Annotated in this window: 93 protein-coding genes and 1 pseudogene; 20 read left to right on the top strand and 74 right to left on the bottom strand. The window is 65.1% G+C overall.

Features of this window, described 5'->3' with window-relative positions; genetic code table 11:
• Both MHY23_RS04425 and eccCb read right to left on the bottom strand, forming a co-directional pair.
• Positions 1-241 (bottom strand): hypothetical protein (locus MHY23_RS04425; protein WP_239306564.1); only part of this gene is annotated, 241 nt, incomplete at its 3' end.
• On the bottom strand, positions 238-3660 hold the full coding sequence (gene eccCb, locus MHY23_RS04420; RefSeq protein WP_239306563.1) for a type VII secretion protein EccCb: 3423 nt from the start codon (positions 3658-3660) through the stop codon (positions 238-240). The genes eccCb and MHY23_RS04425, both read right to left, overlap by 4 nt.
• A gap of 130 nt (positions 3661-3790) precedes the next feature.
• Here eccCb and eccD point away from each other — a divergent pair, with 130 nt between their 5' ends.
• Together eccD and MHY23_RS04410 are read left to right on the top strand one after the other, a co-directional pair.
• Positions 3791-5101 (top strand): type VII secretion integral membrane protein EccD, encoded by a 1311-nt coding sequence (gene eccD, locus MHY23_RS04415; RefSeq protein ID WP_239306562.1) that lies wholly within the window; start codon positions 3791-3793, stop codon positions 5099-5101.
• A 1-nt stretch (position 5102) separates the two neighbouring features.
• On the top strand, positions 5103-6176 hold the full coding sequence (locus MHY23_RS04410; RefSeq protein WP_239306561.1) for a S8 family serine peptidase: 1074 nt from the start codon (positions 5103-5105) through the stop codon (positions 6174-6176).
• Between the two features lie 9 nt (positions 6177-6185).
• Here MHY23_RS04410 and eccB read toward each other — a convergent pair whose 3' ends face one another.
• The 19 genes from eccB to rpsH all read right to left on the bottom strand — a co-directional run bounded on the left by eccB (position 6186) and on the right by rpsH (position 21191).
• On the bottom strand, positions 6186-7400 hold the full coding sequence (gene eccB, locus MHY23_RS04405; protein WP_239306560.1) for a type VII secretion protein EccB: 1215 nt from the start codon (positions 7398-7400) through the stop codon (positions 6186-6188).
• A gap of 40 nt (positions 7401-7440) precedes the next feature.
• Complete coding sequence (locus MHY23_RS04400) at positions 7441-9558, bottom strand: DUF6541 family protein (RefSeq protein ID WP_239306559.1); 2118 nt, start codon at positions 9556-9558, stop codon at positions 7441-7443.
• Between the two features lie 33 nt (positions 9559-9591).
• A complete protein-coding gene (truA, locus tag MHY23_RS04395) occupies positions 9592-10434 on the bottom strand; it encodes a tRNA pseudouridine(38-40) synthase TruA (protein ID WP_239306558.1) in 843 nt (280 codons plus the stop codon).
• 237 nt (positions 10435-10671) lie between these two features.
• The gene (rplQ, locus tag MHY23_RS04390) at positions 10672-11166 is read right to left on the bottom strand and encodes a 50S ribosomal protein L17 (RefSeq protein WP_239306557.1); all 495 of its coding nucleotides are present in this window, start codon (positions 11164-11166) and stop codon (positions 10672-10674) included.
• A gap of 46 nt (positions 11167-11212) precedes the next feature.
• Positions 11213-12226, bottom strand: a complete 1014-nt coding sequence (locus tag MHY23_RS04385; protein WP_181889827.1) for a DNA-directed RNA polymerase subunit alpha — start codon at positions 12224-12226, stop codon at positions 11213-11215.
• 113 nt (positions 12227-12339) lie between these two features.
• A complete protein-coding gene (rpsD, locus tag MHY23_RS04380) occupies positions 12340-12945 on the bottom strand; it encodes a 30S ribosomal protein S4 (RefSeq protein ID WP_181889826.1) in 606 nt (201 codons plus the stop codon).
• 27 nt (positions 12946-12972) lie between these two features.
• The gene (rpsK, locus tag MHY23_RS04375; protein ID WP_038609718.1) at positions 12973-13374 is read right to left on the bottom strand and encodes a 30S ribosomal protein S11; all 402 of its coding nucleotides are present in this window, start codon (positions 13372-13374) and stop codon (positions 12973-12975) included.
• A 3-nt stretch (positions 13375-13377) separates the two neighbouring features.
• A complete protein-coding gene (rpsM, locus tag MHY23_RS04370) occupies positions 13378-13746 on the bottom strand; it encodes a 30S ribosomal protein S13 (protein WP_034997293.1) in 369 nt (122 codons plus the stop codon).
• A gap of 175 nt (positions 13747-13921) precedes the next feature.
• A complete protein-coding gene (infA, locus tag MHY23_RS04365; RefSeq protein ID WP_019193979.1) occupies positions 13922-14140 on the bottom strand; it encodes a translation initiation factor IF-1 in 219 nt (72 codons plus the stop codon).
• 165 nt (positions 14141-14305) lie between these two features.
• Positions 14306-15085: a L,D-transpeptidase gene (locus MHY23_RS04360; RefSeq protein WP_239306556.1), complete on the bottom strand. Its 780-nt coding sequence runs from the start codon at positions 15083-15085 to the stop codon at positions 14306-14308.
• Between the two features lie 51 nt (positions 15086-15136).
• Positions 15137-15928 (bottom strand): type I methionyl aminopeptidase, encoded by a 792-nt coding sequence (map, locus tag MHY23_RS04355; RefSeq protein WP_239306555.1) that lies wholly within the window; start codon positions 15926-15928, stop codon positions 15137-15139.
• Positions 15929-16007: 79 nt separating this feature from the next.
• Positions 16008-16553, bottom strand: coding sequence for an adenylate kinase (locus MHY23_RS04350; protein ID WP_181889823.1), 546 nt, complete (start codon positions 16551-16553; stop codon positions 16008-16010).
• Positions 16553-17881, bottom strand: coding sequence for a preprotein translocase subunit SecY (gene secY / locus MHY23_RS04345; protein WP_239306554.1), 1329 nt, complete (start codon positions 17879-17881; stop codon positions 16553-16555). Before secY ends, MHY23_RS04350 begins: the two co-directional genes overlap by 1 nt.
• A 592-nt stretch (positions 17882-18473) precedes the next feature.
• Positions 18474-18938, bottom strand: coding sequence for a 50S ribosomal protein L15 (rplO, locus tag MHY23_RS04340; protein WP_070474973.1), 465 nt, complete (start codon positions 18936-18938; stop codon positions 18474-18476).
• Between the two features lie 7 nt (positions 18939-18945).
• Complete coding sequence (rpmD, locus tag MHY23_RS04335) at positions 18946-19131, bottom strand: 50S ribosomal protein L30 (protein WP_181889821.1); 186 nt, start codon at positions 19129-19131, stop codon at positions 18946-18948.
• Between the two features lie 5 nt (positions 19132-19136).
• The gene (rpsE, locus tag MHY23_RS04330; protein ID WP_181889820.1) at positions 19137-19790 is read right to left on the bottom strand and encodes a 30S ribosomal protein S5; all 654 of its coding nucleotides are present in this window, start codon (positions 19788-19790) and stop codon (positions 19137-19139) included.
• Between the two features lie 40 nt (positions 19791-19830).
• Positions 19831-20235, bottom strand: coding sequence for a 50S ribosomal protein L18 (gene rplR / locus MHY23_RS04325; RefSeq protein WP_038609691.1), 405 nt, complete (start codon positions 20233-20235; stop codon positions 19831-19833).
• 2 nt (positions 20236-20237) lie between these two features.
• Complete coding sequence (rplF, locus tag MHY23_RS04320) at positions 20238-20774, bottom strand: 50S ribosomal protein L6 (RefSeq protein WP_070474977.1); 537 nt, start codon at positions 20772-20774, stop codon at positions 20238-20240.
• Between the two features lie 18 nt (positions 20775-20792).
• Entirely contained in the window at positions 20793-21191 is a 399-nt protein-coding gene (gene rpsH / locus MHY23_RS04315; protein WP_239306553.1) for a 30S ribosomal protein S8, read from the bottom strand.
• A 354-nt stretch (positions 21192-21545) separates the two neighbouring features.
• On the opposite strand from rpsH, the gene MHY23_RS04310 reads away from it, so the two are divergent.
• Positions 21546-22769 carry an amidohydrolase gene (locus tag MHY23_RS04310; protein ID WP_239306552.1) on the top strand — a complete coding sequence of 408 codons (1224 nt, stop codon included), beginning with the start codon at positions 21546-21548 and terminating at the stop codon, positions 22767-22769.
• Positions 22770-22787: 18 nt separating this feature from the next.
• Here the strand turns inward: MHY23_RS04310 and MHY23_RS04305 are convergent, their stop codons facing one another.
• Together MHY23_RS04305 and MHY23_RS04295 are read right to left on the bottom strand one after the other, a co-directional pair.
• A complete protein-coding gene (locus tag MHY23_RS04305; protein WP_239306551.1) occupies positions 22788-23888 on the bottom strand; it encodes an MFS transporter in 1101 nt (366 codons plus the stop codon).
• 441 nt (positions 23889-24329) lie between these two features.
• The gene (locus MHY23_RS04295) at positions 24330-25043 is read right to left on the bottom strand and encodes a DUF2786 domain-containing protein (RefSeq protein WP_181889814.1); all 714 of its coding nucleotides are present in this window, start codon (positions 25041-25043) and stop codon (positions 24330-24332) included.
• 178 nt (positions 25044-25221) lie between these two features.
• Between MHY23_RS04295 and MHY23_RS04290 the strand changes: the two genes are divergently transcribed.
• A complete protein-coding gene (locus tag MHY23_RS04290; protein ID WP_239306550.1) occupies positions 25222-25977 on the top strand; it encodes a formate dehydrogenase accessory sulfurtransferase FdhD in 756 nt (251 codons plus the stop codon).
• A 5-nt stretch (positions 25978-25982) separates the two neighbouring features.
• Here MHY23_RS04290 and MHY23_RS04285 read toward each other — a convergent pair whose 3' ends face one another.
• On the bottom strand, positions 25983-27500 hold the full coding sequence (locus tag MHY23_RS04285) for an OFA family MFS transporter (protein WP_239306549.1): 1518 nt from the start codon (positions 27498-27500) through the stop codon (positions 25983-25985).
• Between the two features lie 122 nt (positions 27501-27622).
• Here MHY23_RS04285 and MHY23_RS04280 point away from each other — a divergent pair, with 122 nt between their 5' ends.
• Complete coding sequence (locus tag MHY23_RS04280) at positions 27623-28807, top strand: hypothetical protein (RefSeq protein ID WP_239306548.1); 1185 nt, start codon at positions 27623-27625, stop codon at positions 28805-28807.
• A 203-nt stretch (positions 28808-29010) separates the two neighbouring features.
• Here the strand turns inward: MHY23_RS04280 and rplE are convergent, their stop codons facing one another.
• Genes rplE through rplN form a run of 3 tightly spaced genes read right to left on the bottom strand, consistent with a single transcriptional unit; the run spans position 29011 to position 30284 of the window.
• Positions 29011-29598, bottom strand: coding sequence for a 50S ribosomal protein L5 (gene rplE / locus MHY23_RS04275; RefSeq protein WP_070474983.1), 588 nt, complete (start codon positions 29596-29598; stop codon positions 29011-29013).
• Complete coding sequence (rplX, locus tag MHY23_RS04270; RefSeq protein WP_181889810.1) at positions 29598-29912, bottom strand: 50S ribosomal protein L24; 315 nt, start codon at positions 29910-29912, stop codon at positions 29598-29600. The genes rplE and rplX overlap by 1 nt, the downstream gene beginning before the upstream one ends.
• Before the next feature lie 3 nt (positions 29913-29915).
• Positions 29916-30284, bottom strand: coding sequence for a 50S ribosomal protein L14 (gene rplN, locus MHY23_RS04265; protein WP_038609661.1), 369 nt, complete (start codon positions 30282-30284; stop codon positions 29916-29918).
• 371 nt (positions 30285-30655) lie between these two features.
• Between rplN and MHY23_RS04260 the strand changes: the two genes are divergently transcribed.
• The 4 genes and pseudogenes from MHY23_RS04260 to thiD all read left to right on the top strand — a co-directional run.
• Positions 30656-31447, top strand: a complete 792-nt coding sequence (locus MHY23_RS04260) for a formate/nitrite transporter family protein (RefSeq protein WP_181889808.1) — start codon at positions 30656-30658, stop codon at positions 31445-31447.
• Between the two features lie 28 nt (positions 31448-31475).
• Positions 31476-33320, top strand: a complete 1845-nt coding sequence (locus tag MHY23_RS04255; RefSeq protein ID WP_239306547.1) for a GTPase domain-containing protein — start codon at positions 31476-31478, stop codon at positions 33318-33320.
• Entirely contained in the window at positions 33313-34905 is a 1593-nt protein-coding gene (locus MHY23_RS04250; RefSeq protein WP_239306546.1) for a GTPase, read from the top strand. The genes MHY23_RS04255 and MHY23_RS04250 overlap by 8 nt, the downstream gene beginning before the upstream one ends.
• Before the next feature lie 22 nt (positions 34906-34927).
• Positions 34928-35737: pseudogene (gene thiD, locus MHY23_RS04245) on the top strand (bifunctional hydroxymethylpyrimidine kinase/phosphomethylpyrimidine kinase); the annotation flags it as partial.
• Here the strand turns inward: thiD and MHY23_RS04240 are convergent.
• Together MHY23_RS04240 and MHY23_RS04235 are read right to left on the bottom strand one after the other, a co-directional pair.
• Complete coding sequence (locus tag MHY23_RS04240; protein ID WP_239306545.1) at positions 35725-37725, bottom strand: sucrose-specific PTS transporter subunit IIBC; 2001 nt, start codon at positions 37723-37725, stop codon at positions 35725-35727. The pseudogene thiD and the gene MHY23_RS04240 overlap by 13 nt on opposite strands.
• 12 nt (positions 37726-37737) lie before the next feature.
• Positions 37738-39006, bottom strand: a complete 1269-nt coding sequence (locus tag MHY23_RS04235; RefSeq protein WP_239306544.1) for a glycoside hydrolase family 32 protein — start codon at positions 39004-39006, stop codon at positions 37738-37740.
• 18 nt (positions 39007-39024) lie between these two features.
• Here MHY23_RS04235 and MHY23_RS04230 point away from each other — a divergent pair, with 18 nt between their 5' ends.
• The 3 genes from MHY23_RS04230 to MHY23_RS04220 all read left to right on the top strand — a co-directional run bounded on the left by MHY23_RS04230 (position 39025) and on the right by MHY23_RS04220 (position 41063).
• Complete coding sequence (locus MHY23_RS04230; RefSeq protein WP_239306543.1) at positions 39025-39891, top strand: carbohydrate kinase; 867 nt, start codon at positions 39025-39027, stop codon at positions 39889-39891.
• 249 nt (positions 39892-40140) lie between these two features.
• Positions 40141-40362, top strand: coding sequence for an antitoxin VbhA family protein (locus tag MHY23_RS04225; RefSeq protein ID WP_181889801.1), 222 nt, complete (start codon positions 40141-40143; stop codon positions 40360-40362).
• A gap of 101 nt (positions 40363-40463) precedes the next feature.
• Positions 40464-41063, top strand: coding sequence for a Fic family protein (locus MHY23_RS04220; protein ID WP_239306542.1), 600 nt, complete (start codon positions 40464-40466; stop codon positions 41061-41063).
• A 213-nt stretch (positions 41064-41276) separates the two neighbouring features.
• Here MHY23_RS04220 and glmS read toward each other — a convergent pair whose 3' ends face one another.
• The 13 genes from glmS to rpsJ all read right to left on the bottom strand — a co-directional run bounded on the left by glmS (position 41277) and on the right by rpsJ (position 50684).
• Positions 41277-43142, bottom strand: coding sequence for a glutamine--fructose-6-phosphate transaminase (isomerizing) (glmS, locus tag MHY23_RS04215; RefSeq protein WP_181889800.1), 1866 nt, complete (start codon positions 43140-43142; stop codon positions 41277-41279).
• 103 nt (positions 43143-43245) lie between these two features.
• On the bottom strand, positions 43246-45342 hold the full coding sequence (locus tag MHY23_RS04210) for a PhoX family phosphatase (RefSeq protein WP_239306541.1): 2097 nt from the start codon (positions 45340-45342) through the stop codon (positions 43246-43248).
• Positions 45343-45497: 155 nt separating this feature from the next.
• Complete coding sequence (gene rpsQ / locus MHY23_RS04205) at positions 45498-45782, bottom strand: 30S ribosomal protein S17 (protein ID WP_181889797.1); 285 nt, start codon at positions 45780-45782, stop codon at positions 45498-45500.
• 2 nt (positions 45783-45784) lie between these two features.
• Positions 45785-46024 (bottom strand): 50S ribosomal protein L29, encoded by a 240-nt coding sequence (gene rpmC, locus MHY23_RS04200; protein ID WP_085956803.1) that lies wholly within the window; start codon positions 46022-46024, stop codon positions 45785-45787.
• Positions 46024-46440, bottom strand: coding sequence for a 50S ribosomal protein L16 (gene rplP, locus MHY23_RS04195; RefSeq protein WP_181889796.1), 417 nt, complete (start codon positions 46438-46440; stop codon positions 46024-46026). The genes rpmC and rplP overlap by 1 nt, the downstream gene beginning before the upstream one ends.
• A gap of 3 nt (positions 46441-46443) precedes the next feature.
• Complete coding sequence (gene rpsC / locus MHY23_RS04190; RefSeq protein ID WP_181889795.1) at positions 46444-47187, bottom strand: 30S ribosomal protein S3; 744 nt, start codon at positions 47185-47187, stop codon at positions 46444-46446.
• Complete coding sequence (gene rplV / locus MHY23_RS04185; RefSeq protein WP_070475001.1) at positions 47187-47546, bottom strand: 50S ribosomal protein L22; 360 nt, start codon at positions 47544-47546, stop codon at positions 47187-47189. The genes rpsC and rplV overlap by 1 nt, the downstream gene beginning before the upstream one ends.
• 3 nt (positions 47547-47549) lie before the next feature.
• Positions 47550-47825 (bottom strand): 30S ribosomal protein S19, encoded by a 276-nt coding sequence (rpsS, locus tag MHY23_RS04180; protein WP_018017481.1) that lies wholly within the window; start codon positions 47823-47825, stop codon positions 47550-47552.
• A gap of 16 nt (positions 47826-47841) precedes the next feature.
• Positions 47842-48675 (bottom strand): 50S ribosomal protein L2, encoded by an 834-nt coding sequence (gene rplB, locus MHY23_RS04175; RefSeq protein WP_181889794.1) that lies wholly within the window; start codon positions 48673-48675, stop codon positions 47842-47844.
• Positions 48676-48717: 42 nt separating this feature from the next.
• The gene (rplW, locus tag MHY23_RS04170) at positions 48718-49023 is read right to left on the bottom strand and encodes a 50S ribosomal protein L23 (RefSeq protein WP_070475003.1); all 306 of its coding nucleotides are present in this window, start codon (positions 49021-49023) and stop codon (positions 48718-48720) included.
• The gene (gene rplD / locus MHY23_RS04165) at positions 49024-49689 is read right to left on the bottom strand and encodes a 50S ribosomal protein L4 (protein WP_181889793.1); all 666 of its coding nucleotides are present in this window, start codon (positions 49687-49689) and stop codon (positions 49024-49026) included. It abuts the gene before it with no gap.
• Positions 49686-50342 (bottom strand): 50S ribosomal protein L3, encoded by a 657-nt coding sequence (rplC, locus tag MHY23_RS04160; RefSeq protein WP_181889792.1) that lies wholly within the window; start codon positions 50340-50342, stop codon positions 49686-49688. Before rplC ends, rplD begins: the two co-directional genes overlap by 4 nt.
• 36 nt (positions 50343-50378) lie before the next feature.
• Positions 50379-50684 (bottom strand): 30S ribosomal protein S10, encoded by a 306-nt coding sequence (rpsJ, locus tag MHY23_RS04155; RefSeq protein ID WP_034997227.1) that lies wholly within the window; start codon positions 50682-50684, stop codon positions 50379-50381.
• A gap of 591 nt (positions 50685-51275) precedes the next feature.
• Here rpsJ and MHY23_RS04150 point away from each other — a divergent pair.
• Genes MHY23_RS04150 through MHY23_RS04125 form a run of 6 tightly spaced genes read left to right on the top strand, consistent with a single transcriptional unit; the run spans position 51276 to position 54556 of the window.
• On the top strand, positions 51276-51818 hold the full coding sequence (locus MHY23_RS04150; protein WP_181889791.1) for an Asp23/Gls24 family envelope stress response protein: 543 nt from the start codon (positions 51276-51278) through the stop codon (positions 51816-51818).
• Positions 51819-51821: 3 nt separating this feature from the next.
• Entirely contained in the window at positions 51822-52124 is a 303-nt protein-coding gene (locus MHY23_RS04145; protein ID WP_181889790.1) for a hypothetical protein, read from the top strand.
• Between the two features lie 42 nt (positions 52125-52166).
• Positions 52167-52367 (top strand): hypothetical protein, encoded by a 201-nt coding sequence (locus MHY23_RS04140; RefSeq protein ID WP_181889789.1) that lies wholly within the window; start codon positions 52167-52169, stop codon positions 52365-52367.
• Positions 52367-53347, top strand: a complete 981-nt coding sequence (locus tag MHY23_RS04135) for an Asp23/Gls24 family envelope stress response protein (RefSeq protein ID WP_181889788.1) — start codon at positions 52367-52369, stop codon at positions 53345-53347. The genes MHY23_RS04140 and MHY23_RS04135 overlap by 1 nt, the downstream gene beginning before the upstream one ends.
• The gene (locus MHY23_RS04130) at positions 53331-53999 is read left to right on the top strand and encodes a hypothetical protein (protein WP_181889787.1); all 669 of its coding nucleotides are present in this window, start codon (positions 53331-53333) and stop codon (positions 53997-53999) included. Before MHY23_RS04135 ends, MHY23_RS04130 begins: the two co-directional genes overlap by 17 nt.
• Positions 53996-54556, top strand: coding sequence for a hypothetical protein (locus MHY23_RS04125; RefSeq protein ID WP_181889786.1), 561 nt, complete (start codon positions 53996-53998; stop codon positions 54554-54556). Before MHY23_RS04130 ends, MHY23_RS04125 begins: the two co-directional genes overlap by 4 nt.
• Here MHY23_RS04125 and MHY23_RS04120 read toward each other — a convergent pair.
• The 5 genes from MHY23_RS04120 to rpsL form a co-directional block, all read right to left on the bottom strand.
• Positions 54553-55233: a hypothetical protein gene (locus tag MHY23_RS04120; protein ID WP_239306540.1), complete on the bottom strand. Its 681-nt coding sequence runs from the start codon at positions 55231-55233 to the stop codon at positions 54553-54555. The genes MHY23_RS04125 and MHY23_RS04120 overlap by 4 nt on opposite strands.
• An 85-nt stretch (positions 55234-55318) precedes the next feature.
• Positions 55319-56509: an elongation factor Tu gene (gene tuf / locus MHY23_RS04115; protein WP_181889784.1), complete on the bottom strand. Its 1191-nt coding sequence runs from the start codon at positions 56507-56509 to the stop codon at positions 55319-55321.
• Positions 56510-56833: 324 nt separating this feature from the next.
• Positions 56834-58957: an elongation factor G gene (gene fusA / locus MHY23_RS04110; protein ID WP_239306539.1), complete on the bottom strand. Its 2124-nt coding sequence runs from the start codon at positions 58955-58957 to the stop codon at positions 56834-56836.
• A gap of 202 nt (positions 58958-59159) precedes the next feature.
• Complete coding sequence (rpsG, locus tag MHY23_RS04105) at positions 59160-59627, bottom strand: 30S ribosomal protein S7 (protein WP_085956818.1); 468 nt, start codon at positions 59625-59627, stop codon at positions 59160-59162.
• 3 nt (positions 59628-59630) lie between these two features.
• Complete coding sequence (gene rpsL, locus MHY23_RS04100) at positions 59631-60002, bottom strand: 30S ribosomal protein S12 (protein WP_034997208.1); 372 nt, start codon at positions 60000-60002, stop codon at positions 59631-59633.
• A 224-nt stretch (positions 60003-60226) separates the two neighbouring features.
• Here rpsL and MHY23_RS04095 point away from each other — a divergent pair, with 224 nt between their 5' ends.
• On the top strand, positions 60227-61513 hold the full coding sequence (locus MHY23_RS04095; protein ID WP_239306538.1) for a hypothetical protein: 1287 nt from the start codon (positions 60227-60229) through the stop codon (positions 61511-61513).
• On the opposite strand, the gene MHY23_RS04090 is transcribed toward MHY23_RS04095, so the two are convergent.
• Genes MHY23_RS04090 through MHY23_RS04080 form a run of 3 tightly spaced genes read right to left on the bottom strand, consistent with a single transcriptional unit; the run spans position 61483 to position 63208 of the window.
• On the bottom strand, positions 61483-62127 hold the full coding sequence (locus MHY23_RS04090; protein ID WP_181889781.1) for a hypothetical protein: 645 nt from the start codon (positions 62125-62127) through the stop codon (positions 61483-61485). The genes MHY23_RS04095 and MHY23_RS04090 overlap by 31 nt on opposite strands.
• Positions 62124-62621 carry a hypothetical protein gene (locus MHY23_RS04085; protein WP_181889780.1) on the bottom strand — a complete coding sequence of 166 codons (498 nt, stop codon included), beginning with the start codon at positions 62619-62621 and terminating at the stop codon, positions 62124-62126. Before MHY23_RS04085 ends, MHY23_RS04090 begins: the two co-directional genes overlap by 4 nt.
• Complete coding sequence (locus MHY23_RS04080; RefSeq protein WP_181889779.1) at positions 62618-63208, bottom strand: hypothetical protein; 591 nt, start codon at positions 63206-63208, stop codon at positions 62618-62620. The genes MHY23_RS04085 and MHY23_RS04080 overlap by 4 nt, the downstream gene beginning before the upstream one ends.
• 81 nt (positions 63209-63289) lie before the next feature.
• Here MHY23_RS04080 and MHY23_RS04075 point away from each other — a divergent pair, with 81 nt between their 5' ends.
• Positions 63290-63910, top strand: a complete 621-nt coding sequence (locus MHY23_RS04075; RefSeq protein WP_239306537.1) for a DUF1707 domain-containing protein — start codon at positions 63290-63292, stop codon at positions 63908-63910.
• A gap of 1282 nt (positions 63911-65192) precedes the next feature.
• Here the strand turns inward: MHY23_RS04075 and MHY23_RS04070 are convergent.
• From MHY23_RS04070 to MHY23_RS03960, 24 genes are all read right to left on the bottom strand, one after another.
• On the bottom strand, positions 65193-65852 hold the full coding sequence (locus MHY23_RS04070; protein ID WP_239306536.1) for a hypothetical protein: 660 nt from the start codon (positions 65850-65852) through the stop codon (positions 65193-65195).
• Positions 65849-66373 carry a hypothetical protein gene (locus MHY23_RS04065; protein ID WP_239306535.1) on the bottom strand — a complete coding sequence of 175 codons (525 nt, stop codon included), beginning with the start codon at positions 66371-66373 and terminating at the stop codon, positions 65849-65851. The genes MHY23_RS04070 and MHY23_RS04065 overlap by 4 nt, the downstream gene beginning before the upstream one ends.
• On the bottom strand, positions 66370-66978 hold the full coding sequence (locus MHY23_RS04060; protein ID WP_239306534.1) for a hypothetical protein: 609 nt from the start codon (positions 66976-66978) through the stop codon (positions 66370-66372). Before MHY23_RS04060 ends, MHY23_RS04065 begins: the two co-directional genes overlap by 4 nt.
• A 264-nt stretch (positions 66979-67242) precedes the next feature.
• On the bottom strand, positions 67243-71241 hold the full coding sequence (locus tag MHY23_RS04055; protein WP_239306533.1) for a DNA-directed RNA polymerase subunit beta': 3999 nt from the start codon (positions 71239-71241) through the stop codon (positions 67243-67245).
• Between the two features lie 84 nt (positions 71242-71325).
• On the bottom strand, positions 71326-74823 hold the full coding sequence (locus MHY23_RS04050) for a DNA-directed RNA polymerase subunit beta (RefSeq protein WP_239306532.1): 3498 nt from the start codon (positions 74821-74823) through the stop codon (positions 71326-71328).
• A 315-nt stretch (positions 74824-75138) separates the two neighbouring features.
• Positions 75139-76077, bottom strand: coding sequence for a DUF3068 domain-containing protein (locus MHY23_RS04045; protein ID WP_239306531.1), 939 nt, complete (start codon positions 76075-76077; stop codon positions 75139-75141).
• Between the two features lie 51 nt (positions 76078-76128).
• Positions 76129-76878, bottom strand: coding sequence for a hypothetical protein (locus MHY23_RS04040; RefSeq protein ID WP_239306530.1), 750 nt, complete (start codon positions 76876-76878; stop codon positions 76129-76131).
• A 3-nt stretch (positions 76879-76881) separates the two neighbouring features.
• The gene (locus tag MHY23_RS04035; RefSeq protein ID WP_239306529.1) at positions 76882-77313 is read right to left on the bottom strand and encodes an SMI1/KNR4 family protein; all 432 of its coding nucleotides are present in this window, start codon (positions 77311-77313) and stop codon (positions 76882-76884) included.
• A gap of 12 nt (positions 77314-77325) precedes the next feature.
• Entirely contained in the window at positions 77326-77736 is a 411-nt protein-coding gene (locus MHY23_RS04030; RefSeq protein ID WP_239306528.1) for a hypothetical protein, read from the bottom strand.
• A gap of 2 nt (positions 77737-77738) precedes the next feature.
• Positions 77739-78698: a hypothetical protein gene (locus tag MHY23_RS04025; RefSeq protein WP_143338949.1), complete on the bottom strand. Its 960-nt coding sequence runs from the start codon at positions 78696-78698 to the stop codon at positions 77739-77741.
• Positions 78699-78824: 126 nt separating this feature from the next.
• Positions 78825-79346 carry a hypothetical protein gene (locus tag MHY23_RS04020; RefSeq protein ID WP_085956832.1) on the bottom strand — a complete coding sequence of 174 codons (522 nt, stop codon included), beginning with the start codon at positions 79344-79346 and terminating at the stop codon, positions 78825-78827.
• Between the two features lie 14 nt (positions 79347-79360).
• The gene (locus MHY23_RS04015; RefSeq protein WP_085956833.1) at positions 79361-79762 is read right to left on the bottom strand and encodes a DUF1877 family protein; all 402 of its coding nucleotides are present in this window, start codon (positions 79760-79762) and stop codon (positions 79361-79363) included.
• A gap of 8 nt (positions 79763-79770) precedes the next feature.
• Positions 79771-80385 carry a hypothetical protein gene (locus MHY23_RS04010; protein WP_085956834.1) on the bottom strand — a complete coding sequence of 205 codons (615 nt, stop codon included), beginning with the start codon at positions 80383-80385 and terminating at the stop codon, positions 79771-79773.
• 58 nt (positions 80386-80443) lie between these two features.
• Complete coding sequence (locus MHY23_RS04005; protein ID WP_239306527.1) at positions 80444-80875, bottom strand: hypothetical protein; 432 nt, start codon at positions 80873-80875, stop codon at positions 80444-80446.
• A gap of 201 nt (positions 80876-81076) precedes the next feature.
• Positions 81077-81466 carry a 50S ribosomal protein L7/L12 gene (gene rplL, locus MHY23_RS04000; protein ID WP_181889774.1) on the bottom strand — a complete coding sequence of 130 codons (390 nt, stop codon included), beginning with the start codon at positions 81464-81466 and terminating at the stop codon, positions 81077-81079.
• A 52-nt stretch (positions 81467-81518) separates the two neighbouring features.
• Complete coding sequence (gene rplJ, locus MHY23_RS03995; RefSeq protein WP_239306526.1) at positions 81519-82040, bottom strand: 50S ribosomal protein L10; 522 nt, start codon at positions 82038-82040, stop codon at positions 81519-81521.
• Positions 82041-82341: 301 nt separating this feature from the next.
• Positions 82342-82563 carry a hypothetical protein gene (locus MHY23_RS03990; RefSeq protein WP_239306525.1) on the bottom strand — a complete coding sequence of 74 codons (222 nt, stop codon included), beginning with the start codon at positions 82561-82563 and terminating at the stop codon, positions 82342-82344.
• Positions 82556-82789, bottom strand: coding sequence for a colicin E3/pyocin S6 family cytotoxin (locus tag MHY23_RS11970; protein WP_370645810.1), 234 nt, complete (start codon positions 82787-82789; stop codon positions 82556-82558). The genes MHY23_RS03990 and MHY23_RS11970 overlap by 8 nt, the downstream gene beginning before the upstream one ends.
• A 52-nt stretch (positions 82790-82841) precedes the next feature.
• Entirely contained in the window at positions 82842-85067 is a 2226-nt protein-coding gene (locus tag MHY23_RS03985; RefSeq protein WP_239306524.1) for a choice-of-anchor M domain-containing protein, read from the bottom strand.
• Positions 85064-85933, bottom strand: coding sequence for an anchored repeat-type ABC transporter permease subunit (locus MHY23_RS03980; RefSeq protein WP_370645809.1), 870 nt, complete (start codon positions 85931-85933; stop codon positions 85064-85066). The genes MHY23_RS03985 and MHY23_RS03980 overlap by 4 nt, the downstream gene beginning before the upstream one ends.
• Positions 85926-86678 carry an anchored repeat-type ABC transporter ATP-binding subunit gene (locus tag MHY23_RS03975; RefSeq protein WP_239306523.1) on the bottom strand — a complete coding sequence of 251 codons (753 nt, stop codon included), beginning with the start codon at positions 86676-86678 and terminating at the stop codon, positions 85926-85928. Before MHY23_RS03975 ends, MHY23_RS03980 begins: the two co-directional genes overlap by 8 nt.
• Entirely contained in the window at positions 86675-87529 is an 855-nt protein-coding gene (locus tag MHY23_RS03970; RefSeq protein ID WP_239306522.1) for a choice-of-anchor M domain-containing protein, read from the bottom strand. The genes MHY23_RS03975 and MHY23_RS03970 overlap by 4 nt, the downstream gene beginning before the upstream one ends.
• Entirely contained in the window at positions 87526-89025 is a 1500-nt protein-coding gene (locus MHY23_RS03965) for an anchored repeat ABC transporter, substrate-binding protein (RefSeq protein ID WP_239306521.1), read from the bottom strand. The genes MHY23_RS03970 and MHY23_RS03965 overlap by 4 nt, the downstream gene beginning before the upstream one ends.
• The gene (locus MHY23_RS03960; protein WP_370645813.1) at positions 89022-89789 is read right to left on the bottom strand and encodes a choice-of-anchor M domain-containing protein; all 768 of its coding nucleotides are present in this window, start codon (positions 89787-89789) and stop codon (positions 89022-89024) included. The genes MHY23_RS03965 and MHY23_RS03960 overlap by 4 nt, the downstream gene beginning before the upstream one ends.
• Positions 89790-89872: the final 83 nt, after the last annotated feature.

Genomic DNA, 89872 nt, shown 5'->3' with positions numbered 1-89872 from the left:
GGGCGGGTTCGAGGGGTTCGGTGGTCAGGTCGATGTCGTAGTCGGCGAGCGCGTGGGTCAGTTCGCGTAGGCGTTGCGGGTCGGCGGCGATGTGCACCGGCGCGCCGTGCGGCTCGGGGCCTAACACGCTGCGGACGGTGCCGGCGATTTCGCGGCTGGTGGGTGCGTCGAAGCGGTGGATGTTGGCCGCACCGGTGATCACGGTGGATGCGTCGGTGGCGGTGATGCGCAGCTCGGTCATTGTGCCTCCGGGAGTTGGACGGTGCCGCGCGCTTCCCCGTTGATCCAGGTGGCGCGGCCGGGTTGTTGCGGGCTGGGTCGCACGCCGAAGATGGCGCCTTCGTCGCGGGTGCCGTCCATGAGCAGCACGTCGGGCTGCAGGTCCTTCAGGGCAGTCAAGAACGGCCCGAACAGGGCGCGCGAGACGCCGCCGAATTTGCGGGCGGCCACGACGTGCAGGCCGATGTCGCGCGCGTGCGGCAACAGTTCCGCGATCGGCCGGAGCGGGTCTTCGCCGACGAGTTCGTAGTCGTCGATGATCAGGTACAGCTCGGGCCCGCTCCACCAGGACCGCTCGCGCAGCTGTTCCGGGGTCACCTCGGCGCCGGGCAGCCGCGACTGCAGCGTGACGGCGAGCGATTTGGCGGCCTGCGTGATCGCGCTGGTGGATGCGGCGTACGCAGCGACCATGTCCTCGTCGGCGCGGCCGAGGTGCGCGCGCTTCGGGTCGAGAACCACCATCCGGGCGGCCTCGCGGCCCATGTGCTCCACCGCGGCGATTGTGCTGGCGATGAAGGTGGATTTCCCGCAGCTGCCAGCGCCGACGACGAAGACGTGCCCGGAGGAGTACACAGGTTCGAGGGCAGGCCCGCCGATGCCGAGGGGGATCCTTTGGCCGTCGAGAAGCGAGTGCGTATCGACGCCCTCCGGCAGCACCCGCAACCTCTCCACCGGCGCCTGGTCGGCGGTGGCGGCGAGGTGGGCGATATCCTCGCCGCTGGTGAAGGCGAGCTGGACGGTTTTGCCGTCCGGGGTCAGGCCGCGGCCGGGCGTGGCGGGCAGTTTCTCCTGGTGTTTGCGGTTGATCAACGAATCCATCGGTTCGGTCAGCCGCAGCTCGAGGCGGGTGCCGATGAGGTCGCGCACGTTCGGGCGGATCGCGCTCCAGCGCTGGGTGGTCACCACAAGATGGATGCCGGCGTCTGGGCCTTCGGAGGCGATGCGGGCGAGCGGTTCGCGCAGGTCCTCGTCGAGGGCGTGCCAGCCATCGACAACCAGCATGACCGGCCGCGGGTGGTCAAGGAACCCGGTGACTTCGTCGATGACGCGGCGGGTGCGCTCGGCGTCTTTCATGCTGGCCACGCCGGCGACATGCGGCAGCGCCTCAAGCTCCGGTACGTCGCCGATGACGTAGACGGCCAACCCCTCGCGCATGTGCGTGGCCACGATGCTTCGCACCGCCATCGTTTTGCCCGTCTGCGGCCCGCCCGCGATGGCGACGTGCCCGCCGGCGGTATCCAGGTCCAGGTGGAAGGGGGTCTGGCGCTGCTTGAAGGGTTCGTCGATAAGCCCGAGCGCCCCGTGCGCCTGCGACAGCGGGATGCGCTCCGGCAGCGGCGGCAGCCACACCTGGTGCGCGCGCATCCCGCGGGCGTCGGCGACCTGCGCAGCCTTCGCCACCACCGCGTCCAGCAGCGTGGTGGAGCGGTCCTCCTCGACGTACGCGGTGGGCGCGAGCTCGATCTCGTCGCCGGTGAACAGCCGCACGTGCTGCTCGCCGGGGTGCTCCACCACGGTTCGGGTCAGCGGGCCGGAGACGTACGCGGCGCGGAAACGGGTCAGGTCCATGCCGGCTTTGAGGTAGCCGGAGCCGGGCTCGCCGGGCAGCTCGTAGGCGTCCGGCACGCCGAGGACCTGGCGGGACTCTCCGGCGGAAAACGTCTTGAGGCCAATGCGGTAGGACAGGTGCGAATCCAGCCCACGCAGCTTGCCCTCCTCCAGCCGCTGCGAGGCGAGCAGCAGGTGCACGCCGAGCGAGCGGCCGAGCCTGCCCACCGCCACGAACAGGTCCGCGAAGTGCGGGTGCTGGGTGAGCAGCTCGGTGAACTCGTCGACCACGATGACCAGCGACGGCAACGTGTTGCCCGCCTTGGTGTAGTCCGTGATGTTGGCGAAATTGCCGGCGGCCCGCAGCAGCTCCTGGCGGCGGTGCATCTCGCCGGAGATGGCATCATACATGCGCTCCACCAGCACCGCCTCGTCCTCGAGGTTGGTGATCACCGCGGCGGTGTGCGGCAGCGACTCGCAGCCCAGAAACGTCGCGCCGCCTTTGAAGTCCACCAGCACGAAGTTCAACTCGTCGGGCGAGTGCGTCGCCGCCAGCGCCACCACCAGGGTCCGCAAAAGCTCCGACTTGCCGGACCCGGTCGCCCCGATGCACAGCCCGTGCGGGCCCATCCCGCCGAGCGCCGCCTCTTTCAAGTCCAGGTACACCGGCTGGCCGTCGGGCGTCGCGCCAATTGGCACGGTGAGCTTGTTGCGCACCCCCGGCCACATCGTGTGCGCGTCCAGCGCATCGACGTCCGGCACACCCAGCATGGACAGGAAATCCCCGCCGGCCTCCACCGCGCCGTCGGGGCGGCGGTAGAAGCCTAAGTGCCTTGAGACGAACTCCGCCTCCGCGTCCGTGAACCGATCCGGCACGCCCAGCTGCTCAATCCCCTGGGCCGTGGCGGCCTCGAGCACGTCGGTGCAGATCAGGTGGAACGCGTCCGGGTCGACGAAGAAGTCCGGGTCGTCGTGGATGGTCACCACCAGGTCGGCGTCGGTGGGTGCGGGCGAGGCGTGGCCGTCGATAAGCGCAATGCGAAACGCCCCCTCGGAGCGCGCGTGCGGCAGCCACTTCGCCCAAGCGAACGGCGCGTCGATGCGGACCTGTTCCGGGCCGTAGAAAAACGCCAGCTGGCACACGATGGAGCGCGCCACGTCGGCCGCCGTAGGACCTGCGAGCGTGATCGCGGGAAACGCGTCGAGCTGCACCATGATCGGCATGCCCGGCACCGTGCTCACCGCCGCGACGGTGCGGCGCAGGCTCACCGCGCACACCGGGTCCAAGTCCTCGGGGCTGCCCGGATCGTCCACGTCCACCGGGGTGCATAACGCGCCCGCGCCGGTGCCCAGGCGCACCGTGGGGGCACCTGCGCGCTCCCAGACGCGCTCGACCGGCACCGCGGCCACCAGCTCGCCCGGCGCGGGGTGCAACGTAGTGGCGTGCGTGCGCTGGGTCGCGGCGTTCGCGCGCGCCTTGTTCGCCAGTGCATCGAGGTGGCGCAGGTAGACGCGGCGGGTCTCGTCGATGTCGCCCTGCTTTTCCTGCGGGTTGAACATGCCGGCGAGCCCGAAGAGCATCATCAGCGGGAAGATCAGCATCATGGGGCTCACGGCGCGGCCGGACATGGCCATGAGCACCATCACCGCGCCGATCGCGACGACCATCACCACCGGCAGCAGGATCTTCATCACCGGCGGCGACTGCGGCTTTTGGGCCGTGGGCACGGGCTCGGCGCGCAAGTTGCCGGTCGGCGGCGGCGCGGCGTCGATCGCCGCATCGTTGGTGCCGGTTGTTGGTGCGAGCACTTGGTCGTAGTCGAGGCCAAGCATCGTGGATTTTCCCCCCTTGTGGTTTCTCACAGTTCCCCCGAACTGTGGACGCGCTGTGGATTGTAAGCCATACTGTTTCCCGTCGCGCGGCGAATGGGGGCCGCGCCTGATATTTCGGGGGTTTTTCAAGTTGGTTGCAACGTCTGCGCACCACGTCGTGCGCGTCACTGTCCGCATTTCGGTTGTCGCGTTCCACCGCGACATCGACGTCACGCTGCCGACGTCGTCGACGCTTTCGGAGGTGCTGCCGGAGCTCGCGCGCTTAGTGGAGCTGCCGGAGGTGCACCGCCCGTGGCAAGCCACCACCGCAGGCGGGGCGGTGCTGGATATGCACACGCCGCTGTACGCACTAAAGCTTCACGACGGCGCCACCGTCGCCCTCCATCCCCAAGAGCCCACGCCCCCGCCGGTCGTGCGCGACGCGGCCGACGCCCTGGCCGGGGCGGCCGAGTCGGCGCGGCAGGTGCGCGGGCTGGACGCGGCGGCGACGTTCGCCGGTCTTGCGGCGGTGCTGCTTCTGGCGCGGGTGTTCGCCCCGTGGCCGGTCGCGCTGGGGGCAGTGGCGCTGCTGGCGTTGGCGGTGACGTCGATAGGCAGGTCGCGCGTGGCGTTTGCTGCCGTGCTGCTGCTGGCGGGGCTCGCCGCGGGCGCGTGGGTCGCCGGTGGCGGCGGCGGTGCTGATGCGGCCTCGCTCGGCCTCGGGGCGCTGGCGGGCTTGCTCGCGGCGGCGGTGGCCGTCGGTGTCGGTGTGGCGCTGGGCTTGGCCGGGGCGGCGCAGGTGGCGTTCACCGCCGCGGTCTGCGTGCTCGGCGGCGCCGGGGCGGCCGGCGTGTGGCTGCCCGGCCCGCTCGCCCCACCGGCGCTGACGGTGCTCACCGGGGTGCTCGGGGTGATGGCCACGCCCGGCGCGTCCACGCGCGCGGCGGGGCTGACGGTGCCGCGGGTGCCAACCGCCGGCGAGGAGTTCGACCGCTCCGACGACTACCAGCACGACGTGGACGCCCGCAGCGCCGCCGCGTCCACCATCGCCTCCGCCATCTCGGCGGCGATCGCCGCGTGCTGCGTGCCGGCGCTTTTCTGGCTGGGCCGGGCCGGCGGGGCGTGGGTGTTCGTGTTCTGCCTGTGCGTGGCTGGCGCGCTGGTGGTCTACGCCTCGCGCCAGCACTGGTCCGTGCCGCGGGCGTGCCTGACCGCGGTGGCGCTTTCCGCCGTGGTCGCAGCCGCGGCCGCCGCGGCAAAGACCGGGCACCCGGCGTGCATCGCCGTCGCCGCGCTCGCCGCCCTCGCTGCCGCGGCGACGGTCGCGTGGGCGCCGCGCGTGCCGGATGTGGAGCCGACCACCATCGTGTGGTTCGAGCGCGCCGAGATCGCCGCCACCATCGCCGTGATCCCGCTGGCGGTGCACTTGACCGGGCTGTTCGACATGATCCGGGGGCTCTAACATGCGCAAGTTCGCCGCCTCTGCCCTGCTCGCGCTCAGCCTCACGCCTGCGCCTGCCCAAGCCCAGGATGTGGCGTGCGCGGTGCCGGCGATCGTCGCAAAGCCTGCTGCTTCACCCGCAACCGAGGCGCTGCGGAAGTTCGCCACCGGTGCCGGGGTGCGCGTGGCGGTGATCGACACCGGCGTCGCCCCGCACCCCGAGATCACCCACCTGCGACCGGGCCGCGACTTCGTGGCCGCGGACGCGCTGCACGACTGCGACAACCACGGCACCGCAGTCGCCGGGATCATCGCCGGGCACACCCTCGGCATCGCCCCGGACGCGGAAATCATCTCGATCCGCCAGACCTCGGCGCACTACCGCGACGTCGACGCCGGCAACCTGCAAACGCTCACCGACGCGATCCACAACGCCCTCGACGAAGGCGCGAGCGTGCTCAACATCTCCGTCGTGTCCTGCCTGGAGCCCGGGTTCGCTTCGCGCATCGACACCTCCGGCATCGCCGCCGCCCTCCACCGCGCGGAGGCGCAAGGCGCGGTGGTCGTGGCCGCCGCGGGCAACGCCGGTCCGGACTGCGAGCCCGGCTTCGAGGTCTTCCCCGCCCGCTTCCCCACCGTGCTGGCGGTCGCCGCGCGCGCCGACGACCACGCCATCGCCGACTACTCCCTGCCCGCCGCACTCTCCGCGCCGGGGCATGCGCCGGCCGCGCTCGCCCCGGGCGGGTGGGCGGAAGGCACGTTGGTCAACAACGGCGTGCACCCGTACGCGGGCACGAGCTTCGCCACCCCGGTGGTCAGCGGCACGGTGGCGCTGTTGCAGTCGCGCTACCCCGGCATCGCCCCGGAGCATGTGCGCTCGCTTCTCGACGCCTCCGCCCAACCCGGCGGCGGCGCCATCGACCCGCTGGCAGCGCTGACCCAACTGACGCCGCACGAGCTGGCGGACCGTCCGACCGCGCAGGTGAGACCCGTGGACCCGCGGCCCAACCCTGCCGTGGGCAGGCTCGGCGCGCTCGCCGGCGCGGCGCTCGCGCTGGCCGCGCTGGTGGTCGCGCTGCGCGCCCGGCAGCTCTAGCAACTGGCCTTAGTACGTCGCCGTCATCGCCGCGTCGCGCGAAAGCTCCGCGCCCTCCGGCAAAAGCGCGACGATCTCCCACGGCACGTCCTCCACGTGCGCCGCACCCACGGTCGCCAGCGTCTCGGCGTCGGGGGCGCGGTGGCGCAGCCCGTTGGCGGAAACGACGTGGAACCCGTGGCCCGAGTCCACCCCGACGGAGCCGCCGTCCAACCCCGCGAAGTGCGTGGCCACGGACGTTCCCGAAAGCTCGATGCCCTCCGGCACCTCGTCCACGGTTGCCCCGCCGCGGCCCTGGTCCACGCACGCTAGGTGCGGCTCGACCCACCGCGGCCGCTCCCCCGGCAGGCGCAGTTCCTCCTCCGCGTCCGGGTACGACGCCAGGCTCTCACGACTCGCGACGGCGGCCTTCGCCCCGGCGTCCAACAGCATGGTGCGCTGGGTGCCGGTGATCGGCTGGATGCGCCCGTCCGCGAGCGCCCAGGCTTGGTCGTCCGCGTCGATGATCTGCGGCAGCGGGTCCGGCAGCGTCGCCGGCGGCAGCTCCCGCAACGCGGAGATGACCTGCGTCGGCGGCGTCCACCGCGGCGTGTCCGGGGTAATCCCCAGCGCCCGGCGGATCACGCGGCCCTGCGGGGTGTGCGCCTCCGGCAGCAGGCGCCGCCCCTCAGCAGTAACCACCCACTCGCGGGTGGCGTCGGCGGCGAGGACGGCGGCGTCGATAGGCAACGGCTCCGGAGCCTTGCCCGCAACCACCGTGATCGCGTCCGCGCCGCACACCGACCAGCTGGCCGATGGCGCGTCCTCGGGCGCGAACATACCCGGTGCGGCGACGATGCCCACCGGCACACCGCGCGGTAACTCGGCGAGCTTCTCGTCGCCGATGCGGGCGGGATCAGCCGCCTGCCCCGCAATCAGGCGCGCCGACGCCAAGTTCGTCACCGGGTGCGCCGCCTCCCCCACGCGCACATACAGCGTGCCGTCCGCGGCGCGCACAATCGGCGCATCCCCCGGGTCCGCGTTCGGCCGCATCCACGCGAACAGCCCCATCACACCCGCGATCATCGCCACCGCCGCGGTGCCGAAAATGGTCGCGCGACGCCTCGAGGCCAACGGATCGTGGATCATGCGGATATCCCCGAAGACCAGGCCGTGTTCCATACGACGGCGCATGAACTTGTGCCCCGACACCTGGGCACGCGTGGTTGGCAGAAGCTTCGCCATGACAATTCCCCTCCCCCGAGAAAAACACCTGGCAAAAAGCTTACTGCGTCGCGCCCACCTCCGCGAGCGCAAACAGCTCGTCCGAGCCGTGCTCCTTACCGTCTGCGATCATCTCCTCCAGCTCCGCCTCGCTGAACTGGCTGTTCACCGCGAAGATCGCCGTTTTCCCCTTGCGGTAGACGGGTGTCACACCCTCGGAGACCCAGAAGTCGCGCAGCATCTCGTACGGCGGGTACTGGTAGTTCCAGAACGCGCCGGGGCTGAGCAGGAAGAACTTCACGTTGAGGTTCTCCACGGTCTCGTCGACGAGGTTGTGTTCTCCCTCCCCGATGAAGTCGGCGTTCCAGTACATGATGTCGCCGTTGGTGCCGCGCCCGCCGTTGGGCCACAGGTAGTGGCGGTTCAAGGTGGGCACGCCGTTGTAGGCGTACATCCAGGAGTAGCCGTCGGCGGGGTCGCCCGCGGTCAGGCCCTCCCAGGCGGCGGGTTGGGTGGCCAGCCAGTCGAAGGCTTCGAGGTCCTCGGCGTCGACCATGCGGTCGGCGACGCGGGCGGCGGCGTAGGTTTTTTCGGCGCCGTGGTCGGTGTGCTCGCGGATCATCGGGACCGCGGCGGAGGCGACGATGCAGGCGACGACGATGCCCGCGATTGCGGAGGCTCGCTCGCCTTTCGCGTACCGCTTAGCGACGGGCGCTGCCGTGACCACGCGAATCCCCGCCGCCACGGCAATAGCGGCCGAGGCCGTGACAGCCATGACCACCGGCATGATCAGGCGGTGGCCGGTGCTGTAGTGCAGGTTGCCCACGTAGTCGAGCAGGTGGCCGAGCGTGTTGCCGAAGGGCGCCAAGGCGTTGGCGGTAATGGCCAAAGACACCGCGTAGAAGAGCACCGGCCAGATCTGGCGGCGCCACAGCAGGCACACCACCGCACCCGCGGCGGCGAGCCAGAGCAGCACGGTGGGGTCGTACGCCGGGAAGAACTGCAGCACGTGGCGCGTCTCCATCCGCAGCGCTGTGCCCCACGCCCCGCCGACGCCCAGGGTTTCCTCTGGCCGCCAGGAGGCCACCTCGCCCGCCTGGGCGGAGCCGGCGAGCACCTGCGGGACGAACATGGCCACGCCGGCGACGGCGGGCACGGCGATCCACAGCGTGTCCGTTAGCCGCGTGCGCTCCGGGGAGATCAGGGTGGAGGTCAGCCAGTAGAACCCGACGGCGAGCACGACGATGGTGACCGCGGACGGGTGCACGCACAGCACCGCCACGAACGCGAGTGCGGCGGGCAGGGCGCTGGCGCGTCTGCGTGGCACGGTGACCAGCAGCCACGTCACGGTGCCGGTCAGCGCCACCGCGAAAAGGTAGGGCCACATGCCCACGTAGTCCGGGATCCAGAACAGCTGCGGGGCGGCATAGCCCATGATCGCGGCGAGCGCGGCGGCGATCTGCGCCGTGACACCCGTGGAGCGCAAGAACGCGAACACCAGGCACGCCAGCGTCGCCGGCAGCGCAAGCGCGGGCAGCACGGCGGAGGCGATGTTCAGCGCCGGGATGGGGTCCAGGCCCGCCGTCTCGCCGAACAGGGCGATGCCTGCGTGGTAGGCGGACGGGTAAAACAGCTTCAGCTGGGTTTCCACGTTCTGCAGCTCGCCCATGCGGGTGGCGGAGGCGACGCCCTCGTCCATGATGAAGCGGACCAGGTTGGCGTGCCACTGCACGTCCCACCCCTGGACGATGTTGTAGACGCCGTTGGGCATCCGTTCCAGCCAGTGCAGCCTCTCCGAGGCCGCCATGAACGCGCCCACGCCGACGCCTACGGCGGGCAGCACCCAGTACGGGTCGGCGATGCTCCCCTTGCGCACGTCGCCGGGAAACAGCGCCCGGCGCCAGCTCACGGACCCGCCGCGGCGCGCGCGGCGCACGAACATGTACCGCCACGCGGCCGCTGCAAGAAGTGCTACGACCATGCTCACGCCGAAGGTCCACAGGTTGTAGCGCGCGCTGGTCAGCCCCCAGAACCAGGATGTCACGCCGAACAGGCCGAAGGTCACCGGCAGCGCGGCCACGCCTGCCGCCGGGGCTTTCATACCGGCGACCCAGGAGAACACGAATCCGGGGAGGGTGAAGAACACCACGGCAAACCACGCGGCAGCGACTGTTGTCATGGCACCTCCCGGTTCTGATGTAACCCAAGCATGCTACATCTCGCGCATAGCTCTCGTCGCTTCGGCTCGCGCCGCCAGGTCGCTATCTGCCGGGTAGTCCACCCCCACCAGTGTGAGGCCGCGGGCGGGGGCGAGGGAGACGTCGGGCGCGCGGGCGTCGAGAAGCAAAAGCTCCTCCGGCCACTCGGGCGCGCGGCGGCCTTCGCCGACGGTGAGGCAGGTGGCCACGAGCGCGCGGACCATGTTCCAGCAGAACGCGTCGGCGGTGATGCGCGCCTCGAAAAGCTGCGGTTCGACTTCGCGCCAGGTGAAGGAGTGCACGTCGCGGACGGTGGTGGCGTGCTCCTTCGGGCGGCAAAACGCCGCGAAGTTGTTCAGGCCCACCAGCGCGTCGGCGCAGGCCTGCACCGCGTCGAGGTCCACGGGTTTCGGCCACACGGCGGTGTCCCGCGCGCGGGTGGGTACCGCACCCGCGGGGTGGGTGGTCACCCGGTAGCAGTAGGTGCGGGTCAAGGCGGAAAAGCGCGCGTCGAAGCCCGCGGGGGCTCGGGTGACGCCGAAGACGCGGACGTCCTCAGGGAGCAATTTTGCTAATCGACGCACCAACCGCCCCGGATCCCCCTCAATCGAGCGCTGGTTGAGCGAGTCTTTGGGAATGTCGGCGTGCGCGACCTGGCCGGAGGCGTGCACGCCCGCGTCGGTGCGCCCGGCGACGGTCAGCGCCACGTCGGTGCGCAGCACGAGCGACAGCGCGTCCTCGATGGTCTGCTGGACGGTGCGCAGGTCCCCTTTTTGGCGGGCCCAGCCGTGGAAGTTGGTGCCGTCGTAGGCGATGTCCAGGCGCAGGCGCAGCGTGTCGTCCAGCGTGTCGTCCATGGTGAGGCATTCTATCGCCGGTGGTGCGCGGCAGCGAGCAGGCCGTTCGGGTCGAATTCCCCGATAGCCGGGTCATGGCAACCGGCGCCACGCACAGCGCTGAGGTCTGGTTACACCAGCGGGCAGGCGGGAGCAACGCAGGGCGCCTACAGCGCGGGCAGCACGCGCCAGACGACAAAGCGCCCGTCCACGCTGCAGTGCAGATGGGCGGGCGCTCGTGCGGGGCGTAGCTGTGGGCTACTTCTCCTCTGCGGTCTCCTCGGCCGGAACCTCGGTGGACTCTGCGGCCTCAGCCGGAGCCTCCTCAGCCTTGGCCTCCTCGGCCTGGCGGGAAGCGGCGGCGCGTGCTGCGCGGGTTGCCTCGGAAGACACGGTCTCCTCGAGGACCAGAGAGATCTGGGTCATCGCAGCGTTGTCGCCGGCGCGGTTCTCCAGCTTAATGGAGCGGGTGTAGCCGCCATCGCGGTTGGCGAACTTCGGCGCGAGCTCGTTGAACAGGTAGGTCACAACCTCCTTGTTCGGAAGCTCGGCGAGCACGGCGCGGCGGTCAGCCACGGTGCCCTTCTTCGCCTTGGTGATCAGCTTCTCGGCGTACGGACGCAGCATACGTGCCTTCGCGTCCGTCGTCTTGATTGCGCCGTGCTCGAACAGGGCCAGGGCCAGGTTGGACAGAATGTGCTTCTGGTGGCCGGCCGAGCCTCCGAGACGGGCGCCCTTCTTCGGGGTAGGCATTTTCGTACTCCTCGTGTGCGGTTAATTGAGCGCGTGCTCTGTGGTGTTACTCGGTCTCGTCCGCGCTGGTGTCGACGTAGTCGCCAGTCTCGGCGTCGTAGCCTTCGATCTGGGTCGGGTCGAAATCTTCCGGAGCGTCCTTGAGGGTCAGGCCCAGGCTGGCAAGCTTGATCTTGACCTCGTTGATGGACTTCTGGCCGAAGTTGCGGATATCCAGCAGGTCAGACTCGGTGCACTCTGCGAGCTCACCGACGGTGTGGATGTCCTGGCGCTTCAGGCAGTTGTAGGAGCGCACGGAGAAGTTCAGCTCCTCGATCGGCGTGGAGTACGCGGCGATGTACTCGGTCTCCTGCGCCGACGGGCCGATCTCGATGCCTTCGGCCGCGGTGTTCAGCTCGCGCGCCAGGCCGAAGAGCTCCACCAGGGTGGAACCGGCCGACGCGAGGGCGTCACGTGCGGTCATGGAGTTCTTGGTCTCCACGTCGATGATCAGCTTGTCAAAGTCGGTGCGCTGCTCAACACGGGTCGCCTCAACCTTGTAGGCGACGCGGGTGACCGGCGAGTAGATCTGGTCGACCGGGATGCGGCCGGCCTCACCGCCGGAGTTGGGCATGGCCGGGACGTAGCCGCGGCCGCGCTCGACAACAAGCTCCATCTCGAGGCGAGCCTGCTCATTCAGCGACGCGATGTGCAGATCCGGGTTGTGGATCTCCACACCAGCCGGCGGCTCGATGTCGCCTGCGGTGACGTCGCCGGGGCCCTCAACAGCAAGCTGCATGACAACCGGCTCATCAGAGTCGGAGGACAGGACGATGTCCTTGATGTTGAGGATGATCTCAGAGACGTTCTCCTTGACGCCGGTGATCGTGGTGAACTCGTGGAGCACACCGTCGATCTTGATGGAGGTCACGGCTGCGCCCGGGATGGACGACAGCAGCGTGCGGCGCAAAGAGTTGCCCAGGGTGTAACCGAAACCAGGCTCGAGCGGCTCGATGATGAACTTCGAGCGGTTGGTGTCGATGTACTCCTCGGTCAGTTCAGGACGCTGAGAGATGAGCATGAACTTCTCCTTTGTCGGCTCCCGCTATTTGAAGCCGGTAGGAACGGATATGTGGAAGATTCCGAGCACCGGCCGAACGCGTCGACAGTGCGCGGGGTGAAGCAAACGAAAGTTTACTTCGAGTAGAGCTCGACGATGAGCTGCTCCTGCAGCGGCACGTCGATCTGAGCGCGCTCGGGCAGCTGGTGCACGAGAATGCGCAGGGTGTCCGGAACGACCTGCAGCCACGCCGGAACGACGGCCTCGAGCAGGTTGTCCTGAGCCTCTTCGAACCACAGCATGCTGCGGGACTTGTCGCGGACGTCGATGATGTCGTACTGCGTCACCGCAAACGACGGCACGTTGATGTGCTTGCCGTTGACGGTGAAGTGGCCGTGGGAGACCAGCTGACGTGCCTGACGGCGGGTCTTAGCCAGACCAGCGCGGTAGATCACGTTGTCCAGACGGGACTCCAGCAGGATCAGCAGGTTGTCGCCGGTCTTGCCCTGACGACGGTTCGCCTCTTCGTAGTAGCGGCGGAACTGCTTCTCCATCACGCCGTAGGTGAAGCGAGCCTTCTGCTTCTCCTGCAGCTGGAGCAGGTACTCGGACTCCTTGATGCGGGCGCGGCCTGCCTGCCCCGGGGGGTACGGGCGACGCTCGAAGGACATGTCGCCGCCGACGAGGTCGACGCGGAGGCGACGGGACTTACGGGTAGCAGGGCCGGTGTAACGAGCCATGTTTCTTTACCTCTTTTCCTTTCAGCCTTAAACGCGACGACGCTTCGGCGGACGGCAGCCGTTGAACGGCTGCGGCGTCACGTCGGAGATCGAGGACACCTCCAGGCCGGCAGCCTGGAGCGAACGGATTGCGGTCTCGCGGCCGGAGCCCGGACCCTTGACAAAGACGTCGACCTTCTTCATGCCGTGGTCCATCGCCTTGCGGGCAGCGTTCTCGGCAGCCATCTGCGCGGCGAACGGCGTGGACTTGCGGGAGCCCTTGAAGCCGACGTGGCCGGAGGATGCCCAGGAGATCACGTTGCCCTGCGGGTCCGTGATGGACACGATGGTGTTGTTGAAGGTGGACTTGATGTACGCGTGGCCAGCGGCCACGTTCTTCTTAACGGTGCGGCGTCCGCGACGCGCACCGGAACGAGTCTGAGGAGCCATAGGTTACTTCTTCTTTCCTGCGATGGTCTTCTTCGGGCCCTTGCGGGTGCGCGCGTTGGTCTTGGTGCGCTGGCCGCGGACGGGCAGGCCACGGCGGTGGCGCATGCCCTGGTAGGAGCCGATTTCAATCTTGCGGCGGATATCTGCCTGCACCTCGCGGCGCAGATCGCCCTCTACGGTGTAGGAGGACTCGATCGCGTCGCGCAGAGCGGCGAGCTGATCGTCGGACAGATTGTCCGTACGCAGGTCCGGAGAAATGCCGGTCTTCTCGAGCAGTTCCTTGGCTCGGGTTGCACCGATGCCATAGATGTAGGTGAGTGCGATCTCCATGCGCTTGTTGCGCGGGAGATCCACACCAGCTAGACGTGCCATGAGGTACGTGCCTTTCGGGTTGTTACGGTGGTTTTCTCCCCACCCGTCCACGCCAAACAACGCTTTGTCCGGGCCGTGCCGGAGAGTGGGTTGTGGTTACGCGCGGCTCCAGCCACCGTGGCCAGAGGTGCACGATCCGCCACTGGGACGGATCTGGGTGAGAAGGCTGAAATGCTTACTTGTAGCGGTAAGTGATACGCCCGCGGTCCAGGTCGTAGGGGGAAAGTTCCACCACGACGCGGTCCTCCGGGAGGATGCGGATGTAGTGCTGGCGCATCTTGCCACTGATGTGGGCGAGAACCTCGTGCCCGTTGTCCAGTTCGACCCGGAACATCGCGTTCTTCAGGGGCTCGACAATGCGGCCCTCAACCTCGATTGCGCCTTCTTTCGCCATACACTCCACTTCCTACGCCGCCTGAAAGTGCAGGCAGCAGACGTATTTACCGGTTACATGCGGCGCCTGCGCAAGGTTGCACAAACACCGCTGGACTACATTAGCCATTTACCTGCGAAAACGCAAAAAGCCCCAGCGCTAGCCGGGGCTCATCGCGGGCACGTGCTAGAACACGTAGACCTTGTCGCCGATCTGCAGGTCGTTGAAGTACCGCTGCGCGTCCGCGCGGTAAAGGTGGATGCAGCCCGCAGACGGCACGTACGGATCATCCTGGTGGAACGCGATGCCGTTGTTGGTGAAGTACACGGAGTACGGCATCGGAGCGTTGTTGAACTCGTAGGAGATCTCGTCCTTGACCTTCCGGTTGACGTAGTGCGTGCCCTTCGGGGTGTCCTGACCCGGGCGGCCGGAGCTGATCTGCACCGGGCCGTAGTAGATCTCGCCGTTGTTCTGCAGCCAGGACTTTTGGTTGGTCAGGTCCACGCAGGCCTTCGCGTCCGCCGGGCACGGGGAGGTACGCGGCGCAGGTGCCGGGGCCGGTGCCGGAGCTGGTGCCGGCTCGGGCTTCGGTGCGGGGGCCGGTGCCGGCTTCGGGGTCTTCTCAGCGATCAGGCCCGGGAAGAACGTCTCGAGGATCTCATCGATGCGCTGCTTCGCCTTCGCCGGCAACTGCGGGTCGATGGCGGCCAGCGCGTCAGCCTGCTGGCGCAGGCCGTTGCGGATGTTCCACGCGGCGTCGCGCGCGGACTTATCCAGATTGCTGAAGGAGGTGGTCGCCTGGTTGGACAGCGAGTCCAAGCTGGACATGGCAACCGGGTTCTGCGCGGGCGCGGCCTGGGCGGAAACCGGTGCTGCCAGGGAGGCGACGACACCGAGGCCGGCAGCGAACGTGGTTGCGCGTCGCTTCAGCGGCGACTGCTTTGCGTGGCGGGGACGGTAAGACATGGCGGAAGTATAACCTCCCTGTCATCAAACGCACCACAACGCGCCAGAAAACTACACGCGCGGCGTAAGAATTCTCGGGCCGCCTGCGGTCGCCGCGACGGTGTGCTCCCAGTGGGCGGCGGGTGCGCGGTCTACGGACACCACGGTCCATTCGTCATCCAGCACCTCGGTGTCCACTTCCCCGCCGAGGATCAGCATCGGCTCGATGGCCAGCACGGATCCGTCCTGGATGACGGGACCGCGGTTCGGCTTGCCCTCGTTGGCCAGGTACGGCTCTTCGTGCATGGTGTGGCCGATGCCGTGGCCTCCGTAGCCGTCGACGATGCCCAGCTCAACGCCGAAACGCTCCTCAGCCGCGTAGGTGGACAGCTCGAGCGCGTGGGAGACGTCGGTGAGCTTGTTGCCCGGCACCATCGCCTTGAGGCCTTCCGCCAGCACCCACTCGGTCGCGCGGTTGAGGGCGTCCACCTCCGGAGCCAACTCGCCGATGCCGAACGACCAGGCACTGTCGCCCACCCAGCCTTCGAGGGTGGCGCCGCAGTCGATGGAGACCAGGTCGCCTTCTTCGAGCACAATGCTTTTCGACGGAATCCCGTGCACGACCACCTCATTCACCGACGCGCAGATAGAGCCGGTGAAGCCCTGGTAGCCCAAAAACGTCGGGATAGCGCCGTGGTCGCGGATGACCGTCTCGGCGACCTTGTCCAGGTCGAGCGTGCTCGCTCCGGGTTTCGCTGCCGCGCGGACCTCCTGCAGGGCGGTGGCGACGATGCGCCCGGCGGCCTCCATGGCGTCGAGCTCCTCCGGCGTCTTGGCCGCGATCTTGCGTTTCCTGAAAACCATTGCGTGGTGGTCCTTTGGTTCGTCGATAAGCGAAATGCGAAAGGCCGGTGCGAACACACCGGCCTTCACGCTACGTGGGCTACTTGCCCAGCGCCTCCATGGCGCGCTGGTTGATCTCATCGACATCGCCCACGGCGTCGATGGAAATGATCTGGTCGCCGTAGTGCTGGATCAGCGGGGCGGTCTCGTCGCGGTAGACGCCGAGGCGGGTGCGGATGGTCTCCTCGTTGTCGTCCGCGCGGCCGCGGGCGAGCATGCGCTCGACCACAACGTCCTCGTCGACGACAAAGTTGAGCACGCCGTCGAGCTTCTCGCCCTTCTTGCTCAGCAGCTCGGTGAGGATCTCAGCCTGCTCCACAGTGCGCGGGAAGCCGTCCAGCAGGAAGCCGTCCTTCGCGTCGTCCTGATTCAGGCGGTCTTCCACCATGCGCGCGGTGACGTCGGTGGGCACGAGCTTGCCGGCGTCGATGTAGCTTTTCGCCTCAACACCGAGCGGGGTGCCCTCGCCGATGTTGGCGCGGAACAGATCGCCCGTGGAGATGTGCGGCACGCCGAGCTTCTCGGAGAGAATCGCGGCTTGGGTGCCCTTACCGGCACCGGGAGGGCCAAGGAGAACGAGACGCATTATCGCAGAAGTCCTTCGTAGTTGGATTGCAGGAGCTGGGATTCAATTTGCTTGACCGTGGTCAGGGCCACGGACACCATAATCAGGATCGCGGTGCCGCCGAACGCGCTCATGCCCATACGGCCGGAGCCGGTGATGCCGGCGTCCATAGCCAGGTTCGGCAGAACAGCGATCGCGGCGAGGTAGATGGCGCCGACAAACAGCAAACGGTTCATCACAAACGCCAGGTACTCCGCGGTCGGGCGACCCGGACGGATACCGGGGATGAAACCGCCGTACTTCTTCATGTTCTCCGCCTGGTCCACCGGGTCGTACTGGATGGAGACGTAGAAGTAGGAGAAGAAGATGATCAGCACCACGTAGGTGAGGATGTACTGCCAGGAACCCGGGTTCTGCAGCCACGCCATCACGTGGTTCATCCACCAGTTGTCCGGCGGGGTCTGGTTGCTCATGGTGACGATCTGGGTGATCAGCACCGGCACGTACATCAGCGAGGAAGCGAAGATCACCGGGATCACGCCCGCCTGGTTCACCTTCAGCGGCAGGTAGGTGGAGGACCCACCGTACTGGCGGCGGCCCACCATACGCTTGGCGTACTGCACCGGAATGCGGCGCTGGCCCTGCTCAATGAACACGATGCCGACGACGAGCGCGATCAGCGCCAGGACAACCAGGGTCAGGGTGACCGCGCCGGACTGCTGGAGAATGAACGCGCCCTCGGACGGGATCTGGGTGGCGATGCCCGCGAAGATGAGCAGGGACATGCCGTTGCCGACGCCCTTTTCCGTGATGATCTCGCCGAGCCACATGATGAGCACCGCACCGGAGGTCATGACGATGATCATCATCAGCAGCGTCCAGATGTTGCGGTCCTCGATCAGCACCGGCATACCCTGGCCGAGCAGCTGCTCGCGGTCCGCCAGCGCGACGATGCCGGCGGACTGCAGCAGCGCCAGCGCCACCGTGAGGTAGCGGGTGTACTGCGTCATCTTCGCCTGGCCGGACTGGCCTTCCTTCTTCAGCTCCTCGAACTTCGGGATCACCACGGTGAGCAGCTGCACGATAATCGAGGCCGTAATGTACGGCATGATGCCGATGGCGAAGATGGAAAGCTGAAGCAGCGCGCCACCGGAGAACAATCCGATGATGGAGAACATCGTCGCCTGGTCGCCCTGGGAGATTTCCTCCAGGCGCGAGTTAATCAGCCCGTAATCCACGCCCGGAGTGGGGATCTGGCAGCCGACGCGGTACAGAAACATCAGCGCAAGGGTGATCAGGATCTTCTTGCGTAGATCCGGATCCTTGAACGCCTGAGCAATAGCGGACACAAAGCCTCCTGGCCCCCGCCGCGCCACGGGCGGGAGGTAGTGGACATTCGACTCCTCGCCCAGGTTTCGCGGGCACGCGAAAACCGGCGGGGCCGTCTTTTGACCCCACTACACTAACAGCACCCGATGGAAAGTTGATATTTCAGGTTCGGTTACGGCGCGACTCCCAGTCTCCTCCCAGGCGCTCGGACTGACGCATGGTGGCGGAATCCGTCAGGCGGGACCTATCGGCCCAGGTCGGTACAACCGGCTGCCGTGATGTGTCAGAGGTGGCGGGCGGGGACGGATCCCCCGCCTAAATTGATTCACCGGCCGATGAACAGATCCGCCCGTCGATTTCACCGACCTGCGCAAAATGAACACATTGTCCACCCAACTAGGTACTTGCTCACTCGGACCGACTGCGCGAGTGGACAAATCCCCCACGCTCCCCCGACACTTCGCGGCGGAATCCGTCAGCCGGACCCTATCGGACCAGGTCGGCGCAAACGGCCGCCGCGATGTGTCAGGACGCCCTCCCCACAAAAACGGCGAAACCCCCGCCCTGGACGGGAGTGTCCGGGGCGGGGGTTCGTCGTAAAGCTAAGTGCTCTTACGCACGCTTGGAGAACTCGACGACGTTGGCGGAACCGCCAGCGGCCTTGATCTTCTCCTCAGCGGACTTGGAGAACTTGTTCGCGGTGACGTTGAGCGCGACGTTGATGTCGCCCTCTGCCAGCACCTTCACCGGCTGCTTCGGGCGAACAAGGCCCTTGGCAACGATGTCGGCGATGGCGATGTCGCCACCCTGCGGGAAGGCCTCGGCCAGATCCGCGACGTTGACCACCTGGTACTCGACGCGGTTCGGGTTCTTGAAGCCCTTCAGTTTCGGCAGACGCATGTGCAGCGGCATCTGGCCACCCTCGAAAGCAGCGGAAACCTGCTTGCGAGCCTTGGTGCCCTTGGTACCGCGGCCGGCGGTCTTACCCTTGGAGGCCTCACCGCGACCGACGCGGGTCTTGGCCTTGTTTGCGCCCTCTGCCGGGCGCAGATCATGGAGCTTGATGATGTCAGCCATGTTGTATCTACTCCCCTGCAACTTCTTCAACGGTGACGAGGTGGCGCACCTTGAGGATCTGGCCGCGGGTAGCAGCGTTGTCCTTCTTCACGACGGACTGGCCGATCTTGCGCAGACCGAGAGCCTCGAGGTTCTTACGGGTGGTCGGCTTCTCGCCAACCTTGCCGTGGTGCAGCGTAATCTTCAGTGCCATGGTGCTTAGGCCTCCTGTCCTGCGCGTGCGCGCAGCATACGAGCCGGTGCAACTTCCTCGACGGACTTGCCGCGCTTGGCAGCCACCTCTTCGGGGCGGACAAGCTGCTTCAGGCCTGCGACGGTTGCCTGGACCACGTTCAGGGCGTTGTCCGAGCCAAGGGACTTGGCCAGGATGTCCTGAATACCAGCGCACTCGAGCACCGGACGGACAGCGCCGCCGGCGATGACACCGGTACCCGGAGCAGCCGGGCGGAGCATGACGATGCCCGCAGCCTCTTCTGCCTGGACCGGGTGAGGAATGGTGCCGCCGATCATCGGGACGCGGAAGAAGTTCTTGCGTGCTTCCTCTGCACCCTTCTGGATTGCGGCGGGAACTTCCTTCGCCTTGCCGTAGCCGACGCCGACCATGCCCTCACCGTCGCCGACGACGACGAGTGCGGTGAAGGACATGTTGCGGCCGCCCTTGACGGTCTTGGCAACGCGGTTGATGGTGATGACGCGCTCGATGTACTTGTCGCGCTCGTCGTTCTGGTTGTTGCGACGGTCGTCGCGGCGGCCGCGGCCACCACGGTTGCCACGATCGTTGCGGTCGTTGCGGTCGTTGTTGTTCTGGTTGTCGGCGGAGCGCCCGCCGTCACGCCGTTCACGTTCGGCCATTACGCGATCCTTCCGTTGATGGTGATGTTTGCGGTGATCATTAGAACTTCAGACCACCTTCACGAGCTGCTTCGGCCAGGGCCGCGACACGGCCGTGGTACTTGTAGCCGCCGCGGTCGAAGACGATTGCTTCGATGCCTGCAGCCTTGGCGCGCTCAGCGACGAGCTGGCCAACCTTGGCAGCCTTGTCCTTCTTGTCGCCCTCCAGGTTGCGCACGTCCGGCTCGATGGACGACGCGGAGACCAGGGTGTGGCCTGCGAGGTCGTCGATGACCTGGACGTGGATGTGACGCGAGGAGCGGTGCACAACGAGACGCGGGGTCTCCGGGGTGCCGCGCAGCGTCTTGCGGATGCGGTTGTGGCGACGTGCGCGTGCCTCGCGGCGGCGGGACGAGATGTCCTTGCCAACCGGGGTGCGCTTGGTGTTCTCTGCAGTATTGCTCATGATTACTTACCCGTCTTTCCGACCTTGCGGCGGACCTGCTCGCCGGCGTAACGGATGCCCTTACCCTTGTACGGGTCATCCTTACGCAGACGGCGGATGTTTGCCGCAATCTGGCCAACCTGCTGCTTATCGGAACCTTCGATGGCCAACTTGGTGTTGCCGTCGACGGAGAACGTGATGCCTTCCGGCGCCTCGATCAGGATCGGGTGCGAGTAGCCGAGGGAGAACTCGAGGTCCTTGCCCTTCTGCTGCACGCGGTAGCCGACGCCGAAGATCTCCATGTTGATCTTGTAGCCCTCGGTCACGCCCACGACCATGTTGTTGATCAGGGAGCGGGTCAGGCCATGCAGCGAACGGTTGTCACGGTGGTCGTCCGGACGAGCCACCAGGATCTGGTTGTCCTCGACGGAAGCGGTGATCGGTGCCGGCATATCCAGATCCTTGGTGCCCTTCGGGCCCTTGACCTCGACGTGCTGGCCGTCGATCTTCACCTCGACGTTGTTCGGGATTGCGATGGGTGCATTACCTACACGAGACATAAGTCTTTCAACCTCCCTTTACCAGACGTAAGCGAGGACTTCCCCGCCTACACCCTTCTCTTGAGCCTGGCGGTCGGTGAGCAGACCGTGGGACGTGGAGATGATTGCCACGCCCAGGCCACCGAGCACCTGAGGCAGGTCGTTGGACTTCGCGTACACGCGCAGGCCCGGCTTGGACACGCGGCGCAGACCAGCGATGGAAGACTCGCGGGTCGGGCCGTACTTGAGGTTGAGCGTCAGCGACTTGCCGACCTTCTCGTCCTCAACTTTGTAATCTTCGATGTAGCCTTCCTGCTTCAAGATCTCGGCGATGTTCACCTTGATCTTGGACGAAGGCATAGACACGGCGCCGTGCTGCGCATTTGCTGCGTTGCGCACGCGCGACAGCATGTCCGCGATCGGATCAGTCATGGTCATTGTGGTGACCGTTACCTTTCTCGTTGCGGTTCCCATCCACCGGGTGACCTGTAACGCTGAGGCGTTTCGGGTCGCGTTTTCCGCATGGTCTGTCGGGGGCTACTCACGCTGCCCGCACTCAATAGCGCGGGCCGCTCGCCGCCTCCCTTGCACGCGGTCCGCATCATGGCGGGGGGCCTGCAACAAAGTTGGATGTTCAAATGTACTTCGGCTTGCGCACGCCGAAGCGTCGGCGCGCAAGTCCGAGGGGGTAACTTACCGCTTTCCTGCACCAATGAGCAAATCGCTTATCGACGTGCACGTTCAGCGCCCCACCAACCCGCCAGAGATTCAAGACCCCATAGACTGCCCTGCATGGATACCGCCCTTGCACAGCTCGTCGGATCGCTGGCCGCCACGCGCGAGGCCCGCGAGGATCTTTACGTCTGGTTCCACCAGCATCCCGAGCTGTCGCTGCAGGAGCTGCAGACGGCCTCGAAGATCCGCTCCCGGCTGGACGCGCTGCAGCTGCCGCACACGCAGGTGGGCGAAACGGGGACGGTGTGCGTGCTGGACAACGGGCCCGGCCCGGTGGTTGCCATCCGCGCGGACATCGACGGGCTGCCGGTGCAGGAGCGCTCCGGCAAGCCGTACGCCTCCACCGCCACGCAGGTGGATGCTGTCAGCGGCCGCGAGGAGCACGTCACCCACGCCTGCGGGCACGACTACCACATCATGGGCGTGCTCGGAGCGCTGGAGGCTTTCGCCGCCAACCGCGACTGCTGGCGCGGCACCCTGGTCGCCGTGTTCCAGCCGGCAGAGGAGGCGTACGCCGGATCGCGGGTGATGCTGGCTAACGGCATCCGCGAGGCGATGCCGAAACCCGACGTGTATTTGGGTCAGCACGTGCTGCCGATGCTGCCCGCAGGTGTTGTGGGCACCCACCCGGGGCCGTTCATGTCCCAGGCGTTTTCCGCCCAGATCACCGTGTGGGGCAAGGGCACCCACGGCTCCATGCCGGAAAAGGGCGTTGACCCGGTCCTGCTCGCCTCCAACATCGTCACCCGCCTACACACGGTGGTCTCCCGCGAAGTGCAAGCGAAAGACACCGCGGTGCTCACCGTCGGCGCGATCCACTCCGGTGTGAAGGCGAACGTGATCCCGGAAACCGCCGAGCTTCTGGTGAATACCCGCGCCTACACCCGGGAGGTCAGCGACACGCTGCGCAGCGCAATCACCCGCATTGTTGAGGGCGAGTGCGCCGCCGCCGGCAGCCCGCGGGAGCCGGAAATCACGTTCTACGACGAGTACCCGCTCACGGACAACGATCCGGCGATTACCTCCCGGGTGCGCGGCGCGTTCGACGCCCACTTCGGCAGCGACGCCACGGACTTGGGCCAGATCCCCGCCTCCGAGGATTTCTCCATCATCCCGGACGTGCTCGGCGTGCCCTACACCTACTGGGGCTTGGGCGGCTTCAAGGACTGGGAAAACGCCCCCGGCAACCACTCCCCGACCTTCGCGCCCGACCTGCAGCCCACGCTCGACCGCGCGGCCGAGGCCATGATCGTGGCTGCTGCCGCGTGGCTGGTGGACTGAGAACAACAAAAGTTTCTCTCAGCCGTTGGTATCCATGCGCTGCCGAACGAGCTGGCAGCACAACGCAAGCGCTGCCACGGCCGCTGCTGAGCCACTAAGTACGGCCGGTGTCGCATGTGCAGCGACCAATAGCGACCCGGCGGCCGCGCCCAGCGCCGACCCCAGGTAGTTGGCCGAAGCGTTTGCAGCAACAGCTGTCGCGCCATCAGCAGGATTCGCTTGAAGTAGCACTTGCTGCTGGGGCGCGAGGGAAGCCCATCCGCACAATCCCCAGACAAACAGACTGACTACCACTATCACTGGAACCTGGCCTTGGGTCATGCCGAGCAACGCACAGGTGAGGCCCCCAAGGATCACAGCACTGAGCCGCAGCGGGTCATGCCTGTCCGCGAGCAACCCAATCCCCAGTGCTCCGACAGCACCGCCCAGCCCCCACACCCAAATCGCTATGTTTTGATGCGCCGCAAGGGCTCCCCCAGACAGCACGACTGTGAGGTAGGTGTAAAGCCCCAGAGAAGCGACGCCGGTCAACAGCGTCACAATGACCGTGAGGAGATTCTTAGGCCGTGTAATAGACCGCAGCCGGTCGGCGGGACTAGACGCTGGAATCGCTGGCAGGTCCCCTCCTCGAAGTGCAATACCCGCGAGTGCTGTACCTCCGACGACCACGATAAGCAGTATCGCGGCACGCCAATCCCAATACTGTGCCAGCATCAGACCGATCGGCACGCCGAATACAGTGCCGACCGCTAAGCCAGCAAGGACTAACGCCAATGCGCGCCCTCGGCGTTCCGGCCCCACGATTTCAGCGGCGACCGCCGAAGACAGCGGCGAATACACACCGGCTGCCGCGCCGGCCACCACGCGAGAAGCCAGGAAGACCCAGATTGTCGGCGACAGCGCCGTGGCCGAGTTCGCCAAAGTGAACACAAGCAAGGCGATGATCAGGCTGCGCCGCGATTGCCGCCCTGCCTTTCCCGCCAGTAACGGCCCCACGACGGCATACGAACCTGTAAACGCCGCAACCCCCAGCCCAACCGTGGCTTCTGGCGTTCCAAGTGCGGCTGCGATGGCCGGCAGAAGTCCCGCCACCACGTATGCGTCTAGGCCGAGTGCCACGCTCCCCAGCACGAAAGGCCATAGCCGACGCATCATCCCTGTTCCCCCTCGGTGTTCGCGTTGGCGATCACTGCCGCAAGCACACCGGGAAATAGACGATCTAGATCGTCCCGCCGCAATCGGATCAAGCATGCGCGTCCCTCCCCCCGGGTCCACGTCACCCCCGCCTCTCGCAGCATGCGCGTGTGGTACGTGAGCGTCGACCGGGGCAAATCGTCTGCAAGCTCGAGACTGTCATGGTCCAACCCGTCGGCGAGCCGACGGATCATCTCGAGTCGGGTGGGGTCACTCAAAGCACCAAGCACCCTGGTCAGGGTGATTTCGTCGGTTGTTGGATGGTCGTATTCGCGTGGTGTCATCGAACCTCCCGTGATCGTGCAACTTTTCTTGCACCAACACCGTACAAGAAAAGCTGCACGATCACGAAGATCCCCGAAACCGCTAGAACGGCAGCGCCGGCCGTGAGCGCACCCGCGTCTGCCCGATGTCGGAGCGCTGCCCCGCCTCGTGCCCCTGGTCAAACGCATCCGCGTCGAAGGAACGCTTGGACGAGAAGCTGCCTAAAAAGAAGCCCATTTCTGCGGCGAAGTTGTCGCGGGCTTCGGTGGCCTTCTGGAAGTCGTCAACAAGCACGAGCCCATACTCCCCGTCTGATTCCTCCACGGTCTTTTCGGCTTCGGCGAGGCGCGCGCCGATGCTCGCAGCGAAGCCGGACATGAAGCTGCGGCGGCGCACCACCGCCGATTCTCCCCAGTGGGTGGCGCGCACCTTCTGCGCGTCCGCGAGCATGACGGGCAGAAGCAGCGCGTAGAGCATGTCCACCCGTTCCAGGTGGCGCGCGCAGCCGAAGATGACGGCGTCTTTCATGCGCGTGGAGTTGTACACGCGCTGCGAAAATCCGGTGCAGTGCAGGGCGAATGCGATGGTCAGCAGCAGGTTCGCCTGCATCTCCGTGTAGGAACCGGCGAACTCGTAGGTGCGCTGGCCCACCTCGTCGCCGTCCTCGGTGTCCAGGTCGCGTTGTTCGTAGCCGTACTCCGCCATGAGCTCGAACGCCCTGGCGTAGAACGCGTCGCCCTCCGGCGTGCCCTCACGGTCGCGGGCCTGGTTGAGCAGTTTCTGCAGTCGTTGTTTGATCTTGTCTTCGGTACGCATCGGACGCACCCACCCCTTTCTGAGTTCGGATGTGTGGGTGCAGTTGTAGCGGGGCGTCAAGGCGGATGTTTTCGGGCTTGTGGAATTCGCGTTCGCACCCCTGTGGATAACCCGCGTTTTCGCACGCAGATTCGCCGCAAGTTCGCGAGTTAAGCATCCGGCGATACCATCGGTTCCCGTGAGCAGGACCAAACGCAGCTTCGCAGTCACCAAGATTTCCGCCGACGGCACCCGCGACACCCGCGCGGGCCAGGTCGCGGTTGAAGAGCCGTTGGAGATCCGGGCCGGTGGCGTGAGCGTCGCAACGCTGATGCGCACCCCGGGCCACGACATCGAGCTCGCCCACGGCCTGCTGCTGGCGCGCGGGATGATCACGCGTGTCGAGGACGTGGTCACCGCCCGCTACTGCGAGGGCGCGATCGGCGGCGAAAATACCTACAACCTGCTGGATGTCCAGCTCGCGCGCCCCGCGTCCCCGCAATTTATCGACCCGATCCCCGGCGACGCGTGCGGCATCTCCGCCGAGCAGCGAGTGCGCGAGCTCGCCGCCAACCTCGACGTGCGCGACGAGTTCATGGAGCTCGAGCCGTCTGCAATATTCGCGCTGCCCGGGGTGTTGTCGCAGCACCGCACGCGCGACCTGCCCACGGCGGTCGCGGGCGATGCGGGGCGCCAGGACCTCGATCCGTTAAACGCCGTGCACAAGATTGCGGGGCACATGCTTCTCGACGCCCTCCCGTCCCCCACCCTCACCCTCGCAACCGATGCGCAGGTGGGCTTCGAAATCGTGCGCGCCGCCGCGGCCGCCGGGTTCGGCGTGGTGGCCACCACTGCCGGCGTGACGTCGATGGCCGTGGAGCTCGCCCGGGCCACCAACACTGTGCTCGTCGGCGAGGTGGGCGCCGAACGTTTCAGCGTCTACGCCGGGGCGTAAGGGGTTTAACCCGCGAACATCTGCGAGGCCTTCACCGCGGTCTCCCACAGCCCGTAGACGAGCAGCGCCGCGATAACCAGCGCGAGCACCGCAGCCACCAGGGCATGCACCGATCCGGCGCCGCTGCCGGATGCCGTCGTTGCGGACTCTCTCGCCGACGCGCGGTCCGCCTCCACCTTGGCCTGCACCGTTTCTGGGTCCTCGAACCACTTCTCCGCAACGGGTCTGACCAGCACGTTGGCCACGAGGCCCACGGCAAGAAGCACGCACATGATGTAGAGCGAGAGCTGGTAGAGCTCCGGTCCTGAGTTGCCGCGGCTGGCCTGGCGCTCCACCACCATATTGATGATCAGTGGGCCCGCCACGCCCGCCGCGGACCAGGCGGTAAGCAGCCGGCCGTGGATCGCGCCGACCTGGTACACGCCGAACAGGTCGCGCAGGTACGCCGGGATGGTGGCAAACCCACCGCCGTAGAAAGTGAGCAGGATCAGGGTGCTCACCACAAACAGCGCCAGGCTGGTGTGGCCGGCAGAAGCCACCACGAAGTAGAAAATCAGGCCGACGCCCAGGTAGACCATGTAAATGTTCTTACGGCCGATCACATCGGAGGCGGACGACCAGATGAAGCGACCGCCCATGTTGGCCAGCGACAGCAGGCCGACGAAGCCGGCGGCGGCCGCAGCGCTCAGCGCCGGGTAGTAGTCCTGCACCATCGGCGCGGCGTTTTCCAAGATGCCGATGCCGGCGGTGATGTTGCAGAACAGGATCACCCACAGGCACCAGAACTGCGGCGTGCGGACCGCGTTGTTCGCGCTGACGTTGGCTCCGACGATGGCGACCTTCGCCGGCTTCGCCTTGAGCTTCGGCGCACCCGACGGGGTCCAATCCGGGTGCGGCAGACGGATGCAGTACGCGCCCATCGCAATGACCAGCAAGTACACCAAGGCGAGGGTGATAAACGTCGGTTCGAGCCCGGCAGCGCGGTCGGCGATTTCGGCACCGCCGCCGAACGCCTCCATCAGCCGGTTCGACGCTGGCGAGGCGATCAACGCGCCGCCACCGAAGCCCATGATCGCCAGCCCCGTGGCCAGGCCCGGCCGGTCCGGGAACCACTTCATCAGCGTGGACACGGGAGAGATGTAGCCGATGCCCAGCCCAATGCCGCCGATGAACCCGTAGCCGAAGTACACCAGCCACAGGTTGCCGGTGCTGATGCCCAGCGTGGCCACCAGGAACCCGGTCACCCACAGCACCCCAGCGACGGACATGGAGGCACGCGGCCCGACCTTTTCCACCCACGAGCCGAACAGCGCAGACGAGGTGCCCAACATGCCGATCGCCAGCGAGAAGATCCACCCCACGGCGACTTCCCCCACCCCGAAGTGCTCCATCATCGGCTTTTTAAACACGGAGAAGCCGTACACCTGCCCGATGGAGAGGTGAATGGCCAGCGCTGCCGGGACAATGAGCCAGCGGTTGAATTCCTTGGGCGCGATAATCGCACCCCGGGAGAAGAATGACATGAACGCTTCCTGCCGTCTCACCTGCATAATTTACGAAGCGCATAATATCTCGCAGGCCGGCAGAAATAGAAAGCTTCTATTCATCTAGGGTGGGCCGCACAGCACGAGGAGGTCGACGGCCGATGTTCTACGACGAAGCACTCCAACACACCGGATCCACAACTGCCTCAGCGCTCGGCGCCCTGCAAACCGCGAAGGCATTCCTCCACGGCTACGCCCGACCTTGCACGGCGAGGTGGCCGGAAGTCGCCGAGATCATCAACAGCATCGAGTTCGATGCATCAACGAGGGACTTTTCGCTTAGCGACGACGCACGTGCCCGGATGGACACCTGCTACGACCAGCTCGACCACGCAGCTGACGATGCATGGCCCGAAGACCCGGACCCGGCCGACACCATCGCCATGAATGCGCTGGATGCCGTCGCGGACCTCACAACGAACAGGGTGAAGTACTGGGAACAGTTGGGGGTCGCACTGTCGCTCGACAAGGACGACTACCTCCGATTCATCCGCTCGCTCGCCGCGGCACGCAGCCGGGTCACCGGCGAAACGCTCCACTTCGCTGAGATAGACGACGTGGGCAACGTGTTCGTCTTCGAAGACTTCCTCCCACCGGCGCTCGCGGAGGACGGGCCGTCGATAGGCGCGCGCATGCTCGAACACGCGGGCGTCGATAGGCACAGCGTCACCGTTGCCAACGAACCTGGATTGGTGTCGATTGTTGGCCCCGTTCAGACAGTGCGGAAGATCTACGACGCAAACGTGCAAGCCGAAGCCGCTGCGGCAACCGCACGCACCACTTCCCCCGCCCGGCCGGCAGAGGACCGCGCGGGGTACGAGCCGCTCGTCGACTTCACCACGGACTGCCCGGTGGAGTTCGAGGATGTGCTGGGCCAGATGGGCGATCCCGAGCCGACCCCCATCACCGACCGCATGAACTGGGACGAGTTCCTCGGAAAGGCATATCAGGCGCCCCTGCCGCTGGACGGGCAATCGTTTGCTGCCAGGGCCACCGAGAAGGACGGGGTGGTGACCGAGCTTGAGATCAGCCCGCACAACAACGCTAGTTTCCTGGGCATCCCGTTCCACATCCCAACCTCGAGGTTCACGGAGAAGCTCGATGCCCTCGGCATCCCCTGGGCCGACGACGGGCGTGTAGGGATCGTCCTTTACGAGCACTGGGTCACCCTGTACAACCACGGCGACCGGATTGAAGCCATCCTTTGGCACAACCCGGAAACCCTCTCCGATGTAGAGCTGCTCGACCTCGCGTTCCCGCCCGACTCCACCCGTAAACCTCGTTAGTCGCACCTCGTTTTTGCCCCGAGCTACGCCCCCCCCCGCAAACCAGACCTCAAGCCGCGGGGGCCAGCAAAACCCCTGGTCGCACGCCAGCCCGAGGTCTGGTTCGAGCCTGAGGTCTGGTTTACCCCCCACACACGCAAAACGCCCCCGGTCCAGAAAGAACCGGGGGCGCAAAGCAGCCAAACAGCCAAGCGAGCGAACGCTTACGCGCGCTTCATCTTGCCGTCCTTGTCAGCGAACGGGAAGCCGAGGTGCGTCAGCAGGGCGCGACCCTCGTCGTCGTTCGTGGCAGTGGTGACGAGCGTGATGTCCATGCCGCGGACGCGATCGATCTTGTCGATGTCGATCTCGTAGAACATGGTCTGCTCGGACAGGCCGAAGGTGTAGTTACCATTGCCGTCGAACTGCTTGTCGTTCAGGCCGCGGAAGTCGCGGATACGCGGCAGAGCCACGGTCAGCAGACGGTCCAGGAACTCCCACATGCGGTCGCCGCGGAGGGTGACCTTCGCGCCGATCGGCATGCCTTCGCGGAGCTTGAAGTTAGCGATGGACTTCTTCGCGCGACGCAGCTGCGGCTTCTGGCCGGTGATCGCGGTGAGGTCCTCGAGCGCGCCGTTGATGACCTTGGAGTCGCGGGCGGCATCGCCGACACCCATGTTCACGACGATCTTGGTCAGGCCCGGGATCTGCATGACGTTGTCGTAAGAGAACTCGTCATTGAGCTTGGTGCGGATCTCGTCCTGGTAACGCGTCTTCAGGCGGGGGGTGTAGTTCTGAATGCTCTCAGTCATTAGATGTCCTTCCCGTTCGACTTGGCTACGCGGATCTTCTTGCCGTCCTCGTCGAAGCGGTAGCCGACGCGGGTCGGCTTGCCGTCGGAGTCCAGGATCATCACGTTGGACACGTGGATCGGGGCTTCCTGGGTGACAATGCCGCCGGACTCGGCGCCGCGCTCGGTGTAGGAGTTGGCGACGTGCTTCTTGATGCGGTTCACGCCCTCAACCAGGACCTTGTCACGCTGCGGGTACGCCTCGATGACGCGGCCCTGAGCGCCCTTGTCCTTGCCGGCGATGACCTGGACCATATCGCCCTTCTTGATCTTCATAAGTTAGATCACCTCCGGTGCGAGAGACACGATCTTCATGAAGCGCTTGTCGCGCAGCTCACGAGCGACCGGGCCGAAGATGCGGGTGCCGCGCGGCTCGGTGTCGTTCTTGATGATGACGGCAGCGTTCTCGTCGAAGGAGATGTAGGAGCCGTCCGGACGACGGGTTTCCTTCTTCGCGCGGACGATGACAGCCTTGACGACCTCACCCTCCTTGACGTTGCCGCCCGGGGCAGCTTCCTTCACGGTGGCGACAATCGTGTCGCCGATGCCGGCGAAGCGTCGAACAGAACCGCCGAGAACGTTGATGCACAGAATCTCGCGTGCACCAGTGTTGTCGGCGACCTTCAGACGCGATTCTTGCTGAATCACAGTTGGTCTCCTGACCTGGATCAATGTGCGCCAGATTTCCGTCCTGCACGCACGTGGTCAATGTTTGCGGTGCCCATTGCTTATCGACGAACCACCACGTGGTCGAAGGGTCTCGGATGCGCAGCTCGGAAACGCGCGTTGCACCCGACCAGCAGTAGACAACTGGAGTATTCAACCACGAGCTGGGCCGATTCCCCAAATCCGCGCGCGGGCAGCTTCCTGCGCCGCTCGCGTCGCTGTCCGGGAGTCTTACTTCTGCCTGTGAATCTAGACACACGAAACGCAACAAGCACCAACACGGCAGGTCAGCGGCTTCCCGGCGGTATCGCCAAGTTTCGCCATAAGGTATGACCTCTTGTACGTTAAATCCCGTGAGTTTTTACGAAGCCGCCCCTACGGCGATTAAGAACAAGGTTGACCTCTTTTCCGAAGAGCCCGCCCGGTTTGCCACCCGTGCAGTACTGGCGGGCGTGTATCTGGGGATCATGACGGCGTTCGCCGCCTCCACTGCCCAGCTGACGGACACGTACGCCCCGGGGTGGGGCAAGTACGCGTTCGGCGGCATCTTCGCCTCCACGCTGTACATCATCATCGTGCTGCAAGGCGAACTCGCCACAGGCGACATGATGTTCATGACCTATGGCGCGATCCACAAAAAGAACACTGTGGTCAGGGGTCTGTTGCTGGTCCTGTTCGTCACCATCTTCAATCTCATCGGTGCAGTGGTGATCGCATGGCTGATTTCCCGCACCACCATGGGCCAGCTTGTGGAAGTGGACGGGTTCCTCCACGACTTGCTGGTGGCCAAGCTGCAAAAGTCCAGTTCAACACTTTTTGTCGAAGCAATCCTGGCCAACGTCGTGGTCAACATCGCCTTCATGCTGGCAACCCAGGCGGGCAAAGACTACAGCGCGAAGCTGTGGGGCGTCATCCTGATCATCCCGTCGTTTGCGACCATGAGCTACGAGCACTCCATCGCGAACTTCATCCTCACCAGCCTGGGCGGCTTCACGCTCGGCCCGGATGTGATCGAGGGCTTCACCAACTGGAACGTGATCCGCAACTGGGTCGTCGTGTGGCTGGGCAACTTCGTCGGCGGCGGCTTCATGATGGGCGGGCTCTACGGCTGGCTCAACCTGACCAAGACGGACTACAAGGACTAGTTCCGCGCCGTCTGCCAGAATGGGACGGGTGAATACACCTGTTTCCCACTCGGCTCCAGATGTCCTTCAGGCCGTGCGCGGCGTGCGCGATGCGGTGGCGGACACGGCACTGCCTGTCGATGTCGCTTCCGAAGCCCGCGCCATAGTCAATCAGCTCGACGACTATGTGCTGCCGCGCCTGGCCAACCTCGACGCACCCCTGCTCGCCGTCATCGGCGGCTCCACCGGCTCCGGCAAGTCCACCATTGTCAACGCGCTGCTGCGCGAGCGGGTGTCTAACCCGGGCGTGATCCGCCCCACCACCCGTCAGCCGGTGCTGGTGGCCAACCCGGGCGACGCGGACTGGTTCAACTCCCCGCAGGTGCTGCCCGGCCTGGCCCGCTCGCACGGCGCGGGCGACGAGCGCTCCACCACCCTGCGTGTCGTGGACACGCCCCGCATCCCGGAGGGCTTGGCGCTTCTCGACGCCCCCGATTTCGACTCCATCGACGACCAGAACCGGGCCCTGGCGTCCCAGCTCCTCGCCGCCGCGGACCTGTGGATCTTCGTCACCACCCCGGCGCGCTACGCGGACCAGCTGGTGTGGAACTTCCTCAAGGACGCCGCCGGCCGCGGCATCGAGGTCGTGGTGGTGCTCAACCGCCTCGACGACAAGGCCGCGGAGACGGTGCCAGACGACTTGCGCCACATGATGAACGACGCGGGACTTTCCAAGGCCACCGTATTTACCGTCCCGTTTGTGGCGGACCTTGGCGGCGAGCAGTCCGGCGAATTCCTGGGCGAGGAGCTGGTCGCACCGCTTCGCGAGTACCTGACCACGCTCGCGGACGACACCGCCGCCCGGCGCGATGTGGCCGGCAAGACCGTCGCGGGTGCGGTGGAATCGGCGCTTACCCGCGTGGATGCCCTGGTGGGCCGCCGCGAGCGCCAGGAAAACTTTGCCAACCAGCTCGACGAGTCGATCCACGAGTTCTACACCGCCGCGAACCGGCATGTCATCGACGCCACCTCCGACGGCAAGTTGCTGCGCTCCGAGGTGATGGACCGTTGGCAGGACGTCGTCGGCACCTCGGACGTGTTCCGCGGTTTCGAGCGTTGGTTCTCCAGCGCCGTGGACAAGGTGGGCAGCTTCTTCACCGGCCAGCCCGCGCCGCTTCGCGAGGTAGAGACCGAGATCGAGTCCGGCCTGCACGCCGTGATCGTGGATGCGGCCGAGACCGCCGCGTCGCGCGCGTGGTCCCACACCGGTTCGGTGGCCCCGGAGCTGCGCGCGAACGCGGATCCGGCGCTCGCCCGCGCCAGCGCGGACATCTCCGACAAGGCCGCGCAGCTGGTGCGCGACTGGCAAAAGGACATGGTGCAGCACATCCAGGACACCGCCGGCGACAAGCGCCAGCGCGCCCGCCTCATGTCGTTCGGTCTGAACGTGGCCACCGTGGCGCTGATGCTGGTGGTCTTCGCCTCCACGGCGGGCATTACCGGCGGCGAGGTGGCCATCGCGGGCGGATCCGCCGTGGTAGGCCAGAAACTGCTTGAGACGATATTCGGCGAGGACACGGTGCGCCGCATGGTCGTCCAGGCCCGGGAGGACTTGAACCAGCGCCTGGGCGAGCTGTTCGCCGCGGAGCGCGACCGCTACCACGTATTGACGGACCCGCTGCTCGAGGGCGCGACCGCCGAGCAGGTGCGGGAAGCTTCCGCGGAGGCGAAGCGCGCTGTGGACGTGAGGCTCCTTGGGCACGTCGATAGGCAAGAGGCCCCGCAGCTTCCCGCAAAGCAGGAGGATGTGGAGGAAAGCTTCGAGCGCGGCACGCTGCGCGGGCTGTTCGACCAGCTGCGCGGCAACTTTGGCAAGGGGGACGGCAATGTTTAGGAAGAAAGCTGGCCTGACCGAGCGGCTGGAGGCGCTGGATCAGGCCGCGCAGATCGGCGCACCGTACCTCTCGCCGGGCAACCGCGAGGGCCTCGAGCGCGTGGCGAAAGCCGGCGCGGAACGCCGCGCGCTGTCCGGCGACCACACCGTGGTGGGCTTTTTCGGCGCCACCGGCTCCGGCAAGACCTCGCTGTTCAACGCTGTTGTTGGCGAGGACCTGGGCAAGGCCGCCGCGCGCCGCCCCACCACCTCCTCGCCGCTGGCCGCCATCTGGGAGCCGGACGGCTCCGAGGAGCTGCTGGACTGGCTGGGCGTGGAGGACCGCCGCGCCCGCCAGGGCGAGTTCGCCCGCGGCGCTGGCCCGCTGATCCTGTTAGATCTGCCCGATTTCGACTCGGTGGAGGCGTCCAACCGCGCCATCGCGGAGCGCCTTGCCGGCCAGGTGGACGTGCTGGTGTGGGTCTCCGACCCGGAGAAATACGCGGATTCCGTCATCCACGACCAGTTCATCCGCCCGCACGCCAACCACTCCGCCGTGACGTTGGCGGTGCTGAACAAGTCCGACCTGCTCGCCGCGGGAGATGTCGGCACCGTCGCGGACTCGTACGCGGGGCTTTTGCGTGACGACGGCCTCACCAACGTCCAGGTCGTCCCCACCTCCACCCTGACGGGCGACGGCATCGACGACCTGCGCGCCGCGATCGCGAAGGTGGCCAAGGCGCACACGGCGCAGACCGCCCGCATCGAGGCGGACATCCGCTCGGTCGCCGAGGGGTATGCCGGGGTGAGGGGCGCCGGAGGCGTCGCAAAGAATGCGAAGCGCGACATGGACGCCGTACTGGCGCAAGCCGCCGGCGCGGACCGCATCGCGGAGACCACCGCCGCGGCTTACCGCAAGCGGCTGCGCGAGCGCACCGGGTGGCTGCTGACCTCCTGGATCACCCGCTTCAAACCCGACCCGCTGCGCCGGCTGGGACTGCGCGAAGCATCCGACGAGATCGGGGTGCACCGCAGCTCAATGCCGGAGCTCGACGCCGCGTCGAAGGCCGTGGCCAACCGGGGCGTGCGCGACTACGCGGGCGCCGTCGCCGACGGGCTGCCGCACGAGTGGTCCGCCGCCGTGGCCGACCGCGCCGAGGAGGTCTCCGCCGGCCTGCCCGCGGAGCTGGACCGCGCCGTGGCCCGCACCACGCTGCCCGCGGAGCCGTCCAAGGGCTGGTCGCTGCTCACCGTGATCCAGTGGCTGGCGCTGCTGGCCGCCCTGGTGGGTGTGCTGTGGTACCTGCTGGTCGCGTTCGTGCCGGGCGTGCTCACTCCCCTGCTCGGCGGCGACCTCGTGCCCGACGTGGAAGGCTGGCCAATCCCGACGCTGCTGATCATGGCAGGGCTGCTCACCGGCCTGGTCATCGGCCTGGTCTCCGCGGTGTTCGGCGGGATGCTTGGCTCCGGGGTCAAGCGGCGCACCCGCTCGGCGGTGCAGAAACAGGTCGCCGAGGTCTCCCAGACCGCGGTGGTGGAGCCGCTGCTGGCTATTCGGGAGGACTACTCCCGCTTCGCCGAGCGCATCGCAGTGGCCGCGGGCTAGTTTCCCGGTACGGTCGGCGAATATGGCACGAATTCCCAGAGTCTTGTCCATCGCCGGCACCGACCCCACCGGCGGCGCCGGCATCCAGGCCGACCTGAAATCCATCGCGGCCGCCGGCGGCTACGGCATGTGCGTGACCACCGCGCTGGTGGCCCAAAACACCCAGGGTGTGCGAGAGATCCACACTCCCCCGCAGTCGTTTCTGCGCGCGCAGCTCGACGCGGTGTTCGACGACGTCGAAGTGGACGCCGTGAAGATCGGCATGCTCGGCGACGTTGAAACCACCCGCACTGTGGCCGACTACCTCGCCGCCCACCCGGTGCCGGTCGTGGTGGTGGACCCGGTGATGGTGGCCACCTCCGGCGACCGCCTGCTTTCTGCCGACGCGGAGGAGGCCCTGCGCCAGCTAGTCCGCGACCACGCCACGGTGGTCACCCCGAACCTGCCGGAGCTGGCGGTGCTCACCGGCCAGCCCGAGCCGGAATCGTTTGAGGCGGCGGTGGCCCTAGGACGCGCCTACGCCAACGACGCGGGCGTCAGCGTGCTGGTCAAAGGCGGCCACCTCAGAGGCGACCGCGCCTCCAACGCGCTCGTCACCCCGGGCGGTGAGGCCCACGTCGCCGAGGTGCCGCGCGTGGACACCAAAAACACCCACGGCACCGGCTGCTCGCTCTCCGCGGCGTTGGCCACGCGCATGGTGCTCACCGACGCCAACGCCGCGGCCACCTGGGCCTCCGAGTGGCTCCACGAGGCCATCGCCCACGCCGACGAGCTCAACGTCGGCCGCGGGAACGGCCCCGTGCACCACTTCCACCGCCTCTACCGGCTGGCGGGCGGGGTGTGAGCCTCGGCCGCAGCCGGCTTCGGCTCCACGGAGAACAGCTTGTCGCCGGCGCTGACGCTGCCGGGCAGCAGCAGGCCCGGCAGGACCTCGCCGACCTTCTTCATGTTGGACACCACTACCGGGGTGGTTACCTCGTAGCCAGCGGCCTCGATGCCCTCGATGTCGAAGGTGGCTAGCAGATCGCCCGCGCGCACCTTATCGCCCTTCTTCACCTGCGGGGTGAAGTGCTCGCCCTTGAGGTTCACGGTGTCGAAGCCGATGTGCATCAGCACGTCCACAGGCTTGCCGTCGGAGCCGGTGCCGCGCACCGCGTAAGCGTGGGCGGACGGGAAGGTGACCACCACTTTGCCGTCGAGGGGCGAGCGCAGCTCCCCCACCGTCGGGCGGATTGCCACGCCCTCGCCGAGTTTGGCCTGGGCGAACATCGGGTCGGAGACGTCCGCAAGCGGCAGCGCCTCGCCGGTGAGCGGGGCCGCGATCGGCAGCGCGTCCGCCGATGCCTCGCGCAGCGTCGCCGCCGCGGCCGCGTCGGCCCGCGAATCCTCCGGGGCGTCCGGGTCGATGGTTCCCTGCTTGCGCACCAGGTAGAGGCCGTAACCGTACGCGGCCGCGAACGCGATGACGAACGTGACGGCTGCCAGCGCCAGGAACGTGGGCATATCGCCGGGGCGCATGGACACAACTCCGATGAAGCCGGCGGCACCGAGGGCGGTGGCCTTGACGTCGAAAAGCGCAATGAGCATCGCACCAATGGCCGCCGCGCCCATGCCGATGTAGAACGGCCAGCGCAGACGCAGGTTCACGCCGAAGATCGCCGGTTCTGTGATGCCGAAGACCGCCGAGACGCCCGAGGATCCCGCCAGGCCCTTGAGCTTGGCGTTGCGCGCCAGGAAGTACACGGCCAGCGCCACCGCGCCCTGCGCGATGTTGGCCATGGACGCCGTGGGGAAGATAAACGAGCCGCCCGTGTTGAACAGCTCCAGCTCGATCGGTGGGAAGGACTGGTGCAGGCCAGTGATCACGATCGGCGAGTACACCAGGCCGAACAGGAACCCGCCAACCGGGCCGCCGAGGTCGTACAGGTCGGCCAGGCCGTGGATGAGCAGGTCGCCCAGCCAGCGCACGAACGGGCCGACCGCGATGAACGTGATGAACCCGGTGATCAACAGCGTGGCCAGCGGGGTGATCAAGAAGTCAGCGGTGCCCTTCAGACGGCGGTGGAACCACTTCTCAATCGTGGCAAGGATCCACGCGACCACCAGCACCGGAAGCACCGCGCCCTGGTAGCCGCCCTGCGCCACCGGGAAGCCGAACAGGTCCCAGTACGGCATGGTGCCGTCCGCCATGGACGTGGCCACGTCGTAGCCGTTGACCAGCGCCGGGTGCACCATCGCCATGCCCATGCCGGCGCCTAAGTACTCGTTGCCGCCGAAGCGCTTCGTCGCGGAGAAGCCCACCAGCACCGGCAGGAAGGCGAACGGCGCGGACGACAGGACGTTGATGATCTCCGTCAGCCCCTGGATCTGCGGGAACATCCCCACCAGGGATTCGTCGCCGAACAGCCCCTCTGCGGTGAGCACGTTGTTCAGCGCCATGAGCAGGCCGCCGCCGACCAGGATCGGAATCAGCGGCACGAAGATGTCGGAGAAGACCTTGATAAAGCGGGTGAACCAGTTGCCCTGGTTCGCCGCCACGCTTTTCAGCTCCTCGGTGGAAACCGCAATGCTTCTCGACGTCATCCCGTCCATCGCCGCAAACACCCTGTCCACGTCGCCAGGGCCGACAATGATCTGGTACATCCCGCCGGTTTCGAACACGCCCTTGAGGTCTGGGTCGTTTTCCAGCGCGGCGGTGTCCGCCAGCGAAGAATCCTTCAGCACCATCCGCAGGCGCGTGGCGCAGTGCGCCGCGCCGACGATGTTGTCCTCGCCGCCCACGGCGGACAGCACTCGGCTGGCCACGTCCTTGTGTTGCACGGTTGTTCCTTCCTATTGAGGTGTCAGCGCCGACCACTGCGCCCCACCGGGAGCAAAGACGGCAAAAGAAAACGCGACTTCCCCGTCGCCCGCGGTGCACTCCACCGCCGCGCCGTCCGCAGTAAGCACCAGCTCACCCGCGGCGCACTCGGCCCACCGGATGCGTCCTGCCACGTCGACGAACACTGTTCCGCGCCCGTGGCCGTCCGGCTGCCAGGTCACGGTGGCGCCGACGTGTTCCCCCTCGGCGACGAGGTCCGCCGACCACGCACGGTCGCCCAGTACAACCCGCTCGAGCAGCATGTCGTGGGCGTCCGGGATCTGCAGGGCGGTGGCCAGGTGGCCGTCGATAAGCGAAAGCTCCCTGACCAGCGTGAGCTGATGCACCCACCCCTCCGCGGGGAAGGTGGGGGTGTCGTCGCGCGCGGGCAGCCCCATCCAGCCGAGCATGAGCGCGCCGCCGTCGTTGTCGCTGATGAGCTGCGGCGCGTAGAACTCCGAGCCGTAATCCAGCGGGGTGAAATCCCGCTCGACCTCGAACCGCAGGCCTTCAAGCTTGCCGACGACGTACCCGCACTCGTCCGAATCCGGAAACTGCGGGCAAAACACGAACACGTCGCGCGTCTCGCCCGTGGCCTGATCGTGCATCCGCAGCAGGTTTGGACACTCCCACATGTAGGCCGAGGCGACGTTGTAGTTCAGGCCCGCGAACTCGATCTCGCCGGCGAATTGCCACCTGTCCAGGTCGTCGGAGGTGTAGAGCACAGCGGCGCCGGTGCCGTTTTCGCGCTGGGCGCCAAGCACCATCCGCCACGTGCCGTCCGGCGCCTGGGTGACGTGCGGGTCGCGGTAGTGCGCGGTGTAGCCGTCCGCGGGGCCATCGATCGCGGGATTGGTGCCGCGGCGGCGGTAGGTTCCGCCCATCGGGCCCTCGATGCCGCCCACGTCCACGATGTTCTGGCTGGTCAGCCGCTTTCCGTCGCGTTTGACGTTGCCGGTGTAAAACAGGCGAATCTGGCCGTCGTGCACCACGCCAGAGCCGGAGTAGCAGCCGTTCTCGTCGTACGACACGCCCGGGTAGAGCGCGTCCGGGAAGTGCCGCCACACGCCTGAGCCCAACGTGGTCACGGCATGCCCCCAGCCGGTGCGTTTGGGCTGGGCGGGAAAGGACGGGTCGTGCTGGTAGAACACATGCAGCTCATCGCCGAGCAACATCATCCCGTTAGGGTCGTTGAGCCTGCCCTGAGGCGCGGTGAGGTGGTGTTTCGGCCGGTACAACATGTGTTTATTCTATGACGCATGATCACCGTGTACGGCGAAGCCCTGGTCGACCTCGTGCCGTCCGCCCCCGGCCCGCTCGCGCCGCTCACCCCGGCGCTCGGCGGCGGCCCGTTCAACGTGGCCCGCGCGCTCGGGCGCTTCGGCTCTCCTGTGGCGTTCCAGTCGCGCCTCTCATCCGACGCGTACGGCGCGGCGCTGCGGCAATCACTCATCGACGAAGGCGTCGACCTCTCGAAATGCCCCAGCGGCAGCGAGCCCACCACCCTCGCAGTGACCGCATTGCGTGACGACGGCTCCGCCTCCTACACCTTCTACGTCAACGGCACCGCGGACCGGCTCGCCCAACCGGTGCCGGTGGAGAGCGGCTACGCAGTGTTCGGCACGTTGTCCCTGGCCCTGGAACCCGGCTCGCTGCGCTACGCAGAGGCCGCGCGAGTCAGCGCCGACAACGGCGCGATCGTGTGCCTGGATCCCAACCTACGGCCCGCGTTTTCCTCGGAGAAACACCGCCTGTTCCTGCGCGGTCTCTTGGAATCGGTCACGGTGTTGAAGCTTTCCGACGAGGAAGTCGAATTCCTCGGCGACACCTCACACGTGCCCGTCGTGGTGACCACCCTCGGCGGCGAAGGCATCCGTGTCCGTGCACCGTTCGGTGTTTGCGAAGTGCAGGCCCCCACCGTGGAGGTCGCGGACACCATCGGCGCCGGCGACACCATCATGGCCGCGCTGGTGCACCAGTTCGACGCCCGCGGCCTCGACCGCTCCGCACTCTTGGCGCTGGGCGAAGGCGAGTGGCGCGAGATCCTGGACTTCGCCGCCCGCGCCGCCGCCATCACCGTTTCCCGCACTGGCGCCGACACCCCGTACTTGCACGAGCTGGCGTAGGCGCGGATCTGCGCGGGTCTGTGGGGTTCCGGTCTGGCATCGTCTTCTCACCCCCGGCGCGCGGATCTGCTAGTTCCCCGCCCCGCCCTCTTCCAGGTAACTAGCAGATCACGCTCTTACCGACAACGCCTTTCAACATCACCTGCATAAACAAAAACTTGGACAGTTGATCTGCTAGTGCCGTCCAAAGCGGAACTAGCAGATCCGCAGGGTTCCGCTTCTACTCCTGAACAGGTAAAATGCTGCACCATGACCGACCCGCGCAGTGAAGACCAAAAGGTTGCCGCCGTGAACGCTTCCATGGTCATGGCGGGGCAACCCCTATCAGCCGAAGACGAAGCGCTGCTAAGACGGCAATTCCGTAGCGAGGTCTCCGCCGACGAGGCAGTATTGCTTGTCTTGGAGCGCGAGGGGCTGGGCGATTCGCCACGCGCACACGAACTGCGCCGACGTATCGCCGGCGTGGCCTAAGCATCGTGGCCCGACAGAGCCGGGAAGCACCCGATAACCTGTTTGGGATTTCAGATCCCGCGCAGCTAGAACGCATCGCTGGGAGCCTTGCTACGCAACGGTTGGGTGAGCTCGAGCTCGGCCCTCCCCTCACCGAGTTCACCCGCGAATCACTCCTGCGCACCCACCACTACCTGATGCAAGACATCTACCCGTGGGCCGGCGAGATCCGCACCGAGGAGGTCGGCGCAATGGGAATGGCCATGTGCCGGGCGCAGTACGTCGACACTGAGCTTGACCGGGTCATGAGCCGCATCGCGAAGTTGCCGCCTTCGTCGTCAGAAATCGAGTCTGCGGTGCGGACCGTCGCAGATCACTGGAGCGAGCTCACAATCGTGCACCCGTTCCGCGACGGCAACTCCCGCACACAGCGGTACTTCTTCGATCAGATGCTGCGCGCTGCAGGTTGGGCGGTGGACTGGACGCGTATCGACGCCACCCAGGCACACGCTGCCCGATACGTCGGCGCTGCAACTGCCGATCCCTCTTTTCTCGCTCAAGTACTGCGCCCTGGCGTGTTCGCCCCGACAGATCTCCCCGACGGCAGTGGCGCGCTCAGCGAGACGCAGGGCCAAAGAGCAGGCGCAGCTGAGGTCTTCCACCGGATGATGGAGTTCCGCCGCGCGCACCCCGGCGCGGCGTGGTCTCCCGAATCCCACTGAGGCCCGGATCGTCTAGCGGCTCGCTACCGCTGCTATACGATCACGCTGCTAACGACAACTATTTCCAACATCACCTGGGCAAACGCCGCGCCCAACAAATGATCGTCTAGCACTCCTCTATGCGCTGCTAGACGATCCGCGAAACCGGCACAAGAACGGCGCCGGGCCCAGACGAAACCGCCCGAGCCCGACGCCAGGAAAGCGCGGCAAACCCTACTCCACCGTCACGGACTTAGCCAGGTTGCGCGGCTGGTCCACGTTCAGGCCGCGGGCCTCCGCCACGGAGGAGGCGAAGATCTGCAGCGGGATGGTGGACAACAGCGGCTGCATCAGGCCGGCGGACTGCGGGATGCGGATGATGTGGTCTGCGTATGCCTCCACGTCCGTGTCGCCGTCTTCCGCGATCACGATGGTCACCGCACCGCGGGCGCGGACCTCCTGGATGTTGGAGACGACCTTGGCGTGCAGGTTATTGCGGGAGCGCTTGGACGGCACGATGATGAACACCGGCTGGCCTTCCTCCACGAGCGCGATCGGGCCATGCTTGAGCTCGCCAGCGGCGAAGCCCTCGGAGTGCAAGTATGCCACCTCCTTGAGCTTCAGCGCGCCTTCGAGAGCGACTGGAAAGCCGACGTGGCGGCCTAGGAACAGCACGGACTTCGCGTCCGACATGTCCTGGCCCAGCTGCTTGACCTGGCCTTCGTTGTCCAGCACCTGCTGGATCTTGTCCGGCATTTCCTGCAGCTCGTCCACGATCTGGCGGATCTCGTCGGCGTACTTGTTGCCGCGCACCTGTGCCAGGTACAGGGCGAGCAGGTAGGCGGCCACGATCTGGGAGATGAACGCCTTCGTCGACGCCACGGCGATCTCCGGGCCGGCGTAGGTGTACAGCGACGCGTCTGCCTCGCGCGGGATGGAGGAGCCGACGGTGTTGCAGATGGCAATCACCTTCGCGCCCTGCTCGCGGGCGTGGCGCACGGCCATGAGCGTGTCCATGGTTTCACCGGACTGGGACACGGCGACCACGAGGGTGCGTTCGTTGACGATCGGGTCGCGGTAGCGGAACTCGTGGGCGAGCTCCACCTCCGTCGGGATGCGGCACCAGTGCTCGATGGCGTAGCGCGCCACCTGGCCCGCGTAGGAGGCGGTGCCGCAGGCCACGATGATGATTTTGTTGATGGAGCGCAGCACGGATTCGTCGATGCGCAGCTCGTCGAGGATGAGCTTGCCCTGTTCGTCGAAGCGTCCGTAGAGGGTGTCGCGGACGGCGGTGGGCTGGTCGTGGATCTCCTTTTCCATGAAGGAGTTGAAGCCGCCCTTTTCCGCGGCGGTGACGTCCCATTCAACGGTGAACGGCTTGGCTTCGGCGGGGTTGCCGTCGAAGTCGCAGACCTCGTAGCCCTCGGCGGTCAGGGTGACAATCTGGCCGTTGTCCATCTCCACGGCGTCGCGGGTGAATTCGATGAAGCCGGCGACGTCGGAGCTGAGGAAGTTTTCGTTCTCGCCGACGCCGATGACCAGCGGGGAGTTCCAGCGCGCTGCGACGATGCGGTCCGGGTGGTCTGCGTGGATCGCCAGCAGGGTGAAGGCGCCTTCGAGGCGCTGCGCGGTCAGCTGCATCGCGCGGGTGAGGTCGCCGTCTGCTTCCTTGTCGTAGATGTCCAGCAGCAGGGTGCCAGCGACCTCGGTGTCGGTCTCGGAGACGAAGCGGTAGCCCTTATCGACGAGCTCCGCCTTCAACGCCGAAAAGTTCTCGATGATGCCGTTGTGGACCACAGCCATGCGGCCGTCGCCGACGACGTGCGGGTGGGCGTTCGCGTCGGTCGGTCCGCCATGGGTTGCCCAGCGGGTGTGCCCGATGCCGAGCTTGGAAGCCGCAATGGGGTTGTCCGAGATTTCGGCTTCCAGGTCTGCAACTTTGCCGGCCTTCTTGCGGCACTCGATGACGCCGTTGTTGGCAACCGCGACACCGGCGGAGTCGTATCCGCGGTATTCGAGGCGGCGCAGTCCCTCGACAATGACATTTTTCGCGTCGCGCTCAGCGGTGCCGGCGCCTACGTATCCAACGATTCCACACATGGGGAAAAATTTTACTCCAGTTTAGTTGTCTGTAGAAAGTGGAAAACCCGCCACGGGCCACGAGTGTGGACAACGGCGGGTTCGAGCAAACGGCATCTAGCGTTTAGGCCTTCTCCATGCCGATCTTCTGGCCGTCGGTGCGGAACACCTGTGCCACGGCCGGGCGCGGAACGGAGTTGCCGCCGTCGGGCCAGTGGGACGCGGGCTTTTCAAAGGTGGCGTCGTCCTCCTCGCCTGGGTGCTGGACGTTGACCAGGACCAGCTCGTCGGTGACGATCGGGCCACAGGTCTCAGCGGCGTACGGCACGGTGAGGAAGCAGAGCACCTGGCCGCGGTTCTCACCCTCGAGGCCGACGGCGTACAGGCCGTCGTTAGTGCCGAGCGCGTTGCCGTCGGTGGAGATCCACAGGTTGCCGTGGGAGTCGAACGCGACGTTGTCCGGGCAGGAAATCGGGGACACTTGCTCCTTGGGGAAGCCGCCGAAGTAGGTCGACGCGGCGTTCGGGTCGCCGCAGACGAGCAGCAGGTTCCACTTGAACTCGGTGCCTGCGTAGTCGTCCTCGATCTCCATGACCAGGCCGTTCTTGTTCTCGCGGATCGGCGCGTACTCGGTGACGTCTTCCTTGCTCTTCTTGGCGTTCTCGCCGGTGGCGCCGCGGTAGCTGTTGTTGGTCAGCGCGACGTAGAGCTTGCCGTTGACCGGGTTGACCTCGAAGTCCTCCGGGCGGTCCATCTTCGTGGCGCCGACCTCGTCTGCGGCGAGGCGGGTGTAGATGGCCACCTCTTCGCCGGTGAAGCCGTCCACGTGGGACTCGGCGGTGCCGTCGGCATGGGCGGTCAGCAGCGGGATCCACTTGCCGGTGCCGTCAAAGTCGCCGTCCTTGGGCAGGTCGCCGTCGCCGGTGATCTCGCCGGCCTCGGAGTTACCTTCGAGGTTGGCGACGTAGAGGGTGCCCTCGTCGAGGATTGCCATGTTGTGGGCGATGTCGCCCTCCTTGACCTTCTTGGAGGAGACGAACTTGTAGATGTACTCGAAGCGCGCGTCGTCGCCGGAGTAGCACACCACGGTGCCGTCCTCGGTGACGTGGACGTTGCCGGCCTCGTGCTTGAAACGGCCCAGGGCGGTGTGCTTGACCGGGACGGACTCCGGATCGTACGGGTTGATCTCAACCAGGTAGCCGAAGCGGTTAAACTCGTTCGGCTCCTTCGCCAGGTCGAAGCGGTCGTGCAGGCGCTCCCACTTGCGCTGCGACGCGTTCTCGGACACGCCGAAGCGCTTCACGTCCGCGGCCGGGCGCTCACCGGTGACGGCGGCGGCGTTGGCCCAGTACTGGTCGATGTTCTCCTCGCCAGAAAGGAAGGTGCCCCACGGGGTCACACCGCCGGAGCAGTTGTTGAAGGTGCCGAAGACCGTGGTGCCGGTCGGATCGGCGGAGGTCTTGAGCAGGTCGTGGCCGGCAGCCGGCCCGACGATCTTGAACTCGGTCTCCCCGGTGATGCGGCGGTTCAGCGGGCCGAACTCGCGCTTGAGCTCACCGGTCTTGGGGTCCTTGGACACCTCGAGGACGGTGTGGCCGTGGCTGACAATGCCGATATTGATCTGCTCGTCCGTCGGGTTCTCCGGATCGTAGTTCGGCAGCATCTGCGGCTCGGTGGAGTACTCGTGGGAGCAGACGTAAACCATGCGGTTCTTGTCGGTGGGGTGCTCCATCAGACCCGCAAAGTCGTTGTTGAAGCCGAACTGGCGGGCTGCAGCTGCGGCGGTCTGGTTGTTCGGGTCGAACTCAGGCGCGTCCTCGTACACCGGGTCGCCCCAGGCGATCAACACAGAGGTGTCGTAGCCCGCCGGGACGACAACCTCGTCCTTCTCGTTCGGCTGCACGCCGTCGAAACGCATGCCAGCAGCCGGCTTGATCTCAGCCTTCGCAACCTCGGTGCTGGTGGAGGTGGCCGTCGCGGATTCGGTGGTTTCCGCCACATCCTCGTCGACGCCGCAGGCGGCGAGCAGTGCGCCGCCGCCGAGGGTCACGGTGCCAGCACCGAATGCCTTCAGCACGCCGCGGCGGGACATCAGGTCGCCGAAGTACGGGTTGTCGGAATCGTTGGTGCAATCGCCAGCACACGCGTTGCCGCACTTGTAGGTACAGGTCAAAGACGAGCGCTTGGACTGGAACAGCAGGTTAATACCCTTGATAGGCATGAGTTCTCCCGGGAAACGTAAACAGAGTTTGGCCTGGAAGAAGTTACTCAACACGAGTAAAAGAGCGCCGAAATCCGGGTGAACAGTTGTCAAACACACGAAAAACCCGCCCAACACGAGGTTGGACGGGTACGACGTCGAAAAGCTAGGTGCTCTTAGCGAGCCTTCTCGATGATGTCGACGAGACGGAAGTGCTTGTCCTTGGACAGCGGACGCGTCTCCTCGATGAGGACGAGGTCGCCGATACCGGCGGTGTTCTCCTCGTCGTGTGCCTTCACGCGGGTGGTGGTACGCACGATCTTGCCGTACAGGGCGTGGGACTTGCGGTCCTCAACCTCGACGACGATCGTCTTGTCCATCTTGTCGGACACAACGTAGCCACGACGACGCTTCTGCACTGCCTTGACCTTGGTGTTCTCAGTCACGTTTGCCTCACTCATGGTTATGCCTCAGCTCCCGTGGACTCCGGGACAACGGACAGGCCGAGCTCGCGCTCGCGCAGCACCGTGTAGATGCGAGCGATGTCGCGCTTCACGGTGGAGATGCGGCGGTTGTTGGTGAGCTGGCCGGTCGCGAGCTGGAAGCGCAGGTTGAACAGCTCTTCCTTCGCCTCAGTCAGACGGGTGCGCAGCTCATCGTCGTTGAGCTCGCGGAACTCAGATGCGGGGGTACCGGTTGCCATTAGAACTGGTCCTCCTTCTTAATCACGCGGACCTTGCACGGCAGCTTCGCGCCAGCGCGGCGCAGAGCCTCGATTGCAGTCTCCTCGTTCGGGTAGGACATTTCGAAAAGAATGCGGCCAGGCTTGACGTTGGCCACCCACTTCTCCACCGGGCCCTTACCGGAACCCATACGCACGCCGAGCGGCTTCTGGGTCAACGGACGATCCGGGAAGATGTTGATCCACACCTTGCCACCACGCTTGACGTGGCGGTTGATGGCGATACGTGCGGACTCGATCTGGCGGTTGGTGATGTACGCCGGCTCGAGCGCCTGCAGGCCGTAGTCGCCGAAGGTGATCTTGTTGCCGCCCTTGGACACGCCCGTGCGGTGCGGACGGTGCTGACGGCGGTACTTCACGCGCTTAGGGATGAGCATGAATTAGCCCTCCTTCTTCTGCTCTGCACGCTGGCGACGCTGGCCGCCGCGGCGCGGGCGACGGTCGCCACGGCCACCGCGCTCGTTCTTCGGAGCGTTGAGCTCGGACTCGCGGACACCGCCCACGACGTCGCCCTTGTAGATCCACACCTTGACGCCGATGACGCCAAAGGTGGTGTGTGCTTCTGCCGTGCCGTAATCGATCTCTGCACGCAGGGTGTGCAGCGGAACGCGACCCTCGTGGTAGCGCTCGACACGGGACATTTCCGCGCCGCCGAGACGGCCGGACGTCATAACCTTGATGCCCTTGACCTGCGGGTTGCGCATCGCGGACTGGATGGCCTTACGCATGGCGCGACGGAACGCGACACGGTTTACCAGCTGCTCAGCGATGGACTGTGCAACCAGGGTTGCGTCGGCATCGATGTTCTTGACCTCGATGATGTTCAGCGCGACCATCTTGCCGGTGAGCTTCTCCAGCTCGCGACGGATGCGGTCTGCCTCAGCGCCGCGGCGGCCGATGACGATGCCCGGACGAGCGGTGTGGATGTCCACACGCACGCGGTCGCGGGTGCGCTCGATGACGATGTCGGAGATGCCGGCGCGCTCGAGGTTCTTCTCGAGGTACTCGCGGACCTTGATGTCCTCCGCAACGTAGTCAGCGTAGTTCTTGTCGGCGTACCAGTGGGACTTCCAGTCGGAAGTGATACCCAGGCGCAGGCCGTGCGGGTGAATCTTCTGGCCCATTACTTGGCCCCTTCCTTGGACTCGACAACAACGGTGATGTGGGAGGTGCGCTTCCGGATCTGGAAGGCGCGGCCCTGGGCGCGCGGCTGGTAGCGGCGCATGGTCGGGCCCTCGTTTGCGTAGCACTCGGAGATGACGAGCGTGCGCGGGTCCAGGCCGAAGTTGTTCTCAGCGTTGGCCGCTGCGGAGGCGACAACCTTCGCAACGTCCTTGGCAGCACCCTGCGGTGCGTACTTCAGGATCGCGAGGGCCTCGGCAACGTCCTTGCCGCGGACGAGTGCCAGCACGCGGCGGGCCTTCATCGGCGAGACGCGGACAAACTTGGCCGTCGCGGATGCAGTGGTGATGGTGTCAGCCATTGCTTATCGACGTCCCTTCTGTTCCTTGACGTGACCCTTGAAGGTCTTGGTCGGTGCAAACTCGCCGAGCTTGTGGCCGACCATGGACTCGTCGACGAACACCGGCACGTGCTTGCGGCCGTCGTGGACGGCGAAGGTGTGACCGATGAAATCGGGGAGAATGGTCGAACGGCGCGACCAGGTCTTGATGACCTGCTTGGTGCCAGCCTCGTTCTGAGCGTCCACCTTGTTGAGGAGGTGCTCGTCGACGAACGGGCCTTTCTTCAGGCTACGTGGCATGTCTGTTTACCTCCTCTTAGCGCTTCTTCGAGCGGCGGCGCCGCACGATCATGTTGTTGGAATAACGGTTCGGGTTGCGGGTGCGGCCTTCCTTCTGGCCCCACGGCGACACCGGGTGGCGGCCACCCGAGGTCTTGCCCTCGCCACCACCGTGCGGGTGGTCGACCGGGTTCATGACCACACCACGCACGGTCGGGCGCCAGCCCTTCCAGCGCATGCGGCCGGCCTTGCCCCAGCGGATGTTGATCTGGTCGGCGTTGCCGACCTCACCGATGGTGGCGCGGCAGCGGATGTCCACGCGACGGATCTCGGAAGACGGCATACGCAGGACTGCGTAGTTGCCTTCCTTACCCAGCAGCTGGATGGACGCACCGGCGGAGCGGGCGAGCTTGGCACCAGCACCCGGCTTGAGCTCCACAGCGTGGATGGTCGTACCGGTCGGGATGTTGCGCAGCGGCAGGTTGTTGCCGACCTTGATGTCGGCGTTCGGACCAGCCTCGACGACGGTGCCCTGGGTCAGGCCCTTCGGCGCGATGATGTAGCGCTTCTCGCCGTCGTAGTAGTGCAGCAGCGCAATGTTTGCGGTGCGGTTCGGGTCGTACTCGATGTGAGCGACCTTTGCCAGCACGCCGTCCTTGTCGGAGCGGCGGAAGTCGATCACGCGGTAACGGCGCTTGTGGCCGCCGCCGCGGTGACGGGTGGTGATGTGGCCGTGAGAGTTACGGCCACCCTTCTTCGGGAGCGGGCGCAGCAGCGACTTTTCCGGGGTCGAGCGAGTGATCTCCTCGAACGCGGAAACGGAGCTGGCACGGCGACCCGGAGTTGTCGGCTTGTACTTGCGAATAGCCATAATGGTTCCTTTTCTATCGTCCTCTTCGCTGTGCGATAGCCGTTAGGCCGTCGCACCTCCGAAGATGTCGATGGAGTCGCTGCCCTCGCGGAGCGTGACGTAGGCGCGCTTGGTGTCCTTGCGCTGGCCGTAGCCGGTGCGGGAGCGCTTGCGCTTGCCCTCGCGGTTAGCGGTGTTCACCGATGCGACGTCGACGCCGAAGATCTGCTCCACGGCAATCTTGATCTGGGTCTTGTTGGCCGACGGAGCGACGAAGAACGTGTAGGTGTTCTGCTCCATCAGGCCGTAGCTCTTCTCGGAGAGCACGGGCGCGATGATGATGTCGCGCGGGTTCGCGATCTTAGCCATTTACTTCTCCTCCTCCGCAGCGGCGGTAGCGAGCTCCTTGCCGCGGTTGACGAAGGTGTGCAGCGCCTCGACCGAGAACACGACATCGTCAGCGTTGAGTACGTCGTATGCGTTCAGCTGGGTCGGCTCAATGATGTGGACGCCCGGCAGATTCCTTGCGGAAAGGCGGGAGTTCACGTCATCACGGCCGATCACCAGCAGAACCGACTTGCGGTCCGTGAGGCGCTCGATGAAAGCGCGGGCGGACTTGGTCGACGGGGTCTGGCCCGGAACCAGGTCCTCCACGATGTGGATGCGCTCGTTCTGTGCGCGGTTGGTCAAAGCGCCTGCGAGGGCAGCCTTGATCATCTTCTTCGGGGTGCGCTGCGCGTAGGAACGCGGCTGCGGACCGTGCACGGTGCCACCGCCGGTGAAGTGCGGCGCACGGGTGGAACCCTGGCGTGCGCGGCCGGTGCCCTTCTGGCGGAACGGCTTCTTGCCGCCGCCGGAAACCATGCCGCGGGTCTTCGTCGCGTGGGTGCCCTGGCGAGCTGCAGCAAGCTGTGCGTTCACAACCTGGTGCATCAGCGCCACGGAAGCCTCGCGGTCGAAGAACTCGGCCGGGAGATCGACAGAGCCCTTGGTGGCTCCGTCAGCGGTGTGGACGTCAAGCGTCAGGTTCGTCATGCGTGAGCACCGCCCTTCACTGCGGTCTTGACGGTGACAACGGAACCCTTTGCGCCCGGGATGGCGCCCTTGATCAGGATGAGGTTGTTGTCGCCGTCGATGCGTTGGATCTTCAGGTTCTGGGTGGTAACGCGGTTACCGCCCATGCGGCCTGCCATGCGCGTGCCCTTGAACACGCGGCCCGGGGTTGCGCAGGCGCCGATGGAGCCCACGCGGCGGTGCGCAGCCTGGTTACCGTGTGCGGCACCCTGGCCGGCGAAGCCGTGGCGCTTCATGGCGCCGGCGTAGCCGTGGCCCTTGGTGGTGCCGGCGACGTCCACGTAGGTGTCGCCCTCGAAGATGGTTGCGTTGAATTCCTGGCCGAGCTCGTAGCCCGAGGTGTCCTCCATGCGGATCTCGGCGACGAAACGGCGCGGGTTCACGCCGGCCTTCTTGAAGTGGCCGGCCTGTGGCTTCTTTGCCTTACGGGGATCGATGTCGCCGTAGGCGATCTGGATGGCGGAGTAGCCATCGGTCTCAGGGGTACGGATCTGGGTGACCACGCACGGCCCAGCTTCGACGACGGTAACCGGGATAACACGGTTGTCCTCGTCGAAGATCTGGGTCATGCCGAGCTTCTTGCCCAGAATGCCCTTGATCTGGTTCTCAGACATGTTGTTAGTTCTCCACTACTTACGTTGGGGATTGCTCTACTGGATGTTCACGTCGACGCTTGCCGGCAGGTCGATGCGCATGAGCGCGTCCACCGTCTTGGGCGTCGGGTCGAGAATGTCGATGAGGCGCTTGTGAGTGCGCATCTCGAAGTGCTCGCGAGAATCCTTGTACTTGTGGGGAGAACGAATAACGGCGTACACGTTCTTCTGGGTGGGCAACGGCACCGGGCCCACGACGCGGGCACCCGTGCGGGTGACCGTCTCGACGATCTTCTTCGCGGATGCGTCGATCGCCTCGTGGTCGTAAGCCTTGAGCCTGATGCGGATCTTCTGTCCCGCCACGCTTACCTCTTCCTCGCATCCCCACGTTCGTCCTTATTCTCTCCCGCTCATTTCGAACGGAGTGAGAAACGGGCGAAGCGGTGGGGTTTGTAGCTTCTAGTTTCTCTATAACGTTGTCCGGGCTGGGCCCTTGGCTCAACGCCAGTGTCGTTTCTGACTGCCATGACACGTCCGGAAGGTGACCGAGCAAATTCATGCTGTTTCAGTGCTTCCGCCAAGGCGTGCCCGTCTATAAGCACATGCCTGGGTGTCAGACTCGGAAGGGCGCGTGACCCTTGCGTACTGCCGCTGTGAATTTGCCATGGCCCTTCTCCGGTTTCTTCCGGTTGGAAGGTGTCATGTTTGCCTGGCCACCGGCCGGTTTCACCCGGCCCATGTCAAGGCAACCTGGGTATTAAAACACAAGGTTGCAGGAAGCACAAGCCCCGCTTCACGACGAACCTCCGGCGAGCCCACAAATATTGCAACTTGGTATCACCTTCTCCTCACCCCAGCCCGAGCGATTAGATCTGTGTACCCTTTATTTCCAGACCGTGCGCCTCACATCCGGAGGTCACGGATGCACAGTATTTACAGATTGAAAGGACCGTCATGGCCGACAAGAACGTTAACGAGACCTCTGCAAACACCGCAAAGACCACCGGCGCTAACACCCCGGCTTCCTCCTCCACCGCAGTGGAGCCGGAGCAGGTCCGCCCGCGCAACGAGAACCTGGAGACCGAGCACGGCTCCACCGTCATCGACGACAACGTTGTGGGCAAGATCGCAGGCATCGCTGCCCGTGAGGTCTCCGGCGTCAACAACCTGGGCGGCGGCGCTGCCCGCATGTGGGGCGCTGTGCGCGAGTCCCTGACCTCCTCCACCAACGTCCAGCAGGGCGTCAACGTGGCGGTCGAGGACGGCCACGCTTCCGTCGCCGTCGCCATCATCGCCGAGTACGGCGTGGCCATCCACGAGCTGGCTAACGCTATCCGCGAGAACGTCACCGTCGCCATCACCCGCATGACCGGCCTGATCGTGGACCGCGTGGACGTCACCGTGCACGACGTGCACCTGCCGGAGCAGGAGGGCGCCGAGCAGCTCGAGGACACCAACGCGAACTACCAGGCTGTCAACCAGCCGATCAACCAGTAAGCCATGGCGTACACCCCCGTTAGCCGCGAGGTTGCGGAGGGCGTCCGCGATGCCGCCGTCGCTGTCGACGGGGTCGCCGCATTGCACGGCGGCCGCGTCGGCGAGATTGCGACCTACCTGCCCAACACCCGCATTGAAGGCCTGAAGGCCATCTCGCGGGACGGCCGAACCGGATTTGAAGTCCACTTCGTCTTCGACGTCGCATCCGGCCGCAAGGTGCAGGACGTGGCCGAGGATGTCCGGGCGGCTGTTCTCGGCGCATCCGATGCGGAGTTCGTGGACGTTGTCGCAGGCGACGCGCAGTAGCGCTGCCCGCCCCAACCTCATAACCCGAAACGTGGTTTTATTATGAATCTTTTTGCTAACAAGGCGCTGACCGGCATCCTCATCGGTGTTGTAATCGCCTTCTTTGTCACCTTCGGCGGTTGGCCGGGCCTGCTCTGGCTGCTGCTGTTCACCATCATCGGCGGGGTTGTCGGGGCCCAGCTCGACGGCCGTCTGGACCTGTCCGCGGCCCTGAGTAACGGCACCGGCAGAGGCCGAAGCTAATGGATAATTCCTTCTACCACGTCAGTGAGCGCACCATCGAGCGCGTCGCTGAGGTGGCAGCTGCGGCGGTGCCGGGATGCCGGACCATCGACGCGAAGCTGGCCGGGCTCGCGGGACGCAGCTTCCCGCGCATCCACGCCCGGCTGGACCAGGCGACGGGCACAGTGGCGGTGGACACCGAGATTGCCACCTCCTACCCCGCCCCGGTAGCTGCCATCACCGACGCTGTGCGCGCAACCATCATCGCGCACATCCGCACGTTGGTGGGCCTGGACGTCTCGCGCGTGAAGGTCACAGTGGCCAATGTGGAAACCCTCCCCGACACCGGCCGCGTGACCTGGGACCAGGTGGCGGAGCACGAAGCCTTCGTGATCCCGACCCCCATCGAGGTCTCCCCGACCCGCGTGGAGCACCCCGTGACCAAGCCACTCGAGCAGCTCATGCCGATCGAGGCGCGCTCGCTCGTCGAAGACATGCGGGATGTGGTCGTCCCCGCCCCAATCGAGGTGGAGCACCCGGACCAGCCGGAGCCGGTGCGCACGTTTACTCCGGAGACCCCGGAGCCAGTGCGCACGTTCTCCCCCGAGGTGCCGGAGCCGCAGCGCCTCGTTGCCATCCACACCTCTCCGACGGAGGCGCGGGTCCCGTTCCCGCCGGAACCGGTGCAGCCGTGGTCGCCGCAGGCGAACGAGCTTGTCGCCCGCCATCCGCAGCTGCCCCCACTGCAGGCGCTCAAGCCTGTGGACGTCCAGCGTTTCGCCCAGCCCCGCGAGGTGCCGCTGCCGCGCCGCGCTCCGCTGAAGGAGATCACGGTCAACCGCCCGCCGCTCAAGCCCATCGTGGTGGAGCCGGTGGCGCGCGCCCCGATTTCCTCCGCACCTGGGCCGCAGCCGGTAGTGGTGCCCACGGCGCCCGCGCCGAAGCCGCTTAAGCAGATCACGATTGAACCGGTGGTGAAGTACTATGACCGCTCCCGCTAACACTGCACCCCCAGCTCAAGCAGTGGGCCCGCACCCGGGCGACGAGCCGCTGGGCAACCCGGCCTCGCGCTGGTTCGCGGTGCTGATTAGCCTGCTGCTGCTCGCGCTGGCTGGCGTCGCGGCGCGCGACCTGTGGTACCACTTCTACGGCGACGAGGCCCCGTCGGACTCCTGGCTGGGCCGCACCTGGGACTTCCTCGGTTCCTTTGAGGCCGATGTGACGGCAGTTGTCGTGGGCATCATTCTGGTGCTGCTCGGCCTGATCCTGTTGTTCTTCACGTTCAAGCCGCGCCCGCACGGCTACGTGCGGGTGAACTCCCCCGCCTCCATTTGGACCCGCCCGGTGGACATCGCCCGCAAGGCCACGTTCACCACCCGCGGGGACCTCGGCGGTGAACAGGTGAGCACGAAGGCGAACCGCAAGAATGTGAAGGTGCAAGTAGTCGACGACGGATCCGGCGCCGCCATGCAGGAGCGCATCACCCAATCCTTGAACGGTGAGTTCCATGCCCTGCAAACCCCGCCGGCTGTGTCGGTGAAGTTGCTGCCCAGCCCTGCTACGCAGCAATCGACTGCCCAGCGTTCAGGCGCGCCTCAGACCACTACGGAGTCCGCGCCCGCCACCACGACGACCCCGGAGGTGACGCGATGACGAAGACACTCAGCTTCTTCAACCGACTAGTGCTCTTCCTGCTCAGTTTGCTGTTGATCGCCGCTGGCCTTTTCCCGGTCGCCGAGTACTGGCAGATCCCCTACCTCGTCGACGCGGCCGACTACCTCGACCGCACCCGCCTGATCGACCTGGCTTACCAGGACCACTACGTCACCGCGCTGATCATCGGCGCTGTCGTGGCGGCAATCCTGGGCCTGTGGATCCTGCTGGCGAACATCCGGTCCCGCGCGTTTTCGAACCGTGGCATCCTGCCTGCGGATCCGGAGCACGGCGAGACTGTCATCAACGTCCAGCGGGTTGCCGAGGCAGCGTGCTCCTCCCTGGAGGACGCCAACGAGATCCGCCGCGCGTCCAGCAAGGTGGCGATGGTGGGCCAGCGTCCGACCGCGACGTTCACCGTCTTTGCCAACCCGGAGTACCCGCTCGATGATGCCGTGCGCATCATCGAGGCCGCGGATCAGGACTTCCGCATGGCTAATCACACCATGGACATTGACTCGGTGTGGAAGCTCCAGCTGGATCGGATTACCGCCTAGCGTTCCAACTCCAGCACGAGCTGCACCAGCCCCAGCGAGACCGGCATCCCGCCGCCCGCTGGGGCTATTTCCATCTCCGCACCAGGTTCGCAGCGCAGAATCTCGCTCCAGGCGATACGTTTGGTGTCCACTGCCCGCCCGTCTACCCGCCAGAGGCGGATGCGCTGCCCCACCACGGCTCGCGCGCCGTCGCTGAATTGGACCAGCCAGCGCCTACTGCCCACCGCCGATTGCGCGATGCTTATCGACGCCTCCGCTTCCCCCGCAATCCGCTCCAACAACGACACTATCCCCAGGCGGTGCTCCACGCCTTCCTCGTCGGAGACGACTAACGGAAGACCGGGGCCGGTCTTGCGCATCCCGCCCATCCGCCACACAGATGGCATACGTTCGGGATCGGTGCCGCTGCGCACCACCACATAGCCGCCTGTGATGGTCACCAGGTGCGGCGGGTTGAGGGTGGTGATGGTGTGGGGGCCGGCGGTGGCGTCGATAAGCGAAGGATGCTCGCGCTCCATCGCCGCAAAGAGCTCCATGGTCTCGTCGTCGGTTGTGCCCCACCCTAGGCCGCGGTTTTGCAGCACGCCGATGAGCTGGGCGAAGTTCAGGTCCGGCTGGCCCTCCCAGGCACGCTGCAGCGCCTGGGTCAGGCGTGGGATTCGGGTGGGGTCGTGCACGCATGAGAGCCTAGCGCATGCGAAAAGCCGCCCTCCCCGGCGGGGAAGACGGCTTTTACGTCAGCTGGTTACACCAGGTCTGGAATTAGTCCAGGATCTTGGTGACGCGGCCAGCACCGACGGTGCGGGAGCCCTCGCGGATAGCGAAGCGAAGGCCCTCGTCCATAGCGACCGACTGGATCAGCTCGACGGACATCTCGACGTTGTCGCCCGGCATGACCATCTCGGTGCCCTCCGGCAGCTTCACAACGCCGGTGACGTCGGTGGTGCGGAAGTAGAACTGCGGACGGTAGTTGTCGAAGAACGGGGTGTGGCGGCCGCCCTCGTCCTTGGACAGGACGTAGACGGAACCCTCGAACTTGGAGTGCGGGGTGTAAGCGCCCGGGTGGATGACAACCTGGCCACGCTCAACGTCCTCGCGCTTCAGGCCACGGAGCAGCAGAGCTGCGTTGTCGCCGGCCTCAGCGGTGTCGAGAAGTTTGTTGAACATCTCAATGGAGGTGACGGTGGTCTTCTGGGACTTCTCGCGGATACCGATGATCTCGACCTCGTCGTTGAGGTTGAGCACGCCACGCTCCACACGACCGGTAACCACGGTGCCGCGGCCGGAAATGGTGAAGATGTCCTCGATCGGCATCAGGAACGGCTTGTCGGTCTCGCGCTCCGGATCCGGGATGGAGTCGTCGCAAGCCTGCATGAGGTCGATGACGGACTGAACCCACTTCTCGTCGCCCTCGAGAGCCTTCAGAGCGGAGATGTGGACGATCGGAGCATCTTCGTCGTACTCCTGCTCGGCCAGCAGCTCGCGGACCTCCATCTCGACGAGCTCGATGATTTCCTCATCGTCGACCATGTCGCACTTGTTCAGAGCGACGAGGATGTACGGAACGCCGACCTGGCGAGCGAGCAGCACGTGCTCGCGGGTCTGCGGCATCGGGCCGTCGGTAGCAGCAACCACGAGGATTGCGCCGTCCATCTGAGCAGCGCCGGTAATCATGTTCTTGATGTAGTCGGCGTGGCCCGGGGCGTCCACGTGAGCGTAGTGGCGCTTCGGGGTGTTGTACTCCACGTGGGAGATGTTGATGGTGATGCCGCGCTCGCGCTCCTCCGGAGCCTTATCGATTGCGTCGAAGGCGAAGGCCTTGTTCTCCTCCGGGTAAGCATCTGCCAGCACCTTGGTGATAGCGGCGGTGGTGGTGGTCTTGCCGTGGTCGACGTGACCGATGGTGCCGATGTTCACGTGCGGCTTAGTGCGCTCGAACTTTTCCTTTGCCACTGTTGTCCTCCTGGACTTCATGGTGACTACGACCTTCGCAGCCACGTGGTTTACATACGCCCCGGCCCGCGCCCAGCGTAGGGCACGGATACGGGAGCCATTTCACAATGTGCCAGTTACAAGATCCTAGGTTTCCAGCGGCCGTTTTTCAAACCGGCCTTGCCGTTTCCCCCGGATCGACCTAGAGGGTAACGGCCGGCTCAGACACCGCCCGGTTAGTGGGCGGTTCCTCAGCGCGGCCGCTGCCCTCTCACCCCGCCTCCGCGGAATCCGCGCCGCACCGCTGGCACGCGGTGCGGACCCGTGAGGAGGGGCGGGCGGCAACTACTTGTTGCCGTTGCGCTCGTCGATGATCTCCTGAGCGACGGACTGCGGAACCTCAGCGTAGGAGTCGAACACCATGGTGAAGTTCGCGCGGCCGGCGGTGGAGGAACGCAGGTCGCCGATGTATCCGAACATCTCGGACAGCGGCACCTTCGCCTTGACGACCTTCGCGCCGGAGCGGTCCTCCATAGCGAAGACCTGGCCGCGGCGGGAGCTGATGTCACCGTTGACGGTGCCCATGTACTCCTCCGGGGTCACAACCTCAACGGCCATGACCGGCTCGAGCAGGACCGGCTTCGCCTTGGCGACAGCTTCCTTCAGCACCTGGGAGCCAGCGAGCTTGAACGCCATTTCTGAGGAGTCGACGTCGTGGTAAGCGCCGTCCTCAAGCGTGGCCTTGATGTTCACCAGCGGGAAGCCGGCGAGGAAGCCGTACTGCATCGCGTCCTGGATACCAGCGTCCACGGACGGGATGTACTCCTTCGGCACGCGGCCACCGGTGACGGCGTTCTCGAACTTGTAGGAAGCGGACTCGCCCTCTTCCAGCTCCTCCGGGTCCGGGGAGTACGGCTCGATGGTGACGATGACCTTCGCGAACTGGCCGGAACCACCGGTCTGCTTCTTGTGGGTGTAGTCCAGGGACTCCACCTTCTTGCGGATGGTCTCGCGGTACGCAACCTGCGGGGAACCGATGTTCGCCTCGACCTTGAACTCGCGCTTCATGCGGTCCACCAGGACGTCGAGGTGCAGCTCGCCCATGCCGCCGATGACGGTCTGGCCGGTCTCCTCGTCCAGCTGAACGGTGAAGGTCGGGTCCTCTTCAGCGAGTTTCTGGATAGCGGTGCCCAGCTTCTCCTGGTCAGCCTTGGTCTTCGGCTCGATGGCCACCTGGATCACCGGGTCCGGGAAGTCCATGGACTCGAGGATGATCGGGTGATCCGGGTTGCACAAGGTGTCGCCCGTGGTGGTTTCCTTCAGGCCGATGAACGCGTAGATGTTGCCGGCGTCGGCGTGCTCGACCGGGTTCTCCTTGTTCGCGTGCATCTGGAAGAGCTTGCCCACGCGCTCCTTCTTGGACTTCGTGGAGTTGAGCATCTGCTCGCCCGGGATGGCCTGGCCGGAGTAGACGCGCACGTAGGTGAGCTTGCCGAAGAACGGGTGGACGGCAATCTTGAACGCCAGAGCGGAGAACGGCTCCTCGACGGACGGCTTACGGGTCAGCTCCTCTTCACCGTCGACGGAGGTGCCGTGGACGTCGCCGATGTCGATCGGGCTCGGCAGGTATGCGACGACAGCGTCGAGGATCGGCTCGATGCCCTTGTTGCGGTATGCGGTACCGCAGAACACCGGGTAGATCTCGGAAGCGATGGTCATCTTGCGGATGGCCGCCTGGATCTCTTCCTTCGTCAGCTCCTCGCCGCCGAAGTACTTCTCCATGAGCTCCTCGTCGGACTCTGCGACGGTCTCGAGCAGCTTCTCGCGGTACTCCTCAGCCTTCTCCTTGAGATCCTCCGGGATCTCCTGGATCTGCGGCGGGGTGCCGGTCTCGACCTTGCCCGGCCACAGCAGGGCCTTCATGTCGATGAGGTCAACGACGCCGTCGAAGTCGTCCTCAGCACCGATCGGCAGCTGCATAACCAACGGCTTCGCACCGAGGCGGTCGACGATGGTGCCGACGGTGTAGTAGAAGTCAGCGCCCAGCTTGTCCATCTTGTTGACAAAGCAGATACGCGGAACGTCGTACTTCGCAGCCTGGCGCCACACCTGCTCGGACTGCGGCTCCACGCCCTCCTTGCCGTCGAACACGGCAACAGCGCCGTCCAGCACGCGCAGGGAGCGCTCCACCTCGACGGTGAAGTCCACGTGACCCGGGGTGTCGATGATGTTGATCTGGTTGTTGTTCCAGAAACAGGTCACAGCAGCGGACGTAATGGTGATGCCGCGCTCCTTCTCCTGCTCCATCCAGTCAGTGGTGGCGCCGCCATCGTGGGTCTCGCCAACCTTGCGGTTGATGCCCGTGTAGAAGAGGATGCGCTCGGTCGTGGTGGTCTTACCGGCGTCAATGTGGGCCATGATGCCGATGTTGCGGACCTTGTTCAGGTCCTTAAGCACTTCTTGTGCCACGTTAAATACCCCAACTTTGAAGTCGTCGACGCCTGTCGGCGCCTATGTCGGTCAGTTGTCCTTTGTCAATTCTGCCACTACATCGCGGAAGTGGCAGCGTGAGGTCCGACTCAGCTGGAAAAACCCGGAAACGCACCAGCTCGCTTCCCTAGGAAGCGGGTATGCAGTTTCCGGGTTTCCATGCTTCGCCTTGCTCCAGCGACTACCAGCGGTAGTGGGCGAAGGCGCGGTTGGCCTCGGCCATCTTGTGGGTGTCCTCGCGGCGCTTCACGGAGGCGCCGAGACCGTTGGAAGCATCCAGGATCTCGTTGGCGAGGCGCTCCATCATGGAGTTCTCGCGGCGCTGACGGGTGAAGGTGACCAGCCAACGCAGTGCGAGGGTGGTGGAGCGGGCCGGCTTGACGTCGACCGGGACCTGGTAGGTCGCGCCACCGACACGGCGGGAGCGAACCTCGAGGTCCGGACGGATGTTGCCGATGGCCTTTTCCAGGGTGCCCACCGGGTCGGTGCCGGTCTTCTCACGGCACTGCTCGAGCGCGCCGTAAACGATGCGCTCTGCGGTGGACTTCTTGCCGTCCTGCAGGATCTTGTTCACCAGCATGGTGACCAGCTCGGAGTTGTAAACCGGATCCTTGACTACGGGACGCTTCGGTGCTTGCTGCTTACGCATTGTTTACTGTCCCTTCTTCGCGCCGTAACGGGAGCGAGCCTGCTTGCGGTCCTTCACACCCTGGGTATCCAGAGCGCCGCGGACGATCTTGTAGCGCACACCCGGCAGGTCCTTCACACGACCGCCGCGCACGAGCACCATGGAGTGCTCCTGCAGGTTGTGGCCCTCGCCCGGGATGTATGCGGAAACCTCGATGCCGGAGGTCAGGCGCACACGGGCGACCTTACGCAGAGCAGAGTTCGGCTTCTTCGGAGTGGTGGTGTACACGCGGGTGCACACGCCGCGGCGCTGCGGGGAACCCTTCAGCGCAGCGGTCGCCACCTTGGTGGACTTATCGTGGCGGCCCTTGCGGACCAGCTGCTGAATAGTAGGCATTCACGCTCTTTCTGTTAGCGCGTCCCGCCCACACCCGGCCATACATGCAAAAATGGGGGCTCTTCTTCGGGGCCCTGCCGATTGCATGAACTCCCGTGTGAACGAGTCGCATGGAGTTCGAGTACTTCGCGCCGCAAGATACGGGCGAAACCTCGCTAAAGGTACACCGAAGGAACGTCGCAAAGCAAACTGCGTGTCCGCGGTCGCCCGGTTACACTGCTGCCATGGCTCCTTGGACGGGTGTCTCCCAGTCGCTGCGCGACGTTGCTGTTGAGTCCGCGGTGATTCCGGCACGCGCGGCGGGTCTGCTGTTTCGCCACCTGTCGCAGCTGGTCACAGTGGTATGCCTCGGCCTTGCCGGGCGCCAGGCCGTGATTTGGCTGGCGGTGTGGCTCTCCACATTCAGCAGCCTCGCCGCCAGCCTTGTCATGCCGCTGGCGCCGCTGATGGTGATGCTGGCCATCATTTTCTCGCTGTGGCTTTTGCGCCCCTCGCTGCCGTTCCTCGCGGCGACGTTTCCGGACCGCAAAGACGGCTCTTCCCGGGTGCGCCTGCTTTCCGCCGGAGGCATGCTGATCAGCTTCCTCACGGTGTACTCCACCCACGGCCTGCTCAAAGAGGACCTCGCCGCGTTCCGCCGCGCCACCACCTACGACGAGTACTTCAACCAAGGCTTCGAAGCGGACTTCACGCGCGCATTTATCGACGACACCGCCGCCCTGATCGGCCTGATCGCCGGCACCATAGTGCTGCGCAAAATCATCGGCTACTTCGTCCTGGCGGAGAAGGGACTCGGATTCACCTATCTCGCCGCCTACCTGGAAGTGCTGTGGATGACCACAGTGTCGGTGTTTTTGACCAACCGGCTCAGCGCCGTGCAGGACTGGGCGCTTTCCCGCCGCAGCCTGGCCCCGGCTCACCAACGCTACGAAGAACTGAAGACCGACGTCGCTGAGCACACCGGCGTGCTTGGCGACGCGTGGGGCTGGCTCGCCGACCAACTTCCGACGCTGAACCAGCTGGTGACCGTTCCGATTGCGTGGCTGACGCTCGGCGCCGTGGTCTTCGGCACCACGCTCGCCGCCAAGAAGGCGGAAGATGCGAAGGTCGAGGAGGCGCCGGAGGGGGCGTCGATAAGCATCCGCAAACGCATGCAGGCCGCCGCCCACAACGAGGCCAAGCATGCGGTCGACGAGGCGCTGCAGCCCGTGGTCGGGCCCATCAAGGCGACGCTCAAAGGGCTGCGCACCCTTGCGCGGGCGGGGCTGGTGCCCATGACCATCTTCTGCATCGTGTTCATGCTGGCCACCAGCGTCGAGCTTGGCGTGGTCGAGCTTGGGCGCACCCTCATCGGCCCGGTGGACAGCAAGATGGCCGCGGAACAGGTCCTCAACTACCTGCTGGTGGTCGCGCGGGCGGTGTACCTGCTGGTGGTGGTGTGCCTAATCGCCTCAGGCCTGGACTTCTTCCTGCGGCACAGCTACTCGCCGAAAGAAGGGGAATCCACGTAGACCTTCGGCTCCGGCAGCACCACCGTGGCGTAGTGGGGAAAGTCCCACCCGATATGCAGCTTGACCGGTTGCACGCCGTCCGGCAGCGCCAGCGGGGTGACCTTGCGCCACTCGTCCGGGCGCGGATCACCCGGCTCGAGGTGCTGTCCGGTGGAACCGATCTCGTCCACCCGGACCACGGGGCCGGCCTCCCCCGGCGGGGTGCAGGCGTGCAGGGCGCTGAAGTCGTCGATGGGCGTGCCGAACAGCCCGTCCTTGCGCAGATACTCCTTGCCGTCCGAGCCGGTCACCCACATGCGGCAGTTCTCCAGCACCGACTCCGCCGGCGCGTGCCACTGCGTCAACACCGCCCAGATGGTGAATCCCTCCGGGGAGTGCAGGCCGATCTGGCTTTCGTCCTCCACTGCCTGGAAGCCGAGCACCTCGACGTCCGCTTGGTGCCGTGCGCCGTCGAAATCCGCGACCGGCAGGTCGAAGCTGCCCGCAGCGCCCGCGGCGATCACCTGCTCCTGCGACCACGTCCACGGCCTGACCAGGCTGAAGTACGGCTGGGACGACGCCGCGAGCATCAGACCGGCAGCCACGGGCGCGCTTGCCCACCAGAGCTTCCTCACAACCACACCGCCTCACGGGTCACCCGGGATTGCCGCTGCGTCTCCGGCAGCTGCACCACCACGCGCGGGCCCATCCGGTTGCCCACGTAGAAATACAGCGTGGCGGCTTCGACCTCATCCTCCGGCATCTCAAACACCAGCGTGCAGGGGCTGCGCAGCCCCGGGTAGGTCAGCTCGCACGCGTTGCCCGGGGTGTTCTCCGGCGCGTAGAGGTTCCCGCCGGCCGCCTCAATCTCCGCGCCAAGCAACACCTCCTGGTCCTGGGTGAACTGGTAGTCCACCACCACCCACCTGGCGTTGGAGGCAGTGCCGTTGAAGGTCTCCGCCACGGTGACCTGCACGTCCTCCACGTCGCCGATGATCGGGGCCGAGTTGGCGTAGTCGAAGCTTGCGGCGGCGCGGTCGGCGGCGTTGGGCAGCACGTCGCGAAGCTGCATGCCCAGCACAAGCAACGCGAGTGCCGCGGCGGTGGTCCACACCCTGCGGAAATTCATCGCAGCTCCACCTCCGCCACGCGCTCTTTGGCAAACCAGGTTTTGTCGCCGTCCAGGAAGGACTTGCGGTACTCCATCGACCACACCACCAGCGTGTCGCCGGCGTCTTCGCCGCTGAACACGAGGGCGATGTCCTGCGGCACGCCGGGGTTTAGCAGCTGGTTGTCCGGCAGCGGGACGCTCTCGAAGTCCTCGTCGCTGGTGAGGCGCGCGTCGATCTTTTGGAACTTCGGCTGCTCCTCCGACGCTGAATCCTCCAGATCAAACGCCTGGTGCCACTGCACCGCGTAGATGGGCCGCTCAGCGGTGTTGGTCAGCCGCATGTGCACCACCCGCGCGCCGTCGAGGACGTAGGTGCGTTGCACCTGGACGGTCAACGGCGAAACGTCCAGCTCCTGCGGCTCCGCCGTCTCGGTGGCGGTGACGACTTGCTCGGGCGCCGCCTCCTCGAACCCGCCGGCCAGCCCTGTCACGCCGGCGAGCGCAAGCAAGCCCGCGACGGTCGCGTTCGTCCTCGTCCCGATGTCCGCCGCGACCGACTTCGCCAACCCCCGCACGGGCTGGTGCTTCGCCGACTTTTCGCTCACACGTGGAATCTAAGCAGAATGCGGCAATATTCGCGTGCCTTTCGCCTGCCGACGCCACCTTCGGCAACTACTGTCCAAGTTATGGACAACCCCACCCCGCCCCGCAAACGCGCCTCCGACGCTGAGCGCGACACCGCCGCCAAACACCTCCAAGACGCTTTCGCCGACGGGCAGATCACCATGGCCGAGTTCGACGAACGCTCCCGCGCCCTCTACGCCGCCACCTACGCCGACGAACTTCCCGGCCTGGTGGAGGACCTCTCGCCCGTCAAACGCCCGGACCGGGAAGTTGCCCCATCCCACGCGCTGGTCACAGGCGAAAGCGGCGGTTCCGCATTCACGCTGTCAGTCATGGGCGGGTCCGAACGCACCGGCCAGTGGCTCATGGCGCCGACACACACCTCCCTCACCCTGATGGGCGGCAACGCACTCGACCTGCGCGAAGCCCGGTTCGCCGCCCACGAAACCACGGTCAACGCCGTGGCGATCATGGGCGGCATCGACATCATCGTGCCCGACGACGTCCGCGTGATCGACGACGGCATCGGCATCATGGGCGGCTTCGGCATCGAAGACCACCCGTCCTGCACCGTCCCCGTCGCGCAGCTGCCTGCCGACGCGCCCGTGATCCGTGTCCGCGGCCTCGCCCTGATGGGCGGCGTGGGCATCACGCGCGCGGCCCGTGGCGCCCGGGTGGGGTAGAGCGGAAGATTCAATTCTGCTCAACATCAGTTTTGCGGGTTCAGAATCCTCTTATCTGTCCTCTACCGAGTTCTGAAGCTAAACTCCCATGCATGGCTAGAGACTCAAGTGCGCTTTACGGTGCATTATTGGGGGCTTTTTCCGAATTTCTCGCTATACCCGGGCAAGCCTTACGGATGCTGGGCCACCACTTGCCACAAATCGTTACCGCAGTCAGCTTGGGCCTCGCAGGCCGTCAAGCGGTTATCTGGTTCGCCACTTGGATATCGTCCTTTAGCTCATTCGCAGCGATGCTGATTATGCCTCTCGCGCCAGCATGCGTGATGGTCTCGATGATTTTCGGTTTGTGGTTTCTCACACCGTCTCTTCGCTCTTTCGAGTCCAGCCCTTTCCCTGCGCAGCAGTGGATTCACAGGGGTGGATTGCTCTCTGTAGGCGCCCTACTGGTGCCATTTCTAAGTGCCTACGCATCCCACGGGATGCTCAGCGACGACCTCGCGACGTTCAGGTATGCCGCCACTACGACTGAAATTTGGAACCATGGGGTTGATGCAGATACTTCTCGCTCATTTATAAACAGCACTCCACTCCTAATTTCGCTCGTTGTGGTTACTGTTCTGCTTCGTAAATTGCTCGGACACTTAATGGCACAGAGCGGGCCGAATCGCGTCCTCGAACTCATCGCGGCCTACCTCGAAGTGTTGTGGATGTCCACGGGGTCGGCCTTTGTGACTCTACAAGTTCAGCGATGGGTACTTAGCCGACGCAGTGTGGCTCCAGTATTCCAGAGCATTAGCAACGCCTCCGCTGGCTGGGATGTTTCTTCAGGGTTCTTTCCAAGCATGGCTGCTTGGTTCACTACTTAGGCACAGTACGCCTTTCAATTCGTGGCTGTGCCGATAGCCTGGCTGACGCTCGCCGTCATCGTGTTTGGGTCTCTGCCTAGTTTCCAAACTAACCCACAAAATACCAACCGCGGTAGGCCCCAAGGATCCAGGTTGCGCGCTCAAGCAATGCAACCAGTTTTTGAACCGTTGAAAACGACTTGGGCCGGAATTCGGTCACTTACACATTCCGGGGCCTTCCCGTTGGCTGTCTTTTGCCTCGTCTTCACTCTCACCAATTTTATTGAGATCGGCTTAATCAAGCTTGGACGTGCGATAGTCGGGCCTCAAGAGGAGTTAGTTAGCGAGGTAGCCGGGCCGTATATCCTCATTTGCGCAAAGGCAGTCTACCTCGTCGTAGTGATTAGCCTGATCGCGTCTGCTTTCGATCATTTTTCTCAAGACGACCCAACAAGATCATCTATAAACGGTTTTGAGTCAGGCAGCTCCAAGGTGACGTAGTGCGGTTGTCTCCACCCGAAGTGGAGTTTTGTCGGGTGCACTCCGTCTGGCATTACGACCGAAAATAGGTTTTCCCACTCCTCCGGACGCGGGAACTCATTCTCAAGCCTCCCATCGTCCCATGCGTAACGGGGCCCACTTTGCATAGGCGGAGTGCAGCCTGCCGTGGTCCTGATCTCCTCGGGGATCGCGGTAGAACGCCGCATAAGGTCGCTGAGCAAAATCTCCATATCTCCGTAAGTCTTCCCATCCGAACCGGTAAACCATATCTGGCAACCACTGAGTATCGAATGTGTAGGAGCGCTCCATTGCGTGAGCAAAAGCCAACCGTCGAACTCGTCTGGAACTTCCACGCCGTAGCTGTTGTCGTCCTCAATTTGCTCGAAACCTCGGAGTTCGACCTCAGCGACCCTAGGGAGATTGGCAATGTTTTCCACTTCCTGCACGGGCAGATCGAACCGCTTGGAACCTTCCGCGTAGAGAAGATGTTCGCGGCTCCACGACTCGGGCTTATAAATCATGAAATACGGCTGTGCGGAGGCTGCAAGCATAACCAGCACTGCCAACAATGCTCTTACCCACCATCGTTTGGTCATATAGTCAACCCTTCACGCACAATCTCATCTTCCTCAGACACCTGGCCGATTGGGATAACGATCCTGGGACTCATTTTCGAGTTAGCCCCATAAATCAAAAGATTTGACGACGACACATCATCGGCGGTGAAAGCGCTTGGGACCTCGAAAGCAAGTACGCAATGTCTAGCTAGACCTGGATACCCAAAACCACATCCATAGCTCATCGGAAAAGTTGATAAATACTGGGTTCCGTCCGAATCTTCAATTACACCTCGCAGCCCGAAGGGTTCGTCCGCTTTTCGTGAAAAATCGATAACGACCCACCTCCCCTCGGTAGAGGAACCATTTACTTGGGTGGCCAAGACAGTGCGAATCTCGCCTATTTCCCCGATGAGCGGCGCGCTGCTTTCAAAATCGAAGGTGGAATAAACAAGATCAACACGGTTCGGAATTTGCTTTTGGACCTCGATCCCGATAAAAAGGATGAATAATGAGGCGATGCCCGCGACAACGGCCTTTTGCGATTGGAAATAGTTCATTCGAACGCCACTTCCGCTACTGGATCGCCCAACCACCATCCCGTCGACCCATCGAGTGGAGTCCTTCGATACTCTCGCGACCAGATTTGGAGCTGGTCAGCACCTGCAACTTCAAATGATAGGTCTGCATCATCAGAGACGTCTTCAAAAACAAGCACAATTCTAGCTGGCACATTCGGATTGAATGGAGGTATAGAACCGCGGGGGATTTTCTCTAGCGGCACTCCAGTCTCTATCCTGTGTGCACTCTTGGGAACGAATGGGAGATCAGCCTCGCGGCGATTTGAATCCAGAAGCTTAAACCCCCGGACAAAGTCAGGTCCTGATATCGGAACCGTAGCGTGGTTCACGATATTCATCTCGATCACACGGGCACTGTCGACAATGTATGATCGCTGAATTTCCATTTCGAACGGGGCAGCTTTTATCAACACCGGAGACGTTCCCTCTGTTTCGCCATCCGTAACTATTACCTTTTGCGGATTGGCGGAGAGAAAGCCGCCGCCTAGCCCCACCACTCCCATTAACGCCACCAGCGAAGCAGCAGCGACCACACGCATCCTCGCTAGCTCGGTACTGGTTTTACGCGATGACTTGCTTTTCACACCACGATCGTATCCGCAACTAACTCCGAAGTTCGGGAATACCGAAGTCCTGACTTCCGGAAGGCTAATGCCTTGATCTGTCGACGACGGAACGACAAACGGAACCCATCGATGAGCAAAGGTGCGGGGTGGGGTCAGCGTTTGGACCATCCCCTCGCTCAGGGGGGCACGTTCGTCGAAAAGCAAAACGCCCGGCCTCCCCTTCGCGGGGAAGCCGGGCGTTTCTCAAGCAGACCTAGCTAAGCCAGAATGCTGGGCCTGGTGTTACAGCTCCTCGAAGCCGAACTCGTCCATCGGGACGGAGGCGCCGGTGAATTCGCCGTAGCCCTCGTCGCCGTAGATGGAGTCGCCGAACGTCGGGATGGAGTACGCCGCGGAGCGCGCTGCCTCGGTCGGCTTGACCTGGATGTTGCGGTAGCGGGAAATACCCGTACCGGCCGGGATCAGCTTGCCGATGATCACGTTCTCCTTCAGGCCGATCAGCTTGTCGGAACGCTTGTTGATCGCGGCGTCCGTGAGCACGCGGGTGGTCTCCTGGAAGGAGGCCGCCGACAGCCAGGACTCCGTGGCCAGCGAGGCCTTGGTGATGCCCATGATCTCGGAGCGCATCTCCGCCGGCTCGCCGCCGTCCGCCACAGCTGCGGCGTTGACCTGGCGTGCCTCGGACAGATCCACCAGGGTGCCCGGCAGGAACTCGGTGGAACCCGAGTCGATGACGGTGCCGCGGCGCAGCATCTGGCGGATGATGATCTCGATGTGTTTGTCGTGGATGGACACACCCTGGGTGCGGTACACAGCCTGGACCTCGTCGATCAGGTGCTTTTCTACACCGCGGCGGCCGAGGACCTCGAGCACGTCGTGCGGGTCGGCAGCGCCGCGGAGCAGACGCTCGCCCACCTCGACGTGGTCGCCCTCGCGCAGGCCGCGCTCGATCATGGCCTCCGGGTTGGACTCCATCGGGCGGCGCACCTGGGCCAGGCCCTGGCGCTTGGACAGCTTCTCGTAGACCACCACGTCGGAGCCGTCGTCCGGGTGGATGGTCAGGGTCCAGAAGTTGCCCTCGTCCTCGAGCGAGATGGTGCCCGCCACGGATGCGATCGGGGCACGGTTCTTCGGCACACGGGCCTCGAACAGCTCCTGCACACGCGGCAGACCGCCGGTGATGTCGCCGCCGACGCCGCCCTGGTGGAAGGTACGCATGGTCAGCTGCGTACCCGGCTCACCAATGGACTGCGCAGCCACGATGCCGACAGCCTCGCCGATGTCCACGAGCTGGCCGGACGCCATGGACTTGCCGTAGCACTTGGCGCAGACACCGGTCGGGGTCTGGCAGGTCAGCACGGAACGGACCTTGATCTCGGTGACACCGGCGGCCACGAGCTCGTCGATACGCTCTTCAGTCAGCTCGGTGCCGGCCTCGGCGATGACCTTGTCGTCGGCACCCTTGACGTCGGCAGCCAGGACGCGGCCGGACACGGAGGTCTCGACCAGGTCGTGGCGCGCGAACGAACCGCCGGACTCGACCGCAACCGGAACCTTGACGCCCTGGCGGGTGCCGCAGTCCTCCTCGCGGACGATGACGTCCTGCGCCACGTCCACCAGACGACGGGTGAGGTAGCCGGAGTCCGCGGTACGAAGCGCGGTATCGGCCAGCCCCTTACGGGAACCGTGGGAGTTGTTGAAGTACTCCATCACGGACAGGCCCTCGCGGAAGGAGGTCTTGATCGGGCGGGTGATGTACTCACCACGCGAGTTCACGACCATGCCCTTCATGCCAGCCAGGGTCCAGATCTGGCGCATGTTACCGGCAGCACCGGACTTCACGATCATCGGAATCGGGTTGTCGTCCGGGTACAGGTCCTCCACGGCCTGGCCCACCTTGTTGGTGGCGTCCTGCCACAGCTCGACCAGGCGGTCGTAGCGGTTCTCCTCGGTCAGCGCACCCTTCTCCCAGAACTTGCGCTCGATGGCCTCGGCTTCCTTCTCGTACTGCTCGAGGACCTCGGTCTTGTTCGGGAGGATGAGCACGTCGGCCATGGAGATGGTCACGCCGGAACGCGTCGCCCAGTAGAAGCCGGCGTCCTTCATCTTGTCCAGCACCTGCGCGACGGTGATCATCGGGTACTTCTCAACCATGGACTGGATGATGTCGCCCAGCAGCACCTTGCCGCCGCCACCGCCCTTACGGACCATGGCACCTTCCTGGTACGGGAAGTTGAACGGCAAAAGCTCGTTGAACATGATGCGACCCAGGGTGGTGTCCGTCATCCAAGCCTGACCCTTTTCCCAGCCGTCCGGGAACTGCTCCGCCTCGATCTCCGGGGTCGGACGCAGGTGGTCGATGCGGACCTTGATCGGGGCCTGCAGGCCCAGCACGCCCAGGTCGTAGGCCATGATGGCCTCGCGGTAGGACGAGTAGACGCCGCGGGCCGGACCGTTTTCGTCGGCAGGTGCGTACGCACCCTCGCCGCCGATCTCCTGCGGGCCCTTGAGCATGGTCAGGAAGTACAGGCCGGTGACCATGTCCAGGCGCGGCATCGCCAGCGGCTTGCCGGACGCCGGGGACAGGATGTTGTTCGACGACAGCATGAGCACGCGGGCCTCAGCCTGCGCCTCAGCGGACAGCGGCAGGTGGACTGCCATCTGGTCGCCGTCGAAGTCGGCGTTGAACGCCTCACAGGCCAGCGGGTGCAGCTGGATGGCCTTACCCTCGACCAGCTTCGGCTCGAAGGCCTGGATGCCCAGGCGGTGCAGCGTCGGTGCGCGGTTGAGCAGCACCGGGTGCTCTGAAATCGCCTCTTCCAGCACGTCCCACACCTCGGGGCGCTGGCGCTCCACCATGCGCTTGGCGGACTTGATGTTCTGCGCGTAGTCGTTGTCCACCAGGCGCTTCATCACGAACGGCTTAAACAGCTCGAGCGCCATACGCTTCGGCAGACCGCACTCGTGCAGCTTCAGCTGCGGGCCGACGATAATCACGGAACGGCCGGAGTAGTCCACGCGCTTGCCCAGCAGGTTCTGGCGGAAGCGGCCCTGCTTGCCCTTGAGCAGGTCGGACAGGGACTTCAGCGGGCGGGTGCCCGGGCCGGTGACCGGGCGGCCGCGGCGGCCGTTGTCGAACAGTGCGTCAACGGACTCCTGCAGCATGCGCTTCTCGTTGTTCACGATGATCTCGGGCGCACCCAGGTCGATCATGCGCTTCAAACGGTTGTTGCGGTTGATCACGCGGCGGTACAGGTCGTTCAGGTCGGAGGTGGCGAAGCGGCCACCGTCGAGCTGGACCATCGGGCGCAGCTCCGGCGGGATCACCGGGATCGCGTCCAGGATCATGCCGGCCGGGTCGTTGCCGGAGCGCTGGAACGCGGCGACGACACGCAGGCGCTTCAGGGCACGGACTTTCTTCTGGCCCTTGCCCTCGGCGATGATGCCGCGCAGCTCCTCGGCCTCGGCGTCGAGGTCGAAGTTGCGGATCAGGGTCTGGATCGCCTCCGCGCCCATACCGCCGGTGAAGTAGTCCTCGTAGCGGTCGACGAGCTCCTCGTAGAGGTTTTCGTCGATGATCATCTGCTTTGGCGCGAGCTTCTGGAAGGTGGTCCAGATCTCGTCCAGGCGCTCAACCTCGCGCTCGCCGGCCTCGCGCATGTGCTGCATTTCCTTGTCCGCAGCGTTTTGCACCTTCTTGCGGGCAGCGGCGGTAGCACCGGAAGCCTCGAGCTCGGCGAGGTCCTCCTCCAGCTTCTGCGCGCGGTCCGCGATCTCGGAGTTGGTGTCGTCCTCGACATCCTTCTTCTCCATCAACATCTCCGCCTCGAGGGTGGACATGTCGGTGTGGCGCGCCTCTTCGTCAACGGAAGTGACGATGTTTGCCGCGAAGTAGATGATGCGCTCGAGGTCCTTCGGCGCCAGGTCCAGCAGGTAGCCCAGGCGGGACGGGACACCCTTGAAGTACCAGATGTGGGTCACCGGAGCGGCCAGCTCGATGTGGCCCATGCGCTCGCGGCGCACCTTGGACTTGGTCACCTCAACGCCGCAGCGCTCACAGATGATGCCCTTGTAGCGGACACGCTTGTACTTGCCGCAGGCGCACTCCCAGTCGCGGGTCGGGCCGAAGATGCGCTCGCAGAACAGGCCGTCCTTCTCCGGCTTGAGGGTGCGGTAGTTAATGGTCTCGGGCTTCTTCACCTCGCCGTGGGACCAACGGCGGATGTCGTCGGCGGTGGCCAGGCCGATGCGAAGCTCGTCGAAGAGGTTTACGTCAAACACGTAAAAGTTCCTTTTCTTCTAGATGTGTGCTGTTCGTTCGTCGTGCCGTCGAAAAGCAATTGCTTTGCGACGGCTACCTGGCGCTTAGGCGGTGTCCGCCGCTGCACCCTCGTCACGGGAAAGGTTGATGCCAAGCGAGGAGCCGGCCTGATCGAACTCGTCGTCGTCGCCGTCGAGCTCCATCGGGGTGCCGTCGGTGGAAAGAACCTCCACGTTGAGGCACAGGGACTGCAGCTCCTTGAGCAGCACCTTGAAGGACTCCGGAATGCCCGGATCCGGGATGTTATCGCCCTTGACAATGGCCTCGTAGACCTTCACGCGGCCCACCACGTCATCGGACTTGATGGTCAAAAGCTCCTGCAGGGTGTAGGCGGCGCCGTATGCCTGCATCGCCCACACCTCCATCTCGCCGAAGCGCTGGCCGCCGAACTGGGCCTTACCGCCCAGCGGCTGCTGCGTAATCATGGAGTACGGGCCGGTGGAACGAGCGTGGATCTTCTCATCCACCAGGTGGTGCAGCTTGAGCATGTACATGTAGCCGATGGAAATCGGGTACTTGTACGGCTCGCCGGAACGGCCGTCGAACAGGGTGGTCTTGCCCTCGCCGTCGACCATGACGTCGCCGTCGCGGTTCGGCTTGGAGTTGGCGAGCAGGCCTGCGATCTCGTCGTTGGTCGCGCCGTCGAACACCGGGGTTGCGGTGAGCGAATCAGCCGGCACGTCGTAGAGGTGCTCCGGCAGAGTCTCGAGCAGCTTGGCGTTCGCCGGGTCGTCCGGGTTGACGGTCCAGCCGGCCTTGGCCAGCCAACCCAGGTGGATCTCCAGCACCTGGCCGATGTTCATACGGCGCGGCACACCGTGGGTGTTCAGGATGATGTCCACCGGAGTGCCGTCAGCCATGAACGGCATGTCCTCCTGCGGCAGGATCTTGCCCACGACACCCTTGTTGCCGTGGCGGCCGGCCATCTTGTCGCCGTCCTGGATCTTGCGCTTCTGAGCCACGTACACGCGGATCATCTCGTTGACGCCCGGGGACAGATCGTCGTCGTCCTCGCGGGAGAAGCGGCGCACGGCAATGACCTTGCCCTGCTCGCCGTGCGGCACCTTCAGGGAGGTGTCGCGCACCTCGCGGGCCTTCTCGCCGAAGATGGCGCGCAGCAGGCGCTCCTCCGGAGTCAGCTCGGTCTCGCCCTTCGGGGTGACCTTGCCCACCAGGATGTCGCCGTCGCGCACGTCCGCGCCGATGCGGATGATGCCGCGCTCGTCCAGGTCCTTGAGCACGTCCTCGGAGACGTTCGGGATCTCGCGGGTGATCTCCTCGGCGCCCAGCTTGGTGTCGCGGGCGTCGATCTCGTGCTCCTCAATGTGCACGGAGGTGAGGATGTCCTCCTCCACCACGCGCTGGTTGAGGATGATGGCGTCCTCGTAGTTGTGGCCTTCCCACGGCATGAACGCAACCAGCAGGTTGCGGCCGAGCGCCATCTCGCCGTCCTTGGTGCCCGGGCCGTCTGCGATGACCTGGCCGGCCTCGACGCGGTCGCCCGCGGAGACGATCGGGGTCTGGTTGTAGCAGGTGCCCTGGTTGGTGCGCTCGAAGGTGCGCAGCATGTAGGTGTCGCGGCCGCCCTCATCGTCCATGACGGTGATGAAGTCGCCGGTGACGTTCTCGATCACGCCGGCCTTCTTGGAGATGACGGTGTCGCCCGCGTCGTACGCAGCGCGCTGCTCCATACCGGTGGCCACGTAGGCCGACTCGGCGCGCAGCAGCGGCACAGCCTGCTTCTGCATGTTCGCGCCCATCAGCGCACGGTTCGCATCGTCGTGCTCCAGGAACGGAATCATCGCGGTTGCGACGGACACCATCTGGCGCGGGGAGATGTCCAGGTAGTCAACGCCCTGCGGGCCGACAACGCCGATGTCGCCGTCCTTCAGACGGACCTCGATGCGCTCGCCGGTGAGGTTGTTGTCCTTGTCCATCGGGGTCGCGGCCTCGGCGATGGCGTAGCGGTCTTCCTCGTCGGCGGTGAGGTAGTCGATCTGGCCGGTGAGCTTGCCGTCGTTTACCTTCTGGTACGGCGTCTCAATGAAGCCGAACGGGTTCACGCGCGCGTAGGTGGCCAGCGCGCCGATCAGGCCGATGTTCGGGCCTTCCGGGGTCTCAATCGGGCACATGCGGCCGTAGTGGGACGGGTGCACGTCTCGCACCTCGATGCCGGCGCGCTCGCGCGACAGGCCGCCCGGGCCAAGCGCGGACAGGCGGCGCTTGTGGGTCAGGCCGGACAGGGAGTTGTTCTGGTCCATGAACTGCGACAGCTGGGAAGTGCCGAAGAACTCGCGGATTGCCGCGGAGACCGGGCGCACGTTAATCAGGGACGTCGGGGTGATGGACTCCGCGTCCTGGGTGGTCATGCGCTCGCGCACGACGCGCTCCATGCGGGACAGGCCGACGCGGACCTGGTTCTGGATCAGCTCGCCCACGGTGCGCAGGCGGCGGTTGCCAAAGTGGTCGATGTCGTCGGTGTTGATCGGGATGATCTCGCCGGCCGGGGAGGTCATCTCGGTCTCGCCGGCGTGCAGGCGCACGAGGTACTCGAGCGTGGTGGCGATGTCCTCTTCGGTCAGCGTCATCAGACCGTCGTGGTCGCCGCCGAGGCCGAGCTTGCGGTTGACCTTGTAGCGGCCCACGCGCGCGAGGTCGTAGCGCTTGGCCTTGAAGAAGGAGTTCTCCAGCAGGGACTGCGCAAGGTCGCGCGTCGGCTGCTCGCCCGGGCGCTGCTTGCGGTAGATCTCCAGCAGCGCCTCGTCGGTGTTGGACACACCGTCGTTTTCCAGGGTGGACATCATGATCTCGGAGAAGCCGAAGCGCTCCGTGATCTGCTCGGTGGTCCAGCCCAGGGCCTTCAGCAGCACGGTGACCGGCTGGCGGCGCTTGCGGTCGATGCGCACGCCGACGGTGTCGCGCTTGTCCACGTCGAACTCCAGCCACGCGCCGCGCGACGGGATGACCTTCACGGAGTGCAGCGGGCGCTCCGTGGACTTGTCGATGGTCTCGTCGAAGTACACACCCGGGGAGCGCACCAGCTGCGAGACGACGACACGCTCAGTGCCGTTGACGATGAAGGTGCCCTTGTCCGTCATCAGCGGGAAGTCGCCGATGAACACGGTCTGGGACTTGATCTCCTGCGTGTCGTTGTTGATGAACTCCGCGGTCACGTACAGCGGCGCGGAGTAGTTGATGTCCTTGTCCTTGCACTCGTCGATCGTGTACTTCACGTCTTCGAAGCGCGGCTCGGACAGCGTCAGGCTCATGTTGCCGGAGTAGTCCTCGATCGGGGAGATCTCGTCGAGGATGTCCTCCAGGCCGGACGTGATGCGTGCATCGTCGCCGCGGTTGGCCTGCTCGCGCTCGCGCCACTCCGGCGTGCCGACGAGCCACGCGAAGGATTCGAGCTGCACATCAAGAAGCCCGGGGACGGTGATCGGCTCATTAATCTTCGCGAACGAGTAACGTTCGGGAGCCCCGGGGATATCAGCCATGTTCATGGTCTGGTCTGAGACTGCCAAGTTGGGTCCTTCCAGCACCTCTGGCGGAGGCTCACCGCACCGCGTCTGGCTTCGCGGCCCAGTGGCGTTTCCGCAGGATAAGTTAGCATTCGGTCTGCTTTAGAAGACCCGCCCCCAGAGACAACAAAATCACCTTGTCAAATCGGATTTTCTCAATCCGTTGCACAAGGCTCTCTACGCGTACTGGAGACGGCTTCCAGCGCAAAGAACAACCATAGAGTAATCTCCCCCGTTTGTAAAGGCCCCCGCCTGCGGTCCGCCGGGTTGCCCGATGCCGTCTGGGTCACTCGTGCGGTTGCTGCCGGAAGCCTACCACCCGTCGTCCGCGCGCGGTCAATCGCGACGCGCCGCACGCCCCGGCCGCAGCGCGCCCGCCAGGCCCGCAAGGGTCAGCGCCGCACCGACCCAGGCCAGCACGCGCCACAGCCCGCGGTCCGCGGCGGCGGTCTGCGCATCATCCACTTTGCGCACAAGCTTCTCGACGTCCTGCCGGTCCATCACCCCGTCATAGGTGACCACGTTCTTCACGCCGTTGCCTTCTGCGTCGGCGTAGTAGTCGTCCACCTTCTCGTCGATGCCCACGACCACGCCGGTTTCCTGATCCACCAGGATTTCGCGCTCGGCGGCGTGGTGCAGGAAGGTGCGCTGCGGCTCGCCGTTGTCGTCCTCGAGCGTGAGCGTGTTGCGCGGGTCGGCGTAGCGCATGGCCACGTTCGTCGGCGCGATGCGTTGGGTATAGCGGTACACCGTACGCCCGGCGATCTCCTCTTCACCGGCAAACTCCGCAGGCGCCGCGCCACGCAGCACCGCGTCGAAGACCTGGACGGTGTCCTGCGGCGCGGGGGCGGGGAAGGTCAACCACGCGCCGTCGATAGGCACCTGTGTTGCGGGCATGCCCATGACCATCAGCGCCTCCGCCGGGCCTTGCGCGGCACCTGAAACGCGGTCCACGGCGTACGACCACGTCGACGCCGTGAGCAGGTCATTGAAGTCGGAACCGGACTCCCCCGCCCGCAGCGTGTCGCCCACGCGCACGCTCGCCGTGTCGGAATCAGACGGCTCCTGGATCTCCATGTGCAGCTGGCGTGTCACCGGCGCCGCCTCGCCGTCGCGGGTGCCGTTCGGGTCCGTGATGGTCCACGTGGCCTCCCCCAGCGCCAACGGCAGTCGGTTGCCGGAAAGCAGCACGTTCGGCGCCAACAGCCCCGCCACCACCAGCGCAGCACCGACGCCGGCGAGCAACACGGAAAGAATGCGGGAAGTGGGCAGCATGGTGGGAAAGTGTAGCGCAGCCGGCGGGCGGCCCAGCGCTGCGAACTACCGCTAGCGGTATAAGAAAGGAACCAGCCGCCCGTCGCCGACCTTGCGGTATAGCGCGTGGATCACATCCATGAACCACTCCGGCTTGTCGGTGAATGCGAGCTCGTGGACATACCGCGCGCCGCGGCTCTCGTCGTAGTCGAGCGAATCGTCGCTACTGAATCCGCCGTTGGAGCTGCGCGACAGCGAGGCGTCCTGCGAGAGGGCGTCGAAAATCTCGATGGCCGCGTACTCGACCTTCTGGTCGGGACTGTCCATCGCCTCCCGAACAACCGAGTACACGTCGCTTGCGACCGACGCCCAATCCTCGACCACCAGCGCCTCGTCCTCCGGGGAAAGCTTCACGCGCTCCATCGGGATGCCCTGGAAACTGACGTTTTCCAGCTTGCACCCGGACAAGTCGACGCCGTCGAGCTGGTCGTAGCGGTAGTGCTCGCCAAAACCGACATTGCGCAACTCGCCAGTAATCGTCGAATCCAGCACACGCGCGCGAATCGGAAACTGCGCGCCGCGGCCCTCAATCACCACATCGCGCAGGGTGGAACCGGTAACGGTGCTCAACCAGTCGGCACGGAAGCCAAACTCTGGGCTGGACAAATCAGTATCGACGAACGCGATATGGTCAACCTTGCCCGGTTTGCCGCGCGGGCGGGTGATGGTGCAGGACTCGAACCGGACCGTCGAAAAGTTGATGTTGTCGACGCTAGGCTCGTCGAACGTGCGATCGTCGTAACGCACAGCATGCAATTCCATGATCTACAGCTCCACCCCGTAAGTACGCATCCACTCGGCCATGCTGGGATACGGCCCGTCCAGATACTGCCTGTCCCAGAAGTGGTAGCGGCCAAACTCGACCGAACCGTCGTCGTTGCGGTGGTACACGACGTACTCGCCATCACCAACGATCGCGACCGGGAACCAGGCGTCAGGGTCGTCTCCGAACGCCTCGGCTTCCTCGCGGACACTGCTCAGGATCGACTGGATACTCAAAGGATCACCCGGCGGAATCTCCGGATAGAGCCACTCGCCGTGTTCGAAATCGAACGAGTTGTACGAGTCGAAAAATTCGCGGTACTCGGACGGCACCCAATCAGGCACACACGACAGTGAGAGCTCGAGCACATCCGGATCGATTGGCCACCTCCACGGAACGAGGCGACCAGGTTGCTTTGCCGGGGTATCAGACATCTTTAATCAGCCCTAGGCAGCGGCGCTCAGCGGGTTCGGCAGCCCCAGCGTCTCGCACCACAGGCCAACAAGGTCGCCGCCGTCGCTGGCCGCGTCGTCAAACTTACTCTCGGTGTCCGTGGACATAATGCGGTACTTGCGCACAAACTCCGCGATGCCGTCCTTCGCCTCCGGGTAACGCTCGGCGAAAAACGCCTCGAAGCTGTCAATGTCGTAGTCAGGGACGTGCTCCGGCTCAACCCCGTCCACAAGGGTGGGGTTCGCGCCGAAAAAGTACTCTTTATTACCGTCGGCGGTGCTGATGGTGATGAAACACATGTCCAGATCGGCGACGCTGATCATCCAGTCTTCCTCCGGGCCAATACCCGGATCGCCGACCTCCCAGTCACCGTCGATGTATTCAAACCCTGCATTAATACTCATCTTTAGTCCTCACTTTCTTCAAACGGGTCACGCATGAACTCCGCCCCCGCGTCGCGGTACAACCCCAACAGGTAGTCGTGACTATGCCCCCAGTCGGCCCAGGCATCGAGTTCAAGGCAATATCGGGCGCCACGGGGCCGTGGTGCTTCGTCGTGTTGTCCCCTGAAGTCGTCCTCCATGAAGATCAGCGCCAAGCTCGACTGCTTAAACGCTTCTTCCCCCTGGGAAGACGCCTCATGTAATTCCTTCACCAGCTCCACCACGCGTCCGCGAATATCCTCCCAGTTCAGCACAGTGAGGCGCTGCAGCTCTGCCGGGATTTTCACCTTGCGCATATCCACGTATTTGAAGCTGGCCGTGCCAAATTCAACCTCGCTGAAATCGCAGCCAACGAGCTGATCCCCCTCGACCGTCTCTTCAAGACTGCACTCTTTCCACTTGCCGCTCACCGTCACATTGGTCAACACCGGGTTGTTAAGTCCTCCGCCTACCGGCCCCTTCAACCGCATGTCAATGGCCTGGCAATTGTCGTAGCGCGCTCCCCAAGCAAAGACCTCCGGAAACTTGCACGCCCGAAACACGCAATTAGTCACAGTCGTCTTAAGCCAGGGCATCCTACCTTTCACCGTGCAACGCTCAAACTCGCAGTCAGCCACACTGCCATGCACCCAGTCGGCCACGAAGATCTTCGCCCGCTTAGCGTAACTATTAGTCAGCGTGAATTCTCGGGCTGTAAACGGACTGATCTCCGCATAACTGAGATCAACATTGTCAACCGTCTGCCCGCTGACCGAAAACACCTTCTTCGGAAACCCCCACTTATCCAACGGGTACGTCCAGTGAAAACCACGAAAATCTTCCCGGCCATCAAACAAGCCGAACGGCGACGGGGCGAGCAACATCTCAGGCGTGCAGGCGTCCTCCCAACGCTCCACAAGCTGCTTTCGGGTCGGACCACTCATCGCGTCGGCCTCCTGACGCTCATCGGAATCACACCATTGCGGTCAAGCGTGCCGAAACTCCGCAAAGATTTCCACCGTTTTCGGCAAACATCCTGTTCAGATGGTCCGCCATAACGGCAGTAGTGTCTAATGTTCGGAGCTGATTTGCCCGGGCAGCCAGGTATCGAGGCCGTTGGTATTGGTCTCTCTCGGCTTGTAAGACAAGGCTTTGAGCATATCCAGATCAGCCGCGGTGTTGGCGGTCCGCGCTACCGCATCCCAGTGATGCTGATGCCCCTTCGTGGCAAAGAGGTACTGGAATAAGCCCTTGATCTCTTCGCGTGGGTACGGCGCGTCGACCGTGCGGTGGTCTTGCTCGTAGAGTTCCAACATCTGGTCCAGCAATTCAGGGTCGTGCGCGGTCAGGCGGTCAAGGCACTGGAACATGTGGAAGCGCACTGCGAACCGCGGTTCCGCAAGATAGCAGCGGTAGATGGTGTCGAAGTGCTTCGTATGCCTTGGACGAAGATGCTCATCGACGACTCGGGCCAGGCCGGACACCGCATCTAAGTCACGGTCGGATACCGCGAGTTGATCAGTGAGATCGGAAACAAAGGCATCCAGCTCTTCGTCGCTGACCGTGTCGTATCGAGTAGGTAGTGCCGCCATCGCGAGAATCTCCTCTAGCTGAAGTACACCGCAACGGCGTCGCCACGCTGCGCTGCTGCTGTGTAGAACTCGATGAGTGTTTCCACGGCGTCGGGAGAGTCGAAGTCCTCCGGCTCAACGCTCTCCAACGCCTCGGCGAAGCTGCCTACCTGGTCTGGCGTGTTGATGCGCATCCCGTCGGTCAGGTTTTCGCCGTCCCAATCCGCGGCGCCGAAGACGATGCTGTTGGCAGTTTCCTCATCAAGGCTGGCTTTCAATTCCTCGACAACACCGCCGAAGAACTGGTCAATATCCGCCACCGGACGGTTCGACGTCTCAAGCGCCTCCGTGATCGTGTCCCGGCGTGACTCTGCTTCGGACGCTTGCGCTTGCTCGTATTCGTCCTGGCTAAATGCGACATAAAACGGAATGATCATTGGGGCTCCTAATCCTCAGTAGTGGGTGGGACGCTGATTACGCGTTGCGTGATATCAAGCTCAGGTATCCACGCATTCACACCGCGACGATCCAATTTCTTCTTGAACTTATTGGAGAACAGAACGAGCATCTCGATATCCCGCTGCGTATCCGCGGTTTGCGCGATGAGATCCCAGTGGCGCTGCTTTCCCTTGCGGGCCACCATGAGCTGGAAATACTCTTTGATCATTTCGCTAGTGGACCCGATGCTGCGACGATCCGTCATATACATCTCAAGCATCCGGTCCAGCAATGGTCCCTTCGTCCCCGCCAACCGGTCCAACGAGAAAAACACCTGGTCGCGGGGTGTCAGGGTAGGCACCGCGTAGTAGATCTCTTCAAACTCATCGAAGAAGCGATGATGCCGTGCCTTGAGAAACTCGTTGACGGCACACACCATCTGGTCAACCCCAATTGGCGTGTACTCATTTCGCCGAACAGCCTCCGTCATACCCACGATGTAATGCTCCAGCAAATCATCGGGCATTTCCTCCCAGCGCGACGGCACCGGGGTGTGGAGCCCTACGGATGCTGCGAATTCGTTTACCAACTCGTTCAAAACGCCTCCCTCCAGGCGGGTCACCGTTGCAACCCAGCGTGCCGAAATCCCAGACGGATGTCCAGCGTTTTCCGAAAACGCTCTAGGTGCGGTCCGGGCGGTAGAAGTATGGGTCGCGTTCCACCCTGTTGATGCTTAGCCCGCGGGTGTCGAAGTTCGCCTTCAGCCACTCCGCAAACTGCGGGGTGTAAAGCTGGTCCATCCACAGGTCAGGGTTCGACGGCGTAGTGCGGGTGCGGAACACCGGTGCCTCCGGCGTCTCCTCGTACAGGTTAAAAGCGCGGAACCCGTAGTAAGTGCCGAACTGGCTGACAAACGTCGCCTCCGCAATCTTCGCCCCGCCCTGATTCAACGCGACACGGACCGCGGAAGCTATGTCGCTTTCAACCACCAACGCCCCTAGGGCCTCCGTCAGGCCATATTGCGGCAGTGGGGTGCCGTCGGTGTCTTTTCGAACTTCCAGCACCTCGAACGTCTGGCCGTCGAACTCGTTGAAATCCTGGGTCTCAGTCATACGCAACATATGAAATGACCCGTCGTATTCAAACAGCGCTGAAACACTTGCTGCATCAACTCGGTAGCAAATCACAGGTGCGCTCCTCCGGGTAGCACGGTTTGCGCCCGAACGTACACGCGTTTCGTCCCCCAGACACGCGAAACCCCCGCCCGCCGGTTGATACCGGCGACGGGGGTGTCGTCGTCAAGCAAAAAGCTCTTACTTGAGGGTGACCTTTGCGCCAGCCTCCTCGAGCTTGGTCTTGGCAGCCTCGGCGTCGTCCTTGTTGGCGCCCTCGAGGATTGCCTTCGGGGCACCCTCGACCATTTCCTTGGCGTCCTTCAGGCCCAGGCCCGGAACCAGCTCGCGGACAACCTTGATCACGCCGATCTTCTTGTCGCCAGCGTCCTCGAGAACGACATCGAACTCGTCCTTCTCCTCAGCGGCAGCCTCGCCGCCAGCGGCCGGAGCGCCTGCAGCTGCAACAGCAACCGGAGCGGCTGCGGTCACGTCGAAGACCTCCTCGAACTCCTTCAGGAACTCGGAGAGCTCGATGAGGGTCATTTCCTTGAACTGCTCGATGAGCTCGTCCTTGGTGAGCTTAGCCATTGTGGCTTCCTTTCTGTTGTTGGGCGTTTACAGCCCGGATGTAAAAGAGTGTTTATGCGGCTTCCTGCTTGTCCTGCAGTGCAGCGACAAGGCGGGCCGTCTTGGATGCCGGAGCCTGGAACAGGCCGGCTGCCTTTGCCAAAGAGCCCTCGAATGCGCCAGCAAGCTTGGCAAGGGTGGTCTCGCGGTTGTCCATCTCGGCCAGAGCGTCGACCTGGGAAGCGTCCAGGACGTTGCCGTCCATGTAGCCGCCCTTGATCACGAACGCGTCGTGGTCCTTGTTGAACTTCTTCATCACCTTCGCAGCGTCGACAGCAGCGTCGCCCTTGATGAACGCGACGGCGGTCGGGCCGGTGAGAAGATCATCGAGACCCTCAATACCGTGCTCGTTTGCAGCGATCTTGATGAGGGTGTTCTTGGCGACGTGGTACTCGACATCGAAGCCCATATCGCCGCGCAGCTGCTGCAGCTGGCCGACGGTCAGGCCACGGTACTCAGTCAGCACGAGGGAATCCGCCTCAGCGAACTTCTCCTTCAGAACTGCAAGTTCCGCAGTGTTCTTCGGGTTTGCCATGACACACGCCTCCTTCCGATAACTTCATGTTGTTCAATCCGCCCGGAGCATCTTGCCTATCGACGTTCGCTTCGCGCGAAGCTGACGTCTATAAGCAAAAATGCCCCGTGCAGAAGCACGAGGCATACGTTGGAGTGTGCCGCGTTTCTCCTGCGTGGGTCGGCCCCGTAAGTGGAGCACCTTCGACTCCCTCACGAGAGTAACCGACGGTCTTCGGTGAAACTTGAGCTCGGCCTTTGCGGGCCGTTCAAACTTCGGTAGGGAATGCTAGCGGTTGGACGCGGGTTTAACCAAATCGCGGTTACGCGGGCTGACGGTTTTGGCGGCGGTTCTCCAGGATCTCGCCGAGCCTAGAGCCGTAGCGCGCCCAAATCGCGCCCTCTTCCGGAGTGAAACCGAGGTACTCGTAGAGACTCATTTCCTCACTTCCTGGCTCGGAGTTGTGCCAGGCCGTCACCCAGTCGTCGACGTCATCCGGCTCCGCGGTGCCTTCCAGGCAGCGTTCCACAAATGTCTTAAACATCGATCTTCCTTCCACGAATTGGATCTCCAATTTGCATCCCGCTCACTGCGTCATACACGCCGACGTGTTCTCCTCGCAGGTTATAGCCCTCAACATGCCCATGTAAAGGGTCGTATTCGAAGAGACGCTTTTCTTTGAGATCACGCCACCTGGGCGGACCGCTTCTACTCAGCCGCTCCAAATTGTCCAAGAATCCCGGCCTCGGCCGCGGAATATAGCTCGCCATAGTTCCCTCCCAAGCCGTTAGACGTTGTGGAGAGAGTTCCGGTTCCCTTGCTTTACGACGTGCTCCGCTCCACCTTCCGCAGCAATCTCGCCGCCGCGACGAACAGGACGCAACCGCCGATCAGCGCCATGACGCCCACGCCAATGGCGAGGCCCGCCCAGAATCCGCCCGCGGTCGGCGCCGTGTCCGGCGTCTGGCCGTCTGGCTGCGCGCCGGCTGCGTCAAGCGACGAGTGGATCCCGGTCTCGCTTCCGCCGGCGGGGTTGCGCGACGAGGCGTAGCCGTCGAGGGCGGCTGGGGCCTCAGACGTCGCGGGGCTGCTGGTGGCCCTCGCGGGCTTGGAGTCTTCCCGGGAGTCGGCGCTGGTCTTGCTTTTACTGGTTTGCCGGTTGCTGGGCTTGCTTGAGGATTTGCTGGCTCGGCTGCCTTCCGGCGCGCGCTGCGCCTGCGCCGCCGGTTTCGCGGAGGCTGGCTCCGCTGCACGCGCGGGCGCAGCCTGGGCGGGAGCGGATTGCTGGACGGGAGCGGCCTGGGCCGGCGCCGCCGGGGTTGCCAGCGTCGAAACAGCCCCTGAACCGCCCTTGCCGCCGTCGTCGGTCTTGCGCGCGAGCGGCGCGAGCGTGTCGCCGGCCTTCTTAATCTCCTTTTCCAGCGAGCGGATACCTTCCGCCAACGCGCCCGGCAGCGTGAGCTTGCCCTTGCTGGCACCGGCCCCGCCAGCGCCTGCAACGCCGAGCCGGCCGTCGCGTGCGGCGGCGACGGATTCATCGCCCACGGCGAATGTGGCTACCAGGTCCTCGGAGAAGTCCTCGCCGGAGGCGGACGTGCCGGCGAAGGTGAACGTGGCGGTGTACACGCCGGGCTCGGTGAACCCGAAGCCTTGGTGGTCGTGCGCGTTGACCGGATATTCGATCTGCTTGGAGGCGTCGCCGGAGTCCAGCTCCACACGCAAGCCCCGCAGGTCCTCGTGCCAGGTGTAGATGCGCCCGGGCCCGGACACGTCGCGCATGGACACTGTGACCTTCGAACCTTGCGACAGCGCGCCGGCGCCCACCCGGGTGGTGGAAAAGCCCAGCCAAGGCAGGTTCTTCTCCTGCGCCTGCGGCAGGATCCACATCTCCTCAGGCGGCTCCGGGAAGCTCTCGCGCGCACCTTCCGGCAGCGTCTTTTTGGCCGCGTCGGGCACGGCGAAAATGAAGCTGCCGGATTCGCGTTTGGCCTGGTTGTGGGGGTCGGAGTCGTCGATAAGCACTGCGCCTATCGACGACCCTTCGGCCGCCAACGCCATATCCATATGCCCGGCCTCGATGAGCTTGCGCCGGTCCTCGGCCGCGGCGGAACCGGTGCTCGTGGGCGTTGGCGCGGTCGTTGGCGCGGTCGTGGACGTGGGCTGCGACGTGGTCGACGACGTGGGCCGCGGCGCGGGCTTCGGCGACGGCTTCGCGCTCGTCGTCGGGCTGGCGGTGGTGGTTTCCTCCGTGGTGTTGGGGGTGCGCAGGTCGGTGGTGGTGCCCTCGGGGAGGCCGACGGTGGTGTCGTCGCCGACGAGCCAGTACTGGGTCACCGGCTCGGAGCGCTCCACCCCGCCGCCTTTGAGCTCGGCGCGGCCCTGCCAGGTCATCTCGTAGATGCCTGGTTCGGAAAATGTCCAGGTGAAGTGGCCGTGGCCGCCGACGTCGTAGGTGATGGTGCGCATGTCCTCGTCTGCGGAGCTAAACAGCCGCTCCGGGTCACCCACGCGCGAGGAGAAAAACACGTTGACGTCGCCGGGGCCGTCCATCTCCACCAGGTCGAAGTGCATGACGTCGTCGACGAAGTTGTCCGGGATCTCGCCCGCCTCGTGCGCGGGGTCGAAGGCGCCCAGGCCAGACCAGATGGGCCGCCAGCTGTCGGTCCAGTCCGCGGACTGCGGCGCGGCCCACACGGTGCTGCCGGGCTCGCCGAGGAAGTCCAAGGAGCCGTCCTCAGGCACGGTCAAGGTGGACACGTCGTTGCCCTCGGCATCCGCGTCCGGGGCGAGGCGGAAGCAAACCTTTTCTTGGTCGGTGACCTGCTGGCCGTCCACCGCCATCACGGTGAGCTTGTCGTTTTTGTAGGTGCCGTAGAGCGCGTCGTTGTGGGAGTGGTAGAGCAGTTTGCGCCCGGCGCACGGGTGGTCGATCTTCCCCAGTTCCACGCTGTGGCCCGGGTCGCCGGGGTTGTGCTCCGCGGCCTGCGCAAGCGGCGCGGCCGCGAACATGAGCACCGCTACGGCTGCTGCTGCAACGAATCGCTTCACCGTTTCACCCCCTGAAGCCAGCCGGCCAGCGCACCGCGCTTCGGGGCGAACAGCCAGCTCAGCGCAAAGATGGCGGTCACGGCCAAAACGATGGTCGCGCCCGTGGGCGAGTCGTAGGACCACGCCAGCCACACCCCCGCCACGCTGCCGGCAACGCCGAACGCGGCGGCGATGCACATCATCGCGCCCAGCTTGTCCGTGAACAGGCGCGCCGCGGCGGCCGGGGTGATCAGCAGGGCCACCACCAGGATGTTGCCCACCGTCTGCACCGCCAGCACCACTGCAAAAGTCACGCACAGGTACAGCGCCAGATCCAGCGCGGCGACCGGCAGGTTCATCGCCCGGGCGGTCTCCCGGTCCAGTGCCACCGCTGTGAGCCACGGGCGAAGCGCCACCACCACGGCCACGATCAGCGCGCCGGCGACGGCGTGGACGGCCAGTGTGGCGGAGCTGACGCCCGTCAGCGAGCCGAACAGGAACGAGCTGACGGAGGCGGTGTAGCCCTCCGCACGGGAGATCACCACCAGGCCGAAGGCGAACGCGGCGGTGAACACGATGCCGATCACGGAGTCCTCTTTAATGGTGCGCCGCTGCGACATCACCGCGATCAACACCGCGACGATCGCGCCGGCCACCGCCCCGCCCAGCAGCACGGAGACCTGCCACGCAAACGCCACCGCGATGCCCGGAAAGACGGCGTGCGCCACCGCGTCGCCGATAAAGGCCATGCCGCGCAGCACCACAAAACAGCCCACCACCGCGCACAGCACCGCCGCGATTACCGCGGCCGCCAGCGCGCGCGGCAGAAACGCCAGCTGGGGGTTGGCCATGTCGGCCAGGAATTGCACAAACGAAATCTCAGGCACGGGTAGCCTCCAAATGCGCTCGCACGCCGCGCAGCCACGGCGAATCCTCGTCGACGGAGAAGGTGCGGGTCCACGGGGCGTCGTCGTTAAGCTCATGCGTCGCGGCATCGGCGACGACACCGCGGTTGAACAGCACCAAGCGGTCGCAGGAATCGATGGCCTCGGCGATGTTGTGGGTGGACATGACAACGCCGAGCCCCCGGTCCACCAGGCGGCGGAACAGCCGCAGCAGATGCTCGGTGGTGGGGATGTCCAGGCCGGTAAACGGTTCGTCGAGAAGCAGCATGCCCGGTCGCCGCACCAGGGCGCGCGCGATGAGCACACGCTGGCGCTGGCCGCCGGACAGGTCGTGGATTGGGCGCGCGGCCAGGTCGGTCAGATTGACCATCGCCAAAGCTCGCTCGGCGGCGCGGTGCTCGCGCTCGCCAGCGCGTTGCCACCACGGGCGCTGGCCCAGGGTGGCGTTGAGCGTGGCGTCATAGACGTCGATGGGGAAATCCCAGGCCACGTTGTGCGCCTGCGGCACGTACCCCACCACCTTGCGCACCGGACGCCTGCCAGCGGAGACCGTCCCGGCGTCCGCGGGGATAAGGCCTAGCACCGCACGCATGAGGGTGGTCTTGCCCGCGCCGTTTGGCCCGAGCAGGCCGACGAACTCGCCGCCGCGCAGCGTGAGGTCCACCCCGCGGAACACGTCGCGGCCCGGATACGACACCGCCAGGTCGCGCACCTCAATCCTTCTCATCGGCGGCCCCGCACAACAAACAGCGCAATCAAGGCGAGAAGCAGCACGCCCGCGCCCGCCAGCAGTCCGATTTTCAGGCCGTTGTTCTGCTGCTCCGCGCCGGCCTGCCCCTCAGCCCGAAACTCACCGAACTGGGCATCCGCCGCCTCCGCCGGGTCAACACCCACGGCGATGCGCACGACCTGCTCGTCGGTGTGCACGGTGCCGTCTTGGTCCTCCACCGTCGCGCGCACACCCACCAGGTGGGCGCCCGGCTCGGTGAACACCCAGTTGGCGTGGGTGTGCGTGTTCGGCTCCACCCACATCGACTGCGTGCCGGGCTCCTGCTCGTTCCACAGCTGCTGCGGCTCGTGGAACCCGCCGGGCTGGACAAACAGGGAGAACTGGCCCGGGCCCTCGTGTCCGCCGAACTCCAGGCTCATCCCGTTGGCGGAGCGTTCCAGAAGCGACGGCGCCTGCGAGTTCCACCCCAGCCACGGCACGCCGGCGACCTCGGTCTGCGGGATCACCCACACCTCGGCCCCCGGCTTCGCGCCGGTGAACGCGAACTGGTCGGTCTCCGGCAGGGTCTGCTTCGCGCCGTCGCCGACGGCGAAGACCACGTCCTCGAGGTGGCGCCACACGGGCGTGTCCTGCGTGTCGTCGCGCACCAGGAACTGCATTTTGCCGTCAGCGAAGACGGGGCCCAGGTCCGCGTGGCCGGCGTCGATAACGGCGCGCTCGCCCAGCGGGGCGACCTGCTCGTCGGCGCCGACGACCTGCTGCAACGCCGGGTCGTTGTCCGGCACCTGGGCGGCAGCGACGGGTGCGGCCGCGATCATTGCGGCGGTGATAATGGCGGGAATCTTCATGGTTGTCCTTTCAAACATTTGCTTATCGACGCCCCATTGGCCCGCACCAGATCCACATACGTCTGCGCAGGCCCCTCCCCCGGCGGGTCCAAGGTGTCGCCCCAGATCGGGCACACCTCAACCCCGTGCGAGGCAGCGGTTTCGTTCAAAACGGGCGTTTCGTCTTCCTGGCCGTGTTCGACGAACACCGCCGGCACGCCCAAGTTCTCCAGCGTGCGCGACAACGCCATCAGGTCGCGCGGGCTCGGCTCCACGCGCGGATTCGGAGTGACAAACCCGGCCACACGCAGCCCGTACGCGCGCGCCAGATACGCGTAGCCGTGGTGGGTGGTGACCAGGTTGCGGTTGGTCTCCGGGACCTGGTCGAGCTGCTCGCGCACCTCCTGCGCCACCTGCTTGAGCTGGGCGCGATAGCGCTCGGCGTTGTCGGCGTACGCGCTGGCGTGGCGCGGATCCGCCGCGGACAGCTCGTCGCGCACCACCTGCACCACCGCATCCATCGCGGCCGGGTCGTGCCAGATGTGCGGATCCAGCTCGCCGTGGACGTGGCGGCCCAGCACCGCCTGCGGCAGCAGGTACGTCTCCTCGCCCGGGTCGCCGAGAAAGCGGAACTCGCGCTGCGGCGGGATCGGCTGCAGCGTCTTCGAGGGCACCACGACCACCGTGCCCGCGGGGTCCAGGTCGCCCTCGTCGTCCGTGCGCAGGGTCAGCTGCGTGTTGTCGTTGTCGGCGACCGTGGCGATGTCCACGTGCCCGCGCTCCACCGCATGCTTGCCCGGGGCGGCCTGGGCCGGGTCCTGCCCCACCACGAGGGTGACCGTCTGCTCCGTCTGACTGCGCACCGGCGCGTCCACCGCGTCGCGCACTGAGGCGCGAAGCTTCAGTTCGTACACGCCGGGGGCGGAAAAAGCCCAGCTGACGTGGGTGTGCGCGTCCACTGGCAGCGTGGTGGCGCCACCCGTGGAGTCAAACAGCAGCTCCGGGGTGCCGAAGGTGCCGAGGATGAAGGCGGAGGCGGTGCCGGGCCCGGAGGCGTCGACAAGCTCAAGCTCCGCCACCGCCGTGCGCGGCAGATCCGCCGCAAACCGCAACCCCAGCCACACCGTGTCCAGGCTCGCGTCCTCCACCAGCGGAATCGGGGCGTAGCCGAAGCGCTGCGTCTGCTCCGCCAGCGCCACCACCCGCGCCTGCGGGCGCGCCGTCGCATCAATCGTGCGGGTCAGCGCCTGCGGCTCCAGCAACAACCCGTTGGTAAACACCGCGTCCGCGTACGCGATATCGCGCGTGTTGTGCAGCGTCGGCTCGTACGAGTGCGGGTCGGCGCCGCGGCGCATCAGCGTCTTGACCTCGGCGTTATCGCCGGCGACGTTGCGCACGACGTCCGCAAGAATGCTTGTCGACGCCACCACGTTCAGCCCCTCCTCCGCCGGAGCCTGCGCGCACCCCGCGAGCCCGGCAGCGAGCGCGCACGCCGCCAGCGCCCGGGCACGCCTCACTTCCCAACCCCCGCAAGCGCCAACAGCTTGCGACGCAGCGCCGTATCCAGGCAGCACATCGCCGCGCCGAACACCGCCACGCCGAGGCCGAGGACCGCGAACGGGACAGTCATCACCGTCGTACCGGTCTCCGCGAGAGCGTCAGGGCGCTGCTCGGGCTCCGGTTGGGGCTGCGCTTCGGCCGGGGCCGGCTTGGCTTCCTGCTTCGGGGCTTGCTTTGGAGCCTGCTTCGAGGCCGAGCTTGTCGACGCCTTGCTCGCCGGCGCCGCAGGTGCTGCGGGTGCGGCTGACGTTGCGCTCGCCTCCGAAGTTGTCGCCTGCGCCGGTGCTGCGGGCGCCGCTTCCCCGTCGCCGACGACCCAGGTATATGTGGCCTCGTTCGAGCTCGAGCCGCCGCCCTCCGCCACAACGCGCATCTGATACGTGCCGGGCTCGGTGAACAGCCAGTTCGCATGGACGTGCGCGGGCTCCTCCTGGGCGATCACGGAGCCCGTCTCAAGGCGCGTCGAGCCGCCATCGAGCACCGGATCCAGCGAGCCGAAGCTGCCGGTTTGGAACAGGTAGACCTCGCCGGGGCCGGTGACCTCCACAAACTCCAGATCAATCGCACCGATGTCACGCGCGCCCTGCGTATCCCAGCCCGGCCAGATCAGATCCGAGCGCTGCGTCTGCGGCAGCATATAGCCGGCCTTGCCGATCTCCGGGATCTCCGCCGTGCGCTCCGTGTGTTGCGACCGGCTATTTGGTAGCGGTGTCGTGAGTATCCGGTAGCGCTTCAGTGAGCATCCGGTAGCGGCTCAGATTGCATGGGGTGATTGTTCCTGTATCCGCTTCATTCGGGTGCGGC

Origin of the sequence: Corynebacterium sp. ACRQP (genome assembly GCF_022345915.1) — a bacterium.
Lineage (GTDB): Bacteria > Actinomycetota > Actinomycetes > Mycobacteriales > Mycobacteriaceae > Corynebacterium > Corynebacterium lehmanniae.
This window is presented reverse-complemented; position numbering and strand designations above follow the sequence as displayed.

Bases quoted from the DNA above. Each gene is read 5' to 3' on its own strand.
- eccCb (WP_239306563.1), bottom strand. From the start codon at position 3,660: ATGCTTGGCCTCGACTACGACCAAGTGCTCGCACCAACAACCGGCACC.
- MHY23_RS04410 (WP_239306561.1), top strand. From the start codon at position 5,103: ATGCGCAAGTTCGCCGCCTCTGCCCTGCTCGCGCTCAGCCTCACGCCT.
- eccB (WP_239306560.1), bottom strand. From the start codon at position 7,400: ATGGCGAAGCTTCTGCCAACCACGCGTGCCCAGGTGTCGGGGCACAAG.
- MHY23_RS04400 (WP_239306559.1), bottom strand. From the start codon at position 9,558: ATGACAACAGTCGCTGCCGCGTGGTTTGCCGTGGTGTTCTTCACCCTC.
- truA (WP_239306558.1), bottom strand. From the start codon at position 10,434: ATGGACGACACGCTGGACGACACGCTGCGCCTGCGCCTGGACATCGCC.
- rplQ (WP_239306557.1), bottom strand. From the start codon at position 11,166: ATGCCTACCCCGAAGAAGGGCGCCCGTCTCGGAGGCTCGGCCGGCCAC.
- MHY23_RS04385 (WP_181889827.1), bottom strand. From the start codon at position 12,226: ATGCTCATCTCTCAGCGTCCTGAACTGACCGAGGAGTACATCGACACC.
- rpsD (WP_181889826.1), bottom strand. From the start codon at position 12,945: ATGGCTCGTTACACCGGCCCTGCTACCCGTAAGTCCCGTCGCCTCCGC.
- rpsK (WP_038609718.1), bottom strand. From the start codon at position 13,374: ATGGCTCCTCAGACTCGTTCCGGTGCGCGTCGCGGACGCCGCACCGTT.
- rpsM (WP_034997293.1), bottom strand. From the start codon at position 13,746: ATGGCACGTCTAGCTGGTGTGGATCTCCCGCGCAACAAGCGCATGGAG.
- infA (WP_019193979.1), bottom strand. From the start codon at position 14,140: ATGGCGAAAGAAGGCGCAATCGAGGTTGAGGGCCGCATTGTCGAGCCC.
- MHY23_RS04360 (WP_239306556.1), bottom strand. From the start codon at position 15,085: ATGTCTTACCGTCCCCGCCACGCAAAGCAGTCGCCGCTGAAGCGACGC.
- map (WP_239306555.1), bottom strand. From the start codon at position 15,928: ATGGTTTTCAGGAAACGCAAGATCGCGGCCAAGACGCCGGAGGAGCTC.
- MHY23_RS04350 (WP_181889823.1), bottom strand. From the start codon at position 16,553: ATGCGTCTCGTTCTCCTTGGCCCTCCCGGTGCCGGTAAGGGCACCCAA.
- rplO (WP_070474973.1), bottom strand. From the start codon at position 18,938: ATGGCTGACATCATCAAGCTCCATGATCTGCGCCCGGCAGAGGGCGCA.
- rpmD (WP_181889821.1), bottom strand. From the start codon at position 19,131: ATGGCACTGAAGATTACGCTGCACCACGGCAAGGTTGGCGAGAAGCCG.
- rpsE (WP_181889820.1), bottom strand. From the start codon at position 19,790: ATGGCCGAACGTGAACGGCGTGACGGCGGGCGCTCCGCCGACAACCAG.
- rplR (WP_038609691.1), bottom strand. From the start codon at position 20,235: ATGAGCAATACTGCAGAGAACACCAAGCGCACCCCGGTTGGCAAGGAC.
- rplF (WP_070474977.1), bottom strand. From the start codon at position 20,774: ATGTCTCGTGTAGGTAATGCACCCATCGCAATCCCGAACAACGTCGAG.
- rpsH (WP_239306553.1), bottom strand. From the start codon at position 21,191: ATGACCATGACTGATCCGATCGCGGACATGCTGTCGCGCGTGCGCAAC.
- MHY23_RS04310 (WP_239306552.1), top strand. From the start codon at position 21,546: ATGGATACCGCCCTTGCACAGCTCGTCGGATCGCTGGCCGCCACGCGC.
- MHY23_RS04295 (WP_181889814.1), bottom strand. From the start codon at position 25,043: ATGCGTACCGAAGACAAGATCAAACAACGACTGCAGAAACTGCTCAAC.
- MHY23_RS04285 (WP_239306549.1), bottom strand. From the start codon at position 27,500: ATGTCATTCTTCTCCCGGGGTGCGATTATCGCGCCCAAGGAATTCAAC.
- MHY23_RS04280 (WP_239306548.1), top strand. From the start codon at position 27,623: ATGTTCTACGACGAAGCACTCCAACACACCGGATCCACAACTGCCTCA.
- rplE (WP_070474983.1), bottom strand. From the start codon at position 29,598: ATGACTGAGAGCATTCAGAACTACACCCCCCGCCTGAAGACGCGTTAC.
- rplX (WP_181889810.1), bottom strand. From the start codon at position 29,912: ATGAAGATCAAGAAGGGCGATATGGTCCAGGTCATCGCCGGCAAGGAC.
- MHY23_RS04250 (WP_239306546.1), top strand. From the start codon at position 33,313: ATGTTTAGGAAGAAAGCTGGCCTGACCGAGCGGCTGGAGGCGCTGGAT.
- MHY23_RS04235 (WP_239306544.1), bottom strand. From the start codon at position 39,006: ATGTTGTACCGGCCGAAACACCACCTCACCGCGCCTCAGGGCAGGCTC.
- MHY23_RS04230 (WP_239306543.1), top strand. From the start codon at position 39,025: ATGATCACCGTGTACGGCGAAGCCCTGGTCGACCTCGTGCCGTCCGCC.
- MHY23_RS04225 (WP_181889801.1), top strand. From the start codon at position 40,141: ATGACCGACCCGCGCAGTGAAGACCAAAAGGTTGCCGCCGTGAACGCT.
- glmS (WP_181889800.1), bottom strand. From the start codon at position 43,142: ATGTGTGGAATCGTTGGATACGTAGGCGCCGGCACCGCTGAGCGCGAC.
- MHY23_RS04210 (WP_239306541.1), bottom strand. From the start codon at position 45,342: ATGCCTATCAAGGGTATTAACCTGCTGTTCCAGTCCAAGCGCTCGTCT.
- rpsQ (WP_181889797.1), bottom strand. From the start codon at position 45,782: ATGAGTGAGGCAAACGTGACTGAGAACACCAAGGTCAAGGCAGTGCAG.
- rpmC (WP_085956803.1), bottom strand. From the start codon at position 46,024: ATGGCAACCGGTACCCCCGCATCTGAGTTCCGCGAGCTCAACGACGAT.
- rplP (WP_181889796.1), bottom strand. From the start codon at position 46,440: ATGCTCATCCCTAAGCGCGTGAAGTACCGCCGTCAGCACCGTCCGCAC.
- rpsC (WP_181889795.1), bottom strand. From the start codon at position 47,187: ATGGGCCAGAAGATTCACCCGCACGGCCTGCGCCTGGGTATCACTTCC.
- rplV (WP_070475001.1), bottom strand. From the start codon at position 47,546: ATGGCTGACACCATCACCACTGCATCCGCGACGGCCAAGTTTGTCCGC.
- rpsS (WP_018017481.1), bottom strand. From the start codon at position 47,825: ATGCCACGTAGCCTGAAGAAAGGCCCGTTCGTCGACGAGCACCTCCTC.
- rplB (WP_181889794.1), bottom strand. From the start codon at position 48,675: ATGGCTATTCGCAAGTACAAGCCGACAACTCCGGGTCGCCGTGCCAGC.
- rplW (WP_070475003.1), bottom strand. From the start codon at position 49,023: ATGGCTAAGATCGCGAACCCGCGCGACATCATCATCGCGCCCGTGCTC.
- rplD (WP_181889793.1), bottom strand. From the start codon at position 49,689: ATGACGAACCTGACGCTTGACGTCCACACCGCTGACGGAGCCACCAAG.
- rplC (WP_181889792.1), bottom strand. From the start codon at position 50,342: ATGTCTGAGAACCAGATCAAGGGCATTCTGGGCAAGAAGCTCGGCATG.
- MHY23_RS04150 (WP_181889791.1), top strand. From the start codon at position 51,276: ATGGCCGACAAGAACGTTAACGAGACCTCTGCAAACACCGCAAAGACC.
- MHY23_RS04145 (WP_181889790.1), top strand. From the start codon at position 51,822: ATGGCGTACACCCCCGTTAGCCGCGAGGTTGCGGAGGGCGTCCGCGAT.
- MHY23_RS04140 (WP_181889789.1), top strand. From the start codon at position 52,167: ATGAATCTTTTTGCTAACAAGGCGCTGACCGGCATCCTCATCGGTGTT.
- MHY23_RS04135 (WP_181889788.1), top strand. From the start codon at position 52,367: ATGGATAATTCCTTCTACCACGTCAGTGAGCGCACCATCGAGCGCGTC.
- MHY23_RS04130 (WP_181889787.1), top strand. From the start codon at position 53,331: ATGACCGCTCCCGCTAACACTGCACCCCCAGCTCAAGCAGTGGGCCCG.
- MHY23_RS04125 (WP_181889786.1), top strand. From the start codon at position 53,996: ATGACGAAGACACTCAGCTTCTTCAACCGACTAGTGCTCTTCCTGCTC.
- rpsG (WP_085956818.1), bottom strand. From the start codon at position 59,627: ATGCGTAAGCAGCAAGCACCGAAGCGTCCCGTAGTCAAGGATCCGGTT.
- rpsL (WP_034997208.1), bottom strand. From the start codon at position 60,002: ATGCCTACTATTCAGCAGCTGGTCCGCAAGGGCCGCCACGATAAGTCC.
- MHY23_RS04095 (WP_239306538.1), top strand. From the start codon at position 60,227: ATGGCTCCTTGGACGGGTGTCTCCCAGTCGCTGCGCGACGTTGCTGTT.
- MHY23_RS04085 (WP_181889780.1), bottom strand. From the start codon at position 62,621: ATGAATTTCCGCAGGGTGTGGACCACCGCCGCGGCACTCGCGTTGCTT.
- MHY23_RS04075 (WP_239306537.1), top strand. From the start codon at position 63,290: ATGGACAACCCCACCCCGCCCCGCAAACGCGCCTCCGACGCTGAGCGC.
- MHY23_RS04070 (WP_239306536.1), bottom strand. From the start codon at position 65,852: ATGACCAAACGATGGTGGGTAAGAGCATTGTTGGCAGTGCTGGTTATG.
- MHY23_RS04065 (WP_239306535.1), bottom strand. From the start codon at position 66,373: ATGAACTATTTCCAATCGCAAAAGGCCGTTGTCGCGGGCATCGCCTCA.
- MHY23_RS04045 (WP_239306531.1), bottom strand. From the start codon at position 76,077: ATGCTGCCCACTTCCCGCATTCTTTCCGTGTTGCTCGCCGGCGTCGGT.
- MHY23_RS04040 (WP_239306530.1), bottom strand. From the start codon at position 76,878: ATGGAATTGCATGCTGTGCGTTACGACGATCGCACGTTCGACGAGCCT.
- MHY23_RS04035 (WP_239306529.1), bottom strand. From the start codon at position 77,313: ATGTCTGATACCCCGGCAAAGCAACCTGGTCGCCTCGTTCCGTGGAGG.
- MHY23_RS04030 (WP_239306528.1), bottom strand. From the start codon at position 77,736: ATGAGTATTAATGCAGGGTTTGAATACATCGACGGTGACTGGGAGGTC.
- MHY23_RS04025 (WP_143338949.1), bottom strand. From the start codon at position 78,698: ATGAGTGGTCCGACCCGAAAGCAGCTTGTGGAGCGTTGGGAGGACGCC.
- MHY23_RS04020 (WP_085956832.1), bottom strand. From the start codon at position 79,346: ATGGCGGCACTACCTACTCGATACGACACGGTCAGCGACGAAGAGCTG.
- MHY23_RS04015 (WP_085956833.1), bottom strand. From the start codon at position 79,762: ATGATCATTCCGTTTTATGTCGCATTTAGCCAGGACGAATACGAGCAA.
- MHY23_RS04005 (WP_239306527.1), bottom strand. From the start codon at position 80,875: ATGACTGAGACCCAGGATTTCAACGAGTTCGACGGCCAGACGTTCGAG.
- rplL (WP_181889774.1), bottom strand. From the start codon at position 81,466: ATGGCTAAGCTCACCAAGGACGAGCTCATCGAGCAGTTCAAGGAAATG.
- rplJ (WP_239306526.1), bottom strand. From the start codon at position 82,040: ATGGCAAACCCGAAGAACACTGCGGAACTTGCAGTTCTGAAGGAGAAG.
- MHY23_RS03990 (WP_239306525.1), bottom strand. From the start codon at position 82,563: ATGTTTAAGACATTTGTGGAACGCTGCCTGGAAGGCACCGCGGAGCCG.
- MHY23_RS11970 (WP_370645810.1), bottom strand. From the start codon at position 82,789: ATGGCGAGCTATATTCCGCGGCCGAGGCCGGGATTCTTGGACAATTTG.
- MHY23_RS03975 (WP_239306523.1), bottom strand. From the start codon at position 86,678: ATGAGAAGGATTGAGGTGCGCGACCTGGCGGTGTCGTATCCGGGCCGC.
- MHY23_RS03970 (WP_239306522.1), bottom strand. From the start codon at position 87,529: ATGAAGATTCCCGCCATTATCACCGCCGCAATGATCGCGGCCGCACCC.